This window comes from Methanosarcina sp. Kolksee (assembly GCF_000969945.1).
Lineage (GTDB): Archaea > Halobacteriota > Methanosarcinia > Methanosarcinales > Methanosarcinaceae > Methanosarcina > Methanosarcina vacuolata.
The window spans coordinates 3,344,946-3,460,288 of sequence record NZ_CP009524.1; the positions used below are offsets into that span (position 1 = coordinate 3,344,946).

General features: G+C 40.5%; 87 protein-coding genes, 1 tRNA gene, 3 rRNA genes and 2 pseudogenes (2 of these 93 cut by a window edge). 50 read left to right on the plus strand and 43 right to left on the minus strand.

From position 1 onward, the window contains the following. Window positions 1–245: the 5' portion of a diaminopimelate decarboxylase gene (gene lysA, locus MSKOL_RS13795; protein ID WP_048157160.1), read on the minus strand. Its footprint begins 1,018 nt before the window's first position; 245 of the gene's 1,263 nt are visible here — the first part of the coding sequence; it begins with the start codon at window positions 243–245; its stop codon lies beyond the left edge, outside the window. 188 nt (window positions 246–433) lie between these two features. On the opposite strand from lysA, the gene MSKOL_RS19450 reads away from it, so the two are divergent. Continuing rightward, a complete protein-coding gene (locus MSKOL_RS19450; protein ID WP_082091142.1) occupies window positions 434–1,624 on the plus strand; it encodes an ISH3 family transposase in 1,191 nt (396 codons plus the stop codon). A 625-nt stretch (window positions 1,625–2,249) separates the two neighbouring features. On the opposite strand, the gene polX is transcribed toward MSKOL_RS19450, so the two are convergent. Further along, on the minus strand, window positions 2,250–4,004 hold the full coding sequence (gene polX, locus MSKOL_RS13805) for a DNA polymerase/3'-5' exonuclease PolX (protein WP_048157163.1): 1,755 nt from the start codon (window positions 4,002–4,004) through the stop codon (window positions 2,250–2,252). Between the two features lie 707 nt (window positions 4,005–4,711). Between polX and MSKOL_RS13810 the strand changes: the two genes are divergently transcribed. Further along, window positions 4,712–4,783: transfer RNA gene (locus tag MSKOL_RS13810), tRNA-Gly, on the plus strand. A 100-nt stretch (window positions 4,784–4,883) separates the two neighbouring features. On the opposite strand, the pseudogene MSKOL_RS20395 reads toward MSKOL_RS13810, so the two are convergent. Next, window positions 4,884–5,048: pseudogene (locus MSKOL_RS20395) on the minus strand (IS4 family transposase); the annotation flags it as partial. 446 nt (window positions 5,049–5,494) lie between these two features. Next, window positions 5,495–6,952, minus strand: a complete 1,458-nt coding sequence (locus tag MSKOL_RS13815; protein WP_048157165.1) for an NAD(P)/FAD-dependent oxidoreductase — start codon at window positions 6,950–6,952, stop codon at window positions 5,495–5,497. An 861-nt stretch (window positions 6,953–7,813) separates the two neighbouring features. Between MSKOL_RS13815 and MSKOL_RS13820 the strand changes: the two genes are divergently transcribed. Continuing rightward, window positions 7,814–10,573, plus strand: a complete 2,760-nt coding sequence (locus MSKOL_RS13820; RefSeq protein ID WP_048157168.1) for a NosD domain-containing protein — start codon at window positions 7,814–7,816, stop codon at window positions 10,571–10,573. A 225-nt stretch (window positions 10,574–10,798) separates the two neighbouring features. Here the strand turns inward: MSKOL_RS13820 and MSKOL_RS13825 are convergent, their stop codons facing one another. The 4 genes from MSKOL_RS13825 to MSKOL_RS20400 all read right to left on the minus strand — a co-directional run bounded on the left by MSKOL_RS13825 (window position 10,799) and on the right by MSKOL_RS20400 (window position 17,472). Next, window positions 10,799–13,537, minus strand: a complete 2,739-nt coding sequence (locus tag MSKOL_RS13825; RefSeq protein WP_048157171.1) for a DEAD/DEAH box helicase — start codon at window positions 13,535–13,537, stop codon at window positions 10,799–10,801. 286 nt (window positions 13,538–13,823) lie between these two features. Beyond that, the gene (locus MSKOL_RS13830) at window positions 13,824–15,647 is read right to left on the minus strand and encodes a DUF2207 family protein (RefSeq protein WP_048157174.1); all 1,824 of its coding nucleotides are present in this window, start codon (window positions 15,645–15,647) and stop codon (window positions 13,824–13,826) included. A gap of 422 nt (window positions 15,648–16,069) precedes the next feature. Then, window positions 16,070–17,275, minus strand: a complete 1,206-nt coding sequence (locus MSKOL_RS13835; RefSeq protein ID WP_048157177.1) for a serine/threonine-protein kinase RIO2 — start codon at window positions 17,273–17,275, stop codon at window positions 16,070–16,072. A 41-nt stretch (window positions 17,276–17,316) separates the two neighbouring features. Next, the gene (locus MSKOL_RS20400) at window positions 17,317–17,472 is read right to left on the minus strand and encodes a hypothetical protein (RefSeq protein ID WP_156151102.1); all 156 of its coding nucleotides are present in this window, start codon (window positions 17,470–17,472) and stop codon (window positions 17,317–17,319) included. A 251-nt stretch (window positions 17,473–17,723) separates the two neighbouring features. Here MSKOL_RS20400 and MSKOL_RS13840 point away from each other — a divergent pair, with 251 nt between their 5' ends. Further along, a complete protein-coding gene (locus MSKOL_RS13840; protein WP_048121850.1) occupies window positions 17,724–17,936 on the plus strand; it encodes a hypothetical protein in 213 nt (70 codons plus the stop codon). Window positions 17,937–18,254: 318 nt separating this feature from the next. Here MSKOL_RS13840 and MSKOL_RS13845 read toward each other — a convergent pair whose 3' ends face one another. Beyond that, window positions 18,255–18,653 carry a transcriptional regulator protein gene (locus MSKOL_RS13845; protein ID WP_048121852.1) on the minus strand — a complete coding sequence of 133 codons (399 nt, stop codon included), beginning with the start codon at window positions 18,651–18,653 and terminating at the stop codon, window positions 18,255–18,257. Window positions 18,654–19,059: 406 nt separating this feature from the next. Here MSKOL_RS13845 and tnpC point away from each other — a divergent pair. Next, window positions 19,060–20,493, plus strand: a pseudogene (tnpC, locus tag MSKOL_RS13855) (IS66 family transposase). 635 nt (window positions 20,494–21,128) lie between these two features. Next, window positions 21,129–21,422, plus strand: coding sequence for a hypothetical protein (locus MSKOL_RS13860; RefSeq protein WP_048121854.1), 294 nt, complete (start codon window positions 21,129–21,131; stop codon window positions 21,420–21,422). 826 nt (window positions 21,423–22,248) lie between these two features. On the opposite strand, the gene MSKOL_RS13865 is transcribed toward MSKOL_RS13860, so the two are convergent. The 9 genes from MSKOL_RS13865 to MSKOL_RS13905 form a co-directional block, all read right to left on the minus strand. Then, window positions 22,249–23,283: a hypothetical protein gene (locus tag MSKOL_RS13865; RefSeq protein WP_048157187.1), complete on the minus strand. Its 1,035-nt coding sequence runs from the start codon at window positions 23,281–23,283 to the stop codon at window positions 22,249–22,251. Window positions 23,284–23,913: 630 nt separating this feature from the next. Further along, complete coding sequence (locus MSKOL_RS13870) at window positions 23,914–24,324, minus strand: hypothetical protein (RefSeq protein ID WP_048121858.1); 411 nt, start codon at window positions 24,322–24,324, stop codon at window positions 23,914–23,916. A 629-nt stretch (window positions 24,325–24,953) separates the two neighbouring features. After that, on the minus strand, window positions 24,954–25,340 hold the full coding sequence (locus MSKOL_RS13875) for a gamma carbonic anhydrase family protein (RefSeq protein WP_369799526.1): 387 nt from the start codon (window positions 25,338–25,340) through the stop codon (window positions 24,954–24,956). A gap of 442 nt (window positions 25,341–25,782) precedes the next feature. Continuing rightward, entirely contained in the window at window positions 25,783–26,130 is a 348-nt protein-coding gene (locus MSKOL_RS13880) for a hypothetical protein (RefSeq protein WP_048157192.1), read from the minus strand. A 547-nt stretch (window positions 26,131–26,677) separates the two neighbouring features. After that, window positions 26,678–27,721, minus strand: a complete 1,044-nt coding sequence (gene hypE / locus MSKOL_RS13885) for a hydrogenase expression/formation protein HypE (protein WP_048157194.1) — start codon at window positions 27,719–27,721, stop codon at window positions 26,678–26,680. A 207-nt stretch (window positions 27,722–27,928) separates the two neighbouring features. Beyond that, window positions 27,929–28,597 carry a hydrogenase nickel incorporation protein HypB gene (gene hypB, locus MSKOL_RS13890; protein ID WP_231592660.1) on the minus strand — a complete coding sequence of 223 codons (669 nt, stop codon included), beginning with the start codon at window positions 28,595–28,597 and terminating at the stop codon, window positions 27,929–27,931. Between the two features lie 46 nt (window positions 28,598–28,643). After that, window positions 28,644–29,045, minus strand: coding sequence for a hydrogenase maturation nickel metallochaperone HypA (gene hypA, locus MSKOL_RS13895; RefSeq protein ID WP_048121873.1), 402 nt, complete (start codon window positions 29,043–29,045; stop codon window positions 28,644–28,646). Continuing rightward, entirely contained in the window at window positions 29,038–30,156 is a 1,119-nt protein-coding gene (gene hypD, locus MSKOL_RS13900) for a hydrogenase formation protein HypD (protein WP_048121875.1), read from the minus strand. The genes hypA and hypD overlap by 8 nt, the downstream gene beginning before the upstream one ends. Window positions 30,157–30,175: 19 nt before the next feature. Beyond that, on the minus strand, window positions 30,176–30,436 hold the full coding sequence (locus tag MSKOL_RS13905; RefSeq protein ID WP_048121877.1) for a HypC/HybG/HupF family hydrogenase formation chaperone: 261 nt from the start codon (window positions 30,434–30,436) through the stop codon (window positions 30,176–30,178). Window positions 30,437–31,687: 1,251 nt separating this feature from the next. On the opposite strand from MSKOL_RS13905, the gene MSKOL_RS13910 reads away from it, so the two are divergent. The 5 genes from MSKOL_RS13910 to MSKOL_RS13930 all read left to right on the plus strand — a co-directional run bounded on the left by MSKOL_RS13910 (window position 31,688) and on the right by MSKOL_RS13930 (window position 36,768). Further along, window positions 31,688–32,848: a hydrogenase small subunit gene (locus tag MSKOL_RS13910; RefSeq protein ID WP_048121878.1), complete on the plus strand. Its 1,161-nt coding sequence runs from the start codon at window positions 31,688–31,690 to the stop codon at window positions 32,846–32,848. A gap of 7 nt (window positions 32,849–32,855) precedes the next feature. Then, window positions 32,856–34,631 (plus strand): nickel-dependent hydrogenase large subunit, encoded by a 1,776-nt coding sequence (locus MSKOL_RS13915; RefSeq protein WP_048157196.1) that lies wholly within the window; start codon window positions 32,856–32,858, stop codon window positions 34,629–34,631. A 25-nt stretch (window positions 34,632–34,656) separates the two neighbouring features. Continuing rightward, entirely contained in the window at window positions 34,657–35,421 is a 765-nt protein-coding gene (locus MSKOL_RS13920) for a cytochrome b (protein ID WP_048121880.1), read from the plus strand. Between the two features lie 91 nt (window positions 35,422–35,512). Continuing rightward, a complete protein-coding gene (locus MSKOL_RS13925; RefSeq protein ID WP_048124075.1) occupies window positions 35,513–35,998 on the plus strand; it encodes a hydrogenase maturation protease in 486 nt (161 codons plus the stop codon). A 236-nt stretch (window positions 35,999–36,234) separates the two neighbouring features. Then, on the plus strand, window positions 36,235–36,768 hold the full coding sequence (locus MSKOL_RS13930; protein ID WP_231592249.1) for an SRPBCC domain-containing protein: 534 nt from the start codon (window positions 36,235–36,237) through the stop codon (window positions 36,766–36,768). A gap of 369 nt (window positions 36,769–37,137) precedes the next feature. Here the strand turns inward: MSKOL_RS13930 and MSKOL_RS13935 are convergent, their stop codons facing one another. Beyond that, a complete protein-coding gene (locus tag MSKOL_RS13935; protein ID WP_048157197.1) occupies window positions 37,138–38,058 on the minus strand; it encodes a peptidoglycan-binding protein in 921 nt (306 codons plus the stop codon). A 313-nt stretch (window positions 38,059–38,371) separates the two neighbouring features. On the opposite strand from MSKOL_RS13935, the gene MSKOL_RS13940 reads away from it, so the two are divergent. The 4 genes from MSKOL_RS13940 (at window position 38,372) to cgi121 (ending at window position 44,063) form a co-directional block, all read left to right on the plus strand. Next, entirely contained in the window at window positions 38,372–39,604 is a 1,233-nt protein-coding gene (locus MSKOL_RS13940; protein WP_048157200.1) for a hydrogenase small subunit, read from the plus strand. Next, window positions 39,604–41,409: a nickel-dependent hydrogenase large subunit gene (locus MSKOL_RS13945; RefSeq protein WP_048157202.1), complete on the plus strand. Its 1,806-nt coding sequence runs from the start codon at window positions 39,604–39,606 to the stop codon at window positions 41,407–41,409. Before MSKOL_RS13940 ends, MSKOL_RS13945 begins: the two co-directional genes overlap by 1 nt. Before the next feature lie 14 nt (window positions 41,410–41,423). Further along, window positions 41,424–42,218: a cytochrome b gene (locus MSKOL_RS13950; RefSeq protein ID WP_048157204.1), complete on the plus strand. Its 795-nt coding sequence runs from the start codon at window positions 41,424–41,426 to the stop codon at window positions 42,216–42,218. A 1,314-nt stretch (window positions 42,219–43,532) separates the two neighbouring features. Then, the gene (gene cgi121, locus MSKOL_RS13955; RefSeq protein ID WP_231592250.1) at window positions 43,533–44,063 is read left to right on the plus strand and encodes a KEOPS complex subunit Cgi121; all 531 of its coding nucleotides are present in this window, start codon (window positions 43,533–43,535) and stop codon (window positions 44,061–44,063) included. Window positions 44,064–44,342: 279 nt separating this feature from the next. Here cgi121 and MSKOL_RS13960 read toward each other — a convergent pair whose 3' ends face one another. After that, window positions 44,343–45,074: a type 1 glutamine amidotransferase gene (locus MSKOL_RS13960; RefSeq protein WP_048157207.1), complete on the minus strand. Its 732-nt coding sequence runs from the start codon at window positions 45,072–45,074 to the stop codon at window positions 44,343–44,345. 491 nt (window positions 45,075–45,565) lie between these two features. Here MSKOL_RS13960 and glpX point away from each other — a divergent pair, with 491 nt between their 5' ends. The 7 genes from glpX to MSKOL_RS13995 all read left to right on the plus strand — a co-directional run bounded on the left by glpX (window position 45,566) and on the right by MSKOL_RS13995 (window position 53,315). After that, a complete protein-coding gene (gene glpX / locus MSKOL_RS13965; RefSeq protein ID WP_048124077.1) occupies window positions 45,566–46,654 on the plus strand; it encodes a class II fructose-bisphosphatase in 1,089 nt (362 codons plus the stop codon). Window positions 46,655–46,974: 320 nt separating this feature from the next. Next, the gene (locus MSKOL_RS13970) at window positions 46,975–48,315 is read left to right on the plus strand and encodes a tRNA (N(6)-L-threonylcarbamoyladenosine(37)-C(2))-methylthiotransferase (RefSeq protein WP_048157208.1); all 1,341 of its coding nucleotides are present in this window, start codon (window positions 46,975–46,977) and stop codon (window positions 48,313–48,315) included. Between the two features lie 543 nt (window positions 48,316–48,858). Further along, window positions 48,859–49,290 (plus strand): NifB/NifX family molybdenum-iron cluster-binding protein, encoded by a 432-nt coding sequence (locus tag MSKOL_RS13975; protein ID WP_048158379.1) that lies wholly within the window; start codon window positions 48,859–48,861, stop codon window positions 49,288–49,290. A gap of 387 nt (window positions 49,291–49,677) precedes the next feature. After that, complete coding sequence (locus tag MSKOL_RS13980; protein ID WP_048157210.1) at window positions 49,678–50,055, plus strand: NifB/NifX family molybdenum-iron cluster-binding protein; 378 nt, start codon at window positions 49,678–49,680, stop codon at window positions 50,053–50,055. A 144-nt stretch (window positions 50,056–50,199) separates the two neighbouring features. Beyond that, complete coding sequence (locus MSKOL_RS13985; protein WP_048157214.1) at window positions 50,200–51,432, plus strand: cation diffusion facilitator family transporter; 1,233 nt, start codon at window positions 50,200–50,202, stop codon at window positions 51,430–51,432. 72 nt (window positions 51,433–51,504) lie between these two features. Further along, the gene (locus MSKOL_RS13990) at window positions 51,505–52,386 is read left to right on the plus strand and encodes an ATP-binding protein (RefSeq protein WP_048158380.1); all 882 of its coding nucleotides are present in this window, start codon (window positions 51,505–51,507) and stop codon (window positions 52,384–52,386) included. Next, the gene (locus tag MSKOL_RS13995) at window positions 52,383–53,315 is read left to right on the plus strand and encodes an ATP-binding protein (RefSeq protein WP_048157217.1); all 933 of its coding nucleotides are present in this window, start codon (window positions 52,383–52,385) and stop codon (window positions 53,313–53,315) included. The genes MSKOL_RS13990 and MSKOL_RS13995 overlap by 4 nt, the downstream gene beginning before the upstream one ends. A 126-nt stretch (window positions 53,316–53,441) precedes the next feature. On the opposite strand, the gene MSKOL_RS20410 is transcribed toward MSKOL_RS13995, so the two are convergent. Next, window positions 53,442–53,609, minus strand: a complete 168-nt coding sequence (locus MSKOL_RS20410; protein ID WP_156151103.1) for a hypothetical protein — start codon at window positions 53,607–53,609, stop codon at window positions 53,442–53,444. Between the two features lie 116 nt (window positions 53,610–53,725). On the opposite strand from MSKOL_RS20410, the gene MSKOL_RS14000 reads away from it, so the two are divergent. Beyond that, window positions 53,726–54,379 (plus strand): hypothetical protein, encoded by a 654-nt coding sequence (locus MSKOL_RS14000; protein WP_231592251.1) that lies wholly within the window; start codon window positions 53,726–53,728, stop codon window positions 54,377–54,379. A gap of 197 nt (window positions 54,380–54,576) precedes the next feature. Here the strand turns inward: MSKOL_RS14000 and MSKOL_RS18870 are convergent, their stop codons facing one another. After that, complete coding sequence (locus MSKOL_RS18870; RefSeq protein WP_052725516.1) at window positions 54,577–54,972, minus strand: hypothetical protein; 396 nt, start codon at window positions 54,970–54,972, stop codon at window positions 54,577–54,579. Between the two features lie 183 nt (window positions 54,973–55,155). On the opposite strand from MSKOL_RS18870, the gene MSKOL_RS14010 reads away from it, so the two are divergent. Beyond that, a complete protein-coding gene (locus tag MSKOL_RS14010; RefSeq protein WP_048157219.1) occupies window positions 55,156–55,521 on the plus strand; it encodes a cupin domain-containing protein in 366 nt (121 codons plus the stop codon). 47 nt (window positions 55,522–55,568) lie between these two features. Here the strand turns inward: MSKOL_RS14010 and MSKOL_RS14015 are convergent, their stop codons facing one another. Next, window positions 55,569–55,826 carry a hypothetical protein gene (locus tag MSKOL_RS14015; protein WP_048121906.1) on the minus strand — a complete coding sequence of 86 codons (258 nt, stop codon included), beginning with the start codon at window positions 55,824–55,826 and terminating at the stop codon, window positions 55,569–55,571. Between the two features lie 434 nt (window positions 55,827–56,260). Continuing rightward, a complete protein-coding gene (locus MSKOL_RS14020; RefSeq protein ID WP_048121908.1) occupies window positions 56,261–56,818 on the minus strand; it encodes a TATA-box-binding protein in 558 nt (185 codons plus the stop codon). Window positions 56,819–57,560: 742 nt separating this feature from the next. Here MSKOL_RS14020 and MSKOL_RS14025 point away from each other — a divergent pair. Beyond that, window positions 57,561–57,800 carry a cupin domain-containing protein gene (locus MSKOL_RS14025; protein ID WP_231592252.1) on the plus strand — a complete coding sequence of 80 codons (240 nt, stop codon included), beginning with the start codon at window positions 57,561–57,563 and terminating at the stop codon, window positions 57,798–57,800. Window positions 57,801–57,840: 40 nt separating this feature from the next. On the opposite strand, the gene MSKOL_RS14030 is transcribed toward MSKOL_RS14025, so the two are convergent. Beyond that, window positions 57,841–59,931 carry a hypothetical protein gene (locus tag MSKOL_RS14030; protein WP_048157221.1) on the minus strand — a complete coding sequence of 697 codons (2,091 nt, stop codon included), beginning with the start codon at window positions 59,929–59,931 and terminating at the stop codon, window positions 57,841–57,843. 332 nt (window positions 59,932–60,263) lie between these two features. Between MSKOL_RS14030 and MSKOL_RS14035 the strand changes: the two genes are divergently transcribed. Then, window positions 60,264–60,971, plus strand: a complete 708-nt coding sequence (locus MSKOL_RS14035) for an endonuclease/exonuclease/phosphatase family protein (protein WP_048157223.1) — start codon at window positions 60,264–60,266, stop codon at window positions 60,969–60,971. 222 nt (window positions 60,972–61,193) lie between these two features. Here the strand turns inward: MSKOL_RS14035 and MSKOL_RS14040 are convergent, their stop codons facing one another. The 3 genes from MSKOL_RS14040 to MSKOL_RS14050 form a co-directional block, all read right to left on the minus strand. Continuing rightward, window positions 61,194–64,637 (minus strand): HEAT repeat domain-containing protein, encoded by a 3,444-nt coding sequence (locus MSKOL_RS14040; protein WP_048157225.1) that lies wholly within the window; start codon window positions 64,635–64,637, stop codon window positions 61,194–61,196. Window positions 64,638–64,800: 163 nt separating this feature from the next. Then, the gene (locus MSKOL_RS14045) at window positions 64,801–66,570 is read right to left on the minus strand and encodes a chloride channel protein (protein ID WP_048158381.1); all 1,770 of its coding nucleotides are present in this window, start codon (window positions 66,568–66,570) and stop codon (window positions 64,801–64,803) included. Window positions 66,571–66,899: 329 nt separating this feature from the next. Further along, the gene (locus tag MSKOL_RS14050; RefSeq protein WP_048121914.1) at window positions 66,900–67,472 is read right to left on the minus strand and encodes a flavodoxin family protein; all 573 of its coding nucleotides are present in this window, start codon (window positions 67,470–67,472) and stop codon (window positions 66,900–66,902) included. Window positions 67,473–67,722: 250 nt separating this feature from the next. On the opposite strand from MSKOL_RS14050, the gene pta reads away from it, so the two are divergent. From pta to MSKOL_RS14100, 10 genes are all read left to right on the plus strand, one after another. Next, a complete protein-coding gene (gene pta / locus MSKOL_RS14055; protein WP_048121916.1) occupies window positions 67,723–68,724 on the plus strand; it encodes a phosphate acetyltransferase in 1,002 nt (333 codons plus the stop codon). Window positions 68,725–68,850: 126 nt separating this feature from the next. Beyond that, window positions 68,851–70,077: an acetate kinase gene (locus MSKOL_RS14060; protein ID WP_048121918.1), complete on the plus strand. Its 1,227-nt coding sequence runs from the start codon at window positions 68,851–68,853 to the stop codon at window positions 70,075–70,077. Between the two features lie 162 nt (window positions 70,078–70,239). Beyond that, window positions 70,240–70,368 carry a hypothetical protein gene (locus MSKOL_RS21425; RefSeq protein WP_255351939.1) on the plus strand — a complete coding sequence of 43 codons (129 nt, stop codon included), beginning with the start codon at window positions 70,240–70,242 and terminating at the stop codon, window positions 70,366–70,368. Continuing rightward, the gene (locus MSKOL_RS14065; RefSeq protein ID WP_231592253.1) at window positions 70,365–70,994 is read left to right on the plus strand and encodes an acetate--CoA ligase family protein; all 630 of its coding nucleotides are present in this window, start codon (window positions 70,365–70,367) and stop codon (window positions 70,992–70,994) included. Before MSKOL_RS21425 ends, MSKOL_RS14065 begins: the two co-directional genes overlap by 4 nt. A gap of 436 nt (window positions 70,995–71,430) precedes the next feature. Then, window positions 71,431–72,039, plus strand: a complete 609-nt coding sequence (locus MSKOL_RS14070) for a MarR family transcriptional regulator (RefSeq protein WP_048121920.1) — start codon at window positions 71,431–71,433, stop codon at window positions 72,037–72,039. Next, the gene (locus MSKOL_RS14075) at window positions 72,036–72,884 is read left to right on the plus strand and encodes a hypothetical protein (RefSeq protein ID WP_048121922.1); all 849 of its coding nucleotides are present in this window, start codon (window positions 72,036–72,038) and stop codon (window positions 72,882–72,884) included. The genes MSKOL_RS14070 and MSKOL_RS14075 overlap by 4 nt, the downstream gene beginning before the upstream one ends. Before the next feature lie 5 nt (window positions 72,885–72,889). Next, window positions 72,890–74,389: a HEAT repeat domain-containing protein gene (locus MSKOL_RS14080; protein WP_048158382.1), complete on the plus strand. Its 1,500-nt coding sequence runs from the start codon at window positions 72,890–72,892 to the stop codon at window positions 74,387–74,389. 211 nt (window positions 74,390–74,600) lie between these two features. After that, the gene (locus tag MSKOL_RS19465; protein WP_197078771.1) at window positions 74,601–76,775 is read left to right on the plus strand and encodes an S-layer protein domain-containing protein; all 2,175 of its coding nucleotides are present in this window, start codon (window positions 74,601–74,603) and stop codon (window positions 76,773–76,775) included. A 436-nt stretch (window positions 76,776–77,211) separates the two neighbouring features. Beyond that, window positions 77,212–79,065: an S-layer protein domain-containing protein gene (locus tag MSKOL_RS14095; RefSeq protein ID WP_052725517.1), complete on the plus strand. Its 1,854-nt coding sequence runs from the start codon at window positions 77,212–77,214 to the stop codon at window positions 79,063–79,065. Window positions 79,066–79,602: 537 nt separating this feature from the next. After that, window positions 79,603–80,943: a beta-propeller fold lactonase family protein gene (locus MSKOL_RS14100; protein ID WP_082091144.1), complete on the plus strand. Its 1,341-nt coding sequence runs from the start codon at window positions 79,603–79,605 to the stop codon at window positions 80,941–80,943. Between the two features lie 176 nt (window positions 80,944–81,119). On the opposite strand, the gene MSKOL_RS14105 is transcribed toward MSKOL_RS14100, so the two are convergent. From MSKOL_RS14105 to MSKOL_RS14115, 3 genes are all read right to left on the minus strand, one after another. Further along, window positions 81,120–81,314 (minus strand): ferredoxin family protein, encoded by a 195-nt coding sequence (locus tag MSKOL_RS14105; protein WP_048121925.1) that lies wholly within the window; start codon window positions 81,312–81,314, stop codon window positions 81,120–81,122. A 509-nt stretch (window positions 81,315–81,823) separates the two neighbouring features. Next, window positions 81,824–82,120: an Hsp20/alpha crystallin family protein gene (locus MSKOL_RS14110; protein ID WP_048121927.1), complete on the minus strand. Its 297-nt coding sequence runs from the start codon at window positions 82,118–82,120 to the stop codon at window positions 81,824–81,826. A gap of 490 nt (window positions 82,121–82,610) precedes the next feature. Further along, on the minus strand, window positions 82,611–83,153 hold the full coding sequence (locus MSKOL_RS14115; protein ID WP_048121929.1) for a uracil-DNA glycosylase: 543 nt from the start codon (window positions 83,151–83,153) through the stop codon (window positions 82,611–82,613). A 306-nt stretch (window positions 83,154–83,459) separates the two neighbouring features. Here MSKOL_RS14115 and MSKOL_RS14120 point away from each other — a divergent pair, with 306 nt between their 5' ends. After that, complete coding sequence (locus MSKOL_RS14120) at window positions 83,460–84,698, plus strand: phosphoglycerate kinase (protein WP_048157227.1); 1,239 nt, start codon at window positions 83,460–83,462, stop codon at window positions 84,696–84,698. 397 nt (window positions 84,699–85,095) lie between these two features. After that, window positions 85,096–85,704, plus strand: a complete 609-nt coding sequence (locus MSKOL_RS14125) for a TIGR00296 family protein (RefSeq protein ID WP_048157229.1) — start codon at window positions 85,096–85,098, stop codon at window positions 85,702–85,704. 223 nt (window positions 85,705–85,927) lie between these two features. Here the strand turns inward: MSKOL_RS14125 and MSKOL_RS14130 are convergent, their stop codons facing one another. Further along, complete coding sequence (locus MSKOL_RS14130; RefSeq protein WP_231592254.1) at window positions 85,928–86,374, minus strand: Hsp20/alpha crystallin family protein; 447 nt, start codon at window positions 86,372–86,374, stop codon at window positions 85,928–85,930. A gap of 575 nt (window positions 86,375–86,949) precedes the next feature. Here MSKOL_RS14130 and MSKOL_RS19470 point away from each other — a divergent pair. Beyond that, on the plus strand, window positions 86,950–87,135 hold the full coding sequence (locus tag MSKOL_RS19470) for an ATP-binding protein (RefSeq protein ID WP_269746778.1): 186 nt from the start codon (window positions 86,950–86,952) through the stop codon (window positions 87,133–87,135). Window positions 87,136–87,453: 318 nt separating this feature from the next. On the opposite strand, the gene MSKOL_RS14135 is transcribed toward MSKOL_RS19470, so the two are convergent. Next, complete coding sequence (locus tag MSKOL_RS14135; protein ID WP_048157233.1) at window positions 87,454–90,315, minus strand: M1 family metallopeptidase; 2,862 nt, start codon at window positions 90,313–90,315, stop codon at window positions 87,454–87,456. Window positions 90,316–90,979: 664 nt separating this feature from the next. Between MSKOL_RS14135 and MSKOL_RS14140 the strand changes: the two genes are divergently transcribed. After that, window positions 90,980–92,023 (plus strand): Ig-like domain-containing protein, encoded by a 1,044-nt coding sequence (locus MSKOL_RS14140; protein WP_048157236.1) that lies wholly within the window; start codon window positions 90,980–90,982, stop codon window positions 92,021–92,023. A gap of 186 nt (window positions 92,024–92,209) precedes the next feature. Here MSKOL_RS14140 and MSKOL_RS14145 read toward each other — a convergent pair whose 3' ends face one another. Continuing rightward, the gene (locus MSKOL_RS14145; RefSeq protein WP_048157238.1) at window positions 92,210–92,737 is read right to left on the minus strand and encodes a protease inhibitor I42 family protein; all 528 of its coding nucleotides are present in this window, start codon (window positions 92,735–92,737) and stop codon (window positions 92,210–92,212) included. A gap of 235 nt (window positions 92,738–92,972) precedes the next feature. Here MSKOL_RS14145 and MSKOL_RS14150 point away from each other — a divergent pair, with 235 nt between their 5' ends. From MSKOL_RS14150 to MSKOL_RS14180, 7 genes are all read left to right on the plus strand, one after another. Next, a complete protein-coding gene (locus MSKOL_RS14150) occupies window positions 92,973–93,263 on the plus strand; it encodes a hypothetical protein (protein ID WP_048121941.1) in 291 nt (96 codons plus the stop codon). A 393-nt stretch (window positions 93,264–93,656) separates the two neighbouring features. Beyond that, window positions 93,657–93,896, plus strand: a complete 240-nt coding sequence (locus tag MSKOL_RS14155; RefSeq protein WP_048121943.1) for a hypothetical protein — start codon at window positions 93,657–93,659, stop codon at window positions 93,894–93,896. Between the two features lie 430 nt (window positions 93,897–94,326). Then, entirely contained in the window at window positions 94,327–94,617 is a 291-nt protein-coding gene (locus tag MSKOL_RS14160; RefSeq protein WP_048121945.1) for a hypothetical protein, read from the plus strand. A 644-nt stretch (window positions 94,618–95,261) separates the two neighbouring features. Then, window positions 95,262–96,071, plus strand: coding sequence for a winged helix-turn-helix domain-containing protein (locus MSKOL_RS14165; protein ID WP_048157239.1), 810 nt, complete (start codon window positions 95,262–95,264; stop codon window positions 96,069–96,071). Between the two features lie 264 nt (window positions 96,072–96,335). Beyond that, window positions 96,336–96,626, plus strand: coding sequence for a hypothetical protein (locus tag MSKOL_RS14170; protein ID WP_048157240.1), 291 nt, complete (start codon window positions 96,336–96,338; stop codon window positions 96,624–96,626). A gap of 367 nt (window positions 96,627–96,993) precedes the next feature. After that, window positions 96,994–97,476, plus strand: a complete 483-nt coding sequence (fae, locus tag MSKOL_RS14175) for a formaldehyde-activating enzyme (RefSeq protein ID WP_048158387.1) — start codon at window positions 96,994–96,996, stop codon at window positions 97,474–97,476. Between the two features lie 1,109 nt (window positions 97,477–98,585). After that, window positions 98,586–98,993 (plus strand): DUF1699 family protein, encoded by a 408-nt coding sequence (locus MSKOL_RS14180; RefSeq protein ID WP_048121952.1) that lies wholly within the window; start codon window positions 98,586–98,588, stop codon window positions 98,991–98,993. Between the two features lie 440 nt (window positions 98,994–99,433). Here the strand turns inward: MSKOL_RS14180 and ahbC are convergent, their stop codons facing one another. From ahbC to cobA, 4 genes are all read right to left on the minus strand, one after another. Continuing rightward, on the minus strand, window positions 99,434–100,633 hold the full coding sequence (gene ahbC / locus MSKOL_RS14185; RefSeq protein WP_048157241.1) for a 12,18-didecarboxysiroheme deacetylase: 1,200 nt from the start codon (window positions 100,631–100,633) through the stop codon (window positions 99,434–99,436). A 1,082-nt stretch (window positions 100,634–101,715) separates the two neighbouring features. Then, a complete protein-coding gene (locus tag MSKOL_RS20415) occupies window positions 101,716–101,856 on the minus strand; it encodes a hypothetical protein (protein WP_156151104.1) in 141 nt (46 codons plus the stop codon). Between the two features lie 664 nt (window positions 101,857–102,520). After that, window positions 102,521–103,312 carry a uroporphyrinogen-III synthase gene (locus MSKOL_RS14195; RefSeq protein ID WP_048157244.1) on the minus strand — a complete coding sequence of 264 codons (792 nt, stop codon included), beginning with the start codon at window positions 103,310–103,312 and terminating at the stop codon, window positions 102,521–102,523. A gap of 40 nt (window positions 103,313–103,352) precedes the next feature. Further along, window positions 103,353–104,120, minus strand: a complete 768-nt coding sequence (gene cobA / locus MSKOL_RS14200; protein WP_048157246.1) for a uroporphyrinogen-III C-methyltransferase — start codon at window positions 104,118–104,120, stop codon at window positions 103,353–103,355. A 568-nt stretch (window positions 104,121–104,688) separates the two neighbouring features. Between cobA and MSKOL_RS14205 the strand changes: the two genes are divergently transcribed. Both MSKOL_RS14205 and MSKOL_RS14210 read left to right on the plus strand, forming a co-directional pair. After that, window positions 104,689–106,572: an alpha-amylase family glycosyl hydrolase gene (locus MSKOL_RS14205; RefSeq protein WP_231592255.1), complete on the plus strand. Its 1,884-nt coding sequence runs from the start codon at window positions 104,689–104,691 to the stop codon at window positions 106,570–106,572. Window positions 106,573–106,723: 151 nt separating this feature from the next. Continuing rightward, window positions 106,724–107,641, plus strand: a complete 918-nt coding sequence (locus MSKOL_RS14210) for a ribonuclease Z (protein WP_048157253.1) — start codon at window positions 106,724–106,726, stop codon at window positions 107,639–107,641. A gap of 221 nt (window positions 107,642–107,862) precedes the next feature. Here the strand turns inward: MSKOL_RS14210 and MSKOL_RS14215 are convergent, their stop codons facing one another. Together MSKOL_RS14215 and MSKOL_RS14220 are read right to left on the minus strand one after the other, a co-directional pair. Beyond that, window positions 107,863–108,123 (minus strand): hypothetical protein, encoded by a 261-nt coding sequence (locus tag MSKOL_RS14215; protein WP_048157255.1) that lies wholly within the window; start codon window positions 108,121–108,123, stop codon window positions 107,863–107,865. 346 nt (window positions 108,124–108,469) lie between these two features. Then, window positions 108,470–109,588, minus strand: a complete 1,119-nt coding sequence (locus tag MSKOL_RS14220; protein WP_048121969.1) for an AAA family ATPase — start codon at window positions 109,586–109,588, stop codon at window positions 108,470–108,472. A 791-nt stretch (window positions 109,589–110,379) separates the two neighbouring features. Between MSKOL_RS14220 and MSKOL_RS14225 the strand changes: the two genes are divergently transcribed. Beyond that, window positions 110,380–110,568: a hypothetical protein gene (locus MSKOL_RS14225; protein WP_048107671.1), complete on the plus strand. Its 189-nt coding sequence runs from the start codon at window positions 110,380–110,382 to the stop codon at window positions 110,566–110,568. Window positions 110,569–111,026: 458 nt separating this feature from the next. Here the strand turns inward: MSKOL_RS14225 and rrf are convergent. The 3 genes from rrf to MSKOL_RS14240 all read right to left on the minus strand — a co-directional run. Next, a 5S ribosomal RNA gene (gene rrf / locus MSKOL_RS14230) occupies window positions 111,027–111,148 on the minus strand. A gap of 71 nt (window positions 111,149–111,219) precedes the next feature. Continuing rightward, window positions 111,220–114,127 (minus strand): 23S ribosomal RNA (locus tag MSKOL_RS14235). Window positions 114,128–114,336: 209 nt separating this feature from the next. Beyond that, window positions 114,337–115,343: ribosomal RNA gene (locus tag MSKOL_RS14240) — 16S ribosomal RNA — on the minus strand (it continues 471 nt past the right edge of the window). Together the 16S, 23S and 5S rRNA genes form the textbook arrangement of a ribosomal RNA operon.

Sequence of the window (115,343 nt, forward strand, 5' to 3'; positions counted from 1 at the left end):
AACTCCGGTAAAGAACTGCAATCCGCACCAAAACCTTCTTTTCTCAAGATTTTAAGAATAAAGGGATTTGGAAGGGCTTTTACAGCAAAAAATTCTTTAAAACCCGGAACCTCCCTGAAAGCTGCTTTCATTTTCTCCGCATTTTCCAGAATGGCTTTCTCATCGTATATATGAAACGGGGTGGGATACTTTTTAATTATTTCCTGAATTTTTTCTTTGGTGAAGGGAAGGTCCTTTGAAACCATATTATTACCTTTTATCAATTTTTGTTTAATGGGGTTTTGTATTCATTTGAATTTTTACTCCTTTATTAGTCTTTCTGCCCCGACAGTAGTTCCGAATAACCCAAGTTCCGAATGCTGAATTTAGAACATTAGTAACTAATTAGAATTAGCCGAAAAAAAGTTTTATTAGATCATGGAATTTATTTTTAATGCCAACAAAAAACGATTCCATGACCACAGATACAGCCAGCTTGCTGGCTGTATCATCTGAATTGATTAGCAAATATAATATAATAACTTTGCCAGAATCTGCAAATTATGAATGTCAGGACACTTTAAACATATTGCTGCATGCCGCAACATCCTCTACAGACTCTCTTGAATCTGCAAGTAATGATTTGCAAAGAAAAAATCCTGACTTAAGAATACCTTCAGCAGATACTATTTTCAATTACATCAAAGAAAATAAAATTGAAGATATTCTTTCCTCTTTTAGAAAAATGAATCTTGAGCTTTTCAAGATGATGAAACTTGAAAACAATATTCATGATATAGCTATTGATTTTCATGACATTTCGTATTATGGAGACAAAAATACTCCTGGTATTAGAGGAATAAAACTAAAGAATGGTAGTTCATGGGGTAAATCGTTCTGTACTCTTGATATAATTGGAACTTCTCACTTAACACTTGACGTAATAGACATCAATAGTTTGAACAAGAATTATTCTCTTTTAATCGAATCTTTATTCAAAAGACTTAAAACGATAGGTGTAAAAACAGGAACAACATACCTTGATAAAGAATTTTTTAACACAGATGTAATTTCAAAGTTGGATGAACTTAAAGTCAATTTTGTTATAGCAGCTAAATCGACTCAGGTTATCAATAGAGAACTTAAAAATCATCAAAAAGAGTATGGAAATACTTCGACTATTTTTGAATATCGATTCCAGAAAGGAGGACCTTCTTTCAATGTTGTGGCAATATATAATAATAAAAAGAAAAAGTATCTTCTGTTTGCTACAAACAAAAAAGCAGAATCAATTGAGAAATTTGAAAAGATGATTCCTGAAGAATATAGAAAACGATGGAATATAGAAACTGGGTATAGAGTGAAAAACGAGTTCAAGATACGATCATGTACAAAATCTCCAGTAGCAAGAGTATTGTTCTTTATTATTCAATGCATCATGTACAATGTGCTAAATATGCTAAAGTCAGTTCTAGAAATTACAGCTTATGAGCTAAAATCATTAATAAATGAAGACATAAAAAAAGTTGTAAGATATGGACTAAGGTCGCTGAATTTTATTCCTGTTAGTGTGTTACTGGATTGTTTGAGATGGGTCAATGAAGAAAGAAATCGAGTGCTACGCACTCGATTAACTATAATATAACTCATCTCAAATTAAAATTTAAGAACCTAATAGCGTATGCTATAAAATTACTCAATGTGATCTGATTTTTTGAAAAATGTAAGTGAAAGTTATAGCTTAAGAATTTTAATATCTGATCAATAATATAGTCTACTTTGAAAATTAATGGATAAAATGTAAGTTCAATTTGTTTTTACCATTCGGAAGTCAGTCTGATCGGAACTACTGCCCGAGTTCAGTCACCCGAGTTCCGTCACCCGAGTTCCGTCACCCGAGTCCCGTCTCGGGAGGACGGTGCCCTTTTCGCTCACTTCGTTCGCTCAAGAGGGCTGAACTAGGGCAAGAAAGGCTGTTTTCTAAATGCGCTCAAGAAGGATGATTTATTCAAATTTTGTTTTGGGTTACGCGGCGGTGTGGTTATGACCTTTTTAATAAAAAGCTTAGCTGCAACCCTTTTCAAAAAAGGCTTGACCGAAAACCCTGGCACCATTTGGGTTTGAGAACCTTATACCCGAACTCTATCCGGCGTGATCAACCGGCGCAACGGTTGTGGGACAAACCTTTTCAAAAAAGGGTTGATCGAAAAACCCAGCAAAAATACGTGGTCGGTGTGATCGACCAACGAAACGGTTGCGGGACAAACAGGTCACTGATTGGGTTTTTTGAAAACTTGTTTAAGCCTGGAGTAGGGGTAGGTGTTTATAACGTCTTCTTTTTCAAGCCAGCCCCGCCGCGCCTGTCCGAGGCCGTACCGCATGGAGGTTAGATCGGAAACGGCATGGCTGTCTGTAGATATACAGAATTTTAGTCCAAAGGTCTTTGCACGCAGGATAAGCTCGTCATTAAGGTCAAGCCTTGAAGGCTGGCTGTTGATCTCCATTACTTTTCCATTTGCGGCGGCAACTTCAAAGACCTTTTCAAAATTAACGGCATAAGCCTCTCTTTTCCCTAGCAACCTTCCGGAGGGATGTGCAAGGATATCAAGATATTTGTTCTCCAGAGCCGTGACAATCCTTTCGGTCATTCTCCTTTCAGGGAATGCAAAACCGGAATGTACAGCTCCTACCACAATATCGAGTTCTTTGAGAATTTCATCAGGATAGTCAAGGCTTCCATCTTTCAGGATATCTACCTCAGATCCTTTGAGGATTTTTATCCGGAATTGTTTTGAGAGTTTGTCGATTTCTTTCCATTGGGCTTTTAATTTCTCAATATCCAGGCCGTTTGCAACCTTTTGGGAACGGGAATGATCGGTTACTGCGATATACTCATAACCAAGAGCTTCTGCTTTTTCAATCATGGTTTTTAGACTGTCTTTTCCTTCACTGTATTCGGTATGCATATGGAGGTCTCCCTTGAGATCACCTGCTTCTACCAGCCTGGGTAGGGAATTTCTTGCAGCGGCTTTAATTTCTCCCCGGTTTTCCCGAAGTTCGGGTGGGATATAGGCAAGCCCAAGTCTTTCATAAATATCTTCTTCACTGCTGCCTGCAATCTGTTTACCGGATTCTTTTAAATACAGCCCGTACTCCGAAAGTTTGTAACCGTTTTTGATGGCAACGTTTCTAAGTTCTATATTGTGCTCTTTTGAGCCCGTAAAATACTGAAGAGCTGCTCCGTAACTTTCAGGTGGGACTACTCTCAGGTCAATAGCTATCCCTTCTCTCAAAATTACGCTGCTTTTTGTGCTGCCTTTTAAGATCACCTGTTCAACGTCCGGAAGGGAGACAAAACAATCCATTACCTTCAAAGCCTCTTCTTTTTCAGCTTCTGCCAGGATATCGATATCCCCGATTGTCTCTTTCAACCTGCGGAGTGAACCTGTGTATATTATTTTCGAGAGGTCGATTTTAGAGGTTCTACTTTCGCACTGGGCTTTTAAAGCAGATATAACTTCATCTGCTAGTGGAAGTGCTTTTCCGAGAGCTAGTCGGGCATGGCTTTTCTCATACTGCTCAATTGCCCTTGCCAGGTTCTTTTCACTTTTTTCTCCAAATCCTTCGAGCCTCTTTAGCCTGTGGGCAATGATTGCGTTTTTAAGATCTGAAAGTGTCCTCACACCAAGGGCATCGGAAAGCTTTTTGATTTTCTTTGCCCCAAGCCCTCGAATTTCCATCAGTTCTGCGGTGCCTGAAGGGGCTTTTTCTTTAAGCTTTTCAAATTTATCCACTTCGCCTGTTTCCAGATACTCAGCAATGTGGTTGGCAATTGACTCCCCTATGCCCGGAATTTTAGTCAGCCCGGATTTTCCTTCTCTGGCATAGATTTTTTCTATGTCTTCTCCAAGGTTTTCGATCATCTGAGCAGCTTTCCGATAAGCCCGTGGTTTCCATTCAACCTGCTGGTATTCAAGAATGTCAGCAGCTTCATAAAATAACTCGGCAATCTCTCGATTTCTCAATTGTTACCCCCTGCCCCTTGTATTTTCGCATCCAATTTCTTCTTTTACTACCTTCTCCTTTCTTTCCTTTTTTCAATAAATCTTCAAATGCCTTTCCTTTCTTCAATAAATCTTCAAATGCCTTTTCCTGAAGCTTCTTTTATCTCTTTTAGCCTTCCAAACACTTTATTGATTGCCAGAGACTTTCCTTCTCCCCGGTTTAACTCAAAAGCCACATCCTCAAGGTCCCCTGTCCTTGAATATCTATTTTTAACCTCTTCTTAGGAAACTCCGTATGCTCTGGAAATAGCTTTTAAAGCGAACTTATCTCCTATTCCCAGTGCCGTATTCTCAAAGGCAGGTCCTATACTCCCGAGAAAAAAGTATGCACTGTCCTTTCCTTCCTTTCCTTCCAGTCCCTATAAAAAATTAGCAATTTTCCTGACGATTTCCTTATGGGACGTTATGTTTTCAAGTGTCTCAAAAAGATCCACAAGCTCTATGAATCGAGCCATTACCCTATCCCCGAAAAAACGCTTTGAAATTTTTCTCTATACTATAATTCAATTCGCAGGTCTTTATCGCTTTGCACCCTCAAATTTCAGAAATAGAGTTTTTCCTCTTTTTCCCATGAAACAATTATCCCTGCCGCTCTTTCTTCGTTACCGAAACCTTTAATATCTAAAAGATTCATGAGGAGAATACACATCACTTCTATACATCTTCATGCGACTGTGGTTTAGTGGCTATGACCTGAGCTTCCCAAGCTTAGAACCCGGGTTCGAATCCCGGCAGTCGCATTGGGAACCATTAAAAATAAGTCTTTTTTCATTGTTCATCGGTTAAGGATTCATCTCCGTTCCCTGTTACTCTTATTGAACCCAATTCTTTCATTTTTTATTAAAACCATTCATCGCTAAACCTTTCTTTGTTGACATGCGGATCTGATGCTTGACTTTCATATACCTCATTATCGTTTCAAAAGTTCTTTGAATTCCACATATATACAGAATTACTGTCAATAAATCCTGATACATTCTCTGCAAATATTGTACTCCAACTTAACAGCTAAAAATAGGAAATGACTCATAAAATAATTTCAAAAAAATTTTAGAGTGTACTCTTATATGTTAAAAGTTCCAGCTTACATAACTCCATTATACTGGTAATATAATCATTAAACTAATGGAACTAAAGTTTACTATATTCCACTAACAATTATACCAGTAAAGTAACATTATACGTTAAAAATATTATATAAGATAAGCTCATGGTATAAATTGCGTCCCCATCTATCTAAACAAAACTCCACTAGCAACATCTACTCCACAAAGATCTGCGGCATACAATCAAAGGGATTAAAATTTAGATTGAGTCCTGAATTTTATTCCAAACCTCTTTTCAGACTAAGAAGCGAATTTTTTAATGTATTTCAGTAAATCCGGGCTTTCAGATGGGGACGTAATCTATCTTGAAACAAATTTTCTCTCTGTTTTTTCCTTCGCCTGAGTTCATTCTATTACTCCTTCCTTTTCTCTTTCCTTCTCTTTGACCATATTCATTATCCCCTCAGCCGCCAAAATTCCGGTCGCAGAGGCGTTGACTATGTCCCTTGAAAGCCCTGCCCCATCTCCGGCTGCAAAGAGGTTTTTGATGCTGGTTTCCATTTGCCTGTCGACTTTCAGGTGCATTGCATAGAACTTGACTTCAGGGGCGTACAGCAGGGTCGAATCTGAGGTAACACCTGGAATGATCTCATTTAAGGTTTCAAGGCCTTCGATGATATCCATGACTATCCTGTGAGGCAGCGCCATTGAAATATCGCCTGGGGTTACATCTTTGAGTGTATTTACAACAAGGTTTTTTGCAAGGCGTTCTTTTGTAGAGCGTCGGCCCCTTCTTAGATCACCCATGCGCTGCAGAACTGGCTTTCCTCCCCCAATCGTGGTTGCAAGTTTTGCGATTGAACGGGCGTATTTTGTGGTATTTTCAATGGGTTCGGTAAGCTCGACTCGGACAAGAAAAGCAAAATTGGTATTTTCGGACTCCTCGTTTGCCAGAGAATGACCATTCGTCGCGATAAAGCCTTCATATTCTTCTTTTACGACATATCCGCGCATATTTGTACAAAACGTCCTGACAAAATCATCGTAACGGCGGGTCTGAATATGGAACTTGGGATCGCGGTTGATTTTTGTTACAGGGTCCATAACGATGGCAGGGACTTCTACCCTTACCCCAATGTCAATCCCTCCGTACCGGGCTTCAATTCCATGCTTCTCAATCATCTCCGAAACCCAGTTGCAGCCACGCCTCCCGGGAGATAGGAGCACGTAACTGGCCCGGAGTTCTCGCCCATCAGAAAGTATAATCCCTTTACAGGTCTCGTCTTCAATCAGCAGATCTTCTACCTCGGTTTCAAGCAGGAAATTCACTCCTTTATTAACAAGATCCTGTTTGAAGCGCCCTATAACTGCAGGGGCGTTATCTGAACCTATATGCCGCTGCTTTATCTCGATAAAACGGGCCCCGACCGAGGCAGCCCTGCGTTTAAGCTCTTCAATTTCCGGGCCTTCGGTCAGTAAAGCTCCCTGCGGCGCCCCAAACTTCAAAAAGACCTTATCCACTCTTTCTACGAGTCGCCAGGCTTCGGTCTGGTCGCCTGTAAGGGCTGCCAGATCTCCTCCAACATCAGGCCGCAGGTTTAAAGTTCCGTCCGAAAAAGTCCCACAGCCCCCAACCCCGCACATAATATCGCATGGTGTGCAGTGCATGCAATATGTATGGGTTTTCATAGGACAGAAGCGTGCATCTATATCCCTGCCCATATCCACAATAAGAATTTTCAACGGCTTTACCTCCGCAAGCTCGTAAGCCGCAAACATTCCGGCAGGCCCTGCCCCTATGATTATTACATCGTAGTCTGAATTTTTCCCCTCTCTCCCAGACAGTTTCTTTTCATTATCCATGTTCATCACCCTTTTAATTTTGTAAGTATTGGAACAATCCTGAGTTTCCAGTTTCAGAAAATTCCAGTTTCAAAATCCCAATCATAAAATTTCAATCATAAAATTTCAATCATAAAATTTCAATCTCAAATCCCAATTCAAAATTATAATCTCAAAATTTTAATCTTAAAGTTTAGAATTTTAGACAGATTAGCATTTCAGACGTTTCCAACCTCAAAAATTCAATATTGAAATTTCCAGTTTGGACATTTCCATATGAGAAATTGAAATTCCTAAAAGTTATGACTAAATTTAAACAAAATCTGTTAAGAACCCCTTCTGTAAATCCCCAACTCTCAAACAAAGTATTTAACTAGCTCTTAAATTGCCTTTTGTGCTTTTCCTGCTCATAAAAAAATCAATTTTTATACTTAACCTGAATTAAAATTATTTCTATATACGTATAAATGTGCCGAATCAAAGGAAGCCTGAAAAATACAAACTATTACACATGATTAAGTATTCTACACATGATTAAGTATTCTACACATGATTAAGTATTAATCAGCTATGAAACTGTCTGTATAAAAAACTTCCATTTCATTGAAAATATAGCTTAAAACGTAATTTGAAATATCTGTATATCAGGATCAAGGTCCAGATTAAAGAATTTAAGGATTAAAATAGAACAGAAATTAAATTTAGAGATTAAAACCTGTTAAAATTACATATAACTTTGCAACATACCTTATTTTTGCGGAGGAAGTAATCAAGGATATATAATAAAGAAAATAAATTCGATTAGTCCTTAAATAATATATCTTTTTTGAGGATTTGGGATCTTATTAGTATGATATTTCTGGTTTAAAGGGGGAAGTAAAGGTGTGGGTAAATAAATTCATAATCCTTTTAGTAGTTACTATCTTTTTCATGATTCTAATTCATAGCCCTGCATCTGCAAGGGAGATTCTGGTAGGTAATAGTAGTTCAGGTGCAGCTTTTCCATCTATTCAGGAAGCGGTAAACGATTCATCTCCAGGGGATATTATTCTTGTTTATCCGGGTATCTATAATGAGAGTGTGAATATAGGAATAGATAATCTGAACATTCATTCTGCTTCCGAAAAACCTGAAGATACTGTTATTCAGACTTTCAATTTGGCGGCTAACAACATAGTTGTCAGTGGATTTAGCATACACGAGAATGTTAGTTTGAGGCCTTTTTATTCATCTGGTCAGGGATTTATCGAGAACTGTATTGTCAAAAATAACCTTTTTTTAGAAAACAGTTCAGGTATCCTTCTCGATAATTGTTACAACTCCACTTTTGAAAAAAATATAATAATAGGGACTGAAGCAGGCATCAGGGGTAGTGAATGCTATAATTGTATTTTTTCTAACAATAGATTTTCCAATTCGAGTATTCACTTAAGTTCAGGAGGCAGCGAGATTAACATTACGATAATTAACAATACGTTTCTGAATGGTCAGATCGGCATCAACTACTGCAGTAAAAATAAGATTATAAACAATACTATAGATGGATCTGGCTCTGGAATCTGCATCATCGATTCACATGATAATATAATAGACAATAATTCAATCTCCAACTGCCTTAGCGGTATTTCTGCAGCTTTCATCTCCGGTGATAATCAGATTACAAATAATACCCTGACCTCAAACACTGAAGGGATCATTATTGCTCATTACTCTTCAGGGAATACAATAAAAAATAACACAATTTCAAACAACGATATTGGCATATCTCTGGGGGACATTGCTCTTGTAATTGACAATAGAATTGAGAGAAATAGAAAATGTGGAATCTCTCTGGATTTATCTCCCAATGATCCTACTTCTACTGGTACCATTTTGATTTACAACAATTTTTTCAATAACACAGTTAACCTCTTCAATAATACTGAAATCGACTATCTCGAACGTGGCTTAGATGACGCTGTCTGGAACACTACAAAAACCCCGGGAAAAAATATTGTAGGAGGCCCGTACCTGGGCGGCAATTACTGGGCAAAGCCTGATGGGACTGGCTTTTCCCAAAACTGCAATGACTGGAACGGGGACGGGATTGGTGATTTACCTTATAATATCAATGGAACTGAGTATGATTATCTTCCTCTTGTATATAGATCCAAAGATAAACAGCCAGTCTTTCCTGTTGCCGACTTCAGTGTCAACGTAACTGGAGGCTATGTACCTCTTTCCGTCCTGTTTACAGATCTCTCGCAAAATGCAACATCCAGAGCATGGGATTTTGATAATGACGGAATCGTGGACTCTAAAGATAAAACACCGGTTTATGTGTATCCTATGTCCGGTACGTATGCTGTCAATCTGACAGTAAGCAACGCAAACGGTACTTTCTCGAAACTATATCCAATAACCGCATACGATAGGCCTCGATACATTCTCAAAGAGGCTCAGATCACCACAAACAAATATAATCAGACGATGCCTGCCATCTACGGAGACAGGATTGTATATTTAGATGACCGCAATGGACCGAGATACCACGACATCTACATGTACAATCTATCTACTTCCAGAGAAACTAGAATTACAACAAATAGTTCATATCACTATAATACGGGGCCTGAAATATACGGGGACAGGATAGTCTGGCAGAAGTTTCGCAGTACCGGTAGTCCCGATGTACTGGACAAAACCGATATACATATGTATAATCTTTCCGCTTCCAAAGAAATTCAGATTACTAACAGCGGAAAAGCATTTTATCCTGACATTTACGGGGACAGGATAGTCTGGACGGATACTCGCAACGGAAATGGAGATATTTATATGTATGACCTTTCCACATCAAAAGAGACCCGAATAACCACAAACGAATCGCATCAGGATAATCCCGCTATCTATGGGGACAAAATTGTGTGGGAAGATTCTCGCAATGGAAAAGGCTATGATCCTACCGATATCTACATGTACGACCTCTCCACTTCCACGGAAACTCAAATTACTGCTGACGATTCAGATCAATACTCTCCTGATATCTATGGAGACAAAATAGTGTGGAAGGATTCTCGCAATGGATCGAATATTTATATGTACGACCTTTCAACTTCTAAGGAGAGAAGAATCACTACCATCCAAGGCTATCAGGGATATCACGCTATCTATGGTGACAGGATAATATGGGTAGATGATCGCAATAGAAATGGTGAGATCTATATGTATAATCTCTCTACCAATGCGGAAACTCAAATTACTTCAAATAAATCATTGCAGTCAAGCCCTGCAATCTATGGCGACAGAATAGTCTGGACAGATTCGCGTAATGATTATACAGTCAATGGTCTTCCCCACACAAATTCGGATATTTATATGTGTACGGTTTCGGGAATAGAACCGTCACTGAAAATACCTGTTGCTGACTTCTTTGCGAATATAACATCAGGAGATGTTCCCTTAAAAGTATTATTTACTGATAACAGTACAGATGCACCGATGTTCTGGTATTGGGATTTTGGAGATGGAATTAAGTCAAAACATGCTTTAAACGCAACGCACACATTTACTAAACCAGGAAAGTATGATGTGAGCCTTACAGTAACGAATAAAAACGGTAGCAACACCAGGATCATACCTCAGTATATTACAGCAACCTGAAGAATGGATATCTTAGATTGAAAAATCAATCAGTAAAAGGTCAAGGCTAAGGGAAAAATAGGAAGTAACCGATAAGCTATGAAAAAAGCTCTGAAAAATAAACTCCCACAATAATTAAAGAACTCCTAAAAGAACCCCAAAAAGAACTTTCATAGTAATTTTCAATGAAACGGGTCCTTAGCCTTGCTGGCCAGATTTGAAAACTATCATAGAACCTTTAATTTTTTAGTTTACTCTCCTGATAATTAGCCTCTTTACAACCTTCTTCTCATCTTCTCCTCTAACAGCTTCCTTTCCTTCATTCTCTGAAACTTCAATCCAGAGCCTGAAGTTATAATCGTTGCCTGCTCCAAGGTCTCGGATGCAGATTTCAAGAGGTTTCTCCCTTGTAGGTTCTTTTTTTCCTAGGAGTTTCTGGTGGAAAGTTTTTGCGGCAGCTTTTTCGGGGGAAGGGGCAGAGATTACTCCAATCATTCCTCCATTTTCGTCCGTAGCAATGAAAGTCTTTTCTTTTTTCTCCTGCGCTTCTGGAGTTTCCTGTTTTATGGTTTCCCGCCTGAGCTGACGCCTGACCCTGCTCAGAGCATCTTCTGTACTTCTTTTTTCAGGAGCTGGTCTTGAGGCTCTAACTTCGGATAGGTGTTTTTCTTTTCGTTCAGGCGGAATATAAGGGGCTTTCCCAAGGAGTTCGTGCAGGAGCATGATTGCAGCATGTTTATCAAGGGGTTCGTTATTGTTTCCACACTTTGGGGACTGAATACAGCTTGGGCAACCGCTTTCACAGGGACAGCTCTCGATTGCTTTTAAAGTGCCGTCAAGTACCTCTTCAATAAGGTCATAACCCTTTTCGGCGTACCCTACACCACCCCGGTGACCGTCATAAATGAATATCCCGCTTTTGCCTCCAAGGTCAGGATGAGAAGGTGTGGAAACTCCACCTACGTCACTCCTGTCTACAAGCAGGTGAAGAGGATACATTGAAATCATCGCATGCTCTATAGCATGGATCCCGCCTGCAAAATCCAGTTTATGTTCTCCTACAAGCTCCTGCAGCCTGTCCGGAAGCTTGAGCCAGAGAGCCATTGTCTGGAGGCTGACAGGAGGCATCCCAAGAGAATGGGCGCTCATTACATCATTGCTCTGGGTCTGGATTTTCCTGTACCCTATAACCCTGTCCGTTACCTCAACTTCCCCAAGCCCGACTTCGACCTCCGATGCGTGTAAAAGCGGTTTTACAGCATAAGTCTCCTGTACAAGCACGGACGAGTCAATCATGGGTTTCGTATAATAGGTGTCATGCGTTTTTATGGCATGGATTTCCTTTTTTTCGTGGTCGATCCTGTTTATATAGTAGGATTCTCCCCTGTGCATATAAACAGCCCCAGGATGGCATTCCCTGAAGGCAAGGGTTTCCTCAATGTCTTTTTCAATAGGGAAGCGCTTTTCTCCCTCAAAAGCAAGGAGAGAGTAAGTATTATTATCAATTCCCCTAAGCGAAACGTGTTTGTAAGGAAACGGGTCCGTTGAATACTTCAGGTCATCACCTGCAAGCAGGCCTTCGGCTTCCAGAAGTTCCACGACTCTTGAATACCCTTTACCGAAGAATTTCTCATCCGATGCCCTCAGAGGAAGCTCTTTTGCGGCACAGAGCAGGTGCCCTGCAAGGATATACGGATTTTTGGGGTTAAGCACCGCATTTTCAATGCTTCGTGTAAAAAAGTCGGCTGGGTTTCTCATATAATACTGGTCAAGGGCGTTTGTGCCTGCCACAAGGATAACAAGGCTTTCATTTCCGCTCCTGCCTGCCCTGCCTGCCTGTTGCCTGGCACTCATTACTGTTCCCGGATAGCCGTCAAGAATACAGGCGTCAAGCCCTCCTATATCTATCCCCAGTTCAAGTGCATTTGTAGAAATAACCCCTCGAATTTCCCCTGAATTCATTTTCTTTTCAATTTCTTCCCTTTCCTGGTCAAAATAGCCACTTCTGTACGAGCAGATTGCAGGAGAGAGATTTCTGCTCCTCAATAGCTCCCTACAACTCCTGTACATCCTCTCAACTCCCTGCCTGGATCGGGTAAAAGCCAGAGTCTGAAGGCCTGCCTGTACAACCTTTGAAAAAAGCGAGGAAGCTTCGGAAAAACTGCTTCTCCTCAGTGTGCAACCCTTATTATTCAGATAAAGTGGCGGGTTCCAGAAAATGAATTGCTGGCTGCCCTGAAAAGAGCCGTTATTATCAACCACAGCGGCTTTTCGCCCTAGAAGAGTTTCAGTATGGTCTTCCGGATTTCCTATGGTTGCAGAACAACAGATAAACTGCGGAGATGCTCCATAGTACTCAGCCACACGCAAAAGCCTCCTGAGCAGGTTTGCCATGTTGCTGCCAATAACTCCGCGATAGTAGTGGCTCTCGTCAACAACTATGAACCTGAGATTCGAGAAAAAGCGCCTCCAGAGATGATGCCACGCAAGAAAGCTCATGTGAATCATTTCAGGGTTTGTTAAGACCACATTGGTTTGCCCTTCTCTCACCTTCCTTTTCTCGGCCTCTGAAAGGGCACCTGTATAACGGGCTATGCCTGCGCCTGATTTCAGCGACCCTTCAAACTCCAGAAAAGACTTTAACTGGTCATTTACAAGCGCATTTAAAGGGGAGATATAAAGAGCAGTTGCTTCAGGTTCATTGAGAATAGTTTCAAAAATAGGAACCATGTAAGTAAGGGACTTTCCGCTTGCAGTGGTCGTGCAGAGTACAATATCATTTCCTTCCCGAATTTTTTCTATAGCCTCAGCCTGGTGCACATACAGATCTTCGATTCCGATGCCTGAAAGGGCTGCTTTTACCTGCGGTTTAAGGGAAAGAGGAGCATACAGAGCTTCCCTTGCAGGAATTTTCTCATTATGGACGATCTGGTTTTCATAGCGGCTGGAAGCTTTTATCTGATTTAAAAAGTGAGAAATATCCATTTTTTCGGCACCGTTTTATTTTATCCGGGAAATGTTATTTTTATACTATTTTGCTTTTTTCTTTCCTATTTTCTCGCTCGTTCAATGCTCTGAAGTCCCCAGAAACAGAAAAAGTACAAAAAATTTTCGAGACAGATCTCTCACGCCTCTCACATCTTTTTCTTTCACAGTTTTTTCTTTCACAGTTTTTTCTTTCACAGCTTTTTCTTTCACAGCTTTTTCTGTGCATTTCCCTATGATCGGACAGTCTACTGTCCTTTTATTTCAAGTTCTTACCTGGCACCGTCTACTCCAGAGAGACGCCATCGATATTGTCTTCTTCGAGATTGTCTTCTCTATTTATATCTCTGGAACATGATGAAGAGAAGGCATTTCCACAACTGTATTCTGATCTGCTATAATTGGAACTTATGGGATAGAAGCGGCTCTCTCTTAACTGTTTAGACGGGACGATCAGAGACATATTTTGAAGCATTTCCTTTGCGATTCCGAGAGAGATAGCGTACACCAGATAAGAATCCCAGGTCTCTATTGATTCAGGAGAATGCCCTTTAAGAGCAGAAAGGTCTGTAAGATATTTTTTGAAATTATCACATCGTTTATAGTAAAGGTTTCCTTCGGGGGTCCAGCGCCCAAATATCTTTATGAACATGCCTGAGCACCTTATCATAACGAACCCAAAAATCCCAATTAAACTGGTCAGTACATTTATCTTTGAAGCCAGAGGGAACACCTTTGAAGGAAAAAATCCCGAAATCAAAATATAATAAACAATTGAAGCTATTAGAATGGTTCGGGCAAACCAATACATATATATGTTTCCTGTGAATTGAAAATATTTAGCAAATGAAGTGTGTGCTTGAACTTTTTTGTTCCAGGAAGTTAAGAATTGATAGAAACTATTTCCGCTTTGCAGTTCTGTTTCAAGTTTTTTCCAGGAGACTTTTCTTTCGGAAGCATGAGTTTTTAACAGATAAAGCACATCTTTTTCAAAATCTTCCAGTTCAGATAAGCTTCCTTCAGCCTTCGAATATATTTCATTGTTAAGAAGTTCAACGATAAAGTCTCTGGACCCGGATTCTGGCGTATGAGATGAGTCTAATTCTGGTGTATGAGACAAGTTTGATTCTGGCATATGAGATGAGTCTAATTCTGGTGTATGAGACAAGTTTGATTCTGGTGTATGAGATGAGTCTAATTCTGGAGTGTAGGATGAGTCTATCTCTTCAGGTTTTAAATTTCGTAAAGAGAGATATCCACGGTTAACGAGATCCATAACCGTAGCAGTAAATCCGTCTATTGTGGGAATACCCATACGCCCCATTACAATGGCATTTAACACTGCAGGTTTGGAATTATCAGGCACTTCCGTTTCAGAAATTTTTTCATGATCGATTTTTTGTTCTCTTCCATATATATAGTATATAAGTAAAGGAAAAGCCAGAACAAACAGTGCAAATAAAAAAGTCTTCCTATAAAGGCTATTTAAGATCATATTTTTCTGTTGATATGCATTTTCAATCTCTACTATTCTTCCAAGTCCTCTAGCCTCATCTACCTTGACAGAACCGAAACCTGAGGATGTAATTCCTGGGAAGACTGCTCGGACTTCATACCATTGAGTAGAAGGGATTTCGCCTGCCCTTAAATTAATGGCACTATTTTCGATGTTTACTTCCTGCGTATAAACAACCGGATGAGTCCAGTATCGAATTTCACTTTCGTTTTTCACAGGAAGCATAATATTTCCTTTAAAACTCTTCAGAGGTTTCTCCCACTCTTCTCCCCACAGCTTATAACCCAATTCGGAGCCATTCCGGATAGATTCAGCAGGTAACGCTTTGAGTTCTCTATGTATATCAATGTAGTCTCCATCAAATGCGTATGAAATCGATTCCTTAACATTGGTTATCCCGCTGGCATTAACAATTATATTTGTCTCAGCTCTTTCAAGTGAATATTTTGCACTTGCTGAGGATACCAGGCAGAAAGCAAGCAGCAAAAGAAGAATCGTTATCATTAGAGTTGCTTTCGATAAAATTGTTGTCAATAGTGCAGAATTAAGATTCGCTTCTATGGCAGCTTCAAAAGAAGCATCTGAAAGCTCCAATTAAGTCCCCCCAACCCTATATTATATTCTGATAATTATATAATCCAGAATATTCTTAATACTTGGGTTTGAACTTGGGTTTGAACTGGCTCGCAGATATGTATATTTTGAAAAGTATAGCTCAGGACAGAGATAAGTCCGGATAAGATATAAGTCCGGATAAGACATAAACCTGGATTAGATATAAGTCAAAAGATAAGCGCTCTATTTAAGATATAAATCCAGATAAGCGCTCTATTACAAAATATTCGTGCTTTTAACAGGTTGTATCTACTGTAATCTGTTAAATTAATCCAGACAAAAAAACAAATAATCAGTTACATTTTCGCCTTCTATTCCTATATAACATGAACTTTCCCTGTTTCTCACCGAGTTTAATACTGAATTTTCATCTGATGTAATTTGATCGCGTATGAAGTAATTCATTCTTTATCTGAAGTCTCTTTTTCCGAGGCAGCTTTTTTGAAATCCTGTACTTTTCGATCTTCGGCTTCGATTTTGCCGGCTTCGATTTCTTCAGCCTCAAATTCTTCAGTCCCAAATTCTTCTACCTCAAATTCTTCAGCTTCGAAATTTTCGGCCTCAAATTTTTCAGCTTCAAAGTCTTCTTCCTGAAAAATATCCTCTTCAATATCCTCTTCAAAGCCTTCTTCCAGAGCTTCCTCAAGCTCCCCTTCCTCTACAGTACCTCTGCTAGTCCCGCTTTCTGTGCCTTCTATTATATCCTCTGTGTTTTTACCTGCCTGACGCTTAATTTCGCGGATTGTTTCATCAAGCTCCCTTTTAATTCCGTATTTTCGGAAAAAATGAGTCAGGACATTTGAAACATCCCTTTCGAGAATTTCGTCGGCGTGAGGATGTTCAGGAGTGACATACTGAGGCCAGTCAATTAGCTGGACGCCATCTTCGGAAGCAAATATATTATACTCACTTAGGTCGGCGTGGATGACTCCAAGTGAATAGGTAATTTTTACCTGTTTAAGGATCTCATCGAGATACCATTCGGGGTCAATAAGTTTTGTTTTTGAAAGAAGACTGCCTTTTGCAAGCTCCATAACTATTGCATGCCTGTTGTGGTCAAAGGGCTTCGGGATTGAGACCTCTGGATACAGAGTGGTCATGATGTTGTACTCCCGCTGGGCTGCAAGCCTGGCTGCATAGATCCAGGAAAAGTGTTCCCTTTCCCCAAGGTGCTCACGTACACGCTTTATTTGCTTGAAACTGGTCCTTCCTTCCCTGTGAAACTTGATTACAACAGGAACAGGTTCCCCAATTGCGAGCTCAGGTGGGAGGATTGCTTCATAGATAACCGATTCCTTTCCTACCCCGACTTCGTCCCCTATTGCACTGATACTCTTTCGCTTGACAAAGGCATTAAGGGCAAGGACATCGTATCCTTCAAAATAAATCTGAAAACCCTCGTAAGGCTGGGTGTTCCTGACTACAAGCTTATTTTTCACAAGTTTTTTTAGCTTGTATTCAAGCTTCTCAAAGGGCAGCCTGGTGTATTTATTTAGTTCTTCCATTGGCACCCATTCAAAATGCTTCATTCCGGTCTCAATGCCAGTCAGGATTCTGAAATCCTTTGAGTTAAGATCTTTAAAAACCCTCAGCGCTTCGTCGATCATCTTGATACTAGATATAGTCCTCGATATTTAAATAATAGGTATCATGAACCCAGTTTCGATGCTAGAGTTGTGCCAGCCGAGTGTTCATCCTCTAACTTATCCTCATCCTCTAACTTATCCTCATCCTCTAACTTATCCTCATCCTCTAACTTATCCTCATCCTCTAACTTATCCTCATCCTCTAACTTATCCTCCAACCTTCATATCTGGAAGATAAGCACACGCTCTTATCGGGCTTTAAAGAGCAGGGCGAGAAAAGGGCTTTCTACCAATTATTTTGCCCAGGGATTGAAATAAAACAAAATAGCAATTTTAGAAGAGTATATAAGGGAGTTAATAAGAGATATTAGAGAAATGTGGGGGACTCAAGAGAGAACCTCGACATTGAAAAACGTTTATCTTTTATCTAGGAGCTTGAAAAACTATAAAAATTATTTTTGAAGGAACCATGGATAAAAAAACTGTCTTAGATAAAATAGATGAGTTATCGTTAATTTATGAAAATGGGGTTTTATCGCATCCCTACTGGTATATCCCGCCGAATAAAAGGTATTTAATTGCGATCCATGACGAACTATTTAAAGGAAAGTCAGAACTTAAACTGACATTAAATGAGGTCGCAGCCTTATTATTGACCCACAACTTAATTGAATTAGATTAAGTACAGGAAAATTTAGTTAGTAAGAGCCACTAAAACCAGGAATCGAAGGCGTATACTCCACATATCTGACCAGAAACATATACCTGAACCCATTTACAATTGCAAAGACTATTGCTTGGGATAAGGACAGGCTTAGGATATCCGGCATGAAGGTCTTGATTATCAGAGGACCAGATGCACAATAAAAATGAGAAATTGAAAAGCTAAACAAAGTTACACACAAGCAAGTTGTCAATATTAAATGTTTTTTTACTCCATAATAGTGAATTCCAAAAAAGGATTGTCAACCATTATGGAGCTAACCCTGTTTGAAATCATTCACTTTGAAGAAGCAAGAGGCACTTGTTTGCTCATCACTTTCAGCTTTTTGATTGCTGATATGGTTGCTTGAGATTCTTTGTAAATCCGGTCTTCGTAAAAACTTATGATCTCTTCAACCGGGACAGCAAGAGAATAAATTTTCATCGGCCGCCCTTTTCCAGGCTTTTTTTCCGAGCGCATATTAACCCAGGAATGGTTGCACATTAACCTCATTGCAAGACTGACTTCGGGTTGCCTTAATCCGGTGCTTATTTCAATTTCCCGGGATGAAGCTTCGTCTACATTCATAAGATATGCCATGGTTGTAGCGGCATTTCGTGACATTCCAAGATTATTTAATGCTTTAATAAAAACATAGTCATTTTCGTCCAAAACTTTTACTTCAGAGTCTTTCATGATACCCTCCTGATATTTCGAGTTTATGAATAGTTTGTCAGCTATATCTTTTACAATTACTTTAAAAATTAGATAATAACTTATAAACAGTTTTAAAATATATACATTTGCACGAAAATAGTATCTTCATTGGTCATCGGTTAAGGTTTAAAATGTCATTCTTGCCACTGATTTAATAGTACTTAAATATATTCAATTTATTCAATGATGTTCCAATCTCCCCTACTCTTGAAACCACGACCGGAATATTTTTCCTGAAATGCGGTTAAAGAAACTTGCCCAAAAAACAGGTTTTATAAAACGTGAACTTAAAATTAAATGTTACTATTCAGGTAGCCTTGTTAAGGCTACACAATTTTTCCTCTTTTAGAGGAAAAATTGGATCTACAATAAGTTATTTTTACCTTTGATGAAACGCGAAGAGATTCTTGCCCTGTGTGCTTCAAACCCTGAAGTTATTGCTTACATCGAGAGTCTTGAATCTCAAATTAAAGAACTTACAGAAAGATTGCAAGTTTTAGAATTTCGCTTAAATCAAAACAGCCGAAACAGCAGTAAACCTCCTTCTACTGATTTTATTGTCAAAGGAAAAACTAAGCCCAAGAGTCTGCGTAAACAGAGTGGTAAGAAACCTGGAGGTCAAGAAGGTCATCCAGGAGCAACTCTCGAAATGGTAGATAATCCTGATTAGGTAATAGAGCATTCTTTGAACTGTTGCGAAGAATGCGGCCAGAATCTTGAGGATGTTGAAGTTGAAGCTTATGAGGTAAGACAGGTTTTTGATATTCCGCCTGTAAATCTTATTGTTACAGAACATCAAAGTCAGATTAAGATCTGTCCTTGCTGTGGAAGGTTAAATAAAGCTGAATTTCCAGAATCAGTAAATTCCCCAGTTCAATATGGTCCTAATATTTTGTCCTCGGCAATTTACTTTAAAAATCACCATTTCATTCCTTACGAAAGGATTTCTGAATTGTTTCATGATGTAATGGGGATAAAAATCTGTTCTGCTACCATTATTAAAGCAGAAAGAGAATGTTTCCTGAATCTTGAAGAATTTGAAAACGTAATTCGAGAAAAGTTACTCTCTTCTCCTGTTATCCATTGTGATGAAACTGGAATGAAAGTTCACGGAAAAAGACATTGGCTTCATGTAGCTTCTACTGACAAATACACTTGTTATTTTGCTCATCCGAAAAGAGGATCAGAAGCTATTGATGCTATGGGAATTCTTCCAGAGTTTAAAGGGGTAGCAGTTCATGATGGATGGAAACCTTACAACGGTTATAATTGTGATCATGCTCTTTGCAATGCCCATCTCCAAAGAGAACTTATTGGAATTGAGGAGAGTTATAAACAGCAATGGGCTAAAGATATGAATGAGCTGTTATCTGAAATGAAAAAGTATACTGATGAGTGCAAAGAGCAGGGCAAATATCTGGATTTTGAACAAGTTAAGGCATTAGAAAAAAGGTTCGATACTGTAGTCGCGAAAGGAATTGAAGAAAATCCACCTTCTCTAAATCCTGAAAGACAAGGAAAACGTGGTATGTATCCAAAAACCAAAGCAAGGAATCTGCTTGATAGGTTTATAGAACATAAAGAAAAGATTCTGAGATTCCTGAAAGACTTGAAAGTTCCGTTTGAGAATAATCAAGCAGAAAGAGATGTCAGGATGATGAAACTACAGCAGAAAATATCAGGAACTTTCAGAACTACACGGGGAGCGGAAGCTTTCTGCAGAATTAGAGCATATATTTCCACAATAAGAAAGAATGGTTTACCTGTTTTAGAGGGTATTCTCGCGGCGCTCAAAGGAGCGCCGCTAGCTATACCCTGAATAGTTACAATTAAATTTGATGTAATTTTTTTTGTACCTTAACTCCTGGTTTTTGCGTCCATAACCAGCGTACAATTGCAAGCTTAAAACGTCTATCCTAGGTTCGGCAGGTCGAGATTTCATTTTCGATAATTTTTGTTTAAGTAGGTTTTGGAATGATGATCCCTTATTGTGTGCAGTTTTAAGGTTTACATATGATCCAAACATAATCTCTCATACTAGAAATTCAATGGAAAAATGATTCAGTGTACATATAGTAGTAGAAAGTAGTAGAAAATAGTGAAAAGTAGTAGAAAATAGTGGAAAGTAATAGAAAAATAGTAGAAAGTAATAGAGAGTAATAAAAAGTAGTAGAGAAGACATTTTATACGACCTTTTAATATTTCAGCTGGTATCCAAGTGTATATAACTTCTCTCAAATACGATTATTTAGAAAGCTTTAAGCTTCGAAAATACATATTTTTAATTGCTGTTTGAGGTACTGTCCCTGGAAAATCAGGATTGAAGTATCCTGGGCTGAGTTCAGGAAGATATGTCTGCATTTTTATTAATGTCATAATTGTTGCGATCATCAAATCTAAAGCCCAGTGTGACGGAGTGAATTGCCCCACTTATCGTACAAAGGAGTTACAATCATGCGTGACAAGAAACTGATCCGAGTACTTGCAGAGTATCTTGCAAAATGCACAGAAATCCACGCAAGGAACGAATCGATACCACCAGAGATCCTGGAGAAGTTTATGATCGATATCGTAAGCTGCCTGGAAGTAGGGGGAGTTGGCGATGTCGGAAAAGAGCTGGTTCCACTCAAAAAAGCACGTGCAACTATCAGGCTTGCAAGGCGCGAGTTTGAGTGGCAGTGCGACAATATAGACAACCCTGAAGACTGGGAAACCTGCCTGCGGAATGCAGTCTCAGGAAATGTATAATTTTTAAAGTTCTCCCCGAACTCCGTGGAATTTCGGGAATATTTCAGGCTTTAGCCCCTGCAAAACGAGGATTTAAAGGATCTTCACATCTCTCCGGGAACTGGCTCAGCTTAAAACTCTGCAGGTTGTTTAGCAGGCATTCATGCGTTTAAAATTGTACCTGTTAACAACACGGGTCAAAATACAGGACAAAAACAGAGTCGAAAACAGGGATCAAAGACAATCCTTGAGATCCGCTAATTATGAAAAGCTGGGATAATCTAAATAACAAGAGGTTGAAACCGGATAATTATAAAAAAGCTACAAAAATAATGTAGTGGAAGTCGTTTCCTGTGATGTAGTAATCAAGAGGAAGGCTCTCAAATCCTATCAAACAAGTAAGCTTTCGCATTTTTCAGATTTGGCTAAAGACCCCCACTAATTTTTAGCCTTGAACTTTTCATTAGTACTGGTTTCTTACTTTAAGGTACTTATTTGCCTCAGAAACTATCAGACTTATGCAATTGAACTGGGAAACAGTATTATGAAACTTCAATCAGTTTCAATCATAATCAGTTTCAATCATAATCAGTTTCAATCATAATCAGTTTCAATCATAATCAGTTTCAATCATAATCAGTTTCAATCATAATCAGTTTCAATCATAATCAGTTTCAATCATAATCAGTTTCAATCATAATTAGTTTCAATCATAATTAGTTTCAATCATAATTAGTTTCAATCATAATCAGTTTCAATCATAATCAGTTTCAATCATAACCAGTTTAATTATTATGTATATTACAGGCCTGCCAGTATTTTATTATTCTGTTCAGGTGCTAACCCCTCAGATTCCAGTTCTCTCTTTCCAGGATCCGGGTACATAGCGAGGCTTGTAGCTAAACTTCTCACTTCTCTTAGGAGCTTCTTTTGTTCCTTTCCAGAATCCAGGCTCATAACGAGGTCTGTAGCTATCCTTTTTTGCATGTCCTTTCCATAACCCGGGAATGTAACGCTGTTTGTATCTCATCTTCCCGATTTTCGGATTCTGTGTTGTTCCTTTCCAGGAGCCAGGAATATAACGCGGCTTGTGGTCAAATTTCTTCATTTCTGGAGTTTCTATGGTTCCTTTCCAGAATCCGGGAATGTAACGCTGTTTGTATCTCGTCTTCCCGATTTTTGGATTCTTTGTTGTCCCTTTCCAGGAGCCAGGAATATAACGCGGCTTGTGGTCAAATTTCTTCATTTCTGGAGTTTCTATGGTTCCTTTCCAGAATCCGGGAATGTAACGCTGTTTGTATCTGATCGTACTTATTTTAGGGTTCTCTTTTGTTCCTTTCCAGAATCCAGGTACGTATTTTGGCTTGTGAATGAATTTATCTGCTTTTGGGGCATCTGAATTTCCTCTCCAGAACCCGGGAATGTAGCGCTGCCTGTACCTGAGACTCCCTATTTTCGGATTCATTTTAGTTCCTTTCCAGAAACCGGGAATATAACGCGGCTTATGATCACCTTTTTTTGTTATTGGAGTCTCTTCAGTCCCTTTCCAGAGACCTGGAATGTAACGCTGTTTATACTTAATTTTCTCCATCTTTGGATTCTCTTTTGCCGCTTTCCATAATCCGGGTATGTATTTCGGCTTATACCCGAGCTTCTTTACCCTTGAAGTCTCTACGGATTCCTTCCATAATCCGGGTACATAACGCTGCCTGTACTTGATCTTACTGATTTGCGGATTTATTTTTGTCCCTTTCCAGGAGCCTGGGACATAATGGGATCTGGAGCTAGACTTCTCATTAATTCCTTGATTCTTTTTTACTTCGGTTTTCACTTTTTTAATTTTTATTCCAGCTTCTTTGTTTAGTTCATGTTCCTTATGCATGTCACTAGCCTCTTTATTTAGTTAATATAGTTTAACTGCGAAATTAGCACATTAGCGCATAAAACATTAAACTCGTTAGATAATACACCGCTAACATATAAATAAATATTTAACAGTTTACTAGTGGATGTTTAAATTCCTTTGAATAGTAGGCCGGTGTTTTTACAGGGTTCCGCTCTGACTCAACCGTAACTCTGAACGTCTCCACTAATTGTTCTATGATAGAGCGCCACACTTTTACAAAAAAATAAAATGTATTGATAAGTGCCGACGATTTGTATTCTATATCTAAAAAACAAATATGTTTATTGAAAAAATATAAAAAAGTAGTGTCTCGTAGTCCTAACTTATATATTGAAATTCTGAGTTGAAATTCTGAAAGGGATTTCACTCCTTTTTTATAAACAGCTTTGATCTTGTTTTTCAGGTAGATGGTAAGCTACTGATATCACAGGTCAGGCAATTCTACCTATAAATATGATTGCTTCGTTTTCAGATTTTTGTTTATGATATTTCCTGCCAGTAAGGAAGATCAGGAGAAAACAATTTTTTCTAAGCTCATTTTTCCTCTAAGCTCATTTTTGTTCTCTAAGCTCATTTTTCCTCTAAGCTCATTTTTGTTCTCTAAGCTCATTTTTGTTCTCTAAGCTCATTTGCTCTCTGTTCTGCTTCTTCTTTTGTCTGGAAAATCTCATTAACGCAGTTACATTTTCTAATGTTGTGGTCGCAGTGATAAATAATATACAGAATGTCAGACAGGCTGTCAGTGGGTACATAACTTAACTCGGATATTCCTCTGCCGACACGGGTATAACTTTGCCCGTCAATCTCGAGTTCTCCTGCATCTTTCATCGGATCATATCCAAAAAACACCTCGCTGTCCAGTGCTGCCTGCCATTCTTCTACGAAATATTCAGGCTGGCCCTCAATGTAATCTTTCTCACAGTCCGAAGTGCCGGAACTTTTTATATATTCAAACATATTTTCATATATGTCTACAGGTTTTACTTTTCCGTAATACAGGATGTTTATGTTTCTCATTTTCGTTTCATCTCCCTTTCGAATTCGTATTAATCTTTACGCACTTTAAAGTATTAAAGGAAAAAGCTAAAGAAAAAAACTGATTCTTCCTTCAGTTTAAAAAGTTTAAATAAAGCATGTGTAAAATAATTATATTGAAACGTTACTTCTTTTTTTCTCAATATCATGATTTTGTCTTTTTACCATCCTGTACGCATCTACTACTGCAAATATTCAGGCGCCGACAAACGTAACAAATCCAATTAAAAGAGCCATCAAACATAAGCTAATTCCCAATGCAGCAAGTACTGCAAATCCTCGAAGAGGATCACCTGCGTAAACCTGGCCGAGCCCTGAAACTACGCAGGATAATAGCGCTGCGATTGGAGGGCTTTTTTCCTATTTTTTTCTCTGTGCCACAATCAGGACCGATTTTAACTTCCTGATGAACCTCTGCATCGCATATTCTGCAACATTTTTTTCTCCATTATACTACTCCGTTAAAACCGTATATCTTTAATTAGCATGTTGCTAAAATATACTCCCAGCCATTTACATTTTTGGATTCTTTTCAAGCCAGGTGCACAGTTTAAACCATAAAAGTTCGATAATTTGTAGTAATTCACTTCTTCAGTTCTTTCGTGTATTTCTCACTTCTTCCTGTACTCTCTGACAAATTCCACATATTCGGCAGCATTTTCTGCTATGGCTTCAATCTCAGATTTCTCAATTTCCCTTTTAACCTTTCCCGGAACTCCGATTATCAGGCTGTTCTCAGGAAATTTCTTCCCTTCAGGAATCAGCGCGTTTGCACCTACAATAGAATTTTTTCCTATTTCAGCCCCGTTCAATACTGTAGAATTCATCCCTATAAGCACATTGCTTTCTACTCTGCATCCGTGAAGCACAGCTCCGTGTCCCACACTTACATTATTCCCTATCTGAACCCCGTTCTCAGGGTCAGCATGAATTACCACGTTATCCTGGATACTTGTCCGGCTCCCGATTTTTATCTTATTCCTGTCTCCGCGAAGCACGGCATTAAACCATACACTTGAATAATCCCCGATTTCAATATCCCCGATAACGTCTGCAGAATCCGCAATAAAAGCCGTCTCTGAAATTTTCGGGCTTTTCCTTTAAAATTCATTATCATGAATATCCCTCCGTCTTTCCAAATTCAGTTTTTCTTATTGTTCGGGAATAAATTATATCCTTTTCCAATTTTAATTCATGTCATACAGGAAACTTTGCTCTTTATGAACCTCAAAAGTTTCATTCAGGCTTTTTATAACCAAAATTGCCGTAGATAACAATCTTATCTTCGCCTTATATTTTATAAAAATCAGAAAACAGAAAAATTAAGTGGAAATTACTTTGTTTCAGAATAAGACTCTCTTCTTTTTCTCAATAATTACACTTCTTCAAGACATCTTGCTTTTGGGATTGTCTCAAAAGTGAATTTTACAAAATTCTTACTTAAATTGCATAACGATAAATAAGGTATGCAATCACCAGGATTGCCAAAACAGAAAGGAAATTATGCCCGGATTCCGGGTGTATACTGTTTCGATTTTCAGGATTTTTTGGCTGAAGTAAATGATCTATTATCGAAGAGATTGAAGGATCTGTTAACTGCTCTTTTCTTCTGTATCTGACCATGAGTGCGAAATGAATTAATGTTATAATAAAGGCCAGGATAAAAGTTGCAATACCTTCTACTGATATGTATCCTGCAATATTCAGGGCTCCCACGACCAAAAATGATGCAAAATATACTGCAACTGAGCGCCATAGTTCCTGTTCCACAATTGGGTCTCGGTTCATATTTCGGCTTCCTTTCTATTTTCAGTAACTTTCCTGCTCGATAGATTTACCTGGGATACTTCTATAAATTGTTTTTTTTCTCTGACTGCCTTATTCTAAAACCTTTTCAACTTATTTTATCATTATACTACAAATTTCTATAAGGTAATTTACTTTTAAACATTATTTGATACTAGTGGCTGAGAGATATATAAAAATGTAAACTGAAAATATAGACTGAAAAGACACTGAGAAAGAGAAAACGAAAAATAGAGATTGAGAAAGAGAGTATGAAAGATAGATACTCAGAACAAGAAAATGAAAAATAGAGATTGAGAAAGAGAGTATGAAAAATAGACACTCAGAACAAGAAAATGAAAAGATAAAGTGAAGTAAAAAATGAGACAAAAATATAACACAAAAGGAAAAAGAAAAGGAAAAGGAAAAGGAAAAGGAAAAGGAAAAATAAAAAATGAGTCCAATTAAATGAGAGGAAACGATTGTACGTCAAAACTCAATTCCAATAGTATCTTATCATAAATCAATCTCGTCTAGGGCCTGATGATTTTTAGCATACTCTGGGAATCGGGTCTCCGGCAGGTACATCTACAAAACGCATACCACCGAAACGGTTTCTCAGGACTACTTCTTTCTTATCTGGAGTAACTTCTCCTATAACAGCTGCATCCCTGCCGTAAGGGTGTTGCCTCAGGATTGAAAGCACTTCTTCTTCAAAGCCGGGTTTGACTCCGATAACTGCTTTTCCTTCATTTGCAACCTCAAGGGGATCAAGGCCCAGCATCTCACAGGCTGCGGAAACGGCTGGTTTGAAAGGAATCCAGTCTTCTTCAATCAGAATGCCTGCTCCGGATTTTGCTGCCATCTCGTTCAGGGCATTTGCAAGCCCTCCGCGGGTCGGGTCTTTCATTGCCGTGATCACGGGTTCACCCTCCGGGGTTCTGAGTTTCAGGAGGGGTTCTATGAGTTTCCAGAGTGGGGCTGAATCCGAGGCAAGGTCAGTATCAAAGTCAAAACCTTCCCTGTGAGCCATAAGCGAAATTCCGTGGTCGCCAATAGTGCCTGTGACCAGAATTTTATCTCCCGGCCGAAGCCCTGAATCTCTTACAGGGCTATCCGTAATTCCCAGGCCTGCAGTGTTCAGGATAATAGAATCAAGCGCAGTTTTCTCTACGGTTTTGGTGTCGCCTGTTATTATGGGTACACCAACCTCTGCGGCTGTTTTATCCATTGTTTTAATTATTTCCTCAAACTCCTTGAGTGGAAAACCTTCAGGGACTATGACTGCACAGGTAAGAGCAAGGGGCTTTGCTCCCATGACCGTAAGGTCATTGACAGTGCCTGCAACTGCAAGCCTTCCTATATTGGTATTCGGGAAAAAGGCAGGTGTAATCACGTGACTATCAGTAGTCAGTACAAGTTCGCATCCGTTGTTGAAGCTTTCAAGCCTGACTGTGGACCCATCATCAAGACATTCGAGTCCAATTGAGCCTGCACTTTTATTGTGAAAGTTTTTAAGAATTATTTCTCCTATAAGTGCCTGCATAACTTCTCCGCCTGCACCGTGCTCAAGAGAAATGGTATTTGATTTCATATAAGTCTCCTTTTTTCCGCCTTTTAAACCCTTCTGGATCTTCTCAATCTACTTTAAATCTTTTTAGTCCGAGCTTCGAGTTAATCTCTAGAATCTGATTTCTCATTTTATCCTCATTAACCCTGGCTCGGATTAATTCTTTTTAACCTGGGTTCTACCTTAATTCTTTTTGACCTGGGTTCTACCTTAATTCTTTTTAACTTTGCCTTATCTATTCTGAGCTTTTTTAACTCCAAGCTCGATAAAGCTAATCCAGGTTTCCAGGCTTTCCCAGTCATGCTTTGAAGTAAGGATAACTGGCACACTCGGATTTAAGGAAAGAATATCGTTTCGCATTTTTTCGGCATCGACATCAACCGCGTGTGCAATGTCAACTTTATTTATTACTGCAAGATTTGCAGTCTTGAATATCATGGGGTGCTTGAGGATAATATCGTCTCCCTCGGTCACGCTCACGATTACAACCCTCAGTTGTTCCCCCAGTTTGAAGTCCACAGGGCAGATAAGGTTGCCTACGTTCTCAATTAGAAGGAGATCCGTGTTACTAAGATCGATTTCATCCAGGGCTTTTTCCACCAGTTTTGCATCAAGGTGGCACTCTTTTCCGGTATTCACGGGAATGGTAGGTACATCGAGTTTTCTGAAACGGGAAGAATCCATTTCTGCGATTACGTCCCCTGCAATCACAGCTATCCTATACTTATCCTTAAGTTGCCTGATAGCTTCTTCAATCAGAGTGGTCTTTCCTGATCCGATTGCACCCATAACATTTACCGAGAAAACCTGATACTTGTCAAGTTTCTTTCTGTTTTTTTCAGCAACTTTATCATTTGCTTTGTAGACATCATGTCCCATATCAATTACATGCATTAACATAAACATCACTTGGGGAGTTATTTTTTATTTTTTACCTTTTTGAGGTTCAATCCTGGTTTTCAGTTTCGATCTCGATACTTTTAATTATCAGCTCTCTTCCACCTATAAGCTGGGCAGGCTTTCCGCAGACTGGACATTCCATAACTGCCGCATAAGCCAGAAGTTCACTTTCGAATTCACATTTCGTTCGTATCTTTTTTTCATCTATTGCTCCCGTGTATCCACATTCACATTCAAGGGAAGGCGGTATCATTTCTACAATAAAATCCGCATCTTTGGCAATACTTTCCTCTGCAAGGACTTTAAAACAGAAGTTAAGTTGTTCCGGATTAGTATGAGATAATCTTCCCATCTGAAGAGTTACGTGCTTAACTTCCGTGGCTCCGTGCTCTTTGGCAGTAGCCATTACCTGCTCGAAAATTTCACATGCAATGGATAATTCATGCAACCCTGTTGCCTCCTTCTCTTGAGTACCTGAACCAGTTATAACACATACCTTCCTGGCTTACCATACATGGGCCTGCAGGACTTTTCGGGGTACATTCTTTCCCGAAATTCGGGCATTGAGAAGGCTTTGCTTTTCCTGTAAGGATAGCTGCGCAGATACAGCGTTTTTTGTCTTTTCCTCCTGTTTTCTTTCGGACATCTTCAAGAGCAGAAGCATACAAATCTTCATACTTTTTTGCAGCGTCCTTTTCCTCAAACTCCTTTCTGAGCACAAGTCCTGAATTCTCGATTTTCCCTATGCCTCGCCACTCAGAGTCCGAGGTTTCAAACACTTCATTCATGATTTTAAGGGCAATCTGGTTTCCTTCAGGTTTTACAGCTCTCGGGTAGCCGTTATCTATTCTTGAGATTCCTTCTTCTGCCTGCAGTTGTAACAGGTTTATTCCAAGGAGAATATCTCCGGGTTCAAACCCACTTACGACAACAGGAAAGCCTTTTTCTGCAAGAGACTCAAAAGGTTTTGTGCCTATTATAGTTGCCACATGCCCGGGAGCTATAAAGGCATCAACATCTGCATCACTGGCAAGGAATTCTACTGCAGGAGGAGTTTGCTTCTGCGAGGCAAGGAGGCTGAAGTTTTCGGGGGTCTTTCTTAAAAGAGCAGCCGCATTTGCAGGAACCGTAGTTTCAAAGCCTATTCCAAAAAAGACTACCTCAAGTTCTGGCTTTTTTTCTGCAAGGGCAATTGCATCATCAATACTATAGACCATCTTTACATTTGCCCCTTCAGACTTCGCGTCCAGCAAACTTTCGGCCGAACCCGGAACACGCATCATGTCTCCAAAAGTGACAACGGTTGCCCCACTTTTTGCAAGGGCTATTGCAATATTAATATCTTCTTCAGGAGTCACACAAACAGGGCATCCGGGGCCGCTTATTACCTCAATATTTTTGGGAAGGACACTCCTTAACCCATATTTTGCTATAGTCCGCTCATGAGTCCCGCAGACATGCATTATGCGAAGTGGCTTATCCAAGCTTCTGATCCTTTCCAGGAGCTTTCTTTCAAGTTCAGGAGCCGCTGGCTTTGAAGGTGAATTCCCGTTTTCCATTTTTCATCAGCGTCCGCTTTCAGGTAGATTCGCTTTCGGGTGTTTCTATCTCTTCAAGTCCCGCAATCTGTCTGAGAAGGTGCATTGTTTCTTCACTTTCTTCTTCCGAGATTTCGGCTATTGCATATCCAACATGGACAAGAAAGTGTTTCCCTATCTGGGACTCGTTAGCGCCTCCCATAAGGTCCATATTCACATCTCTGCAGATTCCGCCCATGTCAATCGTTGCAGTATTCTCGTTTACAATGGATTTTACTTTTCCAGGAATAGCTATACACATGTTTCCTCGAACCCTTTTTTTTTAAAATCCTTTAGTTTATACAAATTATTTATTAATGAGATAAATTCTTGTATTAAGGCTTTTACAAGACTTATTTTACAAGAGATATATATTTGTAATGTATTTACAAGAGATATATATTTGTAAGGTATATATATTTACAGGTACCAAATGAGCAAAAACCCCTCCAGTTTTACTTCCTTAACTGGCTAAACAGCTTTTATCCCCTTACTTGTTTTTATTTCTCTACTGCTGCTTTTTAATGATCGCGTTTTCATTCTCCACTTGCCGCAGATAGAAAAATGGAGGTATCGTGAACAAGAACCTAATTTTAAGTTTTAAACAAATCCATTGTCAAAAATTATTTTTTGAAACTCTATGGTTCTATATTATATTCTTTTTGTTTTTTCTTTTCACTTGCATAATTTAAAAATGTTTTTTGCCCTAATCTTTTACTTGCTTCAAAAACGTTTTTGAAAAGGCCCTAAAACCGCTCTATTTAACTCGGGATGCTCAAGATATAAAAGCCATAGGTAATTGAGGCTTGAGTAGTATTATATATGTTCTAGCTTCACATAATAAGATCAGCTTCTTTAGCACTTCTTTTCCGTTTTAAGTTTCTATTGAGTGTACTTTTCAGAACACTGAAGATCAGAGTTAATAGAGATAACTCGGGATTAAAAGCTTTTCAGCTTTATAGTAAAGCAGGATTCTTTTGGTTACTTGAGAGTTAAACAGGATCAGTTGCTACATCTATTTCCTTCTTATGAAATCTCAGTTCTGGTTGAGAAAGCTCAATATACTAAAATATCCCTTAAAAATAAGTGATTCTTTCTTTGCATTTCAAAACTTTTCTGCATTTTATCTTCTTTTTATGTGTTTTGTCATAATACAGGTAAGTTTTTAAATATGAATTGCGACTTCAGTAGTAACTTTTAACTTTTGAAATTAAATTAATTATTTTGATCCTCTTTTCTCTTTCAAGAGGCTTTAATTCCCCGTATATGTACTATAATACACAACAATGTACATTGAGTTGTGCTATTTATATTTGAAGCTTATTATATATGATATTGAATCATATCCCTCCAATGCAGCCAATTAATATATTTATTGGAGCGTGTAAAAAACCTTAAATACTATTCCTACATTGAAAACATTAGTGGTAAATTTATGTATGTATTTATATAATTACTGTGGACAATTATTCAAAATTTTCTTTCGGATGTATAATTTGGGTAAAATCAAGATGTGGTAGAGATGAGTACTGGAATAAAAAATCTTGTCCGTACACTGGACAGTGTGGACTTCTTAAAAATGGATCGACGCACTTTCATGAAAGCGTTAGGTGCAATGGGTGCAGCTACATTCCTTGGCACATATAAATCTGAGATTGTAAGTGCGCTTGAACTCGCAGAGACCAAGCTTCTTTGGATCCACGGTTCCGAATGTACCGGCTGTTCCGAATCGGTCTTAAATGCAGGTAATCCTGACCTTGTACAAGCACTAGAAAAGCTTAATGTCAATCTTGCTTACCATGAGACTCTTTGTGCACAGCAGGGAATTTGGAATGATGGTAAGCTTGTAAACACCGCTGAGCTTAACTCCGAAATTCTCCAGGAAGAAATTTATAAAGAAGGCAACTATATTCTGGTCGTTGAAGGCGGAATTCCAAACGGTCCGGATGGTTCAGGCCGCTACCTGGTTATTGGAAACAAGCCTTTCAAGCAGACCCTTGGAGAGGCTGCAAAGAATGCTGCAGCTGTCGTTGCAGTTGGAGCCTGTGCCTGTTGGGGAGGAATTACCAATGCAGAAAGCGATGTTGCCAAGGACACTGACTACAGAGGAGTAGCATTTTCAAAAACCGAGGCATCAAAAGGTATGCTTAAAGAACTTGGCATTGATAAGCCCGTAATCAATATTCCTGGTTGTCCGGCTCACCCTGATTGGGTACTCCTTACCCTGGGCGCAGTTATTCTTGGTAAGATTAAGATCCCAGATGACCTTTCTGCCGTTCTGGACGAGTATAACAGGCCAAAAGTCTTCTTCCCTCCAGACCATGTTGTGCATGACAACTGCCCCCGCCGTGGATACTACGACCGCGGAGAGCTTGATGAAGAGATTGGTGGGCCAGGGTGCCTGTGGAAACTTGGATGCAAAGCTCCTTACGCCCATGCAGACTGTGGAATCCGCAGGTGGAACGGTTCAGTAAGCATGTGTACTCAGGCAGGCGGCCCCTGTATTGCCTGTGTTGAGCCAGGCTTCCCAGACTCCTCAAGACCCCTGTACGTTGAACGTGAAGATGTAGGAGTTGCCGGAACAAACATTGATACAGTAGCCAAAGTTGCAGTTGGAGCAGCTGCAGTTGCAGCAGGCGTACATGCTGTTAGGAGAATGGGAAAAGGAGAGTGAGTGAAAAATGGTAAACGTTACAGTTGATCCCTTAACTAGAATTGAAGGTCACCAGCGCATATCCACTGAAGTAGGTGCTGACGGTGTTATTACCGATGCCCAGTCATCTTCTCTTATATTCAGGGGTTTTGAACGCATTCTGCAGAACCAGGATCCAAGAGATGCAGCTTTTCTTACTCAGAGAATTTGTGGTGTCTGTCCTCTTGCTCATGGATTGACAGCTACAAACGCTCTAGACGATCTTTATGGCGTGGCCGAAAGCGTTCCAAAAGACGCTCTGATGATGAGGAACATTTTCCAGGGCCTGAATATGGTTGCAAGCCATGCAACTCATATATATGTCCTCTTTGGTCCTGACCTTGCAAATCCAGCGTACAAGAAGGTACTTACAACACTTGGAGACACCGGAAACGCAGTCTGGAAAGAAATGGTTGGAAGGTTTGCCCCAATCAGCTACAAGATGGATGGTGTGGCTGTACCTGCGGGAAGTTCCTATCTTGCAGCGATCCCTGAAAAGAAACGCCTTGCGGAGGCTATCGCACTTATTGCCGGTAGAATGCCCGGTCCTTCATCCCTTTATCCAGGTGGATATACCTACCCGGCTACTGTTGCAGATATAACCAAACTTTCTACTTACTATCTACAGGTTATGGACTTCGTGTCCAAACATACCCTGAAAGTTGATTTCAATACCTGGATCAAAAATACCTATCAGGCAAGCTCTCCTCAAAAAGCAGTAAGCTTTGTTACTGAACACCTGACTGACCTTTATAATAAAACATCGACTTCAAATGACTTCTCCAAAGATGCAGGTTGGGGAGATGTGGAATTCTATGCAGCTTTTGGTTCAGAACTTGTAGGAGAAAAGATTCTCGGTCTTCCAGCAAGCCTTAAACATGATACAATCGGTGGGTACAAGGACCCAGCAAAGATCTGCTTCGTTTCATATGGCGGATACTACAAGTACAAAGACGGATACGACCCGAAGAGCCCAGCAGGAGACCGTATTTTCACCTCAGGTGTGGTAACAGGAAAGCTCGAATACCAGAAATTTGATCCGGAAAAGATTACTGAGAGTACTGCTCACTCCTTCTACCAGAACAGTTCCAATGACCTCGCACCAGCAAAAGGTGAAACCGTTCCATATACTGATCCAAATAAAATCGTTTACACAGGCGGTTCAAACAGCCAATACAGCTGGGACAAGGCTCCGAGATATGACGGAAAGGCCGGTGAAGTCGGGCCTCTTGCACGCATGCTAAATATAAAAGAGCCTCTAGTAACAGGTCTGGCTCAGGCTTTCGCTGAGAATGGTTACTCTGCAGCTAACGTTTACACCAGGATGCTGGCTCGTATGCAGGAAACTGCAATTCTCGCATATGAACTTCTCAACTGGGTAACAGTTGATTACAACCCCAACGGCAAGATTTCCGTGCCTATAGACCTTAATACAGCTAAAAATAATTCTGGAATGGGCCTGTGGGAAGCACCTCGTGGAGCTCTTGGTCACTGGATCTCTGCTGGCAGCGATGGAAAAGTTACCAACTATCAGTGTATAGTTCCGGGTAGCTGGTTGATGTCCCCAAGAGACAGCAAAGGAATTCCTGGCCCACTCGAACAGTCTCTCATTGGTTCAAAAATCAATACAGTTGGAGATGTCGATTATACCAATCCAGTTGGCATTTTCCATATGGGAAGGTCCTACGATCCTTGCATTTCATGTGCAGTCCACACCATTGACCTGACTGGGAAAAACGCTCCAAATACACTAAGAATCCTCTAAGTATAGTACAGGGAGATGACCCACAATGAAATCTAAAGGCGACAAGCCGATGATTGTTGAGCGCTATACAGTAACTGACAGGATAGCTCATACTGTCCACGCTGTTGCAATGTTAGTGCTCATCATTACCGGGTTAAAGATCTATATGGGATGGGAATTTATGAGTTTCCATACCGCCCGCGGTCTTCACATGATAGCGGTCCCATTCCTGCTTGCAGTGAACTGGATCCTTATTCCTTACAACATCTTCTCTGAAGGTCATGGGTTTATGGGAAAGATCTCGCACTTTACGGACCATTATATTTTCGGCCCTAAGGATGCAGCTCGCTTTGGCGGTATAATTGGTAACTTCTTCAGGAAAGGCAGATATCCGGCATTCAGTATATATGATGAAACTACTGGCCACTACAAGACCAAACTTCATCCCTTAATGAAGATCCTGATCGTGCTTGAAGGTACAGCAATCTTCTTAATCGCGGTTTCAGGTGTTGTGCTTTACAAGCTCGACTGGTCACTTTTCGGCCTCCCAATAGCCTCATGGATACTGACTATAACAGGCTTTATTTCGCCGTTATTCAACCTGTCTCCTCTGGAATTCCTCAGGGTACTTCACCTGCTGATGACTTACTGGTTTGTTTTTGAACTTGTAGTTCACGTGGGTATTCTGGAATTCGATCCTCATGTCTGGAAGTACTATAAAGCTATCTTCCTGACAGGAAAAGAGGATCTGAGAGATACTCATTATTCTGAGGTTCTCCCAGCTTATTACCCTACAAAGGAAAAGCCGTGAAAATATCATAAAGAAAAATATCAAATTTAAGGTAGTACAGGCATTTTTGAAAAGCCTGTATACCTTTTTAACTGCTTTTTTGAGTGAAAATATGTCTATACTAAATGCTCCTATACGCATCCTTGGCTGCGGAAGCCCGTTAATGGGAAACGATGGTGTTGGCCTCAAAGTCATTGAGGTTCTTCAAGAATCAGAACTTAAAGACCTCAAGGATATCGATATCATGGATGCAGGGGTCTGCGGGCTTGACCTTCTAAATCTTCTCGATGACGCCAGGAAAGTCATCATAGTTGATGCAATTCTGGCTAACAGCCCTCCAGGTTCAGTACACCATATAGAAGGGAAGGAATTACTTGAAGGCGTAGAGTTTCACCCCCTGGTTTCAGTACATGACCTGACAATTACAGATGTATTGAAAATAGGAGAACAGGTCCAAGAACTTCCAGAAATTGTGGTCATTGGGATTGAAATCGGATCGATTGTCACGGAAGCTACGCTGGAAATCAGTCCAGATGTCCTTAAAGGTGTGGATAAAGCCATAAAGCTCATCAAGGAAGAGGTCTTTTCTTCACTTTAATTTTATTTTTACTATTTACTTTAATTTTTGTTTTGTTCAATTTTCCCAAATTTTCCCCACTTTTTAGTTCTGTTTTTTCCCTTTTTTAATTTTGGCTTTGCCCTCTGTTTTTAGTTTATATTTTGCCCCATATTTGCTATTTTATTAATTTCAATTCTTTCCTTCTACAGTAATTTATATCTGGTAAAAGGCCCATTTGAATATAATATATTAGAAAGAATTTATAATTCCGGGGTGTGAATATTTCACGATTCCTTCGTCAAGTAGTACTTAAAATACTTTCTTTTGGAGCAATTTTCTATGTAGCAACGCTTGTTGCTGCAAATACCTCTATTACTCAGAAGAATCTCGAGACCGAAGTTATCATCAACGCACCGGCTGCCAGGGTATGGCAAGCGCTTACTGATTTCGGGGCATACCCACAGTGGAATCCGTTTATCCGTGAGGTGACCGGAGTTTCCAGTCCAGGTGAGAAATTAACAATTCAAATTCATCTAGGCGACCGTGTTATGACAATTCGGCCAACTATTCTTGTCATTCAGCCAGAAAGAGAGCTGCGCTGGATCGGTCATCTGTTAATTCCTGGGATATTCGATGGTGAGCACAGTTTTGTAATAGAGCCAGCTGGTGAGAACCGAGTGCGTCTGATTCAGCGAGAGACATTTAACGGGCTTTTGGTGCCGTTTTCGGGTTCCCTGCTTGGCAATACTAAACGGAATTTTAGTATGATGAATCTGGCACTTAAAGAGCGCGTGGAGCAGGCAAACTAAGCTAAGCCTGAAATCCTGCTGGACAAATAAGTTAAATTTCAAGCCCCTGCTGGACAAATAAGTTAAATTTCAAGCCCCTGCTAGACGAAACTCTAGAAAAAGAACCGGATATAATTCCGGAAAAAGAAAAAGTGAGGTTTCTGTTTCTCAGGGTGTGTTTCCAAACGGAGCTACGAGCCCAGAAAAAATTTATACAATCGGGGTCAAGGGCCCAAGAACCGATTCCTTTAATCAACAGATTTTTCGAAACAGATCTCTAAATTTTAAATATCATCTTTTTTATTATCCTTTCAGGTTAGTATATATCTCTTTTTATTGAAACTTCCATTTAAAACTGTTTATATTAGTAAGGCTCTTTTCCCTTTACGGTTACTCGGATTTTCCAGGCACCCAGTTGCTATAGAGTTTCCATTCAATCAAAGAGTCTTCACTATCGGTTTCGATGTAAAATCTCCATATAAAAGGCTCTGTTATCGCAGAGAATTCAAAATTTACAAGAGTATCAGGCAAAAGTATAGATTCTTTTGCTTCCCCTGTATTTGTTTTTATCATAATACTTGATTCCTTAACATTCAGGTTACTTACTTCGAGACGTACCGATTTTCCAGCTTCAGCTTCAAAAGAAGAACTACTCCCACTCCAGGTTCCTGCAGTATGGAATTTACGTCCCTTACTATCAACCGTAGGGGGTAGTCTGGTCATAGGTGGAGTTATGGGTCTAGTTACATGCACAGGCTTTTGGTCAAGCGGAACTGCCTGGGTTTTCAGGATTGGAGGTCCCGCTACCGGTGCTTCAGGAGGTTGTGGTATTTTAACCGCAGGAGCCCCTACTCTCGGAGCACGTGGCATCTCTACTGGCGGGACTTCAGGTGCTCTTACCGGTCCAACCGGAGATGCTCTTGGTGATCGAACAGGAGATTCCGGGAATAATGGAGCAGAAATTTCTGATACCTGCGGCTCAGTTACTGGTGAAACCGAAGGCTTCCGGGCGCCCGCGAAAAATTCCTCATCAAGACTTCCTATAGTCTCTGACCCTATTATACCATCAACTTTCAGGCCTCTTGACTCCTGGTAACTTCTAACCGCAAGTTCGGTTTCCCCGCCAAAAATACCATTGGCTCCAACTTCAGGCACTGGAAAATCCAAAAATATTAAAGCCTGTTGAACTTTCCTTACCGCAGAGCCGCTATCTCCTCTCTGGAGAACTCTTTCTTTGTCATAGCAGCCCTCCAGAACTTCATCACCTGCAAATCTCGACGACCTTAAGTCGTGACCATCCCCAATAGTCATATTCTATCCCCCATATTTGCCGCACAACTTTTCCCTGAAATATGCAGCGTTATCACTAAACGTTACTAGCCTTAAAATTTCAATAAATAAAGTAGTGATATTAAAATATATAAGTTTTTAGAAAAATTATATTTATTAAATGACTTAAATTTAATTTAAACGATCTCCTGCTATTGCAAAGTAAAGGAGTTACCTGTAACGCGGGTTATTGAAGATTTGTTAGTCTTTTATAGATATGATAGTCTTTAATATATTGGACTCTATTTTTTATATATATTTAGATATAATTATTTGTAACATGGGGGGAAGTGGAATGGATAATGACGACTTACTTGAAAAGTTTAAAAATCTCGATTTCATGAAAATGGATAGGCGGGCATTTATAAAAGCTGTGGGGGTATTAGGAGCTTCACTGTTTTTACAAACGTATAAAAACGATATAGCAAAAGCTCTTGAGTTTTCTGAAACTAAAGTTGTATGGCTTCACGGAGTAATGGATAGTGGCTGTACCATATCAATGCTGGACGGAGGATCTCCTGATATCATCGAATTCCTTCAGGAGTACAATCTCAAACTTCTCTATCATGAAGTTTTAATGATGCAGCAGGGGATTTTCGTAGATGGGAAGCTCGCAAATACCAGTGATCTTAATTCAGAGATTGTACTGGATGAGATCCTGGGAAGGGAAAAAGATTATGTTCTGGTCTCCGAAGGAGCAATTTCGAACGGACCTCAAGGTTCCGGGAAATATCTCATGCTGGGAGGAAGAACCTATAAAGAGATTTACGCGAAAGCTGCTAAAAACGCTTTAGCAATTGTTGCAATTGGGAATTGTGCGACTAACGGTGGGGTGAACTCTGCTAAGAGTGATATAGTCGAACTTATGGACCCACGTGGGGTTGCTTTTACTATGGAAGATGCTTCAAAGGGGATTTTAGATCTTCTTGGCATCGAAAAGCCTGTAATTAATCTTACTGGTTGCCCTACTCATCCAGACTGGGTTTTTTTGACAATAGGTGCAGTTGTTTTGGGAAAGATAAAGATACCTGATGATTTGCCTAATGTCCTGGACCACTGGAAACGTCCAAAGGTTTTCTTCCCGCCTGACCACGTTATTCATGATAATTGTTCTCGTCGCGGGTACTATGACCGTGGAGAGTTTGAGCTTACAGTAGGTGGGCCGAAGTGCCTATGGAAACTGGGGTGCAAGGGACCCTATACCCATGCAGACTGTGCTACTCGCAACTGGAACGGCCATCTCAATTACTGTCCTCAGGCAGGATCTCCCTGTATTGGCTGCGTCCAGCCGGGCTTCCCTGATAGCACCAGGCCTTTTTTTGTGGAAATTGAGAAGACAGGAATTGTAGGTACGAATATCACTACTATAGCGGGCGTGGCAATCGGAGGCGCGCTACTTGCTGCAGGGGCTCATGCTGTAAGGAGAACTGCCATGAAAAGACCTGAAGACGAGGCAGGCTTTGCCGAAGAAAGCACTCCAGAAGAAACCGGAGAGAAACCCATAGAGGAAGCCGGAGGTGAAAAATAATGGTACAGGTCACTGTTGATCCTGTTTCGAGAATTGAAGGGCACTACAGGATCAATACCGAAGTCAATGGAGAAGGCGTAATTACTGATGCACAGAGTAACGGTTTGCAGTTAAGGGGTTTTGAACGTCTCCTGCAGCGCCAGGACCCCAGGGATGCAGCACTTCTGTCCCAGAGGATCTGCGGGGTCTGTCCGGTTAGCCACGGCATAGCTGCAGCAAATGCCCTCGATGAACTTTTTGGAGTCGCAGGTGAGGTTCCCAAAAACGGTCTTTTAATGCGAAACATCCAGCAGGCTCTGAATTACATAGCCAGCCATGCAGCACACGTCTACGTGCTCTGGGCCCCTGACCTTGCAAACTCAGCTTACCGTGACATCCTGGCAAAATACGGTGATGTTGGAAATTCAGTCTGGAAAGAACTTCAGGGGCGTTTTGCACCTTTGATTTATCAGATTGACGGTGCCAGTTATCCGGCAGGCTCGTCCTATCTGGGCGCTATAGTGGAATTTCGCCGCTTGCACGAAGCCATTTCTTTAATAGCTAGCAAGATGCCCCATCCGGTTCTTCAGCATGTTGGAGGTGTAGTTTATTCTCCGACGGTTGCTGATATCGGGCAAATTCTAAGCTATGTCACGAAAACGATGGAGTTTGTTAAAGCATTTACTCTTGGGGTCTCTCCCGATACCTGGATTGAAAATACTTACAGAGCTTCTTCTCCTCAAAAGGCTGCTAATTTCGTTCTTAATCACCTGCAAGAACTTCTGAATAAATCCCTTGACAGTAAGGACTTCTCACACTCGGCTGGCTGGGGAGACGTCCCTCTCTTTGCGGCTTTTGGCTCGGAGCTTATAGGAGAAAAACTTCTCGGCCTGCCTATCAGTATGAAAATGGACCTTGCAGGGACTTACAAAGATCCCGATAAGATTGGTTTTCTTTCCTACGGAGTTTTCTTTAAGCCCGAGAAAGGAGATGGATATGACCCTACAAGTCCTGCTGATAGCAGAGTTATTCCCTCCGGCTATATGAATGGATATTTCAAGCTTGAAAAATTTGACTACAGGAAGATCTCAGAAAGTATTAGCCACTCCTTTTACATTGACGATGTAAACGATCGTCCTCCCTGGAATGGGGTTACGGTTCCGGAAGGGAATCCCGAAAATATTGATTATACAAAAGGATCGAAGAGCCGTTACTCGTGGGCAAAAGCCCCTCATTATGACGGCATTCCGTGTGAAGTCGGCCCTCTTGCCCGTATGGTGATTATGGGAGAACCTCTTGTTACGGGATTGGTAAAAACCTTTCAGGATAACGGCTACTATCCTGTCAACAACTATACCCGCATGATTGCAAGGATGCAGGAAATTCTTGTAGTGGTCCCGGAACTTATAAAATGGCTCACGCAGGACCTTCAGGCAGGCGGAAAGGTTGCTGTGCATACCGATCTTTCCATGGCAAAGAGTTCCACAGGAATGGGTTTATGGGAAGCTCCGCGAGGGGCACTGGGGCACTGGATTGCTACAGATTCGGATTCTATGGTAACTCTTTACCAGGCTGTGGTTCCGAGCACCTGGAACCTTGCTCCAAGGAATTCGCAGGGAATCCCAAGCCCTGTTGAACAGGCCCTAATAGGCACCAAAATCTCGGCTGCCGAAAATGCACTTGGGGTGGATTATTCAAATCCTCTTGGAATTCTGCATACAGCCCGGTCTTACGATCCCTGCCTGGCATGTGCAGTTCATACAATTGATAAAACTACGATTGATAAAACCGGAAAGCACCCGGACTATATAATCAAGGTACTTTGAAGGAGGTTGAAAGTATGGTACGATCTGCTCAAAGACCTGCTTCCAGAAGTGTAATTGTTGAACGTTATACGTGGCTTGAGCGGGTTACTCATCTGGTTCATCTTGTTACCCTGTTTATCCTGCTTATTACGGGATTCAAAATCTACTTTGGTTGGGGTTTCATGGCTTTTCAAACAGCCCGAACCTGGCATATGATTGCTGTGCCTTTTTTCCTGGTTGCAAATTGGATTCTGGTCCCATACAACCTTTTTTCCTGCAAAGAAGAAAGATGCAGTGTCAGAGACAGGACCGTGCATTTTAAGGACTCTTACATTTTCGGAAAAGCTGATGCAGAACGGTTCATTGACATAATAAAGAATTTTTTTGGAAAAGGCAGGTATCCGGCATTTAGTATCTATGATGAAACTACTGGTCACTACGAGACTAAACTCCATCCTGTGATGAAAATACTGATTGTCCTTGAGAGTATAGCAATTGTTATTGTAGCAATTACAGGAGTAGTGCTTTACAACCTTGACTGGTCTCCTTTCGGAATTCCCATTGCGGCATGGATACTTTCCGTAACCTGGTATTTTGCGTCCTTTTTCAATATCAATGCTTTGGGTTTACTCCGATTATTACATCTGCTTGCAGCTTACTGGTTTGTCTTTGAACTGGTGGTTCATGTAGGAATTATTGAATTTGACCCTTACACCTGGAAATATCACAAGGCAATTTTTTGGTCAGGAAAAGAAGATCTTTCAGATACTCATTATTCCGAGGTTATCACAGCTAAAACAAAGTATTTACCTACAAAGGAAAGGCCTTGAAAATCTCTTAAGGAAAATTATTAAATTTAAGGTAGTATAGGAATTTTTGAAAAGCCTGTACACCTTTTTAACTCTTTTTTGTATGAGTAAAACATGTCATACTAAATGCTCCGATACGTGTCCCTGGCTGCGGAAGCCCATTAATGGGAAATGATGGTATTGCCTTAAAGTCATTGAAGCTCTTCATACAACCGAAATCCTATTGTAAAGCCCGCTACATGGCAGGACTATGATAATGCAAAGGAAATCCAGGTAATCTGCGAGAACATAAATATCCCGAATCTTTCCGGCTTTCTAAAATCAATAAATTCGATCGCTTCCGAAAACGATGTCATTATCCAGGGTTTGAACGCCGACCTTCGCAGGAGAAAGGCACCTTCATTTTGCAGTGGGAAAAGCTCTTTGGGCAATTGCTGCGGGCAGGAACATAGCAAACGATCCCGAAATCGAGAATCCGCTTTTTACATCTGCTTGCAGCTTACTGTTTCGTCCTTGAATAGGACTTACGCAGTTGAACTGAAGAATCAACAGCATTAGACCGCCAACTGTTTAAAACGTGACTTTAATCCACAGTCTTTGACGTAATTGATTTTGTTCCTCAAGTGCCGTAAGTCCTACTTGAATTTATAATTCATGTAGGAATCCTTGAGCTTGATCCAGACTCATGGAAATATCATAAGGCAATCTTCTGGTCCGGAAAAGAAGATCTCTCAGATAGGCACTTTGTCAAAGTAATTGATGAGGACGAGCAAAAAAGAGTGACAGGTGAACACTGATAACAAAAGCAGATAATGTATAATGCAGTTAGTGTATAATGCAGATAGTATGTATTTGTTAAGCATGTGAACTACCGCTAAACTAAAGATTTAGCGGCTTCCTGAGTCATCCTTCCAACCAATGTTGACAAGTCATACAGGCTCTAGCCCCGCGTTCCGTAGGTGAAATCGGATATATGAGCATGAGATTATACTTGAGATGTCTAAAGACTTCGGGGTTTTACGCTTCTACCTCTAAACGTGTAAATGATTATATATTAATCTATCATTATTATATATGGTAATTGAGATGTATGGATTTGGGGAAGTTCGAAGAAGAATTAACCCGATCATTCTCAACCTTTTAATCCTTTTCTTTTTGGTAATGCTTGGGCTGATGGTGGTAGAGTTAGTTCTTAAAAGTTTAATCATTTATAGCCCTTTTTGAGAGTTCTCGGCTTTTCTTTTATTTCCATCTTTTATCTTTTCTTCATTCTCTCCATTTTTGTTTCTTCTACAACCGAAATCCTTATTGTAAAGCCCGCGATATGGCAGGACTATGACAATGCAAAGGGAAATCCAGGTAATCTGCGGGAATGTAAATATCCCTAATCTTTCCGGCTTTCTAAAATCAATAAATTCGATAGCTTCCGAAAATGATGTCATTATCCAGGGTTTGAACGCAGACCTGATCGCAGGTGAAAGACACCTTCATTTTGCAGTGGGAAAAGCTCTTCGGGCAATTGCTGCAGGCAGGAACATAGCAAACGATCCCGGTATCGAGATTATGCGGTATGCGTCCGGAGAGAGGCAGATTGAAAGGAGTTTTTCGATCGGGCTATGTAAAGGGGAAAACAATGCCGTATTCGTGCTTCTTGGAAAAATGGACAATCTGGTGCTGGCTCTCTCTGCATTAAAAGAACTCATTACTGAAAAGCCCTGTTCCGAGCTGCTTGCATATTCCGATTACAAAAAGCAGGGAATCCTTTCTGTGTTCGGGATCACGGATGCTGAAATTGAAGCTTCAGGGAAAGAGCACATTCCCGAACTTGTGATTGAGAGGGTAGCGCTGGCAGATTTTGCAAAGTAAAAAAGGGCAATCTGAACCTGCGTCTATAATTTCTCTTCAGCTTCTCTTTTTCATCTATCTTTTTCTTTCATCTTCTGTTTCTCTTCAATCTCTCTTTTTATTCAATCTTCTGTTTCTCTTCAATCGCTCTTTCTCTTCAATCTTCTGTTTCTCTTCAATCTCTCTTTTTCTTCAATCTCTCTTTTTCTTCAATCTCTCTTTTTCTTCAATCTTCTATTTTTCTTCAATCTCTCGTTCTCTTCAATCTTCTGTTTCTTGTTTCTACGTAATTTTTACCACTTAGTTTTCTTGCCCACATTTTTCTTCAAACCAGTTCATGAGAGAAAAGGCCAGGTTCCTGGAACTATCAAAAAAGCTTTCCTGCCCAAGTATTTCCTTTTCAGACTGGATATATTTTCCTGATACAAGATCGTGCCCTGAATCCCTGATCAGATTTCTTACCCACTGCCTGTTGGCTTCAGGGTGAAACTGTAGCCCGAGAACATTTCCATTGTAAATAAATCCCTGATTCGGGCAGGCCTCACTTTCAAAAAGCTTCACTGCTCCGGCTGGAATTTCAAAGGTGTCTCCATGCCACATAAAACCGGTAAACTCAGGAAACATGCAGGACGGAAGCTTTGAATCCTTTAGCTCGCTCGGGCTTTGTTCGATATTTTCTTCTATAGACCGTACCGTATGCCAGCCGATTTCCTTATACGGATTCTTCGTAACTTTTCCTCCAAGCACTTCGGAAATCATCTGAGCTCCAAAACAGCTCCCAAGCACGGGTTTGCCGGCTTCTATTACTTTACTCACAAATTCTTTTTCAGGTTTTAACCAGGAATATTCCTCTTCCTGATAAATGCTCATGGTGCCGCCCATTATAAGGAGCAAATCGAATTCTTCAGGGGCAGGAAAAAAAGAGTTTTCGTAAAGCAGGGTTTTCGTAAGTTTATATTCTTTTTCATCTATCCAGGTCCCTATACTTCCAAGGGTATCGTTTTTCAGGTGTTGTAAACAGTGAATTCTCATGGGTGTTTCCCCTTAAAGTATATTGAGCAGAAACTGCTCTTTTTGAATTAAACTTTAAATGTACTTCAGGTAAGGTTTAAATCAAATTGTCTAGCAACTATTTGTTTTATGAGGCGTTCTTAATTGAGTTTCAGGCAAGCTTTAGAGCCTGAATTTCTGGCAGTTTTAAGCCAGACTTTTTTAGCCATCAGTTTTAAGCCAGGTTTTTTTAACCATCAGTTTTAAGCCAGGCTTTTTTAGCCATTTTTTTATACTTCTTATCTGTATGCTTTATTTTGGAGTCTTCTTGAAGGCCCTCTATTTACAGGACTTTCTGTGATGAACGCTTCATAAATAAATATATGACTCCATATATGCCTTCATTCGGCCAATAGATTCATTAATATACTATTGTGTTATGAGATCAATTAAATATAAAGAGTAAATTGCCGAAAAAAGATTTCATATCAGGAAGCAGATTATTCGCAAGTAGAAAATGGGAGTTGATTCTTATATCTCATCCAAAAACCGTAGAGGAAATGATTGATTGTTCAGGGCCTATAGAATGTGATTTATTGCCCAGACTTATTCATGTGACCGAAGCTGCTGCCATTGCCGCAGCGTACCAGATGGGGCGTGGGAACAAAAGTTTTGCCGACCAGGTAGCAGTTGCCGCCATGCGAAGGATGCTGAATAAACTTGACATGAAAGGCATAATCCAGATAGGGGAAGGAGAAAGGGATGAGGCTCCCATGCTTTATATCGGGGAGCACGTAGGAACAGGAAAAGGAAACCTTGAAGTCGATATTGCAGTCGACCCGCTTGAAGGGACAAACCTTACTGCAGATGGCGGGCCTGGCTCAGTTGCAGTTATGGCAATGGCTGAAAGGGGAGGAATTTTCCACGGCCCTGATATCTATATGGACAAGATTGTTGTCGGGCCAGATGTAGTGCGCTACGAAGAGGAACACCCTGATGAAAAGATTGACCTGGATGCCCCAGTCAGGTACAACCTTGAGATAGTCGCAAAGGCCCTCGATAGAAGTATTGAAGAGCTTGTAGTCGTTGTGCTTGACCGGCCAAGGCATGCCCAGAAAATAACCGAAATTCGGGAAGCAGGCGCCCGCGTAAAGCTGATCAGTGACGGAGACCTTATGCCCGGAGTTTCAACTGCAATCCGTGGGTCAGGCGTTCATATGGTAATGGGCGCAGGCGGTTCGGGTGAAGCAGTACTCACAGCGGCTGCAATCAAAATCCTGGGCGGAAAAATCCTTGCAAGGCTTGTGCTTCCCACGGTTGCAAACGGAAAGAGCCAGGATAAGGTCGACAAAGAAATTGAAGAAAAAATGCCAAGGCTCGAAAAAATGGGAATCACCCTTCAAAACATCAATGATGTCCTTGATACCAACAAGCTTGTTCCAGGAAACGACGTGATCTTTTCAGCATCAGCTGTAACTCCCGGCCATTTTCTGCGAGAAGTTAATCTGTTCGGTAGCGGGGATGCCAGGGTACACACAATCTCAATGGGTGCATCCGGATCTGTCAGGTTTACGGACAGTATTTATATAAAGGATAAGCGGGAGACTCCTCTCTACCTGTAAATCCTTTTATTCTCTTTTTTCATCTTTTTTAAAACACGGACTTTGCGAATATACAGAATTTGATTACAGAACTTGGCTACAAAATTTGATCACATAACTTGATTACAGAATTATCAAATACAAAACTTGATTACAGAATTATTGAACACAGAACTTGATTACAGAATTATCAAATACAGAACTTGATTACAGAATTATCAAATACAGAACTAAGGAATACATAATTCAAAATTCAAAGTTTCAAAATTCAAAGTTTCAAAATTCAAAGTTTCAAAATTCAAAATTACGAAATTAAAAAACATAGAGTTTAGAGTTAAATCATGAAAGTCTATCTTGAAAGTTTTGGCTGTTCGGCGAGCCAGGCCTCGGCTGAAATAATGAAGGCAAGCGTCGAAAGACTGGGGTATGAACTGCTTGGCCCTGAGGCTGCCGATCAGGCAGAGGTCTATATCTGCAACTCCTGTACGGTAAAATACACTACGGAACAGAAGATCCTGTATAAAATTCGCAGCATGGGCGAGAAGAACGTGGAAGTTATCGTTTCAGGCTGTATGCCTGAAGTCCAGCTTGAGGACATCCTGCATGCAAATCCCGAAGCTCATATCCTTGGGGTAAATGCTATTTCTCGGCTTGGAGAGCTTCTTTCTTCAATCGAGCAGAGAAAAAAGGAATTTCTGCCCGGAGGAGAACATCTGGAGTTCCGGGCTTCCGAACCTGTGGGATTTCTCAATGTTCCGCATGAGCGTTCCAACCCTAATATTCACATCTGCCAGATCTCGCAGGGCTGCAATTTTGCCTGTTCCTACTGCATTGTAAAATATGCAAGAGGCAAGTTGCACTCTTTTTCACCGGATGAGATCGTCGAAGATATCAGTTCAGCTGTTGCTGAGGGTTGCAGGGAAATCTGGCTTACTTCCCAGGACGACAGCCAGTATGGAATGGACACGGGTGTCAGACTTCCGGAACTCCTGCGCATGATCTCGGAAATTCCAGGCGACTTTAAAGTAAGGGTTGGAATGATGAACCCATTTTCTGTCCTCCCCATCCTCGATGACCTTGTAGATGCTTTTGATTCCGACAAGGTCTTCAAACTTCTTCACCTCCCAATCCAGTCTGCTTCCCATTCGGTCCTGAAGAGAATGAACCGCCTGCACAAAATGGACGTAGTGGACACGATAATTACTAAATTCCGCGCTCGTTTCGAGGATTTATCCCTCTTCACCGACATAATTGTAGGCTTCTGCGATGAAACCGACAACGAGTTCAAGGAAACTGTCGAATGGGTACAGAAATACCGTCCCGAAAAGGTTAATATTTCAAGATATTCCCCTCGCCCGCACACGAAAGCCTTTTCCTTTCGGAACCTTGACTCCAGGATTTTAGTTCAGCGTTCTCATGAATTGCATAAGGTCTGTGAACAAATCAAGATTGGGTCCAAGCAGGCGATGATCGGCTGGAAAGGTCGGGCCTTTGTCTCGAAATATACGGAAATCGGGGATATTCTCACCCGCACGGATGCTTACCGTCCGGTTGTTATACGCGGCTCGAATCTAAAGCCTGGCCAGTATGCAAATGTTGAAATTGTTGCTGCAAAACCTGGATATTTCCTTGGAAAATTGATTGAAGACCGACCGGTTTCTGAAATAGAAGAAATTCAATAGGGAATGCCAGGTAAGGTGTATATTTAATTTTCATCATGGCTGTTTTCAATTTCTTCAAATAACATTTTTTAGAATCTCTACTCAAAGAATTATCTTTCCAAAACCAAAGTTCGAAGTATGCGAGTTTGAAAGCTTCTAGTTTTTCTATAACGACCAAAATTCAAGCTCTAATTGAGTTCAAGCTCTATGAGTTTAAGCTCTAATTGAGTTCAGGCTCTATGAGTTCAAGCTCTAATTGAGTTCAGGCTCTATGAGTTCAAGCTCTAATTGAGTTCAAGCCCTAATTGAGTTCAAGCTCTAATAAAGAAACTCATGATGGTTTTATTGTGGTTTGATTTTTGAGATCCGGACTTTTTTAAAACTTGAATATTCTGGACTTTCTCTGAAGCTATTTTCTACAGATATTCTGCTCGGTACAGGATAGATACAACAAGTTCCCGGGCACATAGAAAAGTATAAATACTTTTACTCATATGAGTGAAAATAGGATTCCAGGACTTTTGAGTATAGATGGTCACAAAGGAAACAGGTGGAGTAAAAAGAATGAACATTTGCGTAACAGCCAGTGGTGAGGGGCTCGACTCCGAAGTGGACCCAAGGTTTGGGAGATGCAGCTACTTTGTGATTTATAACCCTGAGACCAGACATGTGGAATCTATATCAAATGCCGCTGCGTTCACTTCTGGCGGTACCGGCATAAAAGCAGCAGAAATTATTGCAAACGCAGAAGTCGATGTCCTCTTAACAGGCACAGTGGGGCCCAATGCTTTTTCGATTTTCTCAGAGCTTGGTATTGATGTTCAAGTCGGAATAAAAGGTACAGTGCAGGAGGCTATCAGGCAGTATAAAGCTGGAGAACTTCAGTCAATCCGCAGTCCCAATACCACTCCTGGTTCTGGAATGAAAAAAGGAAATGGCATGGGAAGGGGAATGAAAGGAGGTGGTATGGGAAGAGGGATAGATAGAGGCAAGTAATCCTTAGTCTTGATAAAGTTAGTAAAATAAAATTTCTGAGAAAGACACGTTCCTCCATGTGTGAAAAACGGTATTATTCCCCTTTGTTTGCGAAAAACGGTATTATTCCCTACAATTTGTTAAAAACGGTATTATTCACCAGAATTTGCAAAAAACGGTATTATTCACCAGAATTTGCAAAAAACGGCATGATTCACCCTAATTTGCAAAAAACGGTATTATTCACCAGAATTTGCAAAAAACGGTATTAGTTTCCATAATTTGCGAAAACAGCATTATTCACCAGAATTTGTTAAAAACTTACATATTGTGTAATCTCAAAATATGTGTCAATGCAATCAAAAAACACCACTAATTGATAAAACGATAGGCAATGCAGGTGATTATATGAAAGTAAGTATTCCTACAAGAGATGAGAATGGTCTGGACGGAATTGTTGAACAGCATTTTGGAAAAGCTCCGACCTACACCATAATAGACACAGAGACCAACCAGGTAACTGTAATTCCTAACACCAGTGAGCACATGGGAGGACTCGGACTGCCTCCAGAGTACCTTCATGAAAATGGAGTAGATATAATGCTCTGTGGCGGACTCGGATTCAAGGCTGTCAATATGTTCGAATCTTATGGAATCAAGGTTTTTGTGGGGGCTGGCGGCACTGTAAGGGATACGTTTAAAGCCTGGAAAGCAGGAAAGCTCCATAACGCGACTGCTGAGAATTCCTGCTCCGAACATGGGCATGACGACCATCACCATCAATGAAATCACGAAAAGTACTGCCAGAGAGAGTAGTACTGTCAGAGAGAGTAGTACTGTCAGAGAGTGTCAGAAAAGTTTCAATTTTCTAAAAATTCGATTGTCTGAGTTGTGATATGAATAAATGACTCACTTAAAACGGATCTTCAAATGAATGCGCAAGACAACCTGGAACTGGGGGTTAAAACATCAAGGAACGCAACCCTGGCGCTTGCATTCCTTGCTTTCCTTAAAGGAGCTGTGGGTATTTATTCCGGAAGCACAGTCTTGTTTGCTGATGCTGTCCACACTGGTCTGGATATTTTTGCCTCTCTAGCAGTCTGGATTGGGCTCAAGATAAGCCTTAAAAGCAGTAAGCATTTTCCTTATGGGTACTACAAGGCAGAGAATATCATAGCTCTCTTTGTTTCTCTATTAATCCTGCTTTCTGGCGTTGAACTGCTAAGGGAAGGCTTTACAGGCGCAAATACTACTTCCCAGATTGAATTTCAGGGGCTTGCCCTTGCAACGGCTGTTTTTTCAGTACTTACAATCTATGTCCTTTCCATATACAAACGAAATGTAGGGACAAAGATCAATTCTCAGTCCTTGATAGCTGACGCAGTGCATTCTTATACGGACGCCTTTTCTTCGATGATAGTGGTTGTTGCAGTCCTTGGCTCTATGCTGGGGGTCTCGAAACTTGACAGTTTAGGTACTATTGTAATTTCTCTTTTGATCTTCAAAATGGGAATCGAAAGTGCCAGGGATGCAGTGCTCACCCTGATGGATGCCTGGCTCGATGAAGAGGAAAGTGAGAGAATTAAAAAAGACATACGCAATATCCCGGGCTTGATAGAGCTTGAAGACCTGAAACTCCGAAAATCCGGACTTGTGGTTTTCGGGGAAGCTACGGTTGAAGTTGAGGGTGAAACCGACCTGAAAAGAGTGGAGCTGCTTTCTGAGGAAATCAAAACGGCTGTTAAAAAAGAAGTGGAAAACCTGGAGCATATTGTTGTTAATGTAAAGCCTGTACAACGGAAAAATTTTAGGTTAGCTCTTCCCGTTTTTGATAAGAATGGGTTTCAAGCAAAGCTTTCGGAGCACCTTGGAAAAGCTCCTTATTTTCTCTTTGTAGAGATAGAAGAGGGCAAGGTTGGAGATTATCAAATTATCGAAAACCGATTTTTTAATTCTGAGAAAAAAGGAGGCATGAAAGCCGTGGACCTGATTATTCAGGAAAAAGCAAACGTCCTTGCGGTAAGAAATGTCGGTGAAGGCCCATACTATATGCTCCGAGATAATTTTATCAAAATTCTTCAAATCCCCGACGGGGTAGATACTGCCAGAGAAGTCCTCGACAGGTTCCAGAACCTTGAAGAAATCACAGTGCCTGCGAAATAACATGGAAAATTACAGTTTCTGAAAAATAATATGGAAAATCACAGTGCCTGCGAAATAACATGGAGATCGGATATGAAAATTGCAATTGCAAGTGGAAAAGGAGGAACCGGGAAGACCACGGTTTCTTTAAATCTTGCCCTTTCTCTTTCAGATGTACAGCTAGATGTACAGCTAGATGTACAGCTTTTTGACTGCGATGTAGAAGAACCTAACTGTAATCTTTTCCTTGGTTTTGACCTTGAAAAAGTAGAAGATGTAGTGTGTCCGGTACCTGTAATCGATCAGGAAAAATGCAATATCTGCAGGCAATGTTCGGACTTTTGCCGTTATAACTCCCTAGCAGCCCTTCCTAACAGAGTTTTGTTTTTTCCTTCTCTTTGCCACGGATGCGGAGGATGTGCTGTCCTCTGCCCGGAAAAAGCAATCCAGGAATCTTATAGGTCCCTTGGAGTAATCGAAAAAGCAAAAGGAAAAAGTTCACCTGAATTTTACAGAGGGCTTTTAAATATCGGGGAAACGATGACATCGGCTGTTATCAAAGCGCTCAAGAAACATATCGATAGACGGAAAACTGCAATTCTAGATGCCCCGCCTGGAACTTCCTGCCCTGTTATTGCTTCTGTTGATGACGTGGATTACTGTGTGCTTGTGACTGAATCAACCCTTTTTGGTTTCCACGACCTCAAGCTTGCCGTAGGCGTTGTAAGGGCACTTAAAATTCCCTTTGGGGTTATCATTAACCGCTGGGGGTTAGGGGACTCAAGGGTTGAAGAATACTGTAAAGCCGAAGGAATCCCGGTCTTTCTCAAGATCCCAAACGATCTCAGAATTGCAGAACTCTATTCTCGCGGCATTCCCTTTGTTCGAGAAATGCCGGAATGGAAAGAGAAGTTTCTCGGTATGTTTGAAGCAATAAAACTCCAGCTTGCAGGTGTAGAGGAAGAGATAACATGAAGCAGCTTACTGTAATCAGCGGAAAAGGCGGGACTGGAAAAACAACCCTTACGGCAGCTTTTGCCTCGCTTGCAAAAAATGCTGTCATTGCCGATTGCGATGTGGATACAGCTGACATGCATCTTATCCTGAAACCCGAAATTCTGGAAAAAGAAGACTACTACGGCTTTGAGGTTGCCAGGATTGACCCGGAACTCTGTATCAAATGCGGAAAATGCAGAGAATTTTGCAGGTATGGAGCGGTAAATGAAAATTATGAAGTTGACCCTTCCGGATGCGAGGGATGTGCTGTCTGCACCATTGTTTGTCCCAACGGAGCAGTTTCCATGGAAAAAAGGGTTTCAGGCCAGTCTTTTTCTTCCAAAACCCGTTTTGGGCCTATGGCTCATGCAAGGCTCGGCATCGGAGAAGAGACGAGCGGAAAACTTGTGAGCGCCGTTCGAAGCAACGCGAAAAAGCTTGCAGAACAATATCATAAAGATTTAATCATAATTGACGGGCCTCCTGGAACAGGTTGTTCCGCAATTGCAGCTATTACAGGTACGGACCTGGTTCTGGTGGTAAGCGAGCCAACCGTCTCCGGAATTCATGACCTTAAAAGAGTTATTGATCTTACTGTACATTTCATGATCCCGACTGTCGTCTGCATAAACAAGTATGATATAAATGAAGAGAATACTCAGCTGATTGAAAATTTCTGTGCCGAAATAGAAATTCCGGTAATAGGCAGGCTTCCTTATAATGACATTGTAACGAAGGCAATGCTTCAGGAACAAACCTTGATAGAGTATACTAAAGGCAGCGAGTGTTTAAATGAAAGTGAGTTTTCGGATCAGGTCTGCCAAATCTGGGCCAGGGTGGAAAATATGCTGATGGGTATTCAGGATAAACAGAAAGGGATTAAAACTCTCAAAATGAAAAACTCATAATTTTAGTTCCTGAAATACATAGTATCAGGTTCAGAGCTTCAGATTATTTTTTCATGGGCCATCCATTTATATAATATCTATTTTATATATGATTATTAAAACTAATGATCTACAAAGCCAATTAATCTACAAAATAATAATCCCTAAAACAATTCCTAAAACAATCACTAAAACAACTAAAACAATCACTAAAACAATCACTAAAACAACTAAAACAATCACTAAAACAATCACTAAAACAATCACTAAAACAATCACTAAAACAATCACTAAAATAATCCCTAAAACTCTCAATCTTTAAAGCTAACAATCTTTAAAGCTAACAATATCTCTGCGCTTAATTTTTGATAACCGGGTTTTTGCCTTTACTTCTGTAATCGAAGTCGATTTATAAATATGGGGGTTTAGTGATGAAAGATATCGCTGTTGGAACCTGTGTACACCTGTTATCCCGGATAGATGACAAAGCTCTTGCCGAGTTCTGGAAAGAAACCTCTGTTGGGAAATCTCCGATAGTTGATTCTCAGGGTAATCTGGGTTATTCCCTGTTGAGCGAGGACGGCATTTTATTTATCAGAAATGATTTTGCAGTTACGAGTTATGAGCAGTTTGAGCTGGTTTTTGGAGACCTTTTCCTGCCAGACACGGTTCAGGAACTCCTTATTAAAGATAAAGTGCTGCTTCTTATGGTGTGCAGGAAAGGCACGCAGGACTTTTTACTCTCAGAACTTCGTACTGATGTCAAGTTCATGCTTGACCTGCCACGTGGGGAATACTTCTTTTTTGTATTTCTTCTGGACGCGGGCGCTGAATCCCTTTTAAACTCAACAGTCCACGCCATAGGTTTTCCATCCAGGATGCATTTGAACAGCCCGGAGCTTGAGACCTTTTATCTCAAACATCCCGTTGACATCTGGGAATTTGTAGATCCTTCACCTATTGAGATTAAACGCGGAGGGCCTTTCTATATCAACATGATTATGATAAACATCGAACAGATTCCGGGCTGTTCCCTGCTTTTTTCCGAACTTCTGCAGGAAGATGAATCCACGCCTCCTCTTTGAAATCTTTTCTCTTAAATGAGCCCTACATCTAAAGCTCTGCATCTAAAGTCCTGTTTTCTCTCTACTTCAGGTGCAGATTGAGGACTTCAGGTGCAAGTGTAAAATTAGTATAATTAGTATGGTTTTTCAGATTCCAGAAGTTCAAAAATCGTAAAATTAAAATGAAAATATATTATCCATAATATATGATAAGAAATTCAATTTCTCACAGTCGTTATTTGTTGAACTGCAAGGATATCAAATAATGTAATTACTCCAGCCACGAAGAAGATTACTGAAGGTATTGTGCTATAAATAATAGAACCTCCTGTAGCTAATGAAAATAGAAAATAAAGCGCGTATAATGGACTTATAATTAAAATAGCCCACATAACGTATGTGAGTGCATCCTTACTCATATTTTCGCTATTGATTTCCGGTTTTTTATTTGGTTTCACATTTTTGCTATTGGTATCTGGTTTTTTATTTGGTTTCACATTTTCGCTATTAATATCTGGTTTTTTATTTGGTTTCATATTTTCGCTATTGGCATCTGGTTTTTTGTTTGGTTTTACATTTTCGCTATTGATATCTGGTTTTTTATTTGGTTTCATATTTTTATGCTCCGAGTATCATTATTCATCGAATTGTCTCCTAATATTAATTAATAATGTAAAACATATATAATAATTTGAGCCTGGGGTAGTTTTTTCAAGAAAAGTTCCAGATAAGAAAGTTTAGGTGCAAAGTCTCTTGAATGAAAAAATAGTTATAATTGCGGTTTCCAGTAATTCACAATGCAGCTCTTTACCAGATACGAAGAAATAGAACCTTACGTCACAAAAGACGGTTCAATTATCCGCGAACTTATGCATCCGTCGGTCCACGGCAACTCAAATCAGAGCCTTGCCGAAGCCACTGTGCCAGCCGGAGGAAAAACCCTTCTTCACAAACACCGCCTGACCGAAGAAATCTATCACATTACCGAGGGCAGCGGGATAATGACTCTTGGCTCTGAAGAATTCAAGGTCAAAAAAGAGGATACTGTTTGTATTTCGCCCGGCACTCCGCACAGGATTCAAAACGCAGGAAATACGCCGCTGAAGATTCTATGCTGTTGTGTGCCGGCTTATTCGCATGAGGATACGGAATTGGTGGAATGAATTCAGGAATCAAAAGAAACGTTTTTTGAGTGGAGAGTTCTCTTATATTAAGCAATTTGCTCCGATATGTTTGCATACTGAACACTTATTTCATTATACTCAGCATCATTGAGTCCATCCATTTTTCTCTTTTTAAGTAGCTTAGCCTGTTTTGACTTGTAAATCGCCAGGCAGTTCCTCCCCGCATCTTCTCTTGTGAAACATTTGTCTTCGATTTTCTCTATTTCAATTGAACTCAGTTGCTTCCCACTACCGGTTGTGAAATATCTTACATAAGGTTTGAATCCTGAATCCTTAAAAAGCATTTCAAAATCTTTTTTGTCATCTCACAGAACGAAACTCCTTTCTTTTTCGACCAGTTCCTTTTGATCAAGAATAAATATCTCCCGCCATCTTGGACTTTGCTGGAAAGTGAATACATAATGTCTGGAAGGTAAACAAGTTCAATTTCAGGTTGTGGTACAAAAAATCCAGCTTTGTTACAAAATCAGTGTAAACCTTCACAATTAAGAAAGTTAGTCACTCTCATCGCCGGGAAAAAGGTACACAAAGGTAAAAATCATAGTATCAAACTGCAGAAATATTATTTTTGCATCACAACTTTATGCGTGGCCTTAAGATCCTCTTTGTCTTGGCCGGGCTTCTCGAATTATTTTATTAGGGAAGCAATAGCACCATATTTAATTTGGTAAATGAGGTACAATAATCTTTAAAAATTGGATCATTTTTGAGGTCCTATTTAAGAAAGTAGTCCTAAGTTATCAAACTCTGTACTGATGATCCGCAGACCCTCCTCGCAATCCTCTGGAATTTTGCCACCTGCGATTACCAGCTTACCAGAACTGAATATAAGCACTACTAGTTTGGGAGCATCGATCCTGTAAACAAGCCCGGGAAATACTTCTGGCTCGTACTCAACGTTCTCCATGCCAAGGGCCATAACAATTGTGTTCAGGTTTAGGTTCGTTTTCAAATCAGCGGTGGCTACAATGTTCTGAACATGAACTTCAGGGTCTAGATCTATTTTATCGAAGCCGATGTCCTTTAGTGTGTTAGCCAGAGTGATTATGGCCTTATGGGCGTTCTCGACGCTCTTGGATCCGGTGCATACCACTTTTCCGGAAGTGAAAATTAAAAAAGCAGCTTTGGGATTCTGAATTCTGTATACGAGGCCGGGGAACTTCGCTTTGTTATATTCTGCGCCTTCCAACCCAGACTCCATTATTTTTACCAGGTCGAAATCTTCCGCCAACGTGGTGGATGCCACTATGTTCTGTATAGTTATTATAGACTCCATAAAACACATATCCTAAATGTTTTTAAATAGATGTAATTATCGGTTAAGACACAAAATGAGGTTCCATTACAAAAAAAATTATTAAATTTATACTCTAAAATAAATAAAAAGTCATTGGTCATCGGTTAAGGAATTTTTCTTGCCTGAAAGCTATCGATTTTGCACTTTAATCCTGATTAAACTTTTGCCTATTTAGATGGAATCGATACCTTGTTCCAGTCCACAATATATTAAAACCTTAACTCTGCCACGAATAGGGAATATCTTTTTCAATAACAATGCTCTTGATCATGTTTCACTCAGAATCATTAAAACACAGTATATAATTTTTCAGTGGGTCCCCCCGGAAAGAAAGATAACAAATTGATGTTTGAGCCTATAGGTCTCGAATTTAAAAATAAGCAAAAATGCAAAAATTACTTATTTTATACCCTATAGGAAATAAATTTCTCCATATTTTTCAGTTTATTTCAAACAAAATTTTCAAACAAAATTTTCGATATCTATAGAACAAATCGCATTAAATGTATAAAAAATCTCTGGTAATTTGAAAGCAATAGAGAGAAAAATGCAAAAATCCGTTAAAAAACAACATCAAAAGACATAATACTTGAATTGGTTTATTCCCTACGCGAGGGAGAGTTAAGGTTAAAATTTCTAACAACTGTTGTGGAAATGGAGGCAATTTATCACGATTCCTCACTTAACCGAAGACGCATAACAGAGCCTTGCCGAAGCTACCGTGCCAGCCGGTGGAAAAACTATTCTTCACAAACACCACCTGACCGAAGAAATCTATCACATTACAGACGGTAGCGGGATAATGACTCTCGGTTCTGAAGAATTCGAGGTCAAAAAAGGGGATACTGTTTGCATTTCTCCCGGCACTCCGCACAGGATTCAAAACACAGGAAATACGCCGCTGAAGATTCTCTGCTCCTGTGCGCCGGCTTATTCGCATGAGGATACGGAATTGCTGTAGTAAAATCTATTTTTATTTGAATTTGATATTATTCTAATTATTATCCACCAAAATTTCTACCTGCATCAATCTCCCTTGGACTCCAGTTCTGATTATTTTTATCCATGGGAATTACGTAGCGGGTATTAATTATCGCATCAGAAAATACTTGATGTATATAGTCTGTAAGTTTAGTTATTTGTTCCTGATTTTTTTGACGATAGTTGTCTGCGATAGAACATGCATATATCCAACACTCAGCTTTTCCTTCTTTATTAATAATTAGTTCGATGACATCAAATTCATTTTCGTCTTGCTCTTCTTTTGGTTTTTCTAGGTCAACCACAACCATTCCATTAAAGAACAATTGAAAATCTCCTTTTTCAATTTGCAACTTTTTTATTAACCATAACGCTTCAAATAGGTTACCTTTTTTCTCGTTTGAATCTTCTTGGGGTATACTTGTAAGTAGAGTATTGTATATGTCTTGTATGTACTTTTTCGTAGATTGATACTGTAAGAGTTTAACAGGTAAATCCAAAAGTCCTCTTACGAAATATTCATACATTTCTGATTTACTGTCCTCACCTTTATGCTCTTTAATAAAGTAGACTATCTGCTCTTTCCAGATAAATTGATTCTGAAAATTATTCCATAGTTCTTTATACGTTGAAATATTATAAAGTGCTTGTAAGTATTTCTCAACGAATTCTCCTTCTTTGTACTTGTCTGTCTCAAGCTTCAATATTGCTTCAACTATTGCAGAAATAATAGCTCGATTATCATATCTTATCTTCTTTGTCCATGAGAACTCTTCTCCAATATTTCTTCTTATTATTTCAATGTCATGAATCGCAAGATGATACGAAAGATGATCTATAATTTTCAATAATTCTACTAGTTGCTTATTTGAGTCGTCTTGAAAAACATGTATTGAGTATAATCTTGAATTTGGATGAACAAAAAGATCTTCTAACTTTATGTAATCAATGGTTACAAGAATGCCTGTTTCATAAGGATATAATAGTAACCCTCTATCACTTCTTCTCTTTTTAATTAGTTCATACTCGACATCAATAGAGGTTTTTTCTTTTTGAAATGGAACTTTTAAATGAAGTATATTGGTGTAACTGACTTTATTCTCAAACAAGTCTTTAGCTTTTTTAACCCAAACCGGAGGCAATTTTACTTTATCATTGGTTGCATCTATATTTTCTGTAATTAACCTTTTAAATTGGTCATCAGTATAATTTTCAAGCCATTTTTTATCGAAACTTTTGCTAATTATCAATGACGCTAGTATTTTTTCATATAATCTACTAAAAAAAAGAACATTTTCATGCTCATAAAATCTTTCATTTAAATATTCAAGATTAGACTCTATTAGTTTTTCTTCACTCACGGAAAATTTGGGATTATACATTGATGCTTCTCGGTAAAGATGTTGAGGAGATACATCAATTTTTACTGCTCCAAAATATAAGGCATCTCGTTGAACATAATCAGCTTTATCTGCAAGGTTTAGATATTTGTATCCATGAGACTCTGTGTCAATAAGGTTTTTTACTATTATTTCAAGCTGATTATCTTCTAGATTCTGCAATTTCTTTTTTAAAGTACTCCATTTGTTTATTATATTTTCACTGGAAAAATATCTATATAATTTTTTATAATCTTCCATCGAAAATAAATTTTCCAAAACTTCTTGTTGCTCTTCTTCTTCATAACCTACTTTTATTAAAACTTTGTTTACTTTTTCTATAATATATTTTCTTACGTTGTTATCATCACTTTTTTTTCCAAGATTACTAGCTAAAAGCAGCGAGCGTTCTGTTGAGTAGGTATAGGGAAGATGACCTGTGTGCAAAAAAATAGAACTTAATTGAAGTGGCATTCTATATTTTTCTCGAATTATTTTATCATTATTTACTATTTCTAACAAACAATTAACTTGATGAATGGTACCAAGTTGATGTTCATATTTTGGATACCTTGCCATTCCAAAAACTTCTGGAATTAAGCCTAAATTGTTAATTCTTTTTAATCTATCAAACATAGGCTTAAATGTACCTTCAACAACACGCATTTCATCAGTTTCTTCAATCACTCTATAAAGTGGGTCATAACGTATTTTCTTCATTATCTTGTCCATTCATCTTACTTCCAAGATCATAAATAATTATCTTCAGTTCTTCCTCCATAAATATTTTTTGTATTTTTCGAAATAAATTCACTTATTAGATGACATTTCTGAATCTCTTATGCTTTAATTCGTCAGATTAAAGCTCTTAGAGTAGGACTAACGACTAAAATACGGCTAGTAAGGTTATTCGGTCTTATTTTTCCTTATTTTTCTTGTTTTTCCTTTGTTTTTTACTTTTTTCATTTATCCGGTTCAAGTGAAGTTGTTTTATACTCTTTACTGGTTTTTTAACTTAAATTCAAAGCTTTTTAGTAATTAGTGACTGTATCAATAGTCTTGATATGAAGATTATAACCTGGAATTGTAATATGGCTTTTCGGAAGAAGTACAAGCAAATTCTTCCTTTTGATCCTGATTTATTGATTGTTTCTGAGTGTGAGCATCCAGACAAATTCAGCGATAAATTTTACGATGATGTTTTATGGATAGGTGATAACAGAAACAAGGGCCTGGGTGTTTTCAGTTTCAATGATTTTGAAATTGCAGTCCATGAATCCTATTGTGAAAATTACAGGTATGTCCTTCCTGTCACAGTTAACGGCAGCGAAGTCATGAATCTTATTGCTATCTGGTCACAGAACAATACAGAGGACCCAAGAAGGAGATACATTGGAGAAGTTTGGAAGTCATTAAATTACTATAAGGACTTGTTCAGCTTTCCAACGATTATTGTAGGTGATTTCAACTGGAATGTTATCTGGGATCAGGGTAATCAGAAATATCCTCTTTACGGAACACTAACTGATGTAATTAATTTGTTAGAGCAATTTGATATTTTCAGTATGTATCATACTTTTACAAATACAGAGTTCGGGATTGAAAGGGAACCGACGCTGTATTTCAGGAAAAATCAAAAAACTCCTTATCATATAGATTATATTTTTGCGCCTGCTGAAATTATTAATCGTGGGAAATCCTTTTCGGTTGGTAAATATGAAGATTGGATTTCTCTGAGCGATCATATGCCTTTAATAGCAGAATTAGAATAACTACTCACTTCTTGGAACTTCTTTACGGAAATCTTGTATTATATTCTCTTTATCTGTCTTCTCTTATTATATGGGAAAGGCCGCTCTCCTACGTCGAGCGTGACAAAGACGACCCAATATGGCGAATATGGTTTCACGGGTTAATTTTTCCATTTATTGGGTTGAAATGAGGTTATTTTATCCTTTATTGTGATCTTCTACTGCTTTCTACGCCTTTTTAATTTATTCCCAATCTAAAAACAGCTCGGTTTTTAAGATTTCCTCCATTTCAATGCTTTCCAGGATCTCAAAAGCGAGATTTGCCGTAAATTCGTCTTCCGAGTCAAGTAAAGCCTGCAAACGTGGCCTGTCCTCTTCAGTACATATCTTTTTGAGAGTTCCGGCTACTTCGGCTTTTACAAAGCGGTTACAATCATAAAGGCTGTTGATAAGGGATTCGACGGCCTTTTCAGGTTTTATCCTGCCGAGAGCTTTTGCAGCAGCCAACCGCGTAAAATCATCCGTATCCGTAAGGGCGGCAATAAGGTGATCAACTGCGTTTTCGGCTTTAATCTGGCCGAGAGCTTCGGCTGCTCCTGATCTTCCTTTATTATTTGGATCCATCAGCGCATCAATAAGAGGTTCTATAGCCTGGCTGGATTTTATTTTACCAAGGGCTTTTGCAGCTTCTTCTTTTACAGAGCCATCGTTATCAAAAACCAGAATAGCTATCAGGGGCTGGAGAGCTTTTTTTGATTTTATCTGGCCGAGGGTGTCGGCAGCAAAACGGCGTACGGTTGCGTCCCTGGACTTGAGGGCACTGACCAGCGAAGGGATAGCTTTTTCACAATCAAAAAGGTTCAGGGACCCGGCTGCAAGCCTCCTGACTTCATCGTCCTCGTTATCCAGGGCGCTGATAAGGGATTCAAATGCCCTTTCGCTTCTGCTTTCAGATAGGCTTTGCAGGGCTTTTGCTGTTTCTTTTCGCACAAGTTTATCTTCGTCTTTCAGGGCGTTATCAATGAAATCAAAGATCTGGTCAAATATGCAATCAGGAATCCCATAGGGATTTATCTGGCCAAGGGCTTTTACTGCTCCCTGCCTTGTGAAAGGGTCCTGGGACTTAAAAATCCTGATAAGGGGGTCAAGGACTTTTTCGCATTCCAGTTGTCCGAGTGCATTTGCAGCTTCTTTCCTGACAAAGCGGTTTTCATCCCCGAGGGCAAAAAGCAGCGGAGCAATGGCTTTTCTGACTTTCATCATTCCCAGGGCTTTTGCAGCTTCCAGCCGGACTAAATGGCTATTGTCCTGGAGTTTAGTTATCAGGGTTTTAGCAGCTTTCTCGGACTTTATTTCTCCGAGGGATTCTACGGCTGTTTTTCTTACAAACTCGTCCTCATCCGAAAGCGCCGAAACAAGGGGGTCAAGCGTTTCCTCGGAACCTACTCCCCCGAGGGCTTTTGCAGCTTCCCTTCGGACGAAACGGCTTTCGTCCCCAAGCATATTAACAAATGTTCCGGAAGTTTTGTCCGATTTGATTTCTCCAAGGGCTTTTGTAGCGATCCAGCGTACAAACTCATCTTTATCTTCAAGGGCATCTACAAACGGTTCAACAGCCCTTTCCGACCTCATTCGGCCCAGGGCTTCGGCAGCTCCCAGCCGGACAAGTTTGTCTTCTTCCTGAAATGCTTTTATAAGGGCTTCCGCCACTTGCCTGGAATTTGTCTTTCCAAGGGCCCCTACAGCTCCAATCCGAACAAAGTCGTCTTTGGCCCCGAGCGCGGAAATAAGGACTTCCAGCGCTTTTTCAGATCCAATCTGCATTAGCGCATTTGCGGCCTCCAGCCGGACAGCCCGGTTCTTATCTTCAAATGTGTCCCTGAGCAGTTTTATTGCTCTTTCGGACCCTATTAAGCCAAGAGACTTTATGGCTTCTATCCGCACAGAATAATCTGCGTCCCCAACTGCAGCCTCAAGTGGAATAAGTGCCATCTCGGACCTGGTTTCCCCAAGCACTTTCGCAGTCTCTCTTTTTATCCTGATATCTTTATCTTTAAGTGCTCCAGTATTGGCCCTGATCCCACAGGCTCCGAGCCTTCCAAGGCTCTGAACAGCCTTTATTTTTTTTACAGTATACCTGCTGTCAAGTTTTCTGGCAAGCAAAACACATAGCTTTCCTTTTGTTTCGGGACTGACTCTCCCAGCACATTTTGAAGCCAGATATAAGTTTCCGCTTGAGACCATCAAATTTAAAAGTTCGTCTCCTGATTCGAGCAAGTCCGAGGTGAGCATTATCACATTCTCCCATCTCGGATTCCTGAAAGCCTTTGAGATATCCATCCCGTTTTCAAAGTATGTTTTCAGCTTTAAAGCCGCAAAATATTCCTGAAAAACTCGATTTATTCCGAACTTTACTTCGGAACTCTTTCTTATCAGAAGTCCAAGCTCTAAGCAGGCCTGAAGGAGTTTTCCCGCCTTTAACCTACCAGACCTGCTGCACTCTGTAATCCTTCCAGATTTGCTGCACTCTGTTTTGCTGCACTCTGTTTTGCTGCATTCTGTAATCCTTCCAGACCTGCTGGATTCTATATATGCTTCTGCCACTTCAAGAGCATAGCTATACTTACATGAAACCTTATTCTTGCACTGGAGTTTGAAAGCCAGATTCATAAGGACATTTTCAATATCTGTTCTTTCAACACTGGGTTCTTGAAAATCGGTTCTTCCATCTGGTGCCTTTTCTGAACTTATTTTCTCAAAGCTTACTCTTCGAGGCAGATGGTCCCGGGATCTAAAAAATTCCTCTCTTATTCTGTAATCTTTAAAAATCTCCGAAACAAAAGCCTGATAGATTTCTGCCCGGACGAAAGGAATTGAATCAAAAAAGTTAAAGTGCTGAACACCTTCATGTTTTCCTCTTCTTCCCATATGTGTCGTTGAAAGTTTGATCCAGAGATAAAGCAGCAGAGGATTCTGGAGGATAGGCTTTGACTGAATCTCACCCAGGCTTCTGGCTTTTAAAAGCTTTGCCTGTCTCTTGTTGGGAACGTACTTTTCTATAAACAGCCTGATTTTTTCATCAGTCAATTTTTCAAGTTCGGAAAGTGCAAATGTACTTTTTAAACTATCAGACGGCTCGGGTCTAGAGGCAATAACATATCTACAGGCTTCATACTCGGAAATAAAGTCGGAAATCTCATCAAAAGGGGAAAAATTCTCTGAAGGCATGAGCAAATCAAGCCCATCCAGTAACAGCAGGGCTTTTCCTTCGAGCAGCTTCTTAAAATCCGTCTCAGAAATGCCTTTTTTCGTTACCTCTGCTTTTAAGTAATTAGAAAAAGAACCTTTAACATAGGACTTAAGTTCTATATATATCGGAACAAATCCTTCTTTTTTCAGGAGGTATTCCCTGGCATAAACCATACTCAGCCATTTTAGGGTGCTTGTCTTTCCTGAACCTGCTTCCCCGTAAATTATCAGGTGCCTTTCTTTTTCCACGATTTGTGAGATCTTGAAGTCATAGGCAAGAGAAACCCTTTCTTCAAAAAGCCTGCGCGTGATTGGTAGTATTTCTCTGGCGGATAATTCTACATAGTTAGAGTTTTTATCTCTATCTTCCAGTATTACGTTTTTCAGGTACGTCCCCATGTACCCGTTTGAACTACTTTCAGTTACGGACTCAGGCATAATGTCCCCCCAAAATATCTAAATGGTATTTCCTTTCCAGATTCTATTCTTTTTGTCAGGGGATCTTTTTTAGGTTTACTGCTTTCAGTATGTACCTTCAGTAAGTATCCTGACTATTTTCAGTAGGTATCCGGACTATTTTCAGCAGGTATCCGGACTATTTTCAGTAGGTATCCCGGACTTTTTCTACGACTTTCTTGTTATATGCATTTACGATGTCGCTTCGGGTAATGAGGCCGAGTAGTCTGGTTTTATCCTCTCTGTCCACGACTGGAAGCCTGCCTATTTGCTTTGAAGCAAAGCGTTTGAGGACCGCATCAAGGGTTTCATCAGGATAGGCAATTTCCAGACGCCGGGTAGCTATATCCTTTACTTTTTTGTCAACGTCTCCGGACTTTACTTTGCTCCGGAGGTCTGAAAGGGTTACTATACCTGAAAGTTTGCCTTTGGAATCAAGGACTGGAAAACCGACGTGGCGGCTTACCTGCATTAGGGTTGTAAGTGTCTCAACACTCTTCTCCTCAGAGACTGTCTGGACATATGTGATCATGGCGTCTTTTACAAACAAGGAGCTCATGATATCCACTTCCCTGCCTTTTCGGATCTTAAATCCTTTCCTGCGTAGGCCCTCCGTGAAAATGGACTCAGGATAAAGGGCATTTGACATCACATTGCTGAGGACGCAGGCAAACATGAGAGGAAGAATCATATTATAGTCCCTTGTAATCTCAAAAAGGATCAGAATGGCAGTAAGGGGAGCCCTGGCAGTTCCGGCAAAGACCGCACCCATCCCGACCATAGCATATGCCCCTTGCTCAGCTAAGGTCCCCGGAAAAAACAGGTTTGCGACTGTCCAGAAAGCCCCTCCCAGCATTGCACCTGTAAAAAGGGAAGGGACAATCGTTCCTCCTGAACCTCCAGAACCCAGGCTCAGGGAAAAAGCAAGGATCTTTAAAAAGAGCAGGATTATCAGGATCTTGAAAGTAAACTGGTTGTTGAGGACATCCGTTATTACAGTATAGCCCATTCCCATAACTCTGGGATAAAAAATACCCATTGCGCCGACTGCGAGCCCTCCCAGAGCAGGCTTGAAAACGGGATGGAAAGGGATTTTCGAAAAAATATCTTTTGTGTAGTAAAGCGCCCGGATCAGGACTGTAGAGACGATCCCCGCAAGAAGTCCGAGCACAAGGCAGAGTCCGAGTTCTTTGTAGGGGTTAATCAACTGGTAAAGCGAGATCTCTATAGGTTTTATTCCGAAAAGTGTGCTTGAGACAAGGGTTGCAAAGACCGAGGAAATAACTATCGGAATAAAGGTCCTGGTTTCAAGTTCCCCATAGATTACCTCTACCACAAAGACAACCCCTGCAAGAGGGGCGTTAAACGCAGCTGCAATTCCGCCGGCAGCTCCACAGCCTAAAAGGATCTGGAGCTGCCTTTCCGTGCTATTCAGGATTTTTCCCATAAAAGCCCCAGTGCCGGCTCCTGCAAGGATTCCGGGTGCTTCCTTTCCCAGGGAACCTCCTGAACTGATTGTGATTATTGAAGTAAAAACTTCCAGAAAAACATCCTTGAGATTAAGCCTTGCTCCGCGGAGGGTTACGGTTTCTATAAGCCCGTCAACGCCGTATTTCTTTTTCATCAGAAAATGGGAGATTAGTCCTACCAGCAAACCCCCAAAGGCAGGCACGAATAACACATAATAGTGTGGGAACTCGTGCAATGGGAACCCTTGCTGCATACCCAGAAAAGTGTTGCTGTACTGGAGAGTCCTGTCATAAACTCCGATCACGAACCCTGTAAGGAGCCCGATTATAATAGCAATTGTATTGACTCTGGCAGTTTCGGTATCAAACCGGGCAATATACTCTGTTATCCTGGGATATTCTCTTACATTGTGGAATACCACTCTGTGCTCTGGACTAACTTCCAAAAACTCGTGCCTCTTAAATCCTTTTATCTCTTCCTTTTTCTTGAACAAAAAGGTAAGTTTCAGGTTTATTTTCCCTGAGTATTTTTCACTCGAAGGATTTCAAGCATTTATTTAAATGTATCATTATATTATATTATACAATGTATGCCCAGAGTACAGCCTGTGAAAATCGAAGATTGTTTTCCTCGATTTTTTTCACTATATTCAGCCTTCTTAATCTTTGTTATATTCAGCCTTTTTAATCTTTGTTATATTCAGCCTTCTGCATCTTTGTTAGATTAAGTCTCTTTATCTTCAGTATTTTCTATGTACCGCCCTTTATTCAATTCTTATCTTTTGTTATTCTGGATAAGTTCCAGAACCTCACAGAGTTTTTTTGCAGTTTCGGAAACGGTCTGCATACCTATGGAGTCTTCTTCTGCCGGGTTCCAGGCTATTCCTCCGAAATGAGAATTATCACCAACTATAATCATGCCGTGAATATGCATCCAGTCATGGATTGATTGAATGGTTTTTTCCTGACCTCCGTTTCTTGAGCCCCCGACTGAGAGAGCGGCTCCAACTTTGTTTTTAAGTGAAAAGTTATTGCGGCGAAGCAGGACACTTCTATCAAAAAGGGCTTTGAGCTGGGCAGGATAATTTCCCATATAAACGGGGGATGCAACAATTATACCATCTGCAGATCTCATTTTTTCATAAACTTCTTCCATATCGTCTTCAATTACACATGAGTCATTCTCCATACAAGCTCCGCAAACTTTGCAGGGTGCAATCTCCATGTTTGAAATAAAAACGGTATCAGTTTCAAAACCCCTTTCTTTTGCTATTTCGAGAGCGGTTAAAATCATTTTTTCACAGTTTTTTCCCTTTCGTGGGCTGCCTGAAATTCCCAGAATCTTCATTTAAATCATTCCGAAATTCTTTTATATTATTTATCACGTATAATCAGTAATAATTGTAAAGTATACCATCTGCCAAAAATATCACAGATCGTTATATATTTTAAAGAAAAAAAGTCCATATATAAGTTTTTGTTGGCAGTCTTAATTATATATTTATTATTTTTATATATATCCCTATTCATTTTACGTAAATTTATATATTAAGACCCAGCTAACTTAAACTACTCCAATTATATAGGAGGTTGGTTGATTGGTAACATTTTTAGAAAAGATCAGTGAAAGAGCAAAGAAACTCAATAAAACAATCGCTTTACCTGAAACTGAAGATATCAGAACCCTCCAGGCAGCTGCCAAGATTCTCGAAAGAGGTGTTGCAAAGGTCGTCCTTGTTGGTAAGGAAGAAGACATCAAGGCCCTTGCTGGAGACCTTGACCTCTCAAAAGCAAGAATTGTAAACCCTGAAACATATGAGAGAAAAGACGAATATGTTCAGGCTTTCTACGAGTTGAGAAAGCATAAAGGTGTTACACTCGAAAGCGCAGCCGAAATTATGAAGGATTACGTCTACTTCGCTGTTATGATGGCAAAACTCGGTGAAGTCGATGGTGTAGTCTCAGGTGCTGCTCACTCTTCCTCTGATACACTTAGACCCGCTGTGCAAATCGTCAAAACTGCTCCGGGTGCAGCTCTAGCATCTGCTTTTTTCATCATTGCCGTACCAGACTGTGAATACGGGTCAGACGGGACATTCCTCTTTGCTGACTCAGGTATGGTCGAAATGCCCAGTGTTGAAGACGTTGCAAACATTGCTGTCATCTCTGCAAAAACCTTTGAACTGCTGGTTCAGGACACACCATATGTTGCAATGCTTTCTTACTCCACCAAGGGAAGCGCACACAGCAAACTGACCGAAGCAACAATCGCTTCCACAAAGCTTGCGCAGGAAATTGCCCCTGATGTAGCAATCGATGGTGAACTCCAGGTAGATGCAGCAATTGTTCCTAAAGTTGCAGCTTCAAAGGCTCCGGGAAGCCCTGTTGCAGGCAAGGCCAATGTCTTTATATTCCCAGACCTCAATGCTGGAAACATTGCATACAAGATTGCCCAGAGGCTTGCAAAGGCTGAAGCTTATGGCCCTATTACCCAGGGACTTGCCAAGCCAATTAATGACCTGTCCAGAGGATGCAGCGACGAAGATATAGTCGGTGCCGTTGCAATTACCTGCGTCCAGGCTGCAGCACAGGACAAATAAATAATTTAAAACGTTTCTATATTTACGAACGTTTTAGGAAGCTTTTTATTGACTTTCATATATAAAATATTTTATTGTATATATAAAACGTAAATTAAAAGCAATCTAATGAATTGGGGTTTAAACATGAAGGTACTGGTAATAAACGCAGGAAGCTCATCCCTAAAATATCAATTAATTGATATGACCAATGAGTCACCCCTTGCAATCGGTCTCTGCGAAAGGGTCGGAATCGATAACTCGATCATTACTCAGAAGAGGTTTGATGGCAAGAAGCTGGAAAAGCAGGTTGACCTGCCAACCCACAAGGTAGCTCTCGAAGAAGTTGTCAAGGCTCTTACCGACTCGGAATTTGGTGTCATAACAGACATGGGTGAAATCAACGCTGTCGGGCACAGAGTTGTGCACGGTGGCGAGAAGTTCACAACATCTGCTCTATTTGATGCAGGTGTAGAAGCGGCTATCAAGGATTGTTTTGACCTGGCACCCCTTCACAATCCTCCAAACATGATGGGAATCTCAGCCTGTGCAGAGATCATGCCTGGAACGCCGATGGTTATTGTTTTTGACACTGCATTCCATCAAACAATGCCCGCATATGCCTACATGTATGCTTTGCCATATGATCTGTATGAAAAGCATGGAGTAAGAAGATACGGTTTCCACGGGACTTCCCACAAGTACGTTGCCGGAAGAGCCGCCCTTATGCTTGGAAAGCCCATAGAAGATACCAAGATTATTACCTGCCACCTTGGAAACGGTTCAAGTATTACAGCAGTGAAAGGTGGAAAATCTGTTGATACCAGTATGGGCTTTACTCCTCTTGAAGGGGTTGCAATGGGTACCAGATGTGGTTCCATTGACCCGGCAGTCGTTCCCTTCGTTATGGATAAAGAAGGCCTGTCAAGCAGAGAAATTGACACTCTCATGAACAAGAAGTCCGGTGTGCTTGGAGTTTCCGGGATCAGCAATGACTTCAGAGACCTTGATGAAGCAGCTTCTCACGGCAACGAGAGAGCCGAACTTGCCCTTGAGATCTTCGCATATAGTGTTAAGAGAGTCATTGGTGAGTATTTAGCTGTGCTCAATGGTGCAGATGCGATTGTCTTCACCGCAGGTATCGGAGAAAACAGCGCAAGCATCAGAAAGAGAATCCTTGCTGGTCTTGACGGCCTCGGCATAAAAATCGATGAGGAAAAGAACAAGATCAGAGGCCAGGAAATCGACATCAGCACTCCTGATGCGAGTATAAAGGTTTTTGTCATTCCAACCAATGAAGAACTTGCCATTGCAAGGGAAACAAAGGACATTGTTGAGACCGAAGCTAAACTACGCAGCTCGGTACCTGTTTGATCGTAAAGGAGAAGTCTCCTTTACTTTTTCTATTTTTTAGTTTAAACAGTATTCTTCCGTTTTCCGTTTTTTCAAGAATTGTTTTTTCAGCCCTTTCAGAGCTGAAACTTATATTGTTACAAAATTAATTCTCATAAAGAATAACTGTCCTTAAGTTATCATATGCTTATGAAGCAGGTGGATATTGTCCCTCATACATCCGGACAAGATAGGGTATTGGTAACCAGGATTTTTGAAGCTGCCAGAGCAAAGAACAGGCACATACTGGGTCTTGAGCTTTTGACATTTTGAAAGCTTACGGCATACCTTTAATAAAGACCAGGTTTGCAAAAACTGCAGAAGAGGCTGTAATCGCAGCAGAAGAGATAGGTTATCCTCTTGTAATGAAGGTCGTTTCTCCACAGATATCTCATAAATCCGATATTGGAGGAATCAAATTCTCCCTTCAGAACGCTGCTGAGGTGAAAACTGCCTACCAGGACATGATAGAAGGCATCCAAAAGAAACTGCCGGATGCATACCTTGAAGGTGTACAGCTTCAGCCCATGCTCTCAGGTGGCAAAGAGGTAATTTTAGGGATGGTTCATGACCCCACATTTGGACCCATGCTGATGTTCGGGCTTAGTGGAATTTATATAGAAATTCTCAAAGATATCCAGTTTGCGATAGTCCCTGTTGACGAAAGAGAAGCCAGAGAAATGATTACAGGAATCAAAACCTATCCCTTACTTGCTGGAGTCAGGGGTGAAAAACCTTCTGATATTAACGCGCTTGTAGACATAATTTTCAGGGTTTCGAACCTTGTTTTCGATTTTCCGGAGATTGAAGAATTCGAGATAAACCCTATGATGGTTTTTGAAAAGGGAAAAGGCGCACTTGCTGTGGATTTGAGGTTGATATTGAAGAGTGACATGTGATTTTTTTGGGGTCAAGTACAACCGCTGACCCGCAATCATTGATCCGTAACCGTTGATCTGTAACCGTTTATTCATAACCGTTTATCCATAACCGTTGATCCGTAACCGTTGCGCCGGCTGATCACAAACCGTTGCGCCGGTTTATCACGCCGATAGGGTTTGGGGATAAGATTCTCAAACTCAAACTTTTATCGGGTTTTCGCTCAAGCCTTTTTTAAAAAGGCTTGCGGGCAAGCAGTTATTTGAAAAGGCTTGTGGTCAATTTTTCGAGTTTTTTCCAAATCCTTATGAAAAACTTATTTTCGCAACCCTTTGGCAGTGGTTTCAGAATTCTGAGACGTTTCAGGCCTGGTCATAGTAAAATTATAACATTTGTTTCGTACATACTGGGAGTAGTAAATGAGGTGGTAAGACGGCCCAAGAACGGAAAAGATTCATGCTGGCTGTGGGTATCCTGCTTATTTCGAGCACTGTAGCTATTAATCTCCTACTTGAGGATTCACCAGTGGTAATCCAGCTTGAAGGGGACACGTTCAAGGTTGTGGATATCCCGTACGTGTATACTGTAAAAGAAGCGTATATTCTCCTTTTTTCCGGGTTTCTTGGAGGTCTGGCGCTGGCTCAGGTTCTACTGTACCTGGGGGTTCAAGGATCTGAGCTTTCAATAACAGGACAAGAAGCACAGGTAACTGCTTTCAACGTTATCACAGAGAAAGCTCCAGAGAAGATTTTTGAGGTCTCGCTTGAAAATGATCCTGTTGAAGAAAACCTGTACAGAGATAACATCGACCCCACAGATGTCCTTCTGCGGGCCCTTGAAGGAGATGAAAGGAAAGCCATTGAACTGATTGCAGCAAAAGGAGGAAGAATTCTTCAGAATGAACTCGTGAATTCCCTTGACTTTTCCAAGGCCAAAGTTTCTCGAGTTCTCATGAACCTGGAAAGGAGAGGCATAATAACAAAGAAAAAGTACGGGCTTACAAACTGCATTTCGATAGCTGATGAACTTAAGGATAACGTTGGGATTAAGGGTGAAATGAAATGAGGAAAAGTGCTCTTATTTCGATTTCAGTTGTTTTACTGGTCCTGGTTCTCGGAGGGGCATGGTACTATGGAAATGGGGCCGATGTAAAAATTACTGATATGTATGTTTCTCCTTTTGGGGCAGGTGACTCTGGAAAGCTGAACATAACGCTTCAAAATAACGGTTTAAAGCCCGTTGATGTATGGCTTGAGATTGACAACGCTTTTGTGGACGAAAATGGGGTGAGCTACTCAACATCGAGGCTGATAATTTCCGATAATTCCACAAATCCATGGGATGAAGGAACAGTTTCTCTTCAGAAGCCTATCGAGCTTGTTCCCGGAAACAATTCAGTCAGTGTATGGCTCGGATATAGACTTCCAGGGGAGTACCCTGTAAATGTCAGGGTCGTTCAGAATAGCAGGCTTCTGGATGAAGATACTTATCTCGTAAATGTCCCGTTTCCTGAACTCCACCTGAAACTGGAAGATGAAATGGAGCACACAAACACTTCTGATGTTTACAGGGTTTATGGCTATCTCCTAAATTACGGGCTGAGCTCTGCAGACAAAGTGAGTACTAACTTAACAGTGACGAACGAGAAAACAGGGGAAATTGTGTTCACATCTTCCGGGTTTTATTCCGTGAGTGGACAGGATAAAAGTGCCCTCAGAACCTGGCCAGGTTATCCATATGCAATTGTGGAAATTGCTCACGGCAAGCCTTCAGGAGATTCGTACATGCCTGTACAGAATGTGATTGTTGGGAAAGAAGGAGATCGTTTCCTGCTGAATGTAACATCCCGATGGCAGGACCAGGTAACATCTGCCGAATTGCATATTCCGGCTCAGGAGGAGGGTAGGTGAGGCACATGATAAAAAGAGATGAGCTTTTCAGTTGCAAAAGCGCAAAACTTTTGGTTCTTATGCTTTTGCTTTTCGGAAACTGTGCTGGCTGTCTTGAGAAGGACCCGGTCGAGGCCCATGTGAATTCACTGGTTCAGGGTCTAGGAGACGAGGACGAGAGAGTCAGTTCGGTCTCAGCTAATGAACTTTGTGAGATTGGGGAACCTGCAGTAGATCCTCTTATAAAAGCTTTAAAAGACGATAATTCACAGGTTCGAAGCCTTGCTGCCCAGGATCTTGGAATAATAGGTGACAAAAAAGCTACAAACTCTTTAATAGAAGCTCTGAAGGACCCGGTTCCGGAGGTTCGTATGAATTCAGCTTTTTCACTTGGTGAACTTCAAGCAACTGAAGCTGTTGAGCCTCTTATCGAGCTTTTGAAGGACGAAGACGGAGAGGTCGTTCGTTATACGGTAATTTCACTTGGAATGTTGAAAGATCCCAGGGCTACTGAACCTCTTTGTGAGGTTCTGAAACGCGATGATGCCAGTATAAGCTATGATGGCGATTCGGATATGCGTTATACCGGCAATTCGGATATACGCTCTGAGGCTGTGTTTGCCCTTGGAGAAATAGGAGATCCGCGAGCAGTTGACACCCTCCTGGACCTATTAAGTGATAAGGAAATTGGGAGTTATGCAGCTTCCAGTCTTGGCCTTATGAAAGGTGAATACGTGTTCGGAAAACTTATTAAACTGCTGGAAAACAAAAATCCTACAATCCGGACCAACGCCGTATCTGTATATGAGCATATTCAGGATCCTGCTGCTGTCCCTATTATGATTCGGATGCTGAATGACCAGGTTCCAGAAGTACGTAGAGAAACTGCTTACGCTTTGGGTCATTTTAATGAGTCTGAGGAAATTGCCCAGACCGAAGAGCCCTTAATTAATGCCCTCGGAGACAGAAAAGTAGAGGTACAGGCAGCTGCTGCTGGTTCTCTTGGACTTATTGAGAGCAAAAAAGCGATTCCACTCCTTGCAGAGATCATTCAGTCTAAAGATTCTACTCTCTGCGAGACTGCTATCTATTCCCTGGCGAGATATAAAGATCCTGAGGCTGCAGACGCTCTTATTGACGCTCTTGGAAATGAAAACTGGCATATAAGAATGGAAATTGTTTATTCCCTTATGGAAGTTGGGGACACAAGGGCAGTCGACCCTATAATTTCCTTACTTGTGGATGAAAATTATGAAGTAAGAAAAAGTGCTGCAAGCGCACTTGGAAAACTTGGCGATAGGAAAGCTGTTGAGCCTATTATTAAGGCCCTTGAGACCGAAAGAGAGTCGGATGTCAGAATTACTGAAGTTCAAGCTCTTGGGATACTGGGGGGACCAGAAGCCATCAAATGTTTGAGTCGGGTCAGTACTGACAAAGACGAGTATAAATACGTCAGGAATTCTGCAGAGAAAGCATTGGTGATACTCAAGGGAGGTGGGACAGTGAATGCCTCCTCTTTTTATTAATAATTTATTTGGGTTGTAAAGATACGAATTTAATGTAATAAGTTTTGAATCGAAATAATTTCAGGATGAATAAATTTCACAAATATTTCAAATTTATACAGTCTACGAGCTGTTGATTAATAACGTCAAATATTAGCGGAAACTTTGCTAGGGGAACTTTACTAGGTTTGGAATGTCCAAAAAAATACTAAAACAAGGAGGAAACAACTTAATGAAGAAATATACAGTATTTTTGGTGGCTACTTTTGCTATCCTAATTTCAGTTGCTGCCGACACTGCAAATGCAGCAGACAATGCTAGCAACATAACCAGCGTTTGTGATATCGCCGAAACCGATTATAAAAGCGAGAGTTGGTCTAACGGACAATATCCAGTAATCGATTTATTTGGAGAAAAAGAGGTCCCACTGTTTACCACCAATGGAAGTATCTGGGATTCACATGTTACCAAGCTTGCCAAGTTGCTTCTTGATGATAATAATACTTACACCCTCCTCCAAGGCGGTGAAAAACTCGATCTTGGCAACGGATACGCTCTTGAAGCTAAACAGATCAATATTGACAATGAGGAAATATGGTTTGAGTTCAGTAAGGATGGAAAATATATTGCTGATCAAATAGTCCCAGCCAATACTGATGGCAACAATACATGGACTGTCACCCTTGACAATGTTCAGGGTGAAAATAATGTTGTTGCCATGAAAGTTCATGTCAAGAATATATTTGTGGGTGCAGTAGACAATATCGTTCAGATTGACGGAATCTGGCTTATTGACTACACAAATGCTACAACTCTCAAGGTAGGAGATAAAATCGGAGAATCTACTCTTGAGGATATTGTCAGCGGAGTAAATACCTCTAACATGGGAAGCCTTGTTTTTGAAAATAATACGGGATCTTCTATAAGTTGTAATGTTGTCGGTACTAATTATAAATGCAACAGCTGGTCTAATGTAGCAGCAGACATAGCAAATACAGAAGACACTGCAAATACAGAAGACACTGCAAATACAGAAGACATAGCAAATACAGAAGACATTGCAAGTACAGAAGACAATGTAAGCAATATAACCGATGTTTGTAATGTTGTCAGTACCAGTTATAAATGGGTATCTAATGAACAGTATCCAGTAATCGACTTATTTGGAGATAAATATGTTCCGCTGTTTACCACTAATGGAAGTATCTGGGATTCACATGTTACCAAGCTTGCCAAGTTGATTATTGACAGTAATGAACATCAAGTTCTCAAAGACGGTGAAACAATCGAGCTCGGCCAGGGCTACGCTCTGGAAGCAAAGCAGATCAGTATTCCCAATAGTCAAGCCTGGCTCGAGGTCACAAAGGACGGAAAATATGTTGATGACCGAATAGTTACACTCAATGATGACAAGAATACAACATGGAATCTTACTCTTGACAACGTTCAGGGCGAAAACAACGTTATTGTCATGAGAGTTCATGTTGACAGTGTAGGCGGACTGGTAGAAGATAATATCCTTCAATATAGTTGTGTTACGATTGACGGAATCTGGCTTATTGATTATTCAGATGTCATAAACCTTGAAATCGGGGATAAAATAGGAGGATTGACACTTGAAAAAATAATCGGTGGCACGAATATCTCTAACCAGGGGAGCCTTGTTTTTAAAAATGCTACGGGATCTTCTATAAGTTATAATGTTGTTGGTACTGATTATACATGTGAAAGCTGGTCTAATCAATACCCAACTATCAATTTATTTGGAGAGACGTATTTTCCGTTGCTTGCCAATAGCGACAAATCACGGAAACCTTATAACGACCCAATCTGGGAATGTCATGTTGATAAGATTGCTAAACTCGTTCTTGATAGCGATAAGAAACACCTCCTGAAGACCGGTGAAAAAATCGATTTCGGCCAGGGCTACAGTCTCCAGGTCAAGGAGATCGACGTTGATGGAGAGAGGGCTTGGATTGAATTCGATAAAGATGGAAAATATGTAGATGACACTATCGCTTTAACTTATCCCAATGAGCATTATTGGACTTGTTTACGTGACAATATTCAAGGCGAAGACAATATTCCTGTCCTGAAAGTCTATGTTAGCAAAGTCTATCAGGACGGAAACGACAGTATTGTCCAGATTGGCGGGATATGGCTAATTGATTATGCAAATGCCAGAACCCTTAAAATTGGGGATAAAATCGGGGAATCCACGCTTGAAAAAATAGTTAGCGGGACAAACTCATCTAACCCAGGAAGTCTTGCTTTCAAGAAAACTCAAGCTGTTGATTCTTCACCTACCTCCGAAGAGAAAACGGTTGTGTCCACTAACAAGAGTACAGGCCCATCTATTACATGGGATTTGGACTTTTTGAATTTTATCACAAGCAAATTTCGATGAAGAAGAACCCGGCTCTACAAAAGCATCAAATACCACAGTCTAAAGAAAAAAATCAACAAACAATTTCCAGCTTTGTAGAAATCCTCTTCAAACAGACAGAAATGGATCATCTTCAATTATCGAAAATCCAGCCCACATCTTGAGTTGCAGGTTTAAAGACTACTCCACCCACGCCAAGAAGATTTCTACAGAGCCTAATTTCCTTAATTCATGTTTTTATCGGTCTAGCAATAAAATTTGGGTCTTGTCGAAAGACTTTATGTTGTTTTCCTGGTTTTTGATCGATAACGGTCAACGATTAGTGGAAACTATGCTAGATTTTGAAGATCCAACAAACTACTAAAAAACGGAGTATAGTTAACTCGCCCTGGACGAATTAAAGCCCAGAGGACGGCTTAACAACCTGTAAGTAGCAGGAACAAGGAGGAACAGTAAAATGAAAAAACATAAAGTAATTGCACTGGTTGCTCTTACTCTACTAATTTCAATAGCAGTAAACACCGGAGGTGCAACAGACAATAATTGCAATAAAGATAATATTTGTAATGTTGTCGGCACCCATTATAAATGCAGTACCTGGTCTAACGAACAATATCCAGTAATTAATTTATTTGGGGAGAAAAATGTTCCATTGCTTGTTAACCACTGTAATATATGGAATGCACATGTTAACAAGCTTGCCAGGTTGATTCTTGACAGTAACGCAACTTATACCCTCAAAGATGGCGAAAAGCTCGACCTTGGTCAGGGATATGCTCTTGAAGTCAAGCAGATTGACATTGACAATGAGAAGGTCTGGCTTGAATTTACCAGGGATGGCAAATATATTGCTGATCAAAACGTTTCAACTACTACTGATAGCAACAAGACATGGAATGTTACCCTTGATAATGTTCAGGGTGAAAACAATATTGTTGTCATGAAAGTTTATGTCAATCAGCTATTTGCGGGGGCAGTAGACAATATCGTTCGGATTGACGGGATCTGGCTAATTGACTATGCAAATGCCAGAACCCTTAACATTGGAGATGAAATCGGAGGGTTCACACTTCAGAAAATCATCAATGGAACAAATTCGACTAACCTAGGGAGCCTTATTTTCAAAAATGCTAAGAAATCTCCTGTAAGCTGTAATGTTGTCAGTGCCAGCTATAAATGCAGTAGCTGGTCTAATGAACGATACCCAGTAATTGATTTGTTTGGAGAGAAGAATGTTCCCTTGCTAGCCAATAATGGTTCAATCTGGCAATCACGTGTTGACAAGCTTGCAAGGTTAATGGTTGATAGTAATGAGACTTACACTCTCAAAAACGGTGAAAAAGTTGACTTTGGAAATGGTTACGCTCTTAAAGTCAAACAGATCGACATTGATAGTGAGAAAGTCTGGCTAGAGTTCACTAAAGACGGACAACACATAGCTGATAAAAATCTCTCCGTTAATACTGATGATGAAAACAAGACATGGACTGTTACTCTTGACAATGTTCAGGGTGAAAATAATATTGTTGTCATGAAAGTCCACGTCAAACAGTTATTCGTAGGTGTGGAGAACTGCATCGTTTTTATCGATGGTATCTGGCTAATTGACTATTCAAACGCCAGAACCCTTAACATTGGAGATGAAATCGGAGGGTTAACACTTCAGCAAATCATCAATGGAACAAATTCGTCTAACCTGGGGAGCCTTATTTTTAAAAATGCTACGGAATCTCCTGTAAGCTGTAATGTTGCCAGTACCAGCTATAAATGCAGTAGCTGGTCTAACGAACGATACCCAGTAATTGATTTGTTTGGAGAGAAGAATGTTCCACTAATTGCCGATTACGACCCAATCTGGAAATGTCATGTTGACAAACTTGCCCGGCTTGTCCTTGACAGCGGTGACAAATTCACCCTGAAGGACGGCAGTAAACTTGGTCTCGGCCAGGGTTACAGTATCAAGGCCAGGCAGGTTGACGTTGCCGGTAAGAAGGTTTGGCTTGAATTCGATAAAAATGGAAAATATGTAGATGATACTATCCTTTCAACTGGTGAAAATTGGACTTGCTACCTTGACAAAATTCAAGGTGAAGACAATGTCCCTGTCCTGAAAGTACATATTAGTAACGTCTATCAACGTGGAAACACCAGTGTTGTCCAGATTGACGGGATCTGGCTGATTGACTATTCAAATGCCAGAACCCTCAAAATTGGGGATAAAATCGGAGGATTCACACTTGAGAAAATCGTTAGTGGAGTAAATAAATCTAACATGGGAAGCCTTGTTTTCGGAAAAATATCAAATAGCTAACTACCTGCACCAACCACCTTAAAAACAAACATTACCCACCCTAAAAACAAAAATTACCCACCTTAAAAACGAATTAATGTATCGATTCCAGAACTAGTCCATCATTGAAAAAATTCATTGTTAATGAATAAATTTGAAATTTCAAATCCGTGAAGGTGTTTTGGAATCGATACACTGGGAAACATCATAAAGAGTTACAGCCTGAGTTCCCAGGTTTCAAGATCTAAATCGAATTTCACAAGCCTAATAGTTAGAGGATTTGATTCTAAAATTTGATTCTAAAGTTAGAGCCTGAAGTTTATATGCTTAAAAAATTAGCATAATTCGATATCTTGAGATGTTTATGCGCTTAAAAAAGTGGGACTTAGGTTATAGCAGAAGACTGTATGTATGTTAATTAAACTATAATAACTACTTTATAATAATTAAATTATAATAATTTATAATAATTAAACTGTAGCAATTAAATTATATTAATTAATTTTTAATGCCAAAACACGTCACTGTCATTAGACAAATGCTGATCGGGGAAAATAGATGAAAAGTAAAGTTATATCAGTAATACCGATTTCCACTTTTTCGTTTTCACTCTCATCTATTGCAATATCTAACAAAGTATGCAGAAGATGTAACATTTTAAAAGCTTTTAGAATAGCGGCACTTACGGTTTTAATACTGATGGGTATCGCAGGTGCATCACCATTTGCATATATTGCAAACTTAGAGAGTAACAATGTTTCTGTAATTGACACTGCTACAGATACTGTTACAGCTACGGTGAATGTGGGAAACGAGCCCTCAGGGACTGCAGTTAGTCCGGACGGAACAAGAGTATATGTGACAAACTGCATGAGCAATAACGTCTCTGTAATTGACGCAGCCAAGAATAAGGTAATAGACACAATATACGTAGGAAGCTACCCCTTAGGAGTTGCATTCACTCCAGATGGAACAAAGGCGTATGTTGCAAACACTGCAAGCAACACTATCTCTGTAATTGACACGGTAACAAACAATGTTACAGCCACAGTAAAAGTCGGAAACTTGCCTTACAAAATTGCAGTCTCCCCGGATGGAAAAAAGGTATATGCTGTGAACTCCGGCATTCCCCCTGACTACCAGGGTAATGTTTCTGTAATCGACACGGCAACAAATAATGTTACAGCAACAGTAAATGTGGAAAAAGATCCGCATGGAATTGCAGTCAGTCCGGATGGAACAAAGGTGTATGTGGTTAATTCCAATAGTTATCCTTACTACAAAGGTACTGTTTCTGTAATTGACACGGCAACAAATAATGTTACAGCGACAGTAAATATTGGAAGCTTGCCACATGGAATTGCAGTCAGCCCGAATGGAACGAGAGCATACGTAGCAATAGATATACCTGGTAGATATTCAGGTAAAAGTAATATTGATGCAACTTCACATACAGGCGCTGTTGATGTTATTGACACAACTAAAAACGAGGTTATAGATAGAGTGAGTGTCGGAAATTATCCTTACGAAGTTGCAGTCACCCCAGATGGAAATAAGGTTTATGTAATGAACTATGGGAGCAATACTACTTCTGTAATTGACACAGCCACAAACAACGTTAATATTACGGTGCCCGTAGGAAGATCCCCTACTGCTGTGGCAATTGGTCCGGTAATAAAATCCAGTTCTACTATTGGATTAAATGGTACTTCTTTCTTGAACCCTATAAAGCAAACCGAGAACCAGACAAATGATACCGGGATGACAGCAAACGGAGGGACAGCGGGTAAGCAGAAAAGAGAATCTGTCCCTACTCAAGCATCAATTCCTTTTCTAAGCTCTATTTGGGTACTTGTAGCATTACTGGGTGCAGTTGCATTTGTCAGAAAGATGAAGTAATGACGCGATTATGTTGCCACATCTTGATTTAACCCGGCAATTCTAAGCAAGGAGGACTTTATTTTTCTCTCTTGCTTTTCAATCAGTCTTGAGCCTCATGGCATTAAAATATTTACATATTTATAAATAACCCGCTGAGGTTTAGTCCCAAAGAATTACGAGGAGAATTTTTCAATTTAATCTTCAACAAGTTCGATGGCATCTTCCGGGCAGGCTTCCACGCACTGATTACACTCTATACAATTTTCCGGGCGGGCTACAACTGCCTTTTTTACTTGATCAATTTCCTCGATATCAAAAACGTCTGCAGGACAAACTTCGTAGCAGGCAAGAGCTCCGGTACACTTTTTATAGTCGATTACTGGGTGCATTTTCTCCCTCCACAGTATTCTTTCCAGATTAAAACCTACTTTCGGCAGGTCGACATAAGGAATTTGAATATTTTTCTTGTATCGTTTTTCAACATTTGATAGTTATCTAATAGAGTTAAAGCTGGTTAACGTGTGGCTTAACTCCAACGACATATATAAACACTAAATCTTTTTTCTATCAAAGTTCAGCATGAAATATTATGTTTGGATCATATGTAAACCTAATTACTACATACAACAAGGGATCATCATTTCAAAATCGACATAAGTAAAATTATAGAAAATGAAATGTCGACCTGCCGAATCTAGGTTAAAAGTTAAATTTGCAGCGCGAATACTCTATCAATAACGATTTTGTTATTTCGCCTTTTCACTGAATTTCAATGTCTACAGTCTTTTTTACTGGATTTCAAGTTTCAGTCTCTTTTACTGGATTTCAATGTCTACAGTCTCATTTACTGAATTTCAACGTTTACAGTTTCTTACTGGATTTCAACGTTTACAGTCTCTTACTGAATTTCAATGTCTACAGTCTCTGAACTCTCTCTGTAAGGCACTATGACAAACAGCTTTCCATCACAATATCTGGCGACCGCTTTTTGAGGGACAACCGCGCAGCAGAATGCATAAGTCCCGGCGTACTCGACTCCGGTCTCTTCTCTTTTCGCTCTTACGAAAAAGCCTTCTTCAACCATCTTTAATTCGATGTTCTCTTTCTTTACTCCAGGCAGATCGATCTGAATTTCAAGGTTTCCTTTGTCATCAGAACACGAAACTATATCAGGAGACATTTTCACCATGGCCATGATACCCTCCCAAATAATATTTTCCCTAGCAAACTACATAATACAACTAATTTCGTCCATATATCGGCGAGTTTAGTGTAAGGCGTTAAGGCACCTGTGTTCAGAATTTCATTTTGGAATATAGATGCTTTGACATTCAGATATTTGAATATTAGATGTTACGGCACAAGATTTGAATCTTAAATGCTACGGAATTGGATATTGAAATCTTAAATTTACGACATTAGATGTCGATTTTTTATTCAAATTCTTGTTCCTGACCTCCACACAAACCCCAATAATAGAGTAAAAATCTCGATATTTATAATTTGTGAATCGATATATCGATTCACAGACCGTTTCACACCGTGTTATTCTGATTTTTGAAGGTAAAACAGACGTAGCAAAGCTTTATTGCAGGATTCTTGAAGTAAAGATCTCCTAATTGGCAATTTTCGGGCGGGTAAGTTTTTTACTTTTTTTGCAAAGGCTTGACTTTCATCCGGGATGTTCAACTCCATAGCTCACGGTTTTTGTCAATGAAAGCACGCTGGATCTCTTTTTTTGAAGAGGTGTAAATCAGGGCTGCGGGATGGTAAAGTTTCAGGATTGTTCTTCCCTCGTGTTCCACAGGGACTCCCCATTCGAGTTTTTTTCCGGGGCAAAAGGACTTCTCGGCTGTATTACCAAGAAGAATTATGATTTTCGGGCTAAGCAGGATTATCTGAGAAAGCAAGAAGGGCTTACAGCACTCGATCTCGTTTGTACTGGGTCTTCGGTTTTCAGGGGGGTGGCATTTGACCGTATTTGTTACCATCCAGTCTTCTTCGGAAAGCCCCATGTACTCGATCATTTTATCCAGTTTTTTTCCTGCCCTGCCGTAGAATGGAATCCCGGTTTCGTTTTCGTTTTTTCCGGGGGCTTCTCCTATGAAGAAAACTTTCGGGTTACAGGAACCTTTTCCTATGACTCTTTTGATTGCACTTTTGTGGAGTGGGCATCGGGTGCATTTAATTATCTCCCTTGAAACAGTTTCGTATCCGGCTTCCACCATCGTTCTGATTCGGTCCTCAAAATCTCTATGGTTATCCTTTTCATATGTCGTCGCCTTGTACCTCCTTTAATATTTTTTTATGTAGCCCGATATATTATTGAATTGTGGCCAGTTTATGATTCTGGCTTTTATATAAAATTCGTAATCCATCTCACGAGACCTGCATACAAACAAACTTATTTATGGAAAAAATTCCATGACAAACATAACCACTATTCAATGATAAAAAATTCTCTGAAATTTGCTGTTAAATTTTATTCTTCACTATATATATAAAAAATCTCATTCACAAAGGTGCGCTGAGGTATGACTTCTAGAGACTTTCTCACAATCGATGATTTTGACACACACGGAAAGACAATTCTTGTAAGGGTTGACCTGAACTCCCCTATGGATCCACAGGGTAATATTCTGGACGATATGCGGATCCGAAGCCATATTGCCACCTTGAAGGATCTTGAGGACGCAAAAGTTGTTTTGCTTGCACACCAGAGCAGGCCCGGGAAAAAAGACTTTACTACAATGAAGCCTCATGCCAACCTGATGTCCAAATATCTGGGAAAGCAGGTTCTCTATGTAGATGATATCTTCGGAACTTACGCAAAGACCAGAATTGCTTCTATGGAAAATGGAGATGTCATCCTGCTCGAAAATGTAAGGTTCTATTCCGAAGAAAGCCTTGAAAGAACTCCAGCAGAACAGGCAAAAACCTATCCGGTTAAAAAACTGGCACCTTTTGTGGATATCTTCCTTAATGATGCCTTTGCCGTATCTCACAGGTCTCAACTTTCCGTAGTTGGATTTACTGAGGTTCTCCCTACCGGAGCCGGGAGGGTCATGGAAAAGGAGCTCACATCTCTGAACCGAGGGATCAAAGGAGGGGAACGGCCAACAATTTTCGTGCTAGGAGGAGCAAAAGTTGATGATTCGCTCCATGTGGCGGAAAATGTGCTTGCAAATGGAGGGGCTGACCGTGTACTCCTGACCGGAGTAGTCGCAAATGTGGCACTTGCGGCATCTGGTATAGATATAGGGAAAGTAAATCTGGACTTCATCAAATCCCAGGGCTATGAAGACCAGATTGAAAAAGCAAAAGGTATACTTGCAAAATTCAAAGATAAAGTTGGCCTTCCCAGGGACGTGGCTTTAAACGACAATAAGAAGAGGGTTGAAGTACCTGTCTCTGAACTTAAATCTGATTCTCTCCCCATAAACGACATTGGGCTTGAAACCATCGTGAACTTTACCAGTGAAATCGAAAGTGCAAAAACTGTTATCTTAAACGGTCCTGCAGGGATTTCCGAAGTTGCCGAGTTTGCCCTTGGAACGCACGAGATTATAAAAGCTGCTATTAAATCCGAGTTTTCAATTATTGGCGGTGGGCATATTTCGGCAGAAGTCGAGCATCTTGGGCTTGCACACCGTTTCTCTCACATCAGTACAGGTGGTGGGGCACTAATTGATTATCTCTCTGGAGTAAAGCTTCCTGGTGTAGAGGCTCTGAAGGCTGCAGCTAAGATATATGAGGAAGCTAAGAAAATCTAATTGTTCTGTTTCCTGCAGGTTATAACATCTGTGAAAATAAGTATTCTATTAGGGAGTTTCCTTCTGTGAGTTCTCTTCTATCAAACTCCCTGGCTTTTCTTTTTAAAAAACCCTTTTCATTTTCCGGCTTCTTAAAAGTAAAATCCCGGAAATATACTTTTACCAGCACCGATAAACATACTGTTATACTAGCTTCCACGTAAATATTATCATACTAACCTTAGGTAGATGCATATCTGGCATTTACAGCCAGTACTGGTAATGCCGGTAACACTCACTGTTAGTACTGGTAATGCTGGTAACACTCACTGATAGTACTGATAATGCCGGTAGTAATATAATGCTGGTTAATAGTTACAGGCAAAAATTCAAAATAAATTGAGGTGTTGGTTCAAATATGCTTACAGACGTTGAAGGCAGGACTGCAGTCAAACTTGCAAGGAAAACGATCGAGTTATTCCTATCGGAAGAAAAGTTTCCGGAACCTCAGGAACTGGGTTTTGAGCTTTCTCCGGTTTTCGGAGAAAAAAGAGGAGTTTTTGTCACACTTACTGAAAGCGGACTTCTGAGGGGCTGTATAGGACATCCGTTTCCGGATTCGAGACTTGAGGATGCGATTATGGATTCTGCAATTTCTGCGGCAACACGGGACCCGCGTTTTCCTTCAGTGAGAGAAGATGAGCTTGATAAAATAGTTGTTGAGGTAACAATTCTTACCCAGCCCGAAAAGATTAATGCCCCTGCAGAAGAGCTTCCCGAGCACATAGAAATCGGAAGGCATGGGCTTATTGTAAAGCAGGGATATTGCCAGGGTCTTTTGCTTCCTCAGGTCGCCCCTGAGTATAATATGGATTCTATTGAATTTCTGAGCCATACCTGCCTGAAAGCCGGCCTTTTGCCTGACGCCTGGCTCAAAGGAGCCGAAGTCTCCTGTTTCGAAGGGCAGATTTTCAAGGAAAAAGAACCATGTGGCGAGGTCATTAAGGAAAATATTTCAGGTGAATGAGAACTCTTGCGGTTCCCTGGCTTTCTTAAACATTTTAGAATTCTTACGCAGCTTTTAGAGTACTGCGGGCAGCCTGCAGGCTTTCAGAGTCCAATTCCTGAGCCTGTCCGCAGGTGATTTATGGAGTGAGAGTTTTTCAGGCTGGAATCAAGTTGAAATCCAGTTTATTCGGATTGTGGTATCGTGGTATGTGGTATTGAGTATTCTTATTCTGAGTGCCGGTTTATTCAATCTCGATTCTCTTTCCAGCTACGGGTTTTGTTTTCGGTAGAGTGATAGTTAAGACTCCGTTTTTGAGCTGTGCAGTTGCTCCTTCTTCAGTTACGCCGTTGGGGAGAGGAATCTCACGGTAATAGCGCATGAAAGACCGTTCTTTTCTGAGGTAACCTTCTTTTTCAGCTTCTTCTTCGTTTCCTTTCCCTGCACTGATTACCAGAACGTTATCCTTTAGATTGAGTTCAACATCTTCCCTGTCAACCCCGGGCAGGTCGGTTGTCACAACTACTTTCTCATCTTCTTCCATAACATCAGTTAACGGAGAGAAAGCTTCGTTTCCGAACCGGCTTTCCAGTGCAGGAAAAGTCCTGAACATATGTTCCATATAGTTCTGCATTTTTCTGATGTCATCAAATGGATCCCAGCTATACATGTCACGGTCTGTTCTTTTCATTGGAAATTTCATATCAGATTCCTCTTTAGTCAATTCCAGGTTTCTTTGATTACAAGCTTTCCAGAGTCCAGAGTCCAGACGTTCCAGATTTCAGGATTGCTTTTCGTTCATTTTTCCTAATTTTACTTGTTTTTATAGTGTTTTGATCTGTAAATCTAGTCCAGAACAGTTATTATCCAACTCTCCAGAGAACAGCCTGGATGTTACGGGAAAGAAATAACGGCGGAGGTCCGTTTTGATCTCACCCGTTTTTTTACAGGCACGATAATGAGAGTTCAAGACTCCCACGTTTTTTGGGAGGTTGGGACAAGTCCATTTTTTGAAAGCGGTACAGGTTCGCCTTCGGTCTGTTCGCAGATATCTATTGAGTAACTGATGGGTAACACTTACAGTTCTGGTTAAATTGCTCTGTAAGGGTGGTGTTGTACCCAAGTTACTACCCTATAGATAGTATGATTAGTATTTATAGTTTTCGCATAGCACAGATTTAATATTTAGATGACGAAGCTTAGAACCCCTGAGTCTTTATGGGTTACTTCCCATTTGATGAAGAAGGAGCACACTGTTTGTTTTAGTTGATTTCCAGACGTTATGAAAAGAGTTCGACTATCTTCACGTCGGATAAGTCATATGGAGAATGGGGAGAGATATTAAAGGAACATGTAATAGTGACTGCGGTACTTGATAGAATACTCCACCATTGTCTGACAACTAATATCAGAGGGAAAAATGCATGTACTGATAGTAAAAAACGAACATGATATTCTTTGAATAACATACAAAAAGAAATGAAAGTACTTGAAAACACTTTCATGCCAGATAGGACAATAACAAGAGATCCTGATAGTATTTAATGGAAGATATGAGGGCTAAACTGAATACAGAATGTAGTATTTGCAGCTTCGAATGTAGTATTTGCAGCTTCCAGAACAAAACTTGACAATAGAGTATAGCTTGAGAAGTTTAAAAACGCTATCAGCAAACAGATAATAGGGAAGAGTTGACGGCTGTATCCTACGATTTAAATCGTAGGGATTAGCCTTTATTACTCCCTAAATAAGCTGATTCTCCAAAAAATTTTATTTATTTTCCGGCTTCAGTCCCGGAATTTCTCCGTGCGCCATACTGTATGCTGTAACAGCATTCGGAGCTCCAAGCAGGAGTTTCCTGATCCTGTTATAAACACTCGGGTATTTCTGGGCGTTAAGTTCTCCGAGAAGGTCTGCCAGGATCTTTACCAGCGGAACATGATACTTTGATTCCATCTGGTCTATGTTTGCAAAGGCATTGAGCATATTAACCGTGCTGTACTCGTTCACAGGGGCGAGCTTTCTCAGGATTTCTGCAAAGAGAGCCCTGCCTTCCTCGGTCTGGAGTGATTTTTTCCGGTTGCGGGCAAAGCTTCCATAAAGGGCGCGCTGGTCATTTGTCTGCTCGATCCTGAAAGCTTCTGACCTTTCCATTTCCCTGACAAGTTCCACTGCATCAACGCTGCTGTTACTTCCTATTACAGAAAGGAAAGCTTCCCAGGCAACGAGGTTTTTCTTTGACTCAGCTTCAAAGGCTCTCAGGACTTCAACTTTGTCGGGCGCCGAACTATTCAGGTATGCAGCAAAAGCGCTCAACCGGTCAGTTGCACAGGTTGCAGTCTCAAACTGTTGTTTTATCATTGCATGAATCTCAGAAGTATCAAGGGTTGCAAGGATGCCAAGACATACATTTTTGGCCTGTCGGTTCTTGATTACTCTTGCCGTCTCCTCAAGAGTTGAATCTCTGGGGACCGATGATTCTTCAAAGAAGCGATAGGCGGAAATTACGGAGTTTACATATTTCCGGGCAACAGCTTTCAGGAGTTTCTGTCTAACTTCATAAAGCTCCTGGTACCTGTGGGCAAACTCTTCATCCTCAACAGACTCAAAAATAGTCAGGAACTGACCTCCCGCCTTTTCAAGAAGCTGCCGGTCATTCAGAAGCCTGTAGTAAAGCTCGATAAAGTCTTCAGAGGGCTTTGATTCAGGATTTTTGAGGAGCTTTAGTTTTTCCCTGTCAACAAGAGTATAGAAAGCCGTAAACCTGCCTATGGTATCTCTGTCTTTCCTTACCTGCATCATGAGCTCTTCGTGGCTTGCTTTGTATACAAGTTTCCCATAGAATGAATAGCCCCTATTAAGTGATAGGAAGGCTGGCATATCCACATTTTCAATCACAATCTCAGCGGTTTCCCCGCTTATCCTTTCCAGGATCTCGGCAAGTTCATTTCCATTTTCGTCAACAAGAGCTGCCCTGAAAGGGAATTCCCAGGGTTTTCCACCTTCTGGGACTTTTTGTTTGAGGAAAAATGTGAATTTTCTGGAAGCTCCGTCATATTCGGCTGAAACCTCGACTACAGGGAATTTAGTCTGTCTCAGCCAGGTTTCAGCCATATCTTTTAAGGGCTGCCCGCTTTCTTCTTCCATGGCTTCAATCCAGTCCTGAGTGGCTGCGTTGGAATGTTTGAACTTTTTGAAGTACCTGTCCAGGCCCCTGACAAAAGTATCCTTTCCTATAAGGGCCTCGACCATGCGCACGTATTCCGGGGCTTTCACATAGGTGACTGAGGTAATCAGGTCATTTGGGTCATTGAAGCCGTCAGGAATGATCGGCATGGAAGCTGCACCCGCATCCAGTGCAAAGGTCCCCGACGCCGGCGCAAGCAGCTCAAGCACTCTGCCGAGCCTGTTGTAGTCCTCACCAAAGAGAAAGGCATGATGCTGTTCTTCCACATGCACGGTCACTGCTTCGTTCAGCCAGATCTCAAACGGGCTTCTTCCTGTGACTTCGGACCCGTTCTGGTTATGGTGATATTCGTGCGCCTTTACCCGGGTCATATATTCAAAAGCCGGGTCCGTTATCTGCGGGAAAGGCATTATGCGGTTTGTAGTAATCGTGGTATTCCCGACGTTTTCCATGCCTCCGAAATCCGAGTTCTGCATGCCGATTTCCCGGTAGACGGTGCCTGTATACCTGTATCCTGGACTGATGGTCCTGTTAAGCTCGGCAAGTCTTTCCCTGATTTTAGTAAGGTCTTCTTCCAGCGTGGATTCGGGCTTTACCTCATGTTTTATCTTCTCTCGCATGCGGACAAGGTCCCAGAGCTCCATCCTGACAGGCAGCTTCTCCTCATCGAACTGCTCAGGCCCTGTGAAAAGGTAAACCCACATAACCGCATCGTGCAGGATATCAAGCGCTTTTTCGGCTGCGGCTGCATCTGAGGCTGGCGGCACAAGCAGTTCAAGCATGAAAGTGCCTCCGTCAGGATACTCAAACTCCCTTTTAAAGGTCGCATAGGTCCCAACCCCCAGGAAAAAGAGATAGGTCGCCATTGGCGTGACCGAGTTATCGTATACGATTTTGTCTCGCCCCGGCTTTATGGTATGCCTCTCAACCACGACATCCCCATTCGTTATGAGGTTAGTGTACCGCGAATCCGCAATTATGGCAGTTTTGTAAGTGCATTTTGCGGCCATGTCGTCAATGCACGGCACAATTCTCTGGAACCCCCACTGCTGGCACTGTGTGATCTGCTGAGGTGGAGCTCCTGCCGGCGTTTCGTCATAGTAAAGCCCTTCAAGGATATTTTTAGTCGGCCTGCAAACCGTATCCGTAACAACCGCAACCTCGGTATGCGGTGGAATCTCTTCCATGAAGTTAATCTCAAGAATCGCGTCATCCTTCCGGTATCTGTAAGAAACCTCGTACTGTATGCAGCTTACAGCCCTGATCTCAAGGTCCCTGCAGTTTAATTCCAGCTTCTCAATAGGGGCATCCTTTGTCCTTACCCTGAGTAAGGATTTCACATTCGTCTTGTCATCATAAACATCAAACGCCAAATTCATATGCAAAACGTCAACAGTAAGTTCCCCGAAATCTTCAGGATAATATTTGTAAAGCCTATTCTTCATAAAAGAGTCACCGAATAAAAGTTATAAGAGTAATATTGTGGGATAGAAAAGGAAGGGATGTGATTTAAAGGTGTAGTTTTGAAGAAGAGAATATGTTTTTACTATAATAATCTTAAAGCTCCATTTATCCTTTTTAACACTGTACTTTTTATATAAAATTTTAAGTGATTTTTGAAATTTTATCGAGTAGCATAAATTTACTCTTGAACTTTCCTAACACTTGAAAGTCTTCACCCTTTCAAATTTAGTACATATTAAAATTTTGGCTTTCTCCTTATATCAACTTAGGCTATTTCGATTGAATTCGGAGAGGCCTGCCACAACTAAAAGACAAATCCACAAATATACTAATCATATTATAACAGACGGCTATATTTAAAAAGACTTTTATATGCATTATTTAATACTTTTATTGAATTTTCATTATAAGGAGGCATTAAACCCAATTAAGTAATATAAACTTATCAGTTGATAATTTTCAGATTTTTCGTCACCAAAACACTGATTTAAAATTTTTTTACTTAAACCATTTTAAACGAAAAATCATTGATATTAAAGTTACAAACTAGTTAAATATTTATAAATTTGGTTTTTGTATAGTTTATTCTTCGCGTTATTTATTCTGTAAAACAATTCCATTTATAGAGACTTAAAAGGTGGAGAGATGTCTAGAATATCAATTATAATGGTTATTTTATGTTTCCTCTTAATAATTATTAATGGATGTTTGCCCGCTTTATCGTCTGGAGATTTACCTATCGAATCTGATCATCCTTATTCTAATAATGAAAAAAAAACATGGATAATAAACAGATCTGGGGTCGATGAGATGAAACTTCATTTTGAATATATTCGACTTGCCCCTAGTGACGACCCTAATTATTATAATTGGGATAGAATAATTATATCAGATAAATATGATAATGTACTTGCGATTTATGAAGGTATTGTAGGAGGTCCTTCAATGGTTCCACTGGCTACATCGAATGCAAAAGACATTTGGACAAGTTGGTACCCCGAAGACACAATAAAAGTTACACTTGTAACTAATGAGGAGGGTTTTGACGATGGGTTCAAAATTGATGATGTTCAGACTAGACTAGACGAAACAATCGAAAATTCTGAAAACGTAGACCCAAATAGCTCCAAAACTCTAGAATCACCAAACCCTCAATCTGATAGTACCGTAAAAGATAAAGTTTTAACCGCTACCACATTAACTTCTTCGACCAATCTTACTACATCAGGACAACCGGTAACGCTTACTGCTGAAGTCGATACTCCTTCTCAAGAAACCGAAGAGCCTTCAGGTACAGTTACTTTCATGGATGGAAACACAGCTATAGGAACTGCAGATTTAACTTCTGGGCAGGCAATTTTGGCTACTTCATCACTTTCAGTTGGCTTGCATTCGATCACAGCAGAATATAGCGGCGATAGTAATTTCAAATCCAGCACATCGTCTCCTTTCATACTAACGGTTAAAGAACAAACTAATATCGGGATGGTGAAATCTAGTTCTGAAGATCAGTCTAGTTCTGAACAGTTGACTAGTTCCGACGAAAAGTCTAGTACAGAGCAAAACTCAGCAGTTAAAGGCATTCTTACCCTAATATCTGAAAACCCATTGATTTCTACAATAATTGGAGGTATCATAGTAGCCATAATAACAAAGAAACCTCCTAAAAATGAGAAAGGTCAATCATAAATCACTTGAAAATTTCAAGTTTCTTCACTTGCGTGAGATAGTTAACCATCACGGAAAAAACATATTAAAAATCTCCCGTCGCCTGAAGCGTTTCCAACACCACGAACTTCATTTATATTTAGATTTACGGGGACTCTCTTATTACATAAAGAATGAAAAAAGAAAATGTAACCTGAAAAACTCTTCTCACTCAACCTCAACATTTAATGTAAATTTCTCCTCCGTGCCGGTTATGTTCTCCCAGGTCCTCTTATATATGCCATTTACCTTCTGGCTGCCCGGAGCTGTGGCTTCAATTACCCATAAATGAGTTCCAGGGACACCTTCAAGGTGTTCAGGGTTTAGACCTTCGATATATTCGTCGTCGAGAATACTGAGCCCACTGCTCAGGTTAAGTTTCCATAAATAACCTGCTGATGGGTCTTCTCTAAGGCTAATAGTAAAATTCTCTCCTTTTTTGAGGCTTATGGTTTTTCCGCTGTCAGCTTTGGTTACTACCTGGCCTTTCTCTATTGTTTCGTTAGCTTCAGTCGTGTTGTTAGTCACGTTTGCTGATATTTCAGGATTCACAGGCTGGAGCTGGTCGTTATTTCCCTGAGTTTCATTCTCCTGATCTTCATTTCCCATGTTTCCTGTCTTTCCCGCACAGCCGGCTGCAAAGACAATAGCAACGACGACGAAGAGCATTGCTATGGCTTTTAAAACTTTCTTCATAACCCTCCTCCCAAAAATTCTCTTCCTTTATTTCAAAGTGAAAGTTCGTTTTACTTCTTTATTGATGCTATTGACACTAATCTATTTCGTCGCTAAATTCTGGTCTCATACCTGTTTATGTAAAAATCAGATTTAGAGGAAGCTGGATGCGATAATGACTTTCTGATATGCAGCAAAGCTCCTGTGAACTATCTTATTATAAAATGAAGCACAATTTCTATCTGGTGACAGGAAAATGACTCTCACTGTGGGTATAAAAGGTGATTTCACACCTCAGGAGGTAAGTGAGGTCATCCGTGCAGCTCTGGAACAGAATGAGCGTGTGGCTAAATACAAGATAAAAAAGTATTCGGATATTTGTGAGAATCTTGAAAAAAAATATGAAATGGACTCAGATACTTTTATGGAAAAATTCGATTCCGGAGAACTCGGAGACGACGATGACTTCTTCGACTGGTATGCAGCAAAAAGGGGACTTGATATCTGGAGTAAAAAGCTAAAAATTATCTCAACGATTAACATATAACCTAAAAACTGTCACCTATAAATCAGTATCAAGCTCAGAAATATCCGATCTCCTTCGCAAGTTATATATACTATCCCCAATAAATGGGAATATTGTATAAAAGTCTCTAATTTGGAGCGTGTTTTTTCAGATAATGTTGCACCAGAGGATCAATGTAGAACTGAACCTTCAGATGCATCCATTGAAGTTTTCAGCTTTTTCGTCTCATTTTAAGAACTCTATAAGAGCTAATCTATATGCTTTTGCGGAGAACCCTCTTTGATTTTTGAGCTAGTTGAAAACTGCCGACAATAAGGTCTGATTGACTAAAACACAAAAACAAGTTAAGACAAAACAAAAACGAGCTAAATAAAGAGCACACTTAGTACCTTTATTTGCGAGGCTTGAAATAAAATGTCAGAAGAATCAGATGATCCAGACAGTAGTGATAGTAGCAGTCGTCAAAAAATGTTCACAGTAACCGGAGTGGTTCTGTGTGCTATACAGCTTACGTTCTTCGTAGGCATGATTTTAAAATTTATCGAGACGGATTTCCTCGGTGGTTTTACATTCATGCTGCTTGCTTACTCTTCAGCATTCGTTTACAGGAATCTGGAGAATTCCGGGAAAATTCCCAGCCTAGCCGAGAACTGATGACTGTGTGGCTTTGATCTAAAAACCACATTCTATAGTAACTATCTGTTCTGAATTTTTCCTTTTTCCTTTTTCCTTTTTCTTTTTCCTATTTTTTGTTCTTTGTCTTTTACCTTTCATCTATTACAATTATTTGATGCTTTATTGTTTTCCGTTTCAGGTATTTCACTTTAAATAGATCATGATTTTTAAATGTAGATAATATAAAGTTTTTAGTTATATTTTCTGCTCAAAAGAGGTAAAAGGTTATTAATTGTGAAAACGTAGGGTACAAATAAGCCTCAGGCACGAAAAAAGGAATTAATTGAATTTTTCAGGCCAGAAGAAATGGCTTGACTAATAAACTTGACTAATAAGCTTGACTGATAAAATAGAAAAAGAAATATAGGATTATTTTTTAGTACCAGCAATAACTTTCAATGGGATAAACATGGAGTTGACTTTGCAGATTGATACCGATTACTCGCTTCAGGAAGCAAGCGAGATTATTCGCTCGGCTCTGGAACATGAGAAACATCTTGCAAAATACAAAATAGATCGCTACGCTATGATCTGCGATGAATTCGAAGATCGTTACGACCTGATCTCTACCGAATTCATACAAAAATTCGAAGCCGGAGAACTTATCGCTGAGGATAAATATCTTGAGTGGTATGCTGCAAAGCGAGGGCTTGATCACTGGAAGAAAAAGCTGGCTCTCCTTAAAGGCATCAGAATGTAACTGCTCTAAAAGCTTATCAACAAACTTATCAAAAGCAAGAATATTCAAAAGCTTCTATAAAATTAATCGACAATTTCAATTTTGTATCCTTTTCAAATTCAATGTAGAATATTCCAACCTGAGAAATGCACAACAACTTTATCATATAGTTGTAAAGTGGAATGCATTGCTTGACATTGTTTTTCAGATTTGATTAGATTATTAAATTTTCAGCAAAGACATGAAATTTACTTTTACCCATACAATTTGAGAAGGATATACAATTTTAAAAAATGAATTGATAACTTTTAAAAAGTTAATCTACAACTCTTTGAGAACTATTCTTTGAGAAACTATTCTTTTGAGAAACTATTCTTTTGAGAAACTATTCTTTTGAGAACTATTCTTTTGAGAACTATTCTTTTGAAAAACTATTCTTTTGAAAAACTATTCTTTTGATAAACTGTTTGAGTTCGTTCTCATTTATTACTTAATGTTTAAATTTAAAATGTTCTTATATAATTCTGAGGTTGATATAACCCCTAAATTTTGATATAAGGTATTTTTGAATCTGGTACTCATCTTTAAGTGTATAAAATAAATGGAAATGTATTTATAACTGTCGTACTATATTTTCATGATAAGCTTTTTTAATGGTGATCTGGATGGGCTCAAAAATCGGGTTAATGGAACTGGTCTTTCGGTCGGAGAGACGCAGAACCCTCCTGATTTACCTTAAAGATGAGCCCAGATCCATAGATGAAATTCAGGAACACCTATCGGTAGATTCTGTCTCTATCCTCCCCCAGCTTAAAAGACTTAAGGACAGAGAAATAATTATACAGAAGGATCACACTTATGAGCTTTCCATTATGGGAAAAGCGATTGTAGATAAGATGTTGCCTCTTCTGGGTACTCTGGAAGTGTTCGAAGATAATTTTGATTACTGGTCACGACGGAGTTTCGATGGAATCCCCTTTTTTTTACGAAGTAGAATCCTGGAGTTAAAAAGCTGCAAAATTATCCGTCCGGATCTGAGCCATATGTTCGAACTGGACCCCAAGTTTGTGGAAAATCTCCTTCTTTCAAGGCAGGTTATCAGCTTCAATTCCTATTTTCATCCCTCACTTGTTTCTCTCTACCTGGAAATCGCAAAAAAAGAAACTCAAATTTCTTTAATCCTGACCGAGCCTGTGTTAAAGAGGTTTAAAGCTGATTACAGCGAAAGTTTCCAAACTCTGGTTCAGTTTGAACATGTCAGTTTGTCTCTTTTTCCGAAAAACTCTAAACTCGCAGGAGTTACAGTTACAGATAGGTTCTTCCTGCTCACCATTCTTCCTCAAGTAAAGTTTTTTGAGCATGAAAGCCTGTTCAGCTCCGAGCCTCAAGCTCTCAAATGGGGTACCGATCTATTTTCATATTTACAAAAGGAAGCCGTTCCGGTTTCAGTCAAAACGAATGCAATAATTCTTTAGATTTTACTTCATCTCGAGTTAAATGTAGATGAGTTAAATGTAGATAATCGTGAGTAGTGAGCATATAGCAGTTAGACCCTTATGTAAAAGTTCTAAAAGCTCAAAATATGTAAAGCTCAAAATATATAAAGCTCGGAATATAAAGGTTTTCAGGTTGTTCGAAAAGCTTAAAATACATAGGTTTTCAGGTATCAAGTGTGTCTAACCATTTACCTTCAATAACTGTTTAATGGAATAAGAGGCTAATATTAGTGGGGGATAACTATGAGTTTCACGCTTAATATCGAAACTAATTTCTCGCCTCAGGAAGTGACTGAGGCTATTCGCTCGGCTCTTGAACATGAAAAGCACGTCGCCAGATATAAGATCAAAAGTTATTCTGCAATCTGCAGGGATTTTGAAACAAAATTCGGGTTCAGTTCCGCTGAACTCCAGGCAAAACTCGAAACTCCAAATCGAAACAAAGAAAGCAGTTTTTTCGATTGGTATGCAGCAAAAAGAGGGCTGGACCACTGGAACAAAAGACTTGACATCCTTTCAGGTATTTCTTTTTGAACCGAGACTTTAAGTTTCCAGTCATTACATTGAAGCTGTATCGGCATAGTTTTGCCTTTTGAAGCTTTATTTGAACATTTCTGTTTTTCTGTATAATTTACTTATTCCCTTTTGCGCCTGGATTTCAAACTCCTGTTTTCGTTTCCCTATTTAATCCAGAATTGGCAAATTATTTATGTATGTGTATAAGTATTAACAGGGTTAATCATTCTCCCTAAGGAGTAATCATGCTTAATAACTAATTCGCCATCATATCCCATTGATGATATGAAAATTGATTCTCTTCTCTCTGGCGATTTTGGGTATTAAGTCTTTGGTTGTAAAATATGCTGAGGTGTTAAATCTGGTCAAAAATATCCTAAAAAGTATGGTAGGAGAAGCTCTCATAGGCTCCGGTCCGGAAGTTGCACACATAGACCTGGTTATCGGGCCTAGAGGAGGCCCAGTTGAAGCAGCGTTTATGAATTCGCTTGCAATGCCCAGACAGGGTCATACCCCACTTCTTGCAGTCCTGGAACCAAATCTCCAGCCCAAACCTGTAACCTTGCTTGTAAATAAGGTAACGATAAAAAACGTATCGCAAGCTGCTCTTATGTTCGGACCGGCTCAGGCTGCAGTCGCAAAGGCAGTTATGGATTCTGTAGCTGATGGAGTGCTTCCTGAAGAACAGGCGGATGACACTTTTATTATCGTTTCCGTATTTATTGAATGGGATGCGAAAGATAAGGACAAAGTTTACGAATTTAATTATGAAGCGACAAAGCTTGCAATAGCAAGAGCTATGGAAGGCAGTCCTACTGTCGAAGAAGCGCTTGCTAAAAAAGATTCAGCAAAACACCCGTTCGCCTGAATTATAATTTAGCACAATTTAAACTTCAAAAGCAATTTGTTTCAGGTTGAAACTTGACTTCTTAAACTGCGGACAGTGGGATCTCAGAGTTTTTATTTACTCTAAGAGAGACTCTGCCTGCAGTCTTTTCTAAATAATCCTGGCTTGCAGTATCTCTGAACAGCTGGTCTTTCCAGAGTAAATAGTGCCTGACATATACAGCACGTTATACTACCCCACTTCAACGACAGGCTCTAATGCTATATCTCTAGCCTCAATTCCCAATATATGTCTCTCAGAAGCTAAAGAAGCCTGTAAGGAATAGAAACCCAATCTGATTTGAAAACAGAATCAGAAAACCATATTATTAGCTCAGGATTCTAAAGTGATAACACATTCAACTGACCAAATGCCGAATCTACTAATTATTTTTTAGTTAAAAGAAGCCAGAAACTAAAAGTTTATCGTAAAGTTTGTGTTAATAGTTAATCGGAAAAATATATACGCAGTAGGCTGATACCTTGCTTTTTCCGGTAGTAGGTAACCTCAGTCCTTATTATTCCCTTTGGGGACAATTGTATTTCTCAAAGAATATCTTTCTCCTAAAATTATTTCCTGTTTTTTGTTTTTAATTTCTGGATTTTATCTTTTTATTCCTCTTAAGTACAAAGCTATCAGATGATCTGACATCAGGATTATATGATAGCAGGCTGGCTTTTTCGTTCAGGGTTTTGCAGTACTATATGGTCATACGCACAATGTTGTATTGCCATAATATTTCTCAAATTTTATGAGTATAGTATCTCTGTGTTTGGAGTCTTTCAGGAGTACATTTAAGAGTGCTTAAAGGAGCGCGTCCAGGGACACGTTCAGAGACAGTTTCTTGTTTTTTTCTATTAGTTCCTTGCTGAGAAAGTTCTCGCTAGAACTAAAATTTCTGAGTTATGATTATTTTTGCAGGTCTTATTCTTTCCAGGCTTTTACCGGCCTTTATGATGACCGAAACGGATATTGGAGACTTAATGACTGCGTAAAAAATAAAAGCGCGGGCAGATAAATATTTATAATAAGTATAAGTAGTTTATATTGAGGTAAAAAAATAAGAACTTTATAGTGGGGGAATTACATACATGAAGATTAGAGTAGTTAGTTCCAGAGAGGAAATATTCACTCTCAATCCTAATGAGCGTGTTGTTCATCTGGCCTTCAGACCTTCGAACAAAGACATTTTTGCACTCGTTGAAACCTGTCCGAAAATTGAGGTAATTCAGTTGCCCAAATCTTATAGGCGCACGGTTTCGAAATCTATAGAAATGTTCCTTGAGATGCAGAGGATCCAGCTTATCGAAGGCGATGTCTGGGGTCACAGAAAGGATATTAACGAATACTACAGTATTCCTTCTTCAGTCATTGACAAAATAAGGGAGCTAAAATCGGAGGGAACACCTGCTGAAAGAATCGAAGAAAAGGTCGCAAGGGAAAGCAAACTAAATCCTGAGATGGTTGCATATATCCTGACCAAGGAAGCTTCTGCCTGAATAAGTATCAGCCCAGAAATTTTCACTAGATTCTTGAGTGCAGATAAAGCCATATGAATAGTCTCAAATCTTTGAGAATATCCTTTATCATCCAGATTCCAGCTTAAACCTTCAATTTTTAAGGAGCCTTAATAGGTTCCCTGATCCTGGACAGTAGCGTGAGCTTTCCGGGGCAGGGAGACTCCATCTGTTTTTTAATTATTGTGCAATTGTTGTGCATTTGATGATCCGTTTGTATCTGATTTGAATTATATATATGAATATCATATGTTTATATATGGGATAAAACGCCATCCACAAATAAACAATCATAAAGTTATAACTCGAAGGAAAAAAGCCAGTGATAACAGGCTTACAGAAGAAAATTTAAAAAATCGTTGTTTGGAAAGTTAAGAAATAATAGAAATTGGATAAACCGGAATAAAATAAAGCCTGAAATTTCAGGCTTCGTAGTATCCAATTTCTTCTTTTGTAAGATAACATGCAGGGTCATCTGCCCATACATTTCCGTATACAGCTTCGGCCCGTACCCTGAAATTCCCATTGCAAACATCGAGCCATTTGCACCTGGCACAACGGTCTCCATGAACTTTTATCAGGGGTTTTCGGTTTTTAAGCCCTGCCATGATTTCATCGCTCAGGTCAGTCCAGATTTCACTGAATGGGCGTTCCCGCACATTTCCAAAGGAATAGTGCCTCCAGAACTGGTCGGCATGTACCGCCCCGTCCCAGGATACGCAGCCTATACCTATCCCTGAAGAATTTCCCTGGTTCATGGAAAGAAGTTCAAATACCTTGGCAGCCCTTTCAGGATTTTCTTTGAGGAGCTTCATGTACAGGTAGGGGCCGTCACAATGGTTATCCACTGTCAGGACTTCGGCAGGAAAACCTTTTTCGTGAAGTTTTCTTGTCCTCTCGAGTATCAGGTCTACAGCCTGCCTGGATTCCTCAAGGGAAAGGTCTTCATTTACCATTTTTGAACCCCGACCTGCATAAACCAGATGATAGAAACATATTCTTGGAATTTTTTCTTTTTCAAGTAGGTCAAAGATTGCAGGAATATCCCTTACATTTTGCTTGTTGATGGTAAAACGCAGGCCAACCTTTATGCCTTCTTCCTGGCAATTGTGAAGCCCTCTTAGAGCTGCATCGAACGCCCCTTTCATGCCCCTGAATTTGTCATTCGTTTCTCTGATCCCATCAAGAGAAACTCCTACGTAAGAGAGACCGACGTCCTTTAGCTTTTTTGCCAGATCCCGGTCTATGAGCGTCCCGTTTGTAGAGATTACAGCCCTCATCCCTTTTTCACGCGCGTAGGCTGCAAGTTCAGGCAGGTCTTTTCTCATGGTTGGTTCCCCTCCGGAAAAAAGCATTACCGGGCTTCCGAAACTCGCAAGGTCATCGATAAGAGCTTTGCCTTCTTCAGTTGAAAGCTCATTTTCAAATTCTATGTCCTTTGCCTGGGCATAACAATGGACACATTTCAGGTTGCAGCGGCGGGTCATGTTCCAGACTACAACTGGCTTTTTATCCTTTGAAAACTGCAGCAAGTGAGAGGGAAGCTTTTTTGATTCCCTTCCATAGCGGAGGGCATCTGAGGGTTCCACGGTTCCACAGTAAAGTTTTGAAATGCCTATCATGTCGATCCGTCAAAATTGAGATTGTTTTACAGAAATAAGTAAACAATTCGAGATTGTTGTCTATTTTAACTTAGCTTTCTGATTGTTTTGTATTTGTAGAGACAGGGTGAGTATATGACATTAACGATTATAAAGCTAAGGTCCGAATGCCCGGACTTGAGGATATGACCAGAAAACCCGAATATCCGGAAGTCAACCGAGAAAAATATTCTCAATTACATATTTTCGATTTGTAAAATTATCTATTTGCCGATGACATAAAACCTCTTCGAATTTGATATATATTTGATATATCTGACTGTTTCTTCGACCCTATAAGTATCATACCCTGCTTTCCATCTATTTCAAAGTGGTCAATCCATCCGGGAGGCCTGCATTGTCAGGTTATCAGGAGTTGTTACCATCCTGCTGTCGCCAAAATATTCAATCCGCTTTCCTTTTCGCCGGTTAATTTGATCGGTCATGGTTTCATCTCATGAACGGTATACTGTTGTTGAAAAGGCATAATTAAAAACGTCGGTATCGTGGTCGATCATCGCAAAGACTTGAGTTTTCTTTCGGGATAGAAGGGCCGGAAGTCCCGACGAATGGAGTTTCTCATCTCGCAATAATATCCATGATTTTGATTGCTATCGCTTCAACCAGCAGGCTTGTGAATGACAGCGCAGTTTGACAAGATCTTCGTTACGGAATGACAGTGCAGTTTGACAAGGTTTTCGTTACGAGATGCCATCGCAGATAACGATTGATGCAGTAATGGCTTTGAAAATCTCTTTTTTCCAGGTATTAGCAACGATTCTGGAAAAGCAGAGTTTTTTTCCTCAGAGTAGTCAAAGGCGTGTGTGTTCCGCAGGAAGGTTTGAAAAAAGAGCATATTTTGAAAGAGGGTATATAAAAGAAAGTCGAGGTTTAAAAAAGAGGTCGGACTTACGCAGTTGAACTAAAAAATCAACAGCATCAGACCGGTACTGTTTAAAACATGAATTACATGAATTTAATCCACATTCTTTGACGTAATTGATTTTGTTCTTCAAGTGCGTAAGTCCTGAGATAAAGAGCTCAAAAACACTTATTTTGAAGTGTTAAAAACCACCCTGTCCCGGGACAGTTTTACGTTTCAGGCATCTGAAATCAGTTTCTTTTGGAGAAACATATTCCATTATCCTCATGCAAAATCCATAGGATCTGCTGTACATTTCGCATTCTCCACATCTTACTGGCATCTGTTCCGTTAGCTTTTCCTCCCGTATATTACATTTTAATTATATTTTGTTCTTAAAGTGAATAATTTTCTAAAGTTATATACTTTACCCATAATTTTAGATTTGTTTTAATTCATCTATGACTATTTTTCATCCCTTTCATAACGGATTTCAGAATTACTTAAAGGAAAGATGCAGGGTCGATTGCAACTTAAAGTACACGGATTGAGAGCATTATTATGAAGGAATTCCTTTAGACTGTTTTTTAACTTAGACTGTCTCTTAAATATAATATTAAATATAATATTTAATATGAGAAGTAAAGAATTCACATTCGGTGTGCTTAATGATGACAAACGTGGAGATATACCCGTCACCTGACCTGCAAAAAAGGGACTCATGGATTATGAGAAGCAAATTTGACATATATCAAAGGTTTATTTGAACCATTCCAGAAATTCGTACATTGGTACGACAAAAGACCTCATGGGCTTTTAAGTGTTGTTATTTCGAACAGGTTTTATGAGAAAAGCACGGTTTTATGAGAAGAGCACGGTTTTATGAGAAGAGCACGGTTTTATGAGAAGAGCACGGTTTTATGAACTCATTCCCATATAACGTGGTTCTCAAAACGATTTGAGTCATACTTTTAGGGCAGTTATTCAGTTACTTTTAAGCTGACTTTTCAGAGCTCTTTTTTCATAGCCTTTATCAGGGCTTCGAAGGTAAACTCTTCAGGGATCACATCCGCATTGACACCATATTTTTTCAGGGTATTTCCTGTAGGCGTTCCTATAGCTCCTACCACGGCCCTGCTGAGAGATTCTTTTATGGTTTCCTCTGCTCCCAGCTCTTTAGCATGCTTCATAAAGCCTTTAACCATCATCGAACTTGTAAAAGCAAAAGCATCCACTTCCCCTGCGAGCGTGCGCTCTATCAACTCTCTCTGGATCGCTCCTTCAGGAATACTGAGAGTGTATACGTGGGTCTCATAAACCGTAGCTCCGCACTTTTCAAGCCCTTCTATTAAGACTTTAGCCCCAAAAGAGCTCCTGGCAAGGTCCACCGTATTTCCTGCGACCTCGGGGCAGAGAGCTTCTACAATTCCTTTGGAACTGTAATCTCCCGGCAAAAAAGAGTTGTCAATTCCTATTTTTATGAGTTCTTTTTCCGTATTAGGCCCGATGGCAATTACCTTGATTTTTTTAAGCGCTGTAATGAAATCTTTCTTTTCAGTTTCAGAAAGCTTGTCTAGAGTAAAACTTATTCCGTTTGCACTGGTAAAGACTACATAATCCGAAGATCCCTCAAGGACTCTCTGGATAAAGGGCTCAAACCCTTCATCTTTTATGCCTTCAAGCTGGATCATGGAGGCATATAAGGGCTCAAAACCGTAATCTTGCGCAAGCGCCTCTGATTTTTCCCTGTAGCTTTCCGGCCTCATAATTGCGAGAACAGGTCTTTTTTCTTCTGCCATATTCCTCTCTCCTGTTATATCCCGTTATTTCCGCGCCGGGTTAAAAGTCAGCTCCTGTCCGCTGTTCCCCGAGAATATCGTGCAGGCGTACAACATCCCCTACAACCGTAATAGCTGGAGCCTTTACTTTCCTTTCTTCTGCCAGGCTGGCGATGTTTGCAAGGGTCCCTAGAGTTACTCTCTGGTCGGCCCTGGTTCCTCTCTCAATGACTGCAACAGGAGTATCCGGGGCTTTGCCGTGCTTCATGAGTTCTTCTGCATTCCGGCCGAGCATCTTCACACCCATAAGGATTACAATTGTTCCGCCGAATTTTGCCAGGGTTTCCCAGTCAAGTCCGCTTTCTTCTTTTGTAGGATCTTCATGCCCTGTGATGAAAGTAACCATAGAGGTGCTTTCCCTGTGAGTTACAGGAATTCCGGCATAAGCAGGCACTGCTATCGCAGAAGTAATCCCAGGCACAACTTCAAACTCAATTCCTTCGGCTACAAGCACTTCGGCTTCTTCTCCGCCTCTTCCGAAGACATAGGGATCTCCTCCTTTAAGCCTGACTACCATCTTTCCTTCTTTTGCTTTCTGCACAAGCACTTCATTAATCTCAGCCTGGGTCATGGTATGGTTGCCGGCGTATTTCCCAACATCAATTTTTTCCGCACTTGTCGGCATTGAGTCAAGAATAGCTTTTCCAGGAAGCTGGTCAAAAACAATTACTTCAGCACTGTCAATTAGCCGGCGGGCTTTCAGGGTAAGGAGCTCAGGGTCGCCTGGACCAGAACCCACAAGATAGACTTTTCCGTAATTTTCTGACATGTGACGACGGTTCCTTTATGTTTTTTGGATAGAAATGTATAATCTGGAGAAGGTTAACGAGTTTTTAGAATATATAATATCCTGAAAATCAAGCCAGAAATAATGCACTTGAATCGCACTTGTTTGTATTGTTGTACCTGTTTATCTTTGTGTTTGAAACTTAATATATCCAGAATCCCTGTATCCTTACTAACAACCTGAAAATTTTCAGCCATTTTGTTGTCATTTGCTGGAATCTGCAGTTTGGGGACATTATCAGAAGCATTTTTCCGAAATATTGTTTCACAAGTTATATGGAGTCTTATTCTTAATTGTATATTTATATATTTATTATGTGACCTTTATTATATGACTTTAATCATTTTTTTATATATTATGTTCTAATGTATATGAAGTCGGTATATGAACTTTGTATATGAACTTTGTATATGAACTCGGTATATGAACTCGGTATATGAACTCGGTATATGAACTCGGTATATGAACTCGGTATATGAACTTTGTATATGAACTCAAATGTACACTTTAATTCTAAAATATAAGCCATAGTTTCTAAAATAATCAAGGAGTGGAAAACTTGCCAAATGAACCTGAACTTCTGCCGCTCCATAAGCTTGGGGCACGGAAAGATGAACAAACTTTTGGGAAAATAAATTTTGGGATTTTTTTACCAGGCATTTCGGAAGAGGGAGAATATGAACTCTTTGTGAGGGTTATTCATGAAAAGGACCAGTTCCTTCAGGATATACCTCCAATGGACTTTGAAATGGAACATTCAATAGACCCAGATTACGGGGACTACTGGTCTGCAGCGATAAATATTGAAGCTAAAGATAAGCTAAAGCCATTTTCTGCGTGGGGAACCCCCGGAAAATATGTCTATCGATATTGCCTTAAAACTCCAAAAAATCCAGAATTTATTGACTGGATTATCGATCCCTTTGCCAGGGAATTCGGGGTTGGGAAATTATCTGCTTTCACTCTCGGGTACGAACACTATACGTGGGACAAAAATGAACTGGAATGGAAAACCCCTTTCATAAATGACATTGTCCTTTACGAACTCATGATCAACGAGTTTGGGGATGATATAAAAGGGACGATTGACCATCTGGATTACCTCGCAGACCTCGGAATTAATTGTATAGAACTGATGCCTCTTTCAAACGTTGAGAAAAGGATAGACTGGGGATTTGCACCGATTGGGTATTTCGGGGTGGACGAACGTTTCGGAAATCGAAAAGATATGCAAGAATTGATCGATAAGGCTCACCAGAAAGGCATCGCGGTCATAGTAGATTCGGTTTACGCACATACAAGCCATCTTTTTCCGTATTACTATGTTTACAACCAACTTGGATACCCTCAGAATGAAAATCCCTTCATGGGCCCTTTTGCTGAAAACGCTTTTGGAATAAGTACAGACTTTAATCAGAAATTTACCAGGGATTTCTTTTTAACAGTCAACAATCACTGGCTTGACCGTTATCATGTAGATGGTTTTAGATACGACTACGTTCCCGGTTACTGGCTGGAGAATGAGGAAAATGGCTACGCCAAACTTGTAAGGGATACATACCAGCTTGTTAAGGCAAAAAAAGGCTCTTCTGATCACTGGCAGCGATTTTTTGAAGGAGAGTTTGTAAACCTAATCCAGTGCGCTGAGCAGCTTCAGAAACCTGTTGAAATCCTGAATAAAACCTATAGTAACTGTACCTGGCAAAACGAAACCCTGGATGCGGCCAGAGGGATATATGGAAATTGTGAAAAATTGACCAAGCTTGGTTCCCTCTTCGGACTCTCAGGCTATCAAGGAGAAATTCCGAACAATGGAGATAAGATTACAAAAACCGCTCTTCAGTATCTGGAAAATCACGATTATTCCCGGTTTATCTGTAATTTTGGAACAATAGCCAGTGATAATGAGCTTTTGAAGGAAGGCTATCGCGCCCTCTGGTATAAGGTACAGCCTTATCTGATAGGCATGTTTGCAGCAAAGGGCATTCCAATGTTATGGCAGGGGCAAGAGTTTGGGGAAAACTACTGGCTTCCTCAAGAAGGATGGGGAAGAGTGCTTTTGTACAGACCTGTGCGCTGGGAATATTTTTATACGTCTGAAGGTCGGTCCCTAGTTAATCTTGTCAGGAGACTGGTTAAGCTTCGCAGGAATAACCCTCAGTTTACCAGAGGAGAGCATTATTTCTACAATGATTATACCTTATATCAGTCCCGAAATGTCATGATGTTTTCCCGGACTTACAAAGGTGTTTTCAGCCTGGTTGCATTGAACTTCGGAGCCCAGGATCAGGTGGTTTATTTCAAGTTTCCATCTAATGGTAATTACCGGGAAGAACTTCATGGTCAGGATAATTTAAAAGGGGTTTCTGCAGGAAAGGACGTACAGCTTAGCATTCCCAGCAACTATGGAAAAATATGGACATTGGCAGTTTGAGACATATGCAGACATAAACATCTTTCTGAAGATGGATATTAAATATAAACAATTTTAATTCACGATGGGTTTCTCGGATACATTAGGTGGTAATTAATAAATACCTCTTGAGCACTAGTGAATTCAACATTTGAGTACTAGTGAGTTCAACATGCTTCGTATAACTTTTCTTGGTACTGGAGGTTCTCTTCCAACCCGCAACAGAAACCCATCGGCAGTAATGGTTAATAGGGAAGGAGAGCTTATCCTGTTCGACTGTGGAGAAGGAACCCAGCAGCAGATGATGAGGGCAAAGACAGGGATGATGAACCTGTCCTCTATTTTTGTCAGTCATTTCCATGCGGACCATTTTCTGGGAATTCCTGGCCTGATCCAGACTATGTCTTTTATGGGAAGGAAAGACCCCCTTCTGATTTACGGCCCTGAGGGAACCAGGGAATTTACTGAGCTTTTTAAAGCCCTTGGCTACTTCAACCTTAAGTACGAAGTCCAGGGCGTCCAGTTGAAACCAGGAGATGTTGTTGAAAGAGAACAATATGTGATCCGGGCTTTAAAAACCGAACACAGCATCTCAAGCCTCGGATACGCCCTTATAGAAAACCCTCGCCCAGGGCGTTTCAACAGGGAAAAGGCGATAGAACTGGGGATTCCTCCAGGTCCTCTTTTCGCAAAATTGCAAAAAGGAAACAAGGTAGAAGTCAATGGAAAGACCGTAAAACCTGAGGATGTAATGGGGAATTTACGGCCGGGGCGAACTGTTGTATATAGTGGAGATACCAGGCCCTGCAAGCCCGTTCTCGAAGCCAGCCGGGATGCAGATGTGCTGATACATGACGGAAGTTTTGCGGACGATATGGCAGATTGGGCTGAAGAGTCAAAACATTCGACAGCAGGAGAAGTTGCAGCTCTTGCAAAGGAGGCAAAAGTCAGGAGTTTGGTCCTTACCCATATCAGCTCCCGGTATACTGATGATGTTGAACCTCTTCTGACCGATTCGAAGAAAGTGTTTGAAAATGTAATTATAGCCGAAGACCTGATGGAAATTGAAGTCCCGTACAGGTCGAAATAAGGCTTAACTCTTATATTCAAAATGGCTCTTCGCTGTTTTGTATGGGTTGAAAATAATTGTTTAGTTAGAAAGCATTGAGATCAAAATTCAAAGTACCTTCCAAAAAGACTCTAAATGGCCTTTAGAGAAAGACTAAAAAATTTCCAAAGATATACACCCGGACGTTTTAGTGAAAAGAAGTTGTCGCAGATATAATCTGCCCACAACAGAATTAGAATAGTTTAGACGAGAGTCCAATCCAGTTTTTTATTTTCGGCATCGTAAAGTGTCACCTGCATGGTTTTGTCTTCGACTTCATAGACAGGCCTGATACCTAAATAAAGACTGTCTCCATGATTAATATTAAGTTCACCATTCACTCTTCCGAAGTATACTCTACCTTTTGTACCATTTTCTTCTACTGTTATACCTTTCCACACAAGGTTTTGAATTACATTTACAACTTTACACTCAAACCGGTCGACTTCACGTATCTCATTCATGGGGATCCCTTTTAATTATTATTTAAGATATGTTTAAGAGTTTATAAAACTCGTTCCGTTAGGAAATAACGATTTTTATACATAAAATTATTCCTGTTCTTCATAAAGAAGAAAAATATGTAAAAGTGTTATACTGAAGCAGGTAAAAGCATTACATTAAAGCAAGTAAAAGTATCATACCGAAAGCAGGTAAAACACTGGTACTCTAAAAAGCTAGATATTAAAAACAATTATTTTTTAAAATTAGTTTTTAAAATTAGTTTTTAAAGTTAGCAATCAAAAAGTCGGTACTTATTTTAAAGTACCTTAAAATTTCATAATTTAGCAGTAATGTACCTCCTTCGGATCAAACGTAAAGCTCAGAAGGGCCTTGAGGTGTGTCTTTCCTGCCAAGTTTTGCAAGCGCATTTTCAAGATCCTTGTTTGTTACTATTTCACGCTCTTCTATAATTGCCTGGTGAAGAGCAGTTTTTAAAACCTTTTCAACAAGGTCTCTGCCCGAAAGCCCATTTGCTTTCTTTGCAAGTGCCCGGAAGTTACAGTCCTCTACCTGCAATGGGAAGGTTTTTACATTTGACTCGAATATCATGATGACTTCTTCTTCTCCAGGAAGAACAAACTCAATTTCTTCTTCGAACCTACTTCTTATAGCTGAGTCCAGGGAATATATCCTGTTTGTAGAGCAGATAGTACATACTCCATCGCGTTCTACTATGCCATCCATTTCGGTCAGAAGAGCGTTTACAATTTCACTAACATCTCCCCTCAACTCCTGGAATTTTCGATCCAGGGCTATGGCATCGAGCTCGTCAATAAAGATTATACAGGGAGCCATCTCTTCTGCTCGGTCATAAAGCTGATGAATCTGGCGGGCTCCATCTCCCACATATTCCCCTATCAGCTGTGTAGCTTTAACAGGAATGATGGGGACATCGGTTTTGTTCGCAAGACCCTTTGCAAGCATGGTCTTTCCGGTGCCGGAAGGCCCGAAAAAGAGGATATTTCTTGGCGCCCATTTCCCAAAGCGTTCGGGCTCTTCAAGGAAACGTTCAATCAGCCTGCACTTTTGCTTTGCAAGTTCCTGCCCGATTATGTCTTCAAATTTAACGCTACTCTTTATTTCTGCCGAGGAGGGAAGCCCATTTTCTTCTTCAGTTACAATAATTGAGGTTGAAGTTCCTATTATGGATTCTGCAGGTTCCACATCTATGATACGGTAAGCAAAATCCGGGAACATCCGCCGATCAAAGAGATAATCTCCTTTACGAGCAACATATCCATTCCACTGTTCTCGGGCATAGAATTCAAAAACATCCCGATTTTCAATAACAGGATATTCGTCCATCATGCCGCTTAACGGATAACCTTCAGGCTTCAGAATCAGAAGCTCAGAGGTAGATCTCCCAAACTCGGTATTACTTTCATGAGTCTTTTTCGCGTTCACTCTTTGTGAGACTGGTCGCACTTTGTAATCAACTCGAATACTTTTCTATGCCTCTATAGTACTATAGTACTATAGTACTCAGAAGAGCTAATAAAATTAACCCCATAAACAAGGCAAAATATTCGACTGCGAAAGGCTCGCTCACTTTATGAAGATGAGAAAGGTCTTCTAAAAGCCCTGTCTTTAAGTTGCTCCTGGAGTAACTATCGGTTAGGTTTCGTTTCAGGATTCAAGCAATTGTTATATATTCAGATATTCAATGTAACAATGTATAAATCCTGTAGAACACCATATAAGTGTAAAATATTTATATGAGTAGCCAAATAGGTTATTTGTTGTTTGAAATATGTTTGAATTAATGGTTGTGTAATATAACATATAACAGGCTTTCTAAAGATTCTGATATTAGAATTTTGAGGTTGTGTTTCTATTATAGTACACATGAAGGTCTGATGTAAAAGACAAAGCTAATATATAAGGTAAATAATATAAAACTTATAATTATTGAATGAAACGGGCTCTTCGCTATTACGTATGGATAAGATGATTTTCAACTCAAGACCGCATCGGTTTTCATAAGAATATTATGAGAATATCCACACAAAACAACGAAGAGCCATGAAACGTATGTTCAAACTGTTTGAAAATCTATCAATAATGTTGAGTAAATTACCTGACTAATATATTTATGTATAGAATATTTAGAGATCAAGTATTAAATTAGCAGCAATAAATATTATGTCGGTAATACAGCAGACTAACGACTTAAAAATGTAGTGCCTAATTAAGGCCAGTTTCAGAGTATGATTTTTATGTTTACTATGGAGAACACGGAAGGTTTCGACCAGAAAACTCTTGATAAGATGAATGCTGAAGTCAAGAAAACTATGAGCAAGCACGATCCTAAATCGAAAGATTACAAAAAGTTATTCGAGCAGGTTGAAGACCAGATCTTCGACAAATATTGTTCTGAGGTATTTAGACCCTCTCTCAAACTTTAATAATTTACCTTTTTGGATTTAATTGCTAATTAAATCCAAAACGACAAATTCTTTTTTTTATTTTGCTTGATGAATCCATATTAATAAGTTGATATTTTTATAGTCTATAATTTAGTAATTTTTTAATAGCCATTTCTTTTTTGTAAGTTAAGATTTTATTCAGGCGTCTTTTTTGAGGATTACTAATGATTCTTCAGTCCCAACTTTTGAGACGTTAAGTTCTTTCATCAGATCTTCGTTTACCTTCTCACATTACCCCATTGTACAAAACACCCGGTTACCAACCATGAAAAAAGAGAAGGAAAAAGTAATGGAAAGAAGAGAAGGAAAAAGTACCAGAATATAAACAGAGAAAACAAAATAGAACTATCAACGTAAAATTGTCACTGGAAAAAGACATAAAATTAATCAAAAACCAATTAAAAACAGATCATGAAAAGTAAAGTATTATAAGGTGAGTATGGCAGCGATCCAGAGTTCCCGAAGGCTCGCACACTTCAGTACAGTAAGGAACGCGGGCAGGCTTATCTACTGTGTTCGGGATGGGTACAGGAGTTACACTGCCGCTATGGCCGCCAGACTCAACCTATAAGTGGGATTATGAAATGAAGTCATGTATAGTGCTGCATACTGGATTTCGCCTGGACTTGATTAGGAAAGGAACGGATGGTTAGTTAACGCGGACTGAACACCTCGTTGCCTTGGTGCTTACATCCCGTTTCTATCAAACCGGTCTTTTACCGGAATCCTTAATGAGGTCTCTTTTTAGGTTAGATTTCGAGCTTAGATGCATTCAGCTCTTATTCCGAAGCGCGTAGCTGCCCGGCGATGCCTTGTCAGACAAACGGTACACCAGTGGCGCCGCTGCTTGGTTCCTCTCGTACTAAAAGCAGCTTACCCGCAGACCTCGAACACCTCTAGTAGATAGTAACCGACCTGTCTCACGACGGTCTAAACCCAGCTCACGATCTCCTTTAATAGGCGAACAACCTCACCCTTGGCCGCTGCTGCACGGCCAGGATGGAAAGAACCGACATCGAGGTAGCAAGCTGCCGGGTCGATATGTACTCTTGCCGGCAACGACTCAATTATCCCCGGGGTAACTTTTCTGTCATTTTTGGCCCCCACCAAGGAGGCTCAAAAGTTCGCTAGAGCCGACTTTCGTCTCGTCATCCACTGCTATGCTGAATAACGTCAGGCTGACTTATGCTCTTGCACTCTTCAGTGAGTTTCCGACCCACTTGAGTCAACCATTGCGCGCCCTTGATATCTTTTCAAGGGCGTCCCGCCCCAGGCAAACTGCCCACCTATCGGGGTCCTCTTCGCAGAGTTAGGGTCGTAGTCCCAGAAGGGTAGTGTCCCAATTGCGGCTCCACGGATGCTGGCGCACCCGCTTCGATGCCTCCTACCTACACTGTACATCCAGAACCACAACCCAACGACAGGCTGCAGTAAAGCTCCACGGGGTCTTCACTTCCCCCTAGAGGTCTCTAGACTGTGCACTAGAATGTAAGCTTCACCGGATTCCAGTTAGGGACAGTAGGGCTCTCATTGATCCATTCATGCAAGTCGCCAATTAAGCGACAAGGTACTACGCTACCTTAAGAGGGTCATAGTTACCCCCGCTGTTTACAGGCCCTTCTTCCCGTTGAAACGGGGTTTCAGGTACCTGCACTGAGCAGGATTCAGAGATTGTACTAGCCCTTACGGGTTTGCAATCTCCTATGTTGGTATTAGACAGTTAGAGCCCCCTGGTCACTGCGACCTGCTGTCTTCACAGCAGGCACTCCTTATCCCGAAGTTACGGAGCTAATTTGCCGAATTCCCTTAACTGAAGTACTCCGACACGCCTTAGCCTTTTCAGCTAGGGGCACCAGTGTCAGATCTTGGTACGGACATTTAGCGGCCTTTTCACGGGTCCCTGGGTGCAGCCGACTTTAGCCATTACAGATTCGCCCGCTTCTCGCCATTACGGCTCTCCACGGGGTTCGCTGCTTAGACGGCGCGACGACGCCGCTCGGCCTGCCCTGAGACGTCAGACGGATTGCTAAATGGTACAGGAATATTAACCTGTTTCCCTTTCGGCGTACTCGAATTACGGTACGTCTTAGGACCGACTAACCCTCGGCTGACGATCATTGCCGAGGAAACCTGGCCCCTTCGGCGGCAGGGATTCTCACCCTGCTTTGCTGCTACTATTACCAGGATTTTCGTTTGCGAACGGTCCACAGGACTTTACAACCCTGCTTCAGCCCGAACGCAACGCCTTCCTACGAGATTACCTTGCGGTACTCCGTGGTATCGGTGGTCGACTTGAGCCCCGTCAATTTTCGGGGCCCCAAACCTCGACTGGTGAGCTGTTACGCACTCTTTGAAGGGTAGCTGCTTCTAAGCTAACCTTCCAGCTGTCTTGGGCTTGGGACGCCCTTTAGTATTAACACTTAGTCGACACTTGGGGACCTTAACCACGGGCTGGGTTGTCTCCCTTACGGACTACAAGCTTACCCCAGCAGTCCGGACTCCGACTTTCTACAATGACGGTGGGTTTGGAGTTTGACAGGCGGGCGAGGGGTTTCCCCCCCGGAACCGCTAATCAGTGCTCTACTCCACCGACGATCTCCAGTCAGGTCATGCTGCGACATGTTTTGGAAGGAACCAGCGGATGCCGGGTTAGATTAGCATTTCACTACGAGACGCAGGTCACACGAATGATTTGCAGATCAATACCGCTTGCGGTCCTCCACGTAGCTTTCGCCACGCTTCAACCTGCCCACGCCTAGATCACCCGGCTTCGGGTCTTACCCCAGTGACTCCACGCACTTGTATACGTCGTGCCTCGCCCGAAGGGCTGCGCACATGTTGCTTTCGCTTCGGCTGCCCAAATATAAGGTTAGCCATTGCCACTGAGATAAACTCCCTGGCCCGTTCTTCAAAACGTAAGATACGACACTGGCAGTGATATTCGTACAACATTCTCGCGAATGTTTCCTTCATATCAGAGTTCCTTTCATGCCGTATCGTTCTATCACTATCAGGTTTCAGGCACTTTGCACCTCCCTTCTCGGGGTACTTTTCAGCGTTCGGTCACCCTACTATTTCGCTATCGGTCTCAAGTAGTATTTAGTTTTGGAGGTTGGTGCCCCCCAGATTCCCGCACGATATCCAACGCACGGTACTCAGGGACATGTTCCGGTCTTTTGGTTTACACATACGTGACTGTCACACTCTACGGTCTGCCGTTTCAGGCAAGTTCTGTTTAGCCGCCGGACGTTTGAACAGCCCTACAACACCACATTTCCCTGTGAAGGGATTCGGTTTGAACTGTGCCGTTTTCACTCGCCGTTACTCACGGTATCTCGGTTGATTTCTTTTCCTGCTCCTACTAAGATGTTTCAATTCGGAGCGTTCCCGATCATTACTGATCACTATGGAGAGGTCCCATTCGGAAATCCCGGGTTCATTGGCTCCTTGCACCTACCCCGGGCTTATCGCAGCTTGGCACGTCCTTCATCAGCTCTTGAGCCGAGCCATCCACCTGATAGCATAATTCCTGTGTATCCTAACCAGGTCCAGAAAGCGTCCAGTATACAGCACCTATACATGACTTCATGTACCTGCGTGTCAACGCAGGCAATCCGCCCTTCCCCGAAAATTTACTTTCCGGGTGCATTTGATGAGTTTGAGTTGATCATGAGATTATGATCGATGATTTTAATGGTGAGGATTTTGTTCGGTTTATCGGCATCTGGGCAGTGGGTTTTTTTGCTTAGGAGGTGATCCAGCCGCAGATTCCCCTACGGCTACCTTGTTACGACTTAACCCCCCTTGCAAAGCACAGGTTCGAACACGACACAGAGTTCGTGCCCTCACCCATACCTCACTCGGGTGGTTTGACGGGCGGTGTGTGCAAGGAGCAGGGACGTATTCACCGCGCTATATTGAAACGCGATTACTACGGATTCCAGCTTCACGAGGGCGAGTTACAGCCCTCGATCCGAACTAAGGATGGGTTTGTGAGATTACCAGCCCTTTTCAGGGGAGGGGCCCATTGTCCCATTCATTGTAGCCCGCGTGTAGCCCGGGAAATTCGGGGCATACTGACCTACCGTAGCCCGCACCTTCCTCCGATTTAACACCGGCGGTCCCCACAGAGTACCCATCATCCCGGAGGACATGCTGGTAACAGTGGGCACGGGTCTCGCTCGTTGCCTGACTTAACAGGATGCTTCACAGTACGAACTGGCGACGGCCATGCACCTCCTCTCAGCGATTCAGGCAAGGTCTTCAGCCTGGCCTACATATTGCTGTCGTCCCCGGTGAGTTGTCCGGCGTTGAGTCCAATTAAACCGCAGGCTCCACCCGTTGTTGTGCTCCCCCGCCAATTCCTTTAAGTTTCAGCCTTGCGGCCGTACTTCCCAGGTGGCTCGCTTCACGGCTTCCCTGCGGCACCAGACACGGTCGCGCCATGCCTGACACCTAGCGAGCATCGTTTACGGCTGGGACTACCCGGGTATCTAATCCGGTTCGTGCCCCCAGCTTTCGTCCCTCACCGTCGAACCCGTTCTGGTAAGACGCCTTCGCCACAGGTGGTCCCACAGGGATTACAAGATTTCACTCCTACCCCTGTAGTACCTCTTACCTCTCCCGGTTCCAAGTCTGGCAGTATCCCCCGAAAGCCTAACAGTTGAGCTGTCAGATTTCCCGGAGGACTGACCAAACCGGCTACGGACCCTTTAGACCCAATAATCACGATCACCACTCGGGCCGCCGGTGTT

Bases quoted from the DNA above. Each gene is read 5' to 3' on its own strand.
- MSKOL_RS14115 (WP_048121929.1), bottom strand. From the start codon at position 83,153: ATGGTGGAAGCCGGATACGAAACTGTTTCAAGGGAGATAATTAAATGC.
- MSKOL_RS14030 (WP_048157221.1), bottom strand. From the start codon at position 59,931: ATGGACAAGATAATGAAGAAAATACGTTATGACCCACTTTATAGAGTG.
- MSKOL_RS14210 (WP_048157253.1), top strand. From the start codon at position 106,724: ATGCTTCGTATAACTTTTCTTGGTACTGGAGGTTCTCTTCCAACCCGC.
- MSKOL_RS14160 (WP_048121945.1), top strand. From the start codon at position 94,327: ATGGAGTTGACTTTGCAGATTGATACCGATTACTCGCTTCAGGAAGCA.
- ahbC (WP_048157241.1), bottom strand. From the start codon at position 100,633: ATGATAGGCATTTCAAAACTTTACTGTGGAACCGTGGAACCCTCAGAT.
- MSKOL_RS14015 (WP_048121906.1), bottom strand. From the start codon at position 55,826: ATGCTTTTTAAGGATTCAGGATTCAAACCTTATGTAAGATATTTCACA.
- MSKOL_RS14120 (WP_048157227.1), top strand. From the start codon at position 83,460: ATGACTTCTAGAGACTTTCTCACAATCGATGATTTTGACACACACGGA.
- MSKOL_RS13835 (WP_048157177.1), bottom strand. From the start codon at position 17,275: ATGATCGACGAAGCGCTGAGGGTTTTTAAAGATCTTAACTCAAAGGAT.
- MSKOL_RS13945 (WP_048157202.1), top strand. From the start codon at position 39,604: ATGGTACAGGTCACTGTTGATCCTGTTTCGAGAATTGAAGGGCACTAC.
- MSKOL_RS14215 (WP_048157255.1), bottom strand. From the start codon at position 108,123: ATGAATGAGATACGTGAAGTCGACCGGTTTGAGTGTAAAGTTGTAAAT.
- MSKOL_RS14020 (WP_048121908.1), bottom strand. From the start codon at position 56,818: ATGGAGTCTATAATAACTATACAGAACATAGTGGCATCCACCACGTTG.
- cgi121 (WP_231592250.1), top strand. From the start codon at position 43,533: ATGACAATGCAAAGGGAAATCCAGGTAATCTGCGGGAATGTAAATATC.
- MSKOL_RS18870 (WP_052725516.1), bottom strand. From the start codon at position 54,972: ATGAAACCAAATAAAAAACCAGATATCAATAGCGAAAATGTAAAACCA.
- hypD (WP_048121875.1), bottom strand. From the start codon at position 30,156: ATGGAAAACGGGAATTCACCTTCAAAGCCAGCGGCTCCTGAACTTGAA.
- MSKOL_RS14010 (WP_048157219.1), top strand. From the start codon at position 55,156: ATGCAGCTCTTTACCAGATACGAAGAAATAGAACCTTACGTCACAAAA.
- cobA (WP_048157246.1), bottom strand. From the start codon at position 104,120: ATGTCAGAAAATTACGGAAAAGTCTATCTTGTGGGTTCTGGTCCAGGC.
- MSKOL_RS13880 (WP_048157192.1), bottom strand. From the start codon at position 26,130: ATGAACCGAGACCCAATTGTGGAACAGGAACTATGGCGCTCAGTTGCA.
- MSKOL_RS14110 (WP_048121927.1), bottom strand. From the start codon at position 82,120: ATGGCCATGGTGAAAATGTCTCCTGATATAGTTTCGTGTTCTGATGAC.
- MSKOL_RS14155 (WP_048121943.1), top strand. From the start codon at position 93,657: ATGTCAGAAGAATCAGATGATCCAGACAGTAGTGATAGTAGCAGTCGT.
- MSKOL_RS14050 (WP_048121914.1), bottom strand. From the start codon at position 67,472: ATGAAGATTCTGGGAATTTCAGGCAGCCCACGAAAGGGAAAAAACTGT.
- MSKOL_RS13825 (WP_048157171.1), bottom strand. From the start codon at position 13,537: ATGGATATTTCTCACTTTTTAAATCAGATAAAAGCTTCCAGCCGCTAT.
- MSKOL_RS14000 (WP_231592251.1), top strand. From the start codon at position 53,726: ATGAAAGATATCGCTGTTGGAACCTGTGTACACCTGTTATCCCGGATA.
- MSKOL_RS13845 (WP_048121852.1), bottom strand. From the start codon at position 18,653: ATGAAAGACTCTGAAGTAAAAGTTTTGGACGAAAATGACTATGTTTTT.
- MSKOL_RS14135 (WP_048157233.1), bottom strand. From the start codon at position 90,315: ATGAAGAATAGGCTTTACAAATATTATCCTGAAGATTTCGGGGAACTT.
- MSKOL_RS14095 (WP_052725517.1), top strand. From the start codon at position 77,212: ATGAAAAAACATAAAGTAATTGCACTGGTTGCTCTTACTCTACTAATT.
- MSKOL_RS13840 (WP_048121850.1), top strand. From the start codon at position 17,724: ATGGATAAAAAAACTGTCTTAGATAAAATAGATGAGTTATCGTTAATT.
- MSKOL_RS13975 (WP_048158379.1), top strand. From the start codon at position 48,859: ATGAACATTTGCGTAACAGCCAGTGGTGAGGGGCTCGACTCCGAAGTG.
- MSKOL_RS13935 (WP_048157197.1), bottom strand. From the start codon at position 38,058: ATGACTATTGGGGATGGTCACGACTTAAGGTCGTCGAGATTTGCAGGT.
- MSKOL_RS13915 (WP_048157196.1), top strand. From the start codon at position 32,856: ATGGTAAACGTTACAGTTGATCCCTTAACTAGAATTGAAGGTCACCAG.
- MSKOL_RS13920 (WP_048121880.1), top strand. From the start codon at position 34,657: ATGAAATCTAAAGGCGACAAGCCGATGATTGTTGAGCGCTATACAGTA.
- MSKOL_RS14040 (WP_048157225.1), bottom strand. From the start codon at position 64,637: ATGCCTGAGTCCGTAACTGAAAGTAGTTCAAACGGGTACATGGGGACG.
- MSKOL_RS19465 (WP_197078771.1), top strand. From the start codon at position 74,601: ATGAAGAAATATACAGTATTTTTGGTGGCTACTTTTGCTATCCTAATT.
- MSKOL_RS14100 (WP_082091144.1), top strand. From the start codon at position 79,603: ATGAAAAGTAAAGTTATATCAGTAATACCGATTTCCACTTTTTCGTTT.
- MSKOL_RS14150 (WP_048121941.1), top strand. From the start codon at position 92,973: ATGACTCTCACTGTGGGTATAAAAGGTGATTTCACACCTCAGGAGGTA.
- MSKOL_RS14070 (WP_048121920.1), top strand. From the start codon at position 71,431: ATGCTGGCTGTGGGTATCCTGCTTATTTCGAGCACTGTAGCTATTAAT.
- MSKOL_RS13960 (WP_048157207.1), bottom strand. From the start codon at position 45,074: ATGAGAATTCACTGTTTACAACACCTGAAAAACGATACCCTTGGAAGT.
- MSKOL_RS13860 (WP_048121854.1), top strand. From the start codon at position 21,129: ATGCGTGACAAGAAACTGATCCGAGTACTTGCAGAGTATCTTGCAAAA.
- hypB (WP_231592660.1), bottom strand. From the start codon at position 28,597: ATGTTAATGCATGTAATTGATATGGGACATGATGTCTACAAAGCAAAT.
- MSKOL_RS14180 (WP_048121952.1), top strand. From the start codon at position 98,586: ATGAAGATTAGAGTAGTTAGTTCCAGAGAGGAAATATTCACTCTCAAT.
- MSKOL_RS14060 (WP_048121918.1), top strand. From the start codon at position 68,851: ATGAAGGTACTGGTAATAAACGCAGGAAGCTCATCCCTAAAATATCAA.
- MSKOL_RS14225 (WP_048107671.1), top strand. From the start codon at position 110,380: ATGTTTACTATGGAGAACACGGAAGGTTTCGACCAGAAAACTCTTGAT.
- MSKOL_RS13995 (WP_048157217.1), top strand. From the start codon at position 52,383: ATGAAGCAGCTTACTGTAATCAGCGGAAAAGGCGGGACTGGAAAAACA.
- MSKOL_RS14080 (WP_048158382.1), top strand. From the start codon at position 72,890: ATGATAAAAAGAGATGAGCTTTTCAGTTGCAAAAGCGCAAAACTTTTG.
- MSKOL_RS13865 (WP_048157187.1), bottom strand. From the start codon at position 23,283: ATGCATAAGGAACATGAACTAAACAAAGAAGCTGGAATAAAAATTAAA.
- MSKOL_RS14035 (WP_048157223.1), top strand. From the start codon at position 60,264: ATGAAGATTATAACCTGGAATTGTAATATGGCTTTTCGGAAGAAGTAC.
- MSKOL_RS13940 (WP_048157200.1), top strand. From the start codon at position 38,372: ATGGATAATGACGACTTACTTGAAAAGTTTAAAAATCTCGATTTCATG.
- hypE (WP_048157194.1), bottom strand. From the start codon at position 27,721: ATGAAATCAAATACCATTTCTCTTGAGCACGGTGCAGGCGGAGAAGTT.
- MSKOL_RS13905 (WP_048121877.1), bottom strand. From the start codon at position 30,436: ATGTGTATAGCTATTCCTGGAAAAGTAAAATCCATTGTAAACGAGAAT.
- MSKOL_RS14165 (WP_048157239.1), top strand. From the start codon at position 95,262: ATGGGCTCAAAAATCGGGTTAATGGAACTGGTCTTTCGGTCGGAGAGA.
- MSKOL_RS14140 (WP_048157236.1), top strand. From the start codon at position 90,980: ATGTCTAGAATATCAATTATAATGGTTATTTTATGTTTCCTCTTAATA.
- MSKOL_RS13985 (WP_048157214.1), top strand. From the start codon at position 50,200: ATGAATGCGCAAGACAACCTGGAACTGGGGGTTAAAACATCAAGGAAC.
- MSKOL_RS14145 (WP_048157238.1), bottom strand. From the start codon at position 92,737: ATGAAGAAAGTTTTAAAAGCCATAGCAATGCTCTTCGTCGTCGTTGCT.
- MSKOL_RS14130 (WP_231592254.1), bottom strand. From the start codon at position 86,374: ATGAAAAGAACAGACCGTGACATGTATAGCTGGGATCCATTTGATGAC.
- MSKOL_RS19450 (WP_082091142.1), top strand. From the start codon at position 434: ATGCCAACAAAAAACGATTCCATGACCACAGATACAGCCAGCTTGCTG.
- MSKOL_RS14075 (WP_048121922.1), top strand. From the start codon at position 72,036: ATGAGGAAAAGTGCTCTTATTTCGATTTCAGTTGTTTTACTGGTCCTG.
- fae (WP_048158387.1), top strand. From the start codon at position 96,994: ATGGTAGGAGAAGCTCTCATAGGCTCCGGTCCGGAAGTTGCACACATA.
- MSKOL_RS13950 (WP_048157204.1), top strand. From the start codon at position 41,424: ATGGTACGATCTGCTCAAAGACCTGCTTCCAGAAGTGTAATTGTTGAA.
- MSKOL_RS14125 (WP_048157229.1), top strand. From the start codon at position 85,096: ATGCTTACAGACGTTGAAGGCAGGACTGCAGTCAAACTTGCAAGGAAA.
- MSKOL_RS13980 (WP_048157210.1), top strand. From the start codon at position 49,678: ATGAAAGTAAGTATTCCTACAAGAGATGAGAATGGTCTGGACGGAATT.
- MSKOL_RS13990 (WP_048158380.1), top strand. From the start codon at position 51,505: ATGAAAATTGCAATTGCAAGTGGAAAAGGAGGAACCGGGAAGACCACG.
- MSKOL_RS14170 (WP_048157240.1), top strand. From the start codon at position 96,336: ATGAGTTTCACGCTTAATATCGAAACTAATTTCTCGCCTCAGGAAGTG.
- MSKOL_RS13970 (WP_048157208.1), top strand. From the start codon at position 46,975: ATGAAAGTCTATCTTGAAAGTTTTGGCTGTTCGGCGAGCCAGGCCTCG.
- MSKOL_RS13925 (WP_048124075.1), top strand. From the start codon at position 35,513: ATGTCTATACTAAATGCTCCTATACGCATCCTTGGCTGCGGAAGCCCG.
- MSKOL_RS14195 (WP_048157244.1), bottom strand. From the start codon at position 103,312: ATGGCAGAAGAAAAAAGACCTGTTCTCGCAATTATGAGGCCGGAAAGC.
- MSKOL_RS13870 (WP_048121858.1), bottom strand. From the start codon at position 24,324: ATGAGAAACATAAACATCCTGTATTACGGAAAAGTAAAACCTGTAGAC.
- MSKOL_RS21425 (WP_255351939.1), top strand. From the start codon at position 70,240: ATGCTTATGAAGCAGGTGGATATTGTCCCTCATACATCCGGACAAGAT.
- MSKOL_RS20415 (WP_156151104.1), bottom strand. From the start codon at position 101,856: ATGCCAGTAAGATGTGGAGAATGCGAAATGTACAGCAGATCCTATGGA.
- MSKOL_RS14105 (WP_048121925.1), bottom strand. From the start codon at position 81,314: ATGCACCCAGTAATCGACTATAAAAAGTGTACCGGAGCTCTTGCCTGC.
- MSKOL_RS13815 (WP_048157165.1), bottom strand. From the start codon at position 6,952: ATGGATAATGAAAAGAAACTGTCTGGGAGAGAGGGGAAAAATTCAGAC.